Origin of the sequence: Pseudogracilibacillus sp. SO30301A, from assembly GCF_037072025.1 — a bacterium.
Taxonomy (GTDB): domain Bacteria; phylum Bacillota; class Bacilli; order Bacillales; family Amphibacillaceae; genus Pseudogracilibacillus.
In genome coordinates, this window is record NZ_JAXHDD010000007.1 from 1 (window position 1) to 115,343 (window position 115,343).

Annotated in this window: 105 protein-coding genes, 1 tRNA gene and 10 pseudogenes (1 of these 116 running past the window's edge); 92 read left to right on the plus strand and 24 right to left on the minus strand. The window is 35.6% G+C overall.

Annotated elements, in window-relative coordinates:
* Window positions 1-959 precede the first annotated feature (959 nt).
* The 20 genes from ftsE to SPD89_RS05530 all read left to right on the plus strand — a co-directional run bounded on the left by ftsE (window position 960) and on the right by SPD89_RS05530 (window position 22,604).
* Window positions 960-1,646: a cell division ATP-binding protein FtsE gene (ftsE, locus tag SPD89_RS05435; protein ID WP_336260948.1), complete on the plus strand. Its 687-nt coding sequence runs from the start codon at window positions 960-962 to the stop codon at window positions 1,644-1,646.
* Entirely contained in the window at window positions 1,643-2,536 is an 894-nt protein-coding gene (gene ftsX / locus SPD89_RS05440) for a permease-like cell division protein FtsX (RefSeq protein WP_336261061.1), read from the plus strand. Before ftsE ends, ftsX begins: the two co-directional genes overlap by 4 nt.
* A 66-nt stretch (window positions 2,537-2,602) precedes the next feature.
* The gene (locus SPD89_RS05445; protein ID WP_336260949.1) at window positions 2,603-4,048 is read left to right on the plus strand and encodes a murein hydrolase activator EnvC family protein; all 1,446 of its coding nucleotides are present in this window, start codon (window positions 2,603-2,605) and stop codon (window positions 4,046-4,048) included.
* Window positions 4,049-4,541: 493 nt separating this feature from the next.
* Window positions 4,542-5,996 carry a S41 family peptidase gene (locus SPD89_RS05450; protein WP_336260950.1) on the plus strand — a complete coding sequence of 485 codons (1,455 nt, stop codon included), beginning with the start codon at window positions 4,542-4,544 and terminating at the stop codon, window positions 5,994-5,996.
* Window positions 5,997-6,083: 87 nt separating this feature from the next.
* A complete protein-coding gene (locus SPD89_RS05455; protein ID WP_336260951.1) occupies window positions 6,084-7,286 on the plus strand; it encodes a PDZ domain-containing protein in 1,203 nt (400 codons plus the stop codon).
* Between the two features lie 30 nt (window positions 7,287-7,316).
* Window positions 7,317-7,532 carry a hypothetical protein gene (locus tag SPD89_RS05460; RefSeq protein WP_336260952.1) on the plus strand — a complete coding sequence of 72 codons (216 nt, stop codon included), beginning with the start codon at window positions 7,317-7,319 and terminating at the stop codon, window positions 7,530-7,532.
* Between the two features lie 260 nt (window positions 7,533-7,792).
* The gene (gene uvrB, locus SPD89_RS05465) at window positions 7,793-9,778 is read left to right on the plus strand and encodes an excinuclease ABC subunit UvrB (RefSeq protein ID WP_336260953.1); all 1,986 of its coding nucleotides are present in this window, start codon (window positions 7,793-7,795) and stop codon (window positions 9,776-9,778) included.
* Between the two features lie 25 nt (window positions 9,779-9,803).
* The gene (uvrA, locus tag SPD89_RS05470; RefSeq protein WP_336260954.1) at window positions 9,804-12,674 is read left to right on the plus strand and encodes an excinuclease ABC subunit UvrA; all 2,871 of its coding nucleotides are present in this window, start codon (window positions 9,804-9,806) and stop codon (window positions 12,672-12,674) included.
* A gap of 238 nt (window positions 12,675-12,912) precedes the next feature.
* Window positions 12,913-13,257, plus strand: coding sequence for a YojF family protein (locus SPD89_RS05475; RefSeq protein ID WP_336260955.1), 345 nt, complete (start codon window positions 12,913-12,915; stop codon window positions 13,255-13,257).
* Between the two features lie 20 nt (window positions 13,258-13,277).
* Window positions 13,278-13,955 carry a bacillithiol biosynthesis deacetylase BshB2 gene (gene bshB2 / locus SPD89_RS05480; RefSeq protein WP_336260956.1) on the plus strand — a complete coding sequence of 226 codons (678 nt, stop codon included), beginning with the start codon at window positions 13,278-13,280 and terminating at the stop codon, window positions 13,953-13,955.
* A gap of 48 nt (window positions 13,956-14,003) precedes the next feature.
* Window positions 14,004-14,375: a phage holin family protein gene (locus SPD89_RS05485; RefSeq protein WP_336260957.1), complete on the plus strand. Its 372-nt coding sequence runs from the start codon at window positions 14,004-14,006 to the stop codon at window positions 14,373-14,375.
* A 360-nt stretch (window positions 14,376-14,735) separates the two neighbouring features.
* The gene (hprK, locus tag SPD89_RS05490) at window positions 14,736-15,671 is read left to right on the plus strand and encodes an HPr(Ser) kinase/phosphatase (RefSeq protein WP_336260958.1); all 936 of its coding nucleotides are present in this window, start codon (window positions 14,736-14,738) and stop codon (window positions 15,669-15,671) included.
* A gap of 56 nt (window positions 15,672-15,727) precedes the next feature.
* A complete protein-coding gene (gene lgt / locus SPD89_RS05495) occupies window positions 15,728-16,555 on the plus strand; it encodes a prolipoprotein diacylglyceryl transferase (RefSeq protein WP_336260959.1) in 828 nt (275 codons plus the stop codon).
* A gap of 125 nt (window positions 16,556-16,680) precedes the next feature.
* Window positions 16,681-17,316 (plus strand): pyrophosphatase PpaX, encoded by a 636-nt coding sequence (gene ppaX, locus SPD89_RS05500; protein WP_336260960.1) that lies wholly within the window; start codon window positions 16,681-16,683, stop codon window positions 17,314-17,316.
* Between the two features lie 3 nt (window positions 17,317-17,319).
* Window positions 17,320-17,832: an acyltransferase gene (locus tag SPD89_RS05505; protein ID WP_336260961.1), complete on the plus strand. Its 513-nt coding sequence runs from the start codon at window positions 17,320-17,322 to the stop codon at window positions 17,830-17,832.
* A 190-nt stretch (window positions 17,833-18,022) separates the two neighbouring features.
* Window positions 18,023-18,964: a thioredoxin-disulfide reductase gene (gene trxB / locus SPD89_RS05510; RefSeq protein ID WP_336260962.1), complete on the plus strand. Its 942-nt coding sequence runs from the start codon at window positions 18,023-18,025 to the stop codon at window positions 18,962-18,964.
* A 436-nt stretch (window positions 18,965-19,400) separates the two neighbouring features.
* Window positions 19,401-20,279 carry an RNase adapter RapZ gene (gene rapZ / locus SPD89_RS05515; protein ID WP_336260963.1) on the plus strand — a complete coding sequence of 293 codons (879 nt, stop codon included), beginning with the start codon at window positions 19,401-19,403 and terminating at the stop codon, window positions 20,277-20,279.
* 1 nt (window position 20,280) lies between these two features.
* Window positions 20,281-21,255 carry a gluconeogenesis factor YvcK family protein gene (locus SPD89_RS05520; protein WP_336260964.1) on the plus strand — a complete coding sequence of 325 codons (975 nt, stop codon included), beginning with the start codon at window positions 20,281-20,283 and terminating at the stop codon, window positions 21,253-21,255.
* A 14-nt stretch (window positions 21,256-21,269) separates the two neighbouring features.
* On the plus strand, window positions 21,270-22,214 hold the full coding sequence (gene whiA / locus SPD89_RS05525; protein ID WP_336260965.1) for a DNA-binding protein WhiA: 945 nt from the start codon (window positions 21,270-21,272) through the stop codon (window positions 22,212-22,214).
* Window positions 22,215-22,346: 132 nt separating this feature from the next.
* Entirely contained in the window at window positions 22,347-22,604 is a 258-nt protein-coding gene (locus tag SPD89_RS05530; RefSeq protein WP_336260966.1) for an HPr family phosphocarrier protein, read from the plus strand.
* A 616-nt stretch (window positions 22,605-23,220) separates the two neighbouring features.
* Here the strand turns inward: SPD89_RS05530 and SPD89_RS22890 are convergent.
* Window positions 23,221-23,427, minus strand: a pseudogene (locus tag SPD89_RS22890) (CotD family spore coat protein); the annotation flags it as partial.
* 259 nt (window positions 23,428-23,686) lie between these two features.
* On the opposite strand from SPD89_RS22890, the gene SPD89_RS05535 reads away from it, so the two are divergent.
* Together SPD89_RS05535 and SPD89_RS05540 are read left to right on the plus strand one after the other, a co-directional pair.
* Window positions 23,687-24,265 (plus strand): SCO family protein, encoded by a 579-nt coding sequence (locus tag SPD89_RS05535; RefSeq protein ID WP_336260967.1) that lies wholly within the window; start codon window positions 23,687-23,689, stop codon window positions 24,263-24,265.
* 120 nt (window positions 24,266-24,385) lie between these two features.
* The gene (locus tag SPD89_RS05540) at window positions 24,386-24,820 is read left to right on the plus strand and encodes a DUF4064 domain-containing protein (RefSeq protein ID WP_336260968.1); all 435 of its coding nucleotides are present in this window, start codon (window positions 24,386-24,388) and stop codon (window positions 24,818-24,820) included.
* Window positions 24,821-24,929: 109 nt separating this feature from the next.
* Here the strand turns inward: SPD89_RS05540 and SPD89_RS05545 are convergent.
* A tRNA-Arg gene (locus SPD89_RS05545) sits at window positions 24,930-25,003 on the minus strand.
* Window positions 25,004-25,300: 297 nt separating this feature from the next.
* Here SPD89_RS05545 and clpP point away from each other — a divergent pair.
* The 5 genes from clpP (at window position 25,301) to SPD89_RS05570 (ending at window position 28,823) form a co-directional block, all read left to right on the plus strand.
* Window positions 25,301-25,894 carry an ATP-dependent Clp endopeptidase proteolytic subunit ClpP gene (gene clpP, locus SPD89_RS05550; protein WP_336260969.1) on the plus strand — a complete coding sequence of 198 codons (594 nt, stop codon included), beginning with the start codon at window positions 25,301-25,303 and terminating at the stop codon, window positions 25,892-25,894.
* Window positions 25,895-26,221: 327 nt separating this feature from the next.
* Window positions 26,222-26,656, plus strand: coding sequence for a universal stress protein (locus SPD89_RS05555; RefSeq protein ID WP_336260970.1), 435 nt, complete (start codon window positions 26,222-26,224; stop codon window positions 26,654-26,656).
* Between the two features lie 258 nt (window positions 26,657-26,914).
* Window positions 26,915-27,706, plus strand: a complete 792-nt coding sequence (locus tag SPD89_RS05560; protein ID WP_336260971.1) for an HAD family hydrolase — start codon at window positions 26,915-26,917, stop codon at window positions 27,704-27,706.
* 451 nt (window positions 27,707-28,157) lie between these two features.
* The gene (locus SPD89_RS05565; protein WP_336260972.1) at window positions 28,158-28,508 is read left to right on the plus strand and encodes a DMT family transporter; all 351 of its coding nucleotides are present in this window, start codon (window positions 28,158-28,160) and stop codon (window positions 28,506-28,508) included.
* Entirely contained in the window at window positions 28,509-28,823 is a 315-nt protein-coding gene (locus tag SPD89_RS05570) for a DMT family transporter (RefSeq protein ID WP_336260973.1), read from the plus strand. It abuts the gene before it with no gap.
* Between the two features lie 29 nt (window positions 28,824-28,852).
* Here SPD89_RS05570 and SPD89_RS05575 read toward each other — a convergent pair whose 3' ends face one another.
* The 4 genes from SPD89_RS05575 to SPD89_RS05590 form a co-directional block, all read right to left on the minus strand.
* Complete coding sequence (locus SPD89_RS05575; RefSeq protein WP_336260974.1) at window positions 28,853-29,401, minus strand: shikimate kinase; 549 nt, start codon at window positions 29,399-29,401, stop codon at window positions 28,853-28,855.
* Window positions 29,402-29,511: 110 nt separating this feature from the next.
* Window positions 29,512-30,726: an NAD(P)/FAD-dependent oxidoreductase gene (locus SPD89_RS05580; RefSeq protein WP_336260975.1), complete on the minus strand. Its 1,215-nt coding sequence runs from the start codon at window positions 30,724-30,726 to the stop codon at window positions 29,512-29,514.
* Window positions 30,713-31,108: a (2Fe-2S)-binding protein gene (locus tag SPD89_RS05585; RefSeq protein ID WP_336260976.1), complete on the minus strand. Its 396-nt coding sequence runs from the start codon at window positions 31,106-31,108 to the stop codon at window positions 30,713-30,715. The genes SPD89_RS05580 and SPD89_RS05585 overlap by 14 nt, the downstream gene beginning before the upstream one ends.
* Window positions 31,101-31,373, minus strand: a complete 273-nt coding sequence (locus SPD89_RS05590) for a (2Fe-2S)-binding protein (RefSeq protein WP_336260977.1) — start codon at window positions 31,371-31,373, stop codon at window positions 31,101-31,103. The genes SPD89_RS05585 and SPD89_RS05590 overlap by 8 nt, the downstream gene beginning before the upstream one ends.
* A 136-nt stretch (window positions 31,374-31,509) precedes the next feature.
* Here SPD89_RS05590 and SPD89_RS05595 point away from each other — a divergent pair, with 136 nt between their 5' ends.
* The 4 genes from SPD89_RS05595 to SPD89_RS05610 all read left to right on the plus strand — a co-directional run bounded on the left by SPD89_RS05595 (window position 31,510) and on the right by SPD89_RS05610 (window position 38,042).
* Window positions 31,510-32,691: an NAD(P)/FAD-dependent oxidoreductase gene (locus tag SPD89_RS05595; protein WP_336260978.1), complete on the plus strand. Its 1,182-nt coding sequence runs from the start codon at window positions 31,510-31,512 to the stop codon at window positions 32,689-32,691.
* A 214-nt stretch (window positions 32,692-32,905) separates the two neighbouring features.
* Window positions 32,906-33,958: a YkvI family membrane protein gene (locus SPD89_RS05600; RefSeq protein WP_336260979.1), complete on the plus strand. Its 1,053-nt coding sequence runs from the start codon at window positions 32,906-32,908 to the stop codon at window positions 33,956-33,958.
* Between the two features lie 524 nt (window positions 33,959-34,482).
* Window positions 34,483-36,207, plus strand: a complete 1,725-nt coding sequence (locus tag SPD89_RS05605) for an ABC transporter ATP-binding protein (RefSeq protein WP_442961063.1) — start codon at window positions 34,483-34,485, stop codon at window positions 36,205-36,207.
* On the plus strand, window positions 36,204-38,042 hold the full coding sequence (locus SPD89_RS05610; RefSeq protein ID WP_336260980.1) for an ABC transporter ATP-binding protein: 1,839 nt from the start codon (window positions 36,204-36,206) through the stop codon (window positions 38,040-38,042). Before SPD89_RS05605 ends, SPD89_RS05610 begins: the two co-directional genes overlap by 4 nt.
* A 67-nt stretch (window positions 38,043-38,109) precedes the next feature.
* On the opposite strand, the gene SPD89_RS05615 is transcribed toward SPD89_RS05610, so the two are convergent.
* Window positions 38,110-38,325 carry a hypothetical protein gene (locus SPD89_RS05615; protein ID WP_336260981.1) on the minus strand — a complete coding sequence of 72 codons (216 nt, stop codon included), beginning with the start codon at window positions 38,323-38,325 and terminating at the stop codon, window positions 38,110-38,112.
* A 95-nt stretch (window positions 38,326-38,420) separates the two neighbouring features.
* On the opposite strand from SPD89_RS05615, the gene SPD89_RS05620 reads away from it, so the two are divergent.
* Complete coding sequence (locus SPD89_RS05620) at window positions 38,421-39,785, plus strand: M17 family metallopeptidase (protein WP_336260982.1); 1,365 nt, start codon at window positions 38,421-38,423, stop codon at window positions 39,783-39,785.
* Window positions 39,786-40,112: 327 nt separating this feature from the next.
* Here SPD89_RS05620 and SPD89_RS05625 read toward each other — a convergent pair whose 3' ends face one another.
* The 4 genes from SPD89_RS05625 to rbsD form a co-directional block, all read right to left on the minus strand.
* Window positions 40,113-40,889, minus strand: a complete 777-nt coding sequence (locus tag SPD89_RS05625; protein WP_336260983.1) for a VLRF1 family aeRF1-type release factor — start codon at window positions 40,887-40,889, stop codon at window positions 40,113-40,115.
* A gap of 436 nt (window positions 40,890-41,325) precedes the next feature.
* The gene (locus tag SPD89_RS05630) at window positions 41,326-41,790 is read right to left on the minus strand and encodes a hypothetical protein (RefSeq protein ID WP_336260984.1); all 465 of its coding nucleotides are present in this window, start codon (window positions 41,788-41,790) and stop codon (window positions 41,326-41,328) included.
* 872 nt (window positions 41,791-42,662) lie between these two features.
* On the minus strand, window positions 42,663-43,409 hold the full coding sequence (locus SPD89_RS05635; protein WP_336260985.1) for a glutamine amidotransferase: 747 nt from the start codon (window positions 43,407-43,409) through the stop codon (window positions 42,663-42,665).
* Window positions 43,410-43,452: 43 nt separating this feature from the next.
* Window positions 43,453-43,851: a D-ribose pyranase gene (gene rbsD, locus SPD89_RS05640; protein WP_336260986.1), complete on the minus strand. Its 399-nt coding sequence runs from the start codon at window positions 43,849-43,851 to the stop codon at window positions 43,453-43,455.
* A gap of 140 nt (window positions 43,852-43,991) precedes the next feature.
* Here rbsD and SPD89_RS05645 point away from each other — a divergent pair, with 140 nt between their 5' ends.
* The 7 genes from SPD89_RS05645 to SPD89_RS05675 all read left to right on the plus strand — a co-directional run bounded on the left by SPD89_RS05645 (window position 43,992) and on the right by SPD89_RS05675 (window position 50,862).
* Window positions 43,992-44,984 (plus strand): LacI family DNA-binding transcriptional regulator, encoded by a 993-nt coding sequence (locus SPD89_RS05645; protein WP_336260987.1) that lies wholly within the window; start codon window positions 43,992-43,994, stop codon window positions 44,982-44,984.
* A 47-nt stretch (window positions 44,985-45,031) separates the two neighbouring features.
* Window positions 45,032-45,973, plus strand: coding sequence for a ribokinase (gene rbsK / locus SPD89_RS05650; protein WP_336260988.1), 942 nt, complete (start codon window positions 45,032-45,034; stop codon window positions 45,971-45,973).
* A gap of 16 nt (window positions 45,974-45,989) precedes the next feature.
* Window positions 45,990-46,664: a transaldolase family protein gene (locus tag SPD89_RS05655; protein ID WP_336260989.1), complete on the plus strand. Its 675-nt coding sequence runs from the start codon at window positions 45,990-45,992 to the stop codon at window positions 46,662-46,664.
* A complete protein-coding gene (locus tag SPD89_RS05660) occupies window positions 46,657-47,319 on the plus strand; it encodes a ribulose-phosphate 3-epimerase (RefSeq protein WP_336260990.1) in 663 nt (220 codons plus the stop codon). The genes SPD89_RS05655 and SPD89_RS05660 overlap by 8 nt, the downstream gene beginning before the upstream one ends.
* A gap of 12 nt (window positions 47,320-47,331) precedes the next feature.
* Window positions 47,332-48,843 carry a sugar ABC transporter ATP-binding protein gene (locus tag SPD89_RS05665; protein WP_336260991.1) on the plus strand — a complete coding sequence of 504 codons (1,512 nt, stop codon included), beginning with the start codon at window positions 47,332-47,334 and terminating at the stop codon, window positions 48,841-48,843.
* Window positions 48,833-49,768 (plus strand): ABC transporter permease subunit, encoded by a 936-nt coding sequence (locus SPD89_RS05670; RefSeq protein ID WP_336260992.1) that lies wholly within the window; start codon window positions 48,833-48,835, stop codon window positions 49,766-49,768. Before SPD89_RS05665 ends, SPD89_RS05670 begins: the two co-directional genes overlap by 11 nt.
* Before the next feature lie 131 nt (window positions 49,769-49,899).
* A complete protein-coding gene (locus tag SPD89_RS05675; protein WP_336260993.1) occupies window positions 49,900-50,862 on the plus strand; it encodes a D-ribose ABC transporter substrate-binding protein in 963 nt (320 codons plus the stop codon).
* 251 nt (window positions 50,863-51,113) lie between these two features.
* Here SPD89_RS05675 and SPD89_RS05680 read toward each other — a convergent pair whose 3' ends face one another.
* Window positions 51,114-51,581, minus strand: a complete 468-nt coding sequence (locus tag SPD89_RS05680) for a YusW family protein (RefSeq protein WP_336260994.1) — start codon at window positions 51,579-51,581, stop codon at window positions 51,114-51,116.
* Window positions 51,582-52,228: 647 nt separating this feature from the next.
* Between SPD89_RS05680 and SPD89_RS05685 the strand changes: the two genes are divergently transcribed.
* Both SPD89_RS05685 and SPD89_RS05690 read left to right on the plus strand, forming a co-directional pair.
* Complete coding sequence (locus SPD89_RS05685; RefSeq protein WP_336260995.1) at window positions 52,229-52,417, plus strand: hypothetical protein; 189 nt, start codon at window positions 52,229-52,231, stop codon at window positions 52,415-52,417.
* An 805-nt stretch (window positions 52,418-53,222) separates the two neighbouring features.
* The gene (locus tag SPD89_RS05690; RefSeq protein WP_336260996.1) at window positions 53,223-53,759 is read left to right on the plus strand and encodes a DUF1572 domain-containing protein; all 537 of its coding nucleotides are present in this window, start codon (window positions 53,223-53,225) and stop codon (window positions 53,757-53,759) included.
* 86 nt (window positions 53,760-53,845) lie between these two features.
* Here SPD89_RS05690 and SPD89_RS22895 read toward each other — a convergent pair.
* Window positions 53,846-54,223 (minus strand): annotated as a pseudogene (locus SPD89_RS22895) (insertion element protein); the annotation flags it as partial.
* 124 nt (window positions 54,224-54,347) lie between these two features.
* Window positions 54,348-54,884 carry a YusW family protein gene (locus SPD89_RS05695; RefSeq protein ID WP_336260997.1) on the minus strand — a complete coding sequence of 179 codons (537 nt, stop codon included), beginning with the start codon at window positions 54,882-54,884 and terminating at the stop codon, window positions 54,348-54,350.
* Between the two features lie 311 nt (window positions 54,885-55,195).
* Here SPD89_RS05695 and SPD89_RS22900 point away from each other — a divergent pair, with 311 nt between their 5' ends.
* The 3 genes from SPD89_RS22900 to pgeF all read left to right on the plus strand — a co-directional run bounded on the left by SPD89_RS22900 (window position 55,196) and on the right by pgeF (window position 57,653).
* The gene (locus SPD89_RS22900) at window positions 55,196-55,420 is read left to right on the plus strand and encodes a CPBP family glutamic-type intramembrane protease (protein ID WP_442961064.1); all 225 of its coding nucleotides are present in this window, start codon (window positions 55,196-55,198) and stop codon (window positions 55,418-55,420) included.
* A gap of 210 nt (window positions 55,421-55,630) precedes the next feature.
* Window positions 55,631-56,596: a cation diffusion facilitator family transporter gene (locus SPD89_RS05700; RefSeq protein ID WP_336260998.1), complete on the plus strand. Its 966-nt coding sequence runs from the start codon at window positions 55,631-55,633 to the stop codon at window positions 56,594-56,596.
* Window positions 56,597-56,900: 304 nt separating this feature from the next.
* The gene (pgeF, locus tag SPD89_RS05705; RefSeq protein ID WP_336260999.1) at window positions 56,901-57,653 is read left to right on the plus strand and encodes a peptidoglycan editing factor PgeF; all 753 of its coding nucleotides are present in this window, start codon (window positions 56,901-56,903) and stop codon (window positions 57,651-57,653) included.
* On the opposite strand, the gene SPD89_RS05710 is transcribed toward pgeF, so the two are convergent.
* Window positions 57,654-57,848, minus strand: coding sequence for a hypothetical protein (locus tag SPD89_RS05710; protein WP_336261000.1), 195 nt, complete (start codon window positions 57,846-57,848; stop codon window positions 57,654-57,656).
* Window positions 57,849-58,082: 234 nt separating this feature from the next.
* Window positions 58,083-58,559: an ASCH domain-containing protein gene (locus SPD89_RS05715; protein ID WP_336261001.1), complete on the minus strand. Its 477-nt coding sequence runs from the start codon at window positions 58,557-58,559 to the stop codon at window positions 58,083-58,085.
* 116 nt (window positions 58,560-58,675) lie between these two features.
* On the opposite strand from SPD89_RS05715, the gene SPD89_RS05720 reads away from it, so the two are divergent.
* From SPD89_RS05720 to SPD89_RS05780, 15 genes and pseudogenes are all read left to right on the plus strand, one after another.
* Window positions 58,676-58,858 carry a Fe3+ hydroxamate ABC transporter substrate-binding protein gene (locus tag SPD89_RS05720; RefSeq protein ID WP_336261002.1) on the plus strand — a complete coding sequence of 61 codons (183 nt, stop codon included), beginning with the start codon at window positions 58,676-58,678 and terminating at the stop codon, window positions 58,856-58,858.
* Entirely contained in the window at window positions 58,855-59,802 is a 948-nt protein-coding gene (locus SPD89_RS05725) for a threonine ammonia-lyase (RefSeq protein ID WP_336261003.1), read from the plus strand. Before SPD89_RS05720 ends, SPD89_RS05725 begins: the two co-directional genes overlap by 4 nt.
* Window positions 59,803-60,672: 870 nt before the next feature.
* Window positions 60,673-62,640 (plus strand): acetate--CoA ligase, encoded by a 1,968-nt coding sequence (locus SPD89_RS05730; protein WP_336261004.1) that lies wholly within the window; start codon window positions 60,673-60,675, stop codon window positions 62,638-62,640.
* 257 nt (window positions 62,641-62,897) lie between these two features.
* On the plus strand, window positions 62,898-64,736 hold the full coding sequence (locus SPD89_RS05735) for a MotA/TolQ/ExbB proton channel family protein (RefSeq protein WP_336261005.1): 1,839 nt from the start codon (window positions 62,898-62,900) through the stop codon (window positions 64,734-64,736).
* A complete protein-coding gene (locus tag SPD89_RS05740) occupies window positions 64,726-65,418 on the plus strand; it encodes an OmpA family protein (RefSeq protein WP_336261006.1) in 693 nt (230 codons plus the stop codon). Before SPD89_RS05735 ends, SPD89_RS05740 begins: the two co-directional genes overlap by 11 nt.
* Before the next feature lie 125 nt (window positions 65,419-65,543).
* Window positions 65,544-65,787, plus strand: a pseudogene (locus SPD89_RS05745) (hypothetical protein).
* Between the two features lie 448 nt (window positions 65,788-66,235).
* Window positions 66,236-66,970 (plus strand): SurA N-terminal domain-containing protein, encoded by a 735-nt coding sequence (locus tag SPD89_RS05750; protein ID WP_336261007.1) that lies wholly within the window; start codon window positions 66,236-66,238, stop codon window positions 66,968-66,970.
* A 304-nt stretch (window positions 66,971-67,274) separates the two neighbouring features.
* Complete coding sequence (locus SPD89_RS05755; protein ID WP_336261008.1) at window positions 67,275-67,454, plus strand: hypothetical protein; 180 nt, start codon at window positions 67,275-67,277, stop codon at window positions 67,452-67,454.
* A 666-nt stretch (window positions 67,455-68,120) separates the two neighbouring features.
* Window positions 68,121-68,333, plus strand: a complete 213-nt coding sequence (locus SPD89_RS05760) for a DUF6366 family protein (protein ID WP_336261009.1) — start codon at window positions 68,121-68,123, stop codon at window positions 68,331-68,333.
* A gap of 408 nt (window positions 68,334-68,741) precedes the next feature.
* A pseudogene (locus SPD89_RS22905) lies at window positions 68,742-68,945 on the plus strand (aminoglycoside 6-adenylyltransferase); the annotation flags it as partial.
* Window positions 68,946-69,191: 246 nt separating this feature from the next.
* A complete protein-coding gene (locus SPD89_RS05765) occupies window positions 69,192-70,007 on the plus strand; it encodes a lipid II flippase Amj family protein (protein ID WP_336261010.1) in 816 nt (271 codons plus the stop codon).
* A 248-nt stretch (window positions 70,008-70,255) separates the two neighbouring features.
* A pseudogene (locus SPD89_RS05770) lies at window positions 70,256-70,558 on the plus strand (transposase); the annotation flags it as partial.
* Window positions 70,554-70,807, plus strand: a pseudogene (locus tag SPD89_RS22910) (transposase); the annotation flags it as partial. The pseudogenes SPD89_RS05770 and SPD89_RS22910, both read left to right, overlap by 5 nt.
* 675 nt (window positions 70,808-71,482) lie before the next feature.
* Entirely contained in the window at window positions 71,483-71,635 is a 153-nt protein-coding gene (locus SPD89_RS05775) for a hypothetical protein (RefSeq protein WP_336261011.1), read from the plus strand.
* Between the two features lie 327 nt (window positions 71,636-71,962).
* Window positions 71,963-72,340 (plus strand): hypothetical protein, encoded by a 378-nt coding sequence (locus SPD89_RS05780; protein WP_336261012.1) that lies wholly within the window; start codon window positions 71,963-71,965, stop codon window positions 72,338-72,340.
* A gap of 203 nt (window positions 72,341-72,543) precedes the next feature.
* Here the strand turns inward: SPD89_RS05780 and SPD89_RS05785 are convergent, their stop codons facing one another.
* The 3 genes from SPD89_RS05785 to SPD89_RS05795 form a co-directional block, all read right to left on the minus strand.
* On the minus strand, window positions 72,544-72,765 hold the full coding sequence (locus SPD89_RS05785) for a hypothetical protein (protein WP_336261013.1): 222 nt from the start codon (window positions 72,763-72,765) through the stop codon (window positions 72,544-72,546).
* A gap of 131 nt (window positions 72,766-72,896) precedes the next feature.
* Complete coding sequence (locus SPD89_RS05790; RefSeq protein ID WP_336261014.1) at window positions 72,897-73,844, minus strand: cation diffusion facilitator family transporter; 948 nt, start codon at window positions 73,842-73,844, stop codon at window positions 72,897-72,899.
* 18 nt (window positions 73,845-73,862) lie between these two features.
* Complete coding sequence (locus SPD89_RS05795; protein WP_336261015.1) at window positions 73,863-74,198, minus strand: ArsR/SmtB family transcription factor; 336 nt, start codon at window positions 74,196-74,198, stop codon at window positions 73,863-73,865.
* A gap of 461 nt (window positions 74,199-74,659) precedes the next feature.
* On the opposite strand from SPD89_RS05795, the gene SPD89_RS05800 reads away from it, so the two are divergent.
* From SPD89_RS05800 to SPD89_RS05860, 13 genes and pseudogenes are all read left to right on the plus strand, one after another.
* The gene (locus SPD89_RS05800; protein WP_336261016.1) at window positions 74,660-76,930 is read left to right on the plus strand and encodes an ATP-binding cassette domain-containing protein; all 2,271 of its coding nucleotides are present in this window, start codon (window positions 74,660-74,662) and stop codon (window positions 76,928-76,930) included.
* 23 nt (window positions 76,931-76,953) lie between these two features.
* Window positions 76,954-77,571, plus strand: a complete 618-nt coding sequence (locus SPD89_RS05805; protein WP_336261017.1) for an NUDIX hydrolase — start codon at window positions 76,954-76,956, stop codon at window positions 77,569-77,571.
* Between the two features lie 193 nt (window positions 77,572-77,764).
* The gene (locus SPD89_RS05810; protein WP_336261018.1) at window positions 77,765-78,280 is read left to right on the plus strand and encodes an HXXEE domain-containing protein; all 516 of its coding nucleotides are present in this window, start codon (window positions 77,765-77,767) and stop codon (window positions 78,278-78,280) included.
* Between the two features lie 73 nt (window positions 78,281-78,353).
* Window positions 78,354-78,592 (plus strand): annotated as a pseudogene (locus SPD89_RS05815) (DUF3923 family protein).
* 145 nt (window positions 78,593-78,737) lie between these two features.
* Window positions 78,738-79,199, plus strand: a complete 462-nt coding sequence (locus tag SPD89_RS05820; protein ID WP_336261019.1) for a GNAT family N-acetyltransferase — start codon at window positions 78,738-78,740, stop codon at window positions 79,197-79,199.
* A gap of 274 nt (window positions 79,200-79,473) precedes the next feature.
* Window positions 79,474-80,235, plus strand: a complete 762-nt coding sequence (locus SPD89_RS05825) for a class I SAM-dependent methyltransferase (RefSeq protein ID WP_336261020.1) — start codon at window positions 79,474-79,476, stop codon at window positions 80,233-80,235.
* A 140-nt stretch (window positions 80,236-80,375) separates the two neighbouring features.
* Window positions 80,376-80,714: a hypothetical protein gene (locus SPD89_RS05830; RefSeq protein WP_336261021.1), complete on the plus strand. Its 339-nt coding sequence runs from the start codon at window positions 80,376-80,378 to the stop codon at window positions 80,712-80,714.
* A gap of 343 nt (window positions 80,715-81,057) precedes the next feature.
* Window positions 81,058-81,294 carry a hypothetical protein gene (locus SPD89_RS05835; RefSeq protein WP_336261022.1) on the plus strand — a complete coding sequence of 79 codons (237 nt, stop codon included), beginning with the start codon at window positions 81,058-81,060 and terminating at the stop codon, window positions 81,292-81,294.
* An 837-nt stretch (window positions 81,295-82,131) separates the two neighbouring features.
* Window positions 82,132-82,965 (plus strand): DUF4352 domain-containing protein, encoded by an 834-nt coding sequence (locus SPD89_RS05840; protein ID WP_336261023.1) that lies wholly within the window; start codon window positions 82,132-82,134, stop codon window positions 82,963-82,965.
* A gap of 153 nt (window positions 82,966-83,118) precedes the next feature.
* Complete coding sequence (locus SPD89_RS05845) at window positions 83,119-83,784, plus strand: hypothetical protein (RefSeq protein WP_336261024.1); 666 nt, start codon at window positions 83,119-83,121, stop codon at window positions 83,782-83,784.
* A gap of 146 nt (window positions 83,785-83,930) precedes the next feature.
* Entirely contained in the window at window positions 83,931-84,224 is a 294-nt protein-coding gene (locus SPD89_RS05850) for a UPF0175 family protein (protein WP_336261025.1), read from the plus strand.
* Window positions 84,214-84,720 (plus strand): DUF3368 domain-containing protein, encoded by a 507-nt coding sequence (locus SPD89_RS05855; protein ID WP_336261026.1) that lies wholly within the window; start codon window positions 84,214-84,216, stop codon window positions 84,718-84,720. Before SPD89_RS05850 ends, SPD89_RS05855 begins: the two co-directional genes overlap by 11 nt.
* A 170-nt stretch (window positions 84,721-84,890) precedes the next feature.
* The gene (locus tag SPD89_RS05860) at window positions 84,891-85,298 is read left to right on the plus strand and encodes a hypothetical protein (protein WP_336261027.1); all 408 of its coding nucleotides are present in this window, start codon (window positions 84,891-84,893) and stop codon (window positions 85,296-85,298) included.
* Window positions 85,299-86,016: 718 nt separating this feature from the next.
* On the opposite strand, the gene SPD89_RS05865 is transcribed toward SPD89_RS05860, so the two are convergent.
* Window positions 86,017-86,856 (minus strand): malate synthase, encoded by an 840-nt coding sequence (locus SPD89_RS05865; RefSeq protein ID WP_336261028.1) that lies wholly within the window; start codon window positions 86,854-86,856, stop codon window positions 86,017-86,019.
* A 540-nt stretch (window positions 86,857-87,396) separates the two neighbouring features.
* Entirely contained in the window at window positions 87,397-87,897 is a 501-nt protein-coding gene (locus tag SPD89_RS05870; RefSeq protein WP_336261029.1) for a sulfurtransferase, read from the minus strand.
* A 329-nt stretch (window positions 87,898-88,226) separates the two neighbouring features.
* Between SPD89_RS05870 and SPD89_RS05875 the strand changes: the two genes are divergently transcribed.
* From SPD89_RS05875 to SPD89_RS05910, 8 genes are all read left to right on the plus strand, one after another.
* The gene (locus SPD89_RS05875; RefSeq protein WP_336261030.1) at window positions 88,227-89,393 is read left to right on the plus strand and encodes a DUF4145 domain-containing protein; all 1,167 of its coding nucleotides are present in this window, start codon (window positions 88,227-88,229) and stop codon (window positions 89,391-89,393) included.
* 78 nt (window positions 89,394-89,471) lie between these two features.
* On the plus strand, window positions 89,472-91,406 hold the full coding sequence (locus SPD89_RS05880) for a hypothetical protein (protein WP_336261031.1): 1,935 nt from the start codon (window positions 89,472-89,474) through the stop codon (window positions 91,404-91,406).
* A gap of 3 nt (window positions 91,407-91,409) precedes the next feature.
* Window positions 91,410-92,258: a hypothetical protein gene (locus tag SPD89_RS05885; protein WP_336261032.1), complete on the plus strand. Its 849-nt coding sequence runs from the start codon at window positions 91,410-91,412 to the stop codon at window positions 92,256-92,258.
* Entirely contained in the window at window positions 92,248-93,024 is a 777-nt protein-coding gene (locus SPD89_RS05890; RefSeq protein ID WP_336261033.1) for a hypothetical protein, read from the plus strand. Before SPD89_RS05885 ends, SPD89_RS05890 begins: the two co-directional genes overlap by 11 nt.
* 10 nt (window positions 93,025-93,034) lie before the next feature.
* Complete coding sequence (locus tag SPD89_RS05895; RefSeq protein WP_336261034.1) at window positions 93,035-93,226, plus strand: hypothetical protein; 192 nt, start codon at window positions 93,035-93,037, stop codon at window positions 93,224-93,226.
* A 291-nt stretch (window positions 93,227-93,517) separates the two neighbouring features.
* Window positions 93,518-94,987, plus strand: coding sequence for a type I restriction-modification system subunit M (locus SPD89_RS05900; protein ID WP_336261035.1), 1,470 nt, complete (start codon window positions 93,518-93,520; stop codon window positions 94,985-94,987).
* The gene (locus SPD89_RS05905; protein WP_336261036.1) at window positions 94,988-96,187 is read left to right on the plus strand and encodes a restriction endonuclease subunit S; all 1,200 of its coding nucleotides are present in this window, start codon (window positions 94,988-94,990) and stop codon (window positions 96,185-96,187) included.
* A 21-nt stretch (window positions 96,188-96,208) separates the two neighbouring features.
* Entirely contained in the window at window positions 96,209-99,559 is a 3,351-nt protein-coding gene (locus SPD89_RS05910; RefSeq protein WP_336261037.1) for a DEAD/DEAH box helicase family protein, read from the plus strand.
* Between the two features lie 157 nt (window positions 99,560-99,716).
* Here SPD89_RS05910 and SPD89_RS05915 read toward each other — a convergent pair whose 3' ends face one another.
* A complete protein-coding gene (locus SPD89_RS05915) occupies window positions 99,717-100,106 on the minus strand; it encodes a helix-turn-helix domain-containing protein (RefSeq protein WP_336261038.1) in 390 nt (129 codons plus the stop codon).
* Between the two features lie 492 nt (window positions 100,107-100,598).
* Here SPD89_RS05915 and SPD89_RS05920 point away from each other — a divergent pair, with 492 nt between their 5' ends.
* From SPD89_RS05920 to SPD89_RS05955, 8 genes are all read left to right on the plus strand, one after another.
* Window positions 100,599-101,891: an ArgE/DapE family deacylase gene (locus SPD89_RS05920; protein WP_336261039.1), complete on the plus strand. Its 1,293-nt coding sequence runs from the start codon at window positions 100,599-100,601 to the stop codon at window positions 101,889-101,891.
* 188 nt (window positions 101,892-102,079) lie between these two features.
* Window positions 102,080-103,339 carry an ABC transporter substrate-binding protein gene (locus tag SPD89_RS05925; protein ID WP_336261040.1) on the plus strand — a complete coding sequence of 420 codons (1,260 nt, stop codon included), beginning with the start codon at window positions 102,080-102,082 and terminating at the stop codon, window positions 103,337-103,339.
* A 37-nt stretch (window positions 103,340-103,376) separates the two neighbouring features.
* Window positions 103,377-104,108, plus strand: a complete 732-nt coding sequence (locus SPD89_RS05930) for an ABC transporter ATP-binding protein (protein WP_336261041.1) — start codon at window positions 103,377-103,379, stop codon at window positions 104,106-104,108.
* Window position 104,109: 1 nt separating this feature from the next.
* Complete coding sequence (locus tag SPD89_RS05935) at window positions 104,110-104,814, plus strand: ABC transporter ATP-binding protein (protein ID WP_336261042.1); 705 nt, start codon at window positions 104,110-104,112, stop codon at window positions 104,812-104,814.
* A gap of 17 nt (window positions 104,815-104,831) precedes the next feature.
* Window positions 104,832-105,701 carry a branched-chain amino acid ABC transporter permease gene (locus SPD89_RS05940; protein ID WP_336261043.1) on the plus strand — a complete coding sequence of 290 codons (870 nt, stop codon included), beginning with the start codon at window positions 104,832-104,834 and terminating at the stop codon, window positions 105,699-105,701.
* 48 nt (window positions 105,702-105,749) lie between these two features.
* Entirely contained in the window at window positions 105,750-106,715 is a 966-nt protein-coding gene (locus tag SPD89_RS05945) for a branched-chain amino acid ABC transporter permease (protein WP_336261044.1), read from the plus strand.
* Between the two features lie 41 nt (window positions 106,716-106,756).
* The gene (locus tag SPD89_RS05950) at window positions 106,757-107,605 is read left to right on the plus strand and encodes a carbon-nitrogen hydrolase family protein (RefSeq protein WP_336261045.1); all 849 of its coding nucleotides are present in this window, start codon (window positions 106,757-106,759) and stop codon (window positions 107,603-107,605) included.
* Between the two features lie 250 nt (window positions 107,606-107,855).
* A complete protein-coding gene (locus tag SPD89_RS05955) occupies window positions 107,856-109,061 on the plus strand; it encodes a YbfB/YjiJ family MFS transporter (protein WP_336261046.1) in 1,206 nt (401 codons plus the stop codon).
* A gap of 418 nt (window positions 109,062-109,479) precedes the next feature.
* On the opposite strand, the pseudogene ltrA reads toward SPD89_RS05955, so the two are convergent.
* Both ltrA and SPD89_RS05965 read right to left on the minus strand, forming a co-directional pair.
* Window positions 109,480-111,241 (minus strand): annotated as a pseudogene (gene ltrA, locus SPD89_RS05960) (group II intron reverse transcriptase/maturase).
* A gap of 1,192 nt (window positions 111,242-112,433) precedes the next feature.
* A pseudogene (locus SPD89_RS05965) lies at window positions 112,434-112,939 on the minus strand (GrpB family protein).
* 313 nt (window positions 112,940-113,252) lie between these two features.
* Between SPD89_RS05965 and SPD89_RS05970 the strand changes: the two are divergent.
* The 4 genes and pseudogenes from SPD89_RS05970 to SPD89_RS05985 form a co-directional block, all read left to right on the plus strand.
* A complete protein-coding gene (locus SPD89_RS05970; protein WP_336261047.1) occupies window positions 113,253-113,744 on the plus strand; it encodes a DUF2975 domain-containing protein in 492 nt (163 codons plus the stop codon).
* 10 nt (window positions 113,745-113,754) lie between these two features.
* Window positions 113,755-113,976: a helix-turn-helix domain-containing protein gene (locus SPD89_RS05975; protein ID WP_336261048.1), complete on the plus strand. Its 222-nt coding sequence runs from the start codon at window positions 113,755-113,757 to the stop codon at window positions 113,974-113,976.
* A 73-nt stretch (window positions 113,977-114,049) separates the two neighbouring features.
* Window positions 114,050-114,823 (plus strand): annotated as a pseudogene (locus tag SPD89_RS05980) (DUF817 domain-containing protein).
* An 89-nt stretch (window positions 114,824-114,912) separates the two neighbouring features.
* On the plus strand, window positions 114,913-115,343 hold the 5' portion of the coding sequence (locus tag SPD89_RS05985) for an isoprenyl transferase (protein WP_336261049.1). Its footprint extends 334 nt past the window's final position; 431 of the gene's 765 nt are visible here — the first part of the coding sequence; its start codon is at window positions 114,913-114,915; its stop codon lies off the right edge, out of view.

The window sequence follows — 115,343 nt, forward strand, 5'->3', positions numbered from 1 at the left end:
TTATCCGAAAATGGACGTCTGCTCTAATTTGGGCGCAAAAAAGCCCCCCTCCAAAAAAAGTAATTTCACTTTTTTTGGAAATCATTCATATTAAATCAATGCTTTTTTACTGTCCCTTTCGTATTTGTTAGGACTTGTTTCCGTTCTCGAGACTACTTGTGTCTATCGTAAGTAAAGTTAACATATCATACCTGTTTCCACTAAGGTGCTCGCCATGCATCCTTCTAAAACGTGGAGAGGTTGTATGTAACCGTACTTCGCCATAGAGTTGATCTTTAGTATGATCACAGTCCCTGTAATATTATGATTAACAGAGTAGCTCAAAATTAAACCGCATGCCCCCATTTTCATACATTGCGGTGTCTGTAAAGACATAGGAGTTTTGAACACGCACTTATAGTTGAACTGTACAGAAAGTCCATCGCCACGGATATATACACAGCGCTCATTTTAAGGCGACTGACCTAGCTGCTTATGCTACTCCTTTAGAAGTCTTGCCTAGGCCTATCCTCAAGCGCCTGTAAGGACGTCCTAGTGTCGATACAGGACACAAATCTTTACGGTGGGATGAAAGTGTAGCTACTACGATCCACCAGGACATGACCACTTTTAGCTGACTAGTAGTCTCCATGTATTTACTCTACTATTGAGGTAGTCTTTAAAAACACTTTACTATTTGTTTAATTATTTTTATAACCGAAATATTACTGAGAAAAAGGACCAATTTTTATACAACGAAAAAAATCACATTTCTCTAAATACAATCCTAAAACCAATCCTAATGCAGTTTTGAGGAAATGTTATAAAACTATTATATTTGAAATGTAATTGTAATAATTTTTTAGACAAAAATGCTGTAGTTTTATGGTATGCTATATATATCTGTTAGTGATTTTGTAGAATTTTGAAGTATGATACATAGTAGATAGCTAATAAATTTTAACGAAGGTGAATTTTATATGATAATAATGAAAGATGTCTCTAAGACATATTCAAATGGAGTAACAGCACTTACTGGTATTAACATCAATATAGAAAAAGGCGAATTCGTATATATCGTTGGACCTAGTGGGGCTGGTAAATCGACCTTTATCAGGCTCATTTATCGTGAGGAAGTACCTACGCAAGGCGAAATAATTATCAAAAATATCAGGACGAATGAAATGAAAAATAAAGAAATTCCTTATTTACGAAGAGAGATTGGTGTTGTCTTCCAAGACTTTAAGTTACTTCCAAGATTAACAGTTTACGAGAATGTTGCTTTTGCACTTGAAGTAATTGAAGAATCTCCGAGATTAATTCAAGACCGGGTAATGGAAGTATTAGATTTAGTTGGATTAAAGAATAAGGCACGCTCATTTCCAGACGAGTTGTCTGGTGGAGAACAACAACGGGTTTCTATCGCTAGAGCAATTGCGAATCACCCAAAAATAGTTATTGCAGATGAGCCAACCGGTAACTTGGACCCGGAAACGTCTTGGACTATTATGCGTATTTTTGAAGAGATAAATTTACGTGGTACGACACTTATTATGGCTACACATAGTAAAGAAATAGTGAACACGATTAAAAAGCGTGTTATTGCAATCGAAAACGGAATTATTGTAAGAGACGAAGATCAAGGGGATTATGGAATATGGTTATGAGATTTAGTACGTTGAAACGACATTTTCGTGAAGGTGCAAAAAATATCTTTCGTAATGGTTGGATGTCTGTCGCTTCGATCGGGGCCGTTACAGTTACGTTGATACTTGTAGGTACGTTTGTTGCGCTCATGTTAAATATTAATGAAATGGCGAATAAAGTTGAAGAAGATGTTGAAATAAAAGTATTGATTGAACTGACAGCGGAAGAGGATGAAATAAAAAATTTAAATAATGAAATAGAAAAAATTTCCGGGATAGATACGATTCGCTTTTCTTCTAAAGATGATGAATTGCAGGGACTCGTTGAAGGTATGGGAGAAGAAGGGCAAGCTTGGGAAATGTTTGAGCAAGATAACCCACTAAACCATGCGTATGTAGTAAAAGCAAAAAATCCACAAGATACAGAAAAGATCGCATCCCAAATTGAAAAATTTGATCCAGTTTATAAAGTTATTTACGGACAAGATGTTGTTCCAAGGTTATTTAAATTCAATAATTATGCTAGAGTGATTGGACTAGCTTTGATTGTAGGTCTTGTGTTAACGGCTGTGTTTTTAATCTCAAACACAATTAAACTAACAATCATGGCAAGAAGTAGAGAAATTGGAATTATGAAGTTAGTAGGAGCAACGAATGGATTTATAAGATGGCCGTTTTTTGTTGAGGGACTGCTTTTGGGAATTCTAGGTTCAATTCTTCCAATTATAGTAATTACAACAGCTTATTATCTAGCTATAGAAAATATTAGCGGACAAACATCATTCCATTTTGTTAAACTGCTTCCATTTAATCCGTTTATTTGGCAGCTATCAGGGATTATATTCTTAGTTGGTGCTCTTATTGGAATGTTGGGAAGTGGAATGAGTGTGCGGAAGTTTTTAAAAGTTTAATTCTAGAAAATATTTATTTATGAATGGTAATAACATTTTAAGTAAGCAAGAGGGGATAATACAACGATGAAAAGATTTAGATTTATTAGTATAATAATTACTTTTGTAATTGCTATGTCAATTGTCGATCATTCTATTTCAGCGGAATCTGTTCAAAAAGTTGATAAAGAAATTAAAGAATTAGAAAAAGAGAAAAGTAAACTGAATGAAAAACAAAACAACATTAATAGTGATAAAAAAGATGTTGAAAATAAAATGGACAAAAATTTAAGCAGCCAAAAATCTGTTGAAGAAAAAGTGAAACAAATTTCGAATGAGTTGGATGCAACGGAAGCAGATATCGAAACAAAGTCTGCCGAGATAGAAGCTACAAACAAAGAGATTAAAGAATTAGAAGCAGAAATAAAACAATTAAAAGCAGAAATTAAAGAGTTGGAAGAAAAAATTAAAAAACGAGAAGCTTTATTAAAAGACCGACTACGTTCTATCCAGGAAACTGGAGGGAATGAAAAATACATAACAGTAATTCTAGGTTCACAGAGTTTTAATGAGTTAATCTCAAGATCTTCTGCGGTAAACTCGATAATGGATCAAGATAAAAGTATCATGGAAGAGCAGGAAGCAGATCAACGAGCATTAGAACAAAAACAAAAAGAAGTAGAACAGAAAAAAGCTGATGTTGAGGAAAAAAAGGCTAAGCAAGAAAAACAAAAAGCAAACTTAGAATCATTAAAAAATAAACTCAATAAACAAAAGTCAGAAAAAGAGAAGCTTAAAGCTCACCTTGAAACAGAATATGAAGAATTAGAAGAGCATAATTTAAGTTTAGAAGACGAGCAACAACTTATTAATAGTCAAGCAGCTGTCGTTGAACAAGCAAAAGAATTAGCAGAGTCCGAAAAAGCAAGATTGGAACAAGAAGAACGTGAACGTGCTGCGGCAAAAGCATCTTCGTCTGAAGGTTCAAATTCACCTGAAGGTTCAAATTCTGCTGGAGACTCAAATTCATCTGGAGACTCAAATTCATCTGGAAGCTCAAAGTCTACTGGAGGCTCAAATTCATCTGGAGGTTCAAAGTCAACTGGAGACTCTCCATCAGCTAAGTCATCTACTGTAAGTAAGAGCGGATTTATTTGGCCAGCATCTGGAAGATTATCTTCTGGATATGGACCTAGAATACATCCAATTACCGGACAAGTAGGTAAAATGCATAACGGTATTGATATTGCAGCACCAACTGGAACATCAGTATATTCAGTATCTGCAGGTGTTGTAGCCTATGCAGGTTGGATGAATGGGTATGGTAACACAATTATGATTTCCCATGGATCTACAACAACGTTATATGCACATTTAAGCAGCATTTCAGTTTCTGTTGGGCAAACTGTAAGTCAAGGACAACAAATCGGTGCTATAGGAAGTACTGGAAACTCAACAGGACCACATTTACATTTTGAAGTACATCCGGGCGGATATAAAAATCCAGCAAATCCAATGGGTTACTTACCTTAAAAATATAGGTTCATAAATATAACTAAATAAGTAGAGACAAAGGATTTTAATTCATAGACAAATCCGAACTATAATTCAAATTTCTATAATAGAAGTTTGTAATAGTTCGGATTTTCCTTTTTCTGCTTTTGTATAATTTTTTGCTAATTGCCATAAACCGTTCAGAAAGTGCTAGGGTTGTTTTCTGCTCTGAACTATTGATTTAAGCAGGCACGGCTCATCAACAGTCAGTGGATAAGTGTTGTGTAATTCCGTAGCAGTAGGTTGATTACTATCCGAATTTACTTTAAAGTATACGCATAGTAAAATTCTACGGTTGAAATAGTTACATACACTATTCTATCCCTGTAATCGTTCGTGTTTAGAGTTAAACATTTTAGGCTCCCCAATTGATACTTAAAGTAAAAGATTCGACAAAGAATTGTAGGAACAAACTTGACCTTTATGGTAAACTATAGAAAGTAACGATTTTCACAATATTTGAGGTGGAAGAATGACTTTTAAAAAGCGTGAGTTAATTATTTTTATTTTAGTTACTTTTGCAGTTGGATTTTTAGGTGCATTTGCTGGTCTGAAATTATTGCAACCAAAAGTAAGTCAACAAGTTGAAATTCCCTTTGTAAAAGAAGGTAATAGTAGTGAGTTAGATGAAGATATGCAAACAATAAAACAAGCGTATGAATTGATTGAACAACATTATGTCGAGGGTGTTGAAGAAAATCAATTACTAGAAGGCGCTATTCAAGGCATGTTAGAAACATTAGATGATCCATACAGTTCTTTTATGAATACTGAAGCGATGGAAAGATTTAATGAACAAATTCAATCGTCTTTCCAAGGGATCGGTGCTGAAGTAAGCATGGTGGAAGGAAAAGTAACCATTGTCGCACCGATAAAGGATTCACCTGCTGAAAAAGCAGGATTACGGCCCAATGATCAAATTCTAAAAGTAGATGATGAAGAACTAGAAGGACTTAATTTGAATGAGGCTGTAGAAAAAATAAGAGGGGAAAAAGGTTCGGAAGTTGTATTATTAGTACAGAGAAAAGGTTCTTCTAAACCTTTTGAAGTGGAAATTGTTCGTGAAGATATACCAATTGAAACGGTTCATAAAGAATTAGAAACAGTTGATGGAAAGAAAACCGGGATTATTGAAATAAGTTCATTTTCTGAAACGACTGCAAATGAATTTGAAGAAATCTTACTATCTTTAGAAGAAGATGGAATTGAAGGACTTGTCATAGATGTTCGTGGTAATCCAGGAGGTTTACTCGATTCAATAGAAGAAATTTTACATTCCTTTGTTCCAGATGACATTCCTTATTTACAAATTGAGGATGGGGAAGGGAAAAAAGACAAGTTTTATACGAATTTAAAAGAGAAAAAACCTTATCCAATTAGTGTAGTTATTGATGAGGGAAGTGCTTCTGCTTCTGAGATTTTGGCAGCAGCAATGAAAGAAATTGGTTATGATATTGTTGGTACGACAAGTTTCGGTAAAGGGACTGTTCAACAAGCAGTGCCAATCGGTAACAAAAAAGAAGAAAGTACGATTAAATTAACGTTTTATAAATGGTTATCTCCAAAAGGTAATTGGATAAATGAAGTTGGGGTAGAACCAACCATAGAGCAAAAACAGCCGGAGTTCTTTTATGCAAATCCAATCCAGGTTGAAAAAACATTAAAACTTGATAATACAGATGAACAAATTAAAAATGCACAAATTATGCTATCAGGTATTGGATATGATACAAAACGAGACGACGGATATTTCGATAAGAAAACGAAACAAGCGGTAATGGAATTTCAAAAAGATCATGATCTTACAGTAAATGGAGAAATTAACGAAGAAACGGCATATGCGATTGAGTCAAAAGTTATCGAGATAATTCGAAGTAAAGAACAGGATTTACAACTACAAAAAGCGTTGGAAGAACTGTATAAATAAAAACATAATAGAAAAATGAAAAGAATGTGTGCAACTTCTGTGAGAGGTAATGTTCCATTAAGATAGCATAAGAGCAGGTGAATGATAATGTTAGAAACATGGCTAATTGAATTGGTTAAAGGTATTGGAAAACTTTTTATAAATCCTTTATTTTACTGGGGAATGCTCCTGTTTGTTATAACAGGATATAAACGAATTCGAAAAGAAAGAACATATTTTGGAATGAAGGTAAACGATATTTTTTCAGAAGGAAGTAAGACCTTCATAGTCTCGCTTTTGTTCAGCATTATCATTTCTCTTTTAGCTATTAGTTTTGGGATTATTATTTCCTTCGAGATAATGGCTGTACTAGTTATAGTGATGTTTATACTAAGTATAACTGGCTCAACTGCGATGTTATCGGCCAGTTATACCATTGGAATTTCGTTTATTTTGCTTTTGATTTTACCGTTTATTGATTTAGGTTCGTTAGATGCCTATGTAAACTATAATAATATTACGGTTATACATTTTATCTCTATTGCTATTTTAACTGGACTGTTTTTACTTGTTGAATCGATATTAATCGGATTTAATAAAAGCAAACAATCTTTTCCTGCTTTAACATTAAGTGAACGAGGAATTTGGATCGGTGAGCATCACCTGAAAAAGCTAATATTTATTCCGTTTTTTGCCTTAATACCAACGGAAAGTATTACTGGAATTTCTCCTTTCTGGCCTTATTTTGAATATGGAAGCCAATCTTTTAGTTTAATCATGTTTCCATTTTTTATTGGCTACCATTATAAAGTGAGAAGTGAACTTCCACAGAAAGCTGCAGAGAAACTGTCACAGTCAACTTTATATTTAAGTTTAGTAGTTTTGACAATTGCAATTGGTAGTTTGTTTTATCCATTTCTGTCGTTTATTGCAATATTTATTGCTTTGATAGGAAAAGAATGGATGACATATCGACACCGGACAAAGGATCGGAAAAGACCTGCATATTTCACTCCATTACATCAAGGAGTCAAAGTACTGACGGTAATACCAAATAGTCGTGCAGATCGTTTAGGTATCTTAGTTGGGGAAACTATATTAAAAGTAAATGGACAAGTCGTCACTAATTCGTCACAATTCTATGAAGCATTACAAAATAGTGGAGCGTTTTTTAAACTTAATATATTAGATTATCAGGGAGAAGTACGGTTTGTAAATAGTGCATTCTACGAGGAAGATCATCACGAATTAGGTGTTATCTTTGCAGAGGATCCAAATTTTTTTCCAATAAAAGCTTCCACAGCAAAATGATATAATAAAGCTTTTAAAAGAAATTACAAGATGTGTAAAAAGTCACAACTTGTAATTTTTTTATTTTATGATGTAGTTAACAATAAAGGAATGATAAGGAGGAGTGCTGTTTTAGCTATTCCAAAAAGACCGGAAGTTGACAATGATGACGTGGAACAAACTGAATTCTCTGTTGGTGATACAGTTGAAGTGAATGTAACGGTAAGAGATGTTATACATCATTTGGTATTTATGATCCAGATATGAATATTGTTGGGCAAACACAAGCAATGCCGGATTATACGAACACATTTTATTTTACTTTTTCATAAACCTGGTACGTATCAAAAATTATGTCTTAAATATTGTAGATTGGCACACCATTTAATGGGTGCTGAAATTATAGATTTGTCATTATAAAAAGAGTTTGATAAATAAACGTATATATGGAATGTTAGTTCGGTAATATGGTACAATTATAATGGTTGAAAATTAATGATAGACTTATATAGATTGGAGTTCTAAATATGGCAGAAAGGTTTGAACTAGTTTCATCTTATGAGCCACGCGGAGATCAACCAAAAGCAATTGAAAAGCTGGTTGAACAAGTAAAAGAAGGAAATAACCATTTAACATTACTTGGTGCAACAGGAACAGGTAAAACATTTACGATATCAAATGTTATTAAGAAGATAAATCGTCCAACATTAGTTATTGCACATAATAAAACGTTAGCTGGTCAATTATATAGTGAATTTAAAGAGTTTTTTCCTAACAATGCTGTAGAGTATTTTGTTAGTTATTATGATTATTATCAGCCAGAAGCATATGTTCCTTCTACTGATACATTTATTGAAAAAGATGCGAGCATTAACGATGAAATAGATAAACTGAGGCACTCGGCAACATCAGCTTTGTTTGAAAGACGAGATGTATTAATTGTTGCGAGTGTATCTTGTATTTATGGGTTAGGTTCTCCAGAAGAATATAAAAGCCAGGTTCTTTCCATTCGGATGGGGATGGAAATTGAACGTGATCAATTATTGCGGAAACTCGTAGACATTCAATATGCGCGCAATGATATTGATTTTAAACGGGGTACATTCCGTGTTCGGGGTGACTCTGTGGAGATTATTCCAGCCTCAAAGGAGGAACACTGTATCCGGATTGAATTTTTTGGGGATGAAATTGACCGAATTAGGGAGGTAGATGCATTAACAGGAGAAATTATCGGTGATCGTGAACATGTAGCTATTTTCCCTGCTTCTCACTTCGTTACTGGTGAAGATAAGATGAAAATTGCAATCAATAGTATTCAAGAAGAGTTAAAGGAAAGGTTAGCAGAATTAAAAGCAGATAATCGTTTGTTAGAGGCGCAACGTTTGGAACAGCGAACGAATTACGATCTTGAAATGATGCGTGAAATGGGATTTTGTTCAGGCATTGAGAACTACTCCCGACATATTACATTAAGGGAGCCAGGTTCTACACCATATACATTGCTCGACTTCTTTCCGGACGATTACCTTGTAGTAATCGATGAGTCTCATGCTACATTACCACAAATTCGGGGAATGTACAACGGAGATAAAGCAAGAAAACAAATGCTTGTTGATCATGGATTTAGATTACCGTCTGCACTCGATAACCGCCCGCTTAAATTTGAAGAGTTTGAAAAGAAAACTGGACAAAAGGTGTATGTTTCTGCAACCCCTGGTCCATATGAAATGGAACATACGAAAGAAATAGTCGAGCAAATTATTCGACCGACCGGGTTATTAGATCCGAAAATCGACGTTCGACCAATTGAAGGTCAAATTGATGATCTCATTGGAGAAATTAATCAACGAATTGAGCGAGATGAACGAGTATTAATAACAACTTTAACAAAACGAATGGCAGAAGATTTAACGGACTACTTAAAAGAACTTAATTTAAAAGTAGCATACTTGCATTCCGAAGTTAAAACACTCGAGCGCATCGAAATTATCCGCGATTTACGTGTAAGGAAATATGATGTAATAGTTGGAATTAACTTGCTTAGAGAAGGGCTGGACATCCCGGAGGTTTCGCTTGTAGCAATTTTAGATGCGGATAAGGAAGGCTTCCTTCGTTCGGAACGTTCCCTAATTCAAACGTCTGGACGGGCAGCGCGTAACGAAAATGGTCAAGTAATTATGTATGCAGACAATATAACAAAATCAATGCAAGTGGCAATAGATGAGACGAATCGTCGTCGTAAAATTCAAGAGGAATTTAACAAAAAGCACGGAATTACACCGAAAACCGTTAAGAAAGAAGTTCGTGATTTAATACGAGCAACCCATGTTGCGGAAGATGAAGAAGTATATACAGATCAAGGTTTAGCGGAAGTTATAAACATGCCGAAAAAAGATCGGGAAAAAGTGGTCGAACAGATGGAAAAAGAAATGCGAGAAGCGGCAAAAGAGCTTAATTTTGAACGAGCAACTGAACTTCGTGATATCATTTTTGAACTTAAAGTAGAAGGCTAATAGGTTGGAAGGATGAAAGCAAATCATGCCTGGAAAAAAAATAAAAATTCGTGGCGCAAGAGCCCATAATTTAAAAAATATTGATATTGATATACCAAAAAACAAATTAGTTGTAGTTACCGGATTATCAGGTTCAGGTAAATCATCGCTAGCCTTCGATACAATTTATGCAGAAGGTCAGCGTCGGTATGTAGAATCATTATCTGCCTACGCAAGGCAATTTTTGGGGCAGATGGATAAGCCGGATGTTGATACGATTGAAGGGTTATCTCCGGCGATCTCTATCGACCAGAAGACAACAAGTAAAAATCCGCGTTCGACTGTTGCGACAGTAACAGAAATTTATGATTATTTACGGTTATTGTACGCGCGTGTTGGTCGCCCTGTTTGTCCAATTCATGGTATCGAAATTTCCTCACAAACTGTTCAACAAATGGTTGATCAAGTGATGGGCTATTCGGAGCGGACGCGGATTCAAATTCTTGCTCCAGTTGTATCCGGAAGAAAAGGTGAGCATGTAAAATTGCTCGAAAACCTACAGCAAGAAGGTTACGTACGTATCCGAGTAGATGGTGAGATGCGTGAAGTAACAGAAGAAATCAAACTTGATAAAAATAAAAAACATTCCATCGAAGTTGTTGTTGACCGAATTATTTTAAAAGATGGTGTGGAAGGCCGTTTAACAGACTCTCTAGAAACGGCACTCCCATTGGGTGAAGGACGAGTCATTATTGATATTATTGGGGAAGAAGAAATTGTCATGAACGAAAGTCATGCATGTCCAGCGTGTGGTTTTTCAATTGATGAACTAGAACCACGACTGTTTTCATTCAACGCTCCATATGGCGCATGTCCGACATGTGATGGACTTGGGACGAATTTAGAAGTCGATCTCGATCTTGTTATTCCGGATTGGACATTATCATTAAACGAAGGGGCAATTGAGGCTTGGGAGCCAATTAGTTCTCAGTACTATCCGCAATTACTAAAAAGTGTTTGTAATCATTATGGAATTGATATGGATATTCCCGTAAAAGATATACCGAAAAAACAGATGGATAAAATTTTATACGGTAGTGGCCGCGAATATATTACGTTTCATTATGTCAGTGATTTCGGCAGAGAAAGGAATAATCGAATTCAGTTTGAAGGAGTTGTTGGAAATATTGCTCGCCGTTATCGGGAAACCTCCTCTGATTTTACACGTGAGTCATTGGAAAAATATATGGCAGAAAATGCTTGTCCTACTTGTGATGGGTATCGCTTAAATACAGAAGCGCTTGCTGTCTTTGTTGCTGATAAACATATTGGACAAGTCACAGAATTATCGATAAAAGAAGCCTATGAGTTTTTCCAAATGCTTGAATTAAATGAAAAAGATGCTCAAATTGCAAAAATGGTCTTAAAAGAAATTAATGACCGACTACTATTCTTGATGAATGTTGGCCTCAATTATTTAACGATGGCTCGCTCTTCCGGAACATTATCTGGTGGAGAAGCACAGCGAATTCGTCTTGCCACACAAATTGGTTCTGCTTTAACAGGAGTTTTATATGTACTAGATGAGCCATCAATAGGGTTGCATCAACGTGATAATGATCGTTTAATCCAGACTATGCAACATATGCGTGATTTAGATAATACGTTAATTGTCGTCGAACATGATGAAGATACAATGCTTGCTGCGGACTGGATTGTCGATATCGGCCCTGGTGCTGGTGATCATGGTGGCGAAATTGTAGCGAATGGTACGCCAAAAAGTATTATGAAAAATTCAAAATCATTAACCGGAAAATATTTGTCTGGAAAAGAATTTATTGCACTTCCGACTGAGCGGCGTCCGCTTGATGATCGATACATTGAAGTTTTCGGTGCCGAAGAAAATAATTTAAAAAATGTCGATGTTCGATTTCCGATCGGTGTGATGACCGTTGTAACAGGCGTTTCTGGTTCAGGAAAAAGTACACTCGTCAACGAGATTCTGTATAAGTCTTTGGCAAAATATTTATATAAAGGTAAACATCGTCCAGGTATACATGAAAAAATAAATGGGTTAGAGTTTATTGATAAAGTGATCGATATTAACCAAGCGCCGATAGGTAGAACACCACGTTCTAATCCTGCAACATACACAGGAGTGTTCGATGACATTCGAGATGTTTTTGCGCAAACAAATGAAGCGAAAATTCGTGGTTATCAAAAAGGGCGATTTAGCTTTAACGTAAAAGGTGGACGTTGTGAAGCATGTCGTGGGGATGGAATTTTAAAAATTGAAATGCATTTTTTACCAGATGTCTATGTTCCTTGTGAAGTTTGTGAAGGTAAAAGGTATAACCGTGAAACATTAGAGATTAAATTTAAAGGGAAAAATATTGCTGAAGTATTAGATATGCGAGTAGAAGAAGCAGTGGATTTTTTCAGTAATATTCCGAAAATAAAAAGAAAGTTGCAGACTGTATTTGATGTCGGGTTAGGCTATATCAAACTAGGTCAACCTGCTACGACGCTATCTGGCGGTGAAGCCCAACGTGTAAAACTCGCGAGCGAACTTCATAAACGTTCGAATGGCAAAACAGTCTATATTTTAGATGAACCGACAACTGGACTACATGCTGATGATATTAAACGTCTTTTGGCTGTGTTGCAGCGCCTTGTTGATAATGGTGATACGGTAATTATTATTGAACATAATTTAGATGTGATTAAAACTGCTGACCATATTATCGATCTCGGTCCTGAAGGTGGAGATGGTGGAGGACAAATCATTGCTACTGGAACACCTGAAGAAATTACAGAAGTAGAAGAATCATTCACTGGTCAGTATTTAAAACAAATAATTGAACGTGATTGCGATAGAATGGAAGCAACTATTAAAGAAAAAATAAAGAAAGCTTAAGTAAGAAGAGGTTACCGAAATTCAGGTAGCCTTTTTAATTATTTGTAATGAATTAGCTCAAATCGAGGTAGGAGTTGCTCAAGTTGAAAGTTGCTTAAAGGTTGAATTACTCAAGCTAAGTGAAACCGAGCATAGTTGAAATTGTGTTTTATATCACAAAATGTTCAATCATAAATTTTGACGTCTGTTCACTTTATTTGTAAGCTAAAAAGAGGATGAATAGAGGAGGTCTTTGTGCATGGAAGCTATTATAATAGAGAAAGTACAAAAAGAACTTAATCAATTAAAAAACAAGCCAATATATATTCATTTAGAAACAACAAATGGTGCATACGCAAGTCATTTTGGAAATAAAGGAGTTAATGTTGGTGCCTACATTCGTAATGCGCAAATTACGTTTACAGAAGCAGTTATTAAAGGTGATATTGGACACCGAGTTGGTCTGAAAACAGAACTCGGATGGGTTTATGCAGAGGGGTTAATGGATTATGAAATATACGAAGATAAATTACTTTTAGCAGGTCATGATCCTGAAGGAAGATTAATGGTCGCTTTACAACTAAGTGAAACGCCGTTTAAATAAATAATAAATGAGGGAATAAAATGGAGAATCAGAAACATGTCGTAATTATTTATCCGCATCCTGATGATGAATCGTTTGGCGCTGCAGGAACTATATATCAGTTTCGGAAACAAGGTGTTCCTGTTACGTATTTATGTGGAACCTTAGGTGAAATGGGAAGGAATATGGGAACACCTCCATTTGCGAATCGAGAAACTTTGTCTAAAATTCGTGAAAAAGAACTAAAAGAAGCATGTAAGTTTTTAGGTATTGACTATCGTTTGTTAAGGTATAGGGATAAAACGATTGAGTTTGAGAATAAAACAAAGGTAGCAAAACATATTAAAGAAGTTTTAGAAGATATTGAGCCAACACTTGTTATTACGCATTATCCAGAACATGGCATTCATCCAGATCATAACGCCCTTGGAGAGGCAACGATTGAAGCGGTACGCCTGATGGATGCAGAGAAGCGTCCAACAGTATGGGCATCAGCAATTACGCCTGATTTTGAGCGAGTACTTGGTGAACCGGATGTTGTCATACCAGTGGAAGATGAGCGTTTTGATTTTAAATTAGAAGCGATTATGAAACATAAATCACAAGCTGAAGGTATGTTGAAAAAAATGCAAGATATGCCGGATGAAATGAAAATATATATAGAAGGCTTAAAAGAACGACTAGGAAAAGAGCGCTTTTTTATTTGGAAGTTTGATTGATCGCAAATTAGATACACCAATAAAAAATACAAAAGAGGAGTTATTATTATGATGCGAATTTTTCTTGGTTGGTTTACCTCGGTCTTTTTAAATGCAATAGCTTTAATAGCGGTAGCGCAGCTGTTTGAATCTTTCTATATAAAAGATTTTCAAACGGCATTAATTGCAAGTATCGTCTTATCAATTTTAAATTTTATTGTCAGACCGATTTTAATTGTTCTAACATTACCAATAACTATTATGACGTTTGGTTTTTTCATCCTCATAATTAATGCTATTACCTTAATGATTACACAAAATTTGATGGGAGAAGCGTTTATTATTGATGGATTTGGTGTAGCATTTTTAGCTTCAATATTAATTTCGTTAATTACTATTTTTCTGCAGAAGTTGATAGGGGATACAGTAAAACAATCATAACAGCCTTGGGATGGGAAGGAGGGAGATCTTTTTTCCATCTTTTTTATTAAGGAGATGTTCAAAAGATTCAGCAAACGTCTAAGCAATTATTTCCAGTTGGACATCTCCTCAAATTTAGCTACTTCGACTGTTACGTACATCATCATAAAAAACCCGTCCATCAAAAATATTTTTTAATGAGAAGAACGAAAATCCAGAGTCATTATATCCGACCTTGGTCTATTCAATCCAGTACATAAAGGAAATGGATGGAAAAGTTATTAATAGATAATTTCTTATATAAACGGTAAAATTAAGGATGAACTATTTTTTTCTTATCATATTATAAAACAATGCAGCTTATCTAGGGGGGAACATAGGATGCGAGTTGTGCGAACCAAAGATTTGTTAGATAATTTTAATTTAACATTGGTAGCAGGAGAAGATGGAATTCATCGAGAAATTACCTCTAACGACATATCAAGACCCGCATTTGAAATGACCGGTTTTTTTGAATATTACCCGAAAGAACGAATTCAAATTATTGGCAAAACAGAGATGAATTATTTTCTAAACTTATCGGAAGAGGAACAACGAGATCGGGCAGAACGGCTTTGTACAGATATTACCCCTGGAATTGTTGTATCTAATTGGATGGATATACCTGATGTATTAATGGTAGCTGCCAATGATGCAGGTGTTCCAATACTAAAATCACCCCGAACGACAAATAGGGTAATTGTTCGGATTACGAATTATTTAGGAGCAAAATTTGCACCTTCTACAGCGTTACACGGTGTTTTAGTTGATATTTATGGAGTCGGTGTTCTAATAATGGGACAAAGTGGTGTAGGTAAAAGTGAAACCGCACTTGAATTAGTAAAAAGAGGTCACCGATTAGTAGCAGATGATAGTGTGGAAATAAGACAAGAAGATTACGATACATTAATTGGAAATGCACCGCCTTTAATTGAACATCTTCTTGAAATACGCGGTCTAGGCATTTTGAATATTATGACATTATTTGGTGCGGGAGCGGTAAAAAGTTATAAACGAATTTCATACATTGTTCAGTTGGAATTATGGGATGACAAAAAGCAATATGAACGCCTGGGAATTGAGGAAGAAACGATGAAAATTATGGATGTCCGGATCCCAAAGGCAATCATTCCGGTACGTCCAGGTAGAAATTTAGCAGTCATTATTGAAGTTGCTGCAATGAATTTTCGCTTAAAGCGAATGGGAGTGAACGCAGCGGAAGACTTTTCAGATCAGTTGGCAACGATGATTCAACAGAATAATGAGAATAATTATTAAAAAGTTCGAGTATAATTATAAAATTTAAATTGTAAACTCGATCAGGAGTGATTTATTTGACTTGTGAAGCTGAAGCATTAAATCGTGTATTTCTCCAAGTTGGTCCTATCTCCATCTATTGGTATGGTGTCATTATTGCATCAGGACTTTTTCTTGGACTATATTTAGCGACAAAAGAAGCAGATCGGCTCGGTCTGAAAAAAGATTTAATTACAGATTTAATTGTGTTTGCTGCACCGATTGCGATTATTTTTGCTCGTATTTATTATGTTATTTTTGAATGGGAAAATTACCGCGGTGCTTCTTTTATATCTTTAATTGCTGTTTGGGAAGGCGGAATTGCAATCCACGGTGCGCTAATTGGGGCTGTTTTGACAGCAATTGTTTATGCACGTGTTAAAGACGTTTCTTTTTGGCAACTGGCTGATATTGTTGCACCGAGCTTAATATTAGGGCAAGCTATTGGACGCTGGGGTAACTTTATGAATCAGGAAGCGCATGGTGGTCCGATTTCTGAAGCGGCTTATCAAAACTTTCATCAATATTTACCGGACTTTATTATGAATCAAATGTGTATCAATGGAGTTTTATATCATCCGACGTTTTTATACGAATCTTTCTGGAATATTTTAGTGTTTATCGGGTTACTTTTACTTAGAAAATATAATCCGCTTCGTGGAGAAATATTCTTAAGTTACATAATTATGTATTCGATTGGTCGTATTTTTATCGAAGGAATGCGAACAGACAGTTTGTTTTTAGGACCAATTAAACAAGCACAATTGTTCTCATTATTACTAATTATTGGAGCAATTATTTTAATAATTTATCGAAGAAAATCAGATAAAGTTGATAGAAAATATGATGGGGCAAAGGTGAAATAATTGCAAGAAGGTTTTATATTTGCATAATGTATAAAGCCTTCTCTCTAGAGTATTACTATGGTAATCATTTTATTGTGGTACTGGTTAAATCCGAATAGAAGATCAAAGGAGTAGAGAAGTTACTTATGAGCATTGAAACAATTTTATTTGATTTGGACGGAACATTGATTGACACAAATGAATTAATTCATCAGTCCTTTGAATATACATTCAATTATTATGGATATTCATTCACACGGGAGGAAATATTACAATTTAATGGTCCGCCTCTTATTAAGACATTTACGGAAATAAATCCAGATCTAGCAGAAGAAATGATCGCAACTTACCGAAAACATAATTTAGAACATCATAATGATTATGTAAAGTTATTTCCAAATGTTAAGGAAACGTTAAAAGAATTGCATGAAGCTGGGAAACGTATGGGAATCGTTTCAGCCAAAATGCGGCTGGGCGTAGAGTTGGGCTTGGAAGTAACTGGAATTAGGTCGTTTTTTGATACGGTTGTTGCTGTTGACGATGTTCAAAACCCGAAGCCCCATCCCGAACCTGTTTTAAGAGGAGCAAAAGCATTGGCAGCAGAACTTAGGTGCTCATTAATGGTTGGGGATAATTATCATGATATAGAGTCTGGTAAAAATGCAGGTGTAAAAACTGCTGGGGTAGCATGGAGCTTAAAGGGAAAAGAATATTTACAGAAATTTAATCCAACATATATGTTAGAAGATATACGAGACTTACTTCCAATTGTGGGAGGGTAAAGGATGCGAAAAACGGATAGATATAAAGTAAAAGATGCAAATTCATTGTGGAGAATTTATAAAACGGTACCTTTTTTGAAAGTGGTAAAAAACTTTATCGTCATTCAAATTGCCCGCTACACTCCGTTTTTAAGTGTAAAAAATTGGTTGTACCGTACATTTCTTAGAATGGATGTTGGAAAGCAAACTTCATTTGCCTTAATGGTGATGCCTGATATCATGTTTCCAGAGAGAATTAAAGTCGGAAATAACAGCATCATCGGATATAACACAACGTTGCTCGCTCATGAATATTTAATTGAAGAATACCGAATTGGTGATGTGATTATTGGAGATAACGTATTAGTAGGTGCCAATACTACGATTTTACCAGGAGTTACAATTGGAGATAATGCTGTTGTCTCAGCAGCCTCACTCGTACATAAAAATGTACCGCCAGGAGCTTTTGTAGGAGGCAACCCAATGAAAATAATTTATACAAAAGAAGAAATGGAAGCAAGGGCAGAGAAAAGCTAATGCGTCTAGCAAGGGAAAAATACAATAAAACTTGGATTATTTCAAACGTTATTTAATATACTAATAGTTTGTGCAATTGTGAGCATATAAATAGACGCACGGTTCACCTTCTTATAAGCTATAGGTAGAAATAGAAATTTAAGTATTGCTGGCATAAAATAAATTACAACGATGGAAGGAAGGATCTTACATGAGTGAAGAGCATATGTATGATGTAATCATTGCAGGAGCAGGACCGGCCGGAATGACAGCTGCAGTTTATGCATCTCGTGCGAATCTTGACACGTTAATGCTTGAGCGAGGTGTTCCAGGAGGACAGATGGCAGACACGGAAGACATTGAAAACTATCCAGGATTTGAAAACATCTTAGGTCAAGAATTATCTACTAAAATGTTTGAACATGCGAAAAAGTTTGGTGCGGGGTACGCTTATGGAGATATTAAAGGTGTAGAAGATCATGGTAGCTATAAAGAAGTAAATGCAGGAAGCAAAACATATAAGACGAGAGCGTTGATAATTACTACTGGTGCACAATATAAAAAATTAGGTGTTCCAGGTGAAACGGAATTAACTGGGCGCGGGGTATCATACTGTGCAGTTTGTGATGGAGCGTTTTTTAAAGAAAAAGAAATTGCGGTTATCGGTGGGGGAGACTCAGCAGTTGAGGAAGGAATTTACCTAACTAGATTTGCAAAAAAAGTAACCATCATTCACCGCCGGGATGAATTACGCGCACAAAAAATTATTCAAGATCGTGCATTTAACAATAATAAAATAGAATTTGTTTGGGACACGATTGTAGAAGAAATAAATGGAGAAAATGGTAAAGTAAGCTATCTCTCTACAAAGAACGTAAAGACTGGGGAAACAGGCAAATTTAAAACGGATGGGGTTTTCGTTTATATCGGTATGTTGCCATTAAGTGAACCTTTTAAATCACTGGGAATTGTCGATGAAGAAGGATACATCCCGACAAATGAAAATATGGAGACAAATGTACCTGGCGTTTTTGCAGCAGGTGATATTCGAGTAAAGGAATTGAGACAAGTTGTGACAGCTACTGGCGATGGAAGTATTGCAGCAGAGCAAGCACAAAAATATATAGAAGAGCTAGCTGAGAAAGTTAAATAAGTTCCATATTAGTACGTGTTCAAAAAGGAGGATAAAAAGGATCAAGAAGTTCGAGGCGGCGCAGTTTCCGTCAGCGGAATGTATGCATTTAGATACATGAGTAGCGGAGAAACAAGCATTCGTGCGAAATTCGTAGTGTCGTTTTTACCAGACTTTTTGAACATCCTTTATTAAAGTAAAAAGTTATTGTGTTTTAACACGCTTGTAATCATTACGAAATATTTGTTAGGTATAATGTATTTAAACTAATTGACCCCCTTTAATAAATTAGTTACTTGCATAGGCATAGACCTATGCCTTTTTTATTTTTTCGATATTGACATCTCATGCATATAATACGATAAAAGTAAGTTCCTTTTGTTGCCGCACACACTTTACGGTATAATAAGTATATATTGAAATAACAATTTTCTTTCATTTACTTGGGGGGAGTAAAATGGCAGGCTTAGAAACGAAACTTATTATTATTACAGGTATGTCAGGCGCCGGAAAAACAGTGGCAATTCAGAGTTTTGAAGATTTAGGTTATTATTGTGTGGATAATTTACCGCCAACATTACTTCCAAAGTTTCTTGAATTAATGAAAGATTCAACAAACAATATTAGAAAAGTTGCGCTCGTTATCGATCTTCGAGGGAGAGAGTTTTTTGATGCATTATATGAATCCCTTGATATTATTGGGGATGAGGATTGGTTGCAGGAACATATTCTGTTTTTAGACGCAACAAATGAAGTACTAGTAAGCAGGTACAAAGAAACAAGAAGATCTCATCCTTTAGATATTGGCGGATTACCGCTAAATGGAATTAAGGAAGAACGGAAGATTTTAGATGAGTTACGTGGGCGTGCGCAGAAGATAATTGATACTACTGATTTAAAACCGAAAGAATTGCGTGAAAAAATTCATCAATTTTATTCAGAGAAAAAGGAAGTTGTTTTTTCTGTACATTTTGTTTCATTTGGGTTTAAATACGGAATTCCAATTGATGCAGATTTAGTTTTTGATGTGCGGTTTTTACCAAATCCATTTTATGTCGAGCATATGCGGCCGTTAACAGGATTTGATAAAGAAGTTTCAGAATATGTATTTAAATGGTCAGAAACAGCAAAATTCAATGAAAAGCTACTTGATTTATTGCGGTTTATAATCCCTCAATATAAAAAAGAAGGTAAATCTCAATTAGTTATTGCAATCGGATGTACTGGTGGACAGCATCGTTCAGTTGCATTGACGGAGTTTTATGCGAAAAGGTTTGCTGAATTTTGTCCGACTCATATTACCCACCGAGATATAAACAAAAGAAAGGGTCATTAATATGACTAATACTACACGACCTAAAATTGTCGTTTTAGGCGGCGGAACAGGTATGCCTGTCTTATTAAGAGGATTAAAGGATTATCCTATTGATTTATCGACGATTGTTACTGTTGCAGATGATGGGGGAAGCACCGGACAACTGCGTGAAATGATCGAAACACCTGCGCCAGGTGATATTCGTAATGTTATTGCATCACTAGCGAATGTCGATCAGGAACTGTACGAACTTTTCCAACACCGATTCAATGTCTCGAATGGATTATCAGGACATTCTTTGGGCAATATTGTATTAATCGCAATGAGCTCAATTACCGGAAATTTTTATGAAGCGGTGAAAGAAGTTTCCGTCATGTTTAATGTGAAAGGGAATATTTATCCAATTGTGAATGAAGCTGTGACACTCCATGCAGAAATGGAAGATGGTACAATTGTATCTGGCGAATCTAAAATACCAATGAAAAATAAAAAGATCAAACGGGTTTTTCTAACTCCTGATCATTTGACGCCAATGCCTAACGTTGTGGAAGCAATTTTAGATGCAGATTTAGTCGTTATTTCACCGGGAAGTTTGTATACAAGTATTTTACCGAATTTGATTATTAAAGATGTCGTCGATGCTTTAAATCAAACAACAGCCAAAACGGTCTACGTTTGTAATATTATGACCCAACCTGGTGAGACGAATGATTTTAGTGCAGCAGACCATGTAAAGGCGATATATAACCATATTGGAAGGAATTCGATCGATTCGATTATTGTTCACAATCAACCGATTGCTAAAAATTTACTAATAGAATATGAGAAACAAAATGCTTCCCCTGTTACATATAATCTTTCTAGTTTAAAACAGCTTGGTTTAGAAGTGTATGAGGAAGATATAATTGATCACAATCATCCAATGATTCGTCATAATACAGAAAAATTAGCTAAAATTATTTTTCAAATGGCATCCGATAAAATAAAGAAATATTAAAGGAATGAAAGACATTGTCATTTACTTCTGAAATAAAAAAAGAATTAATTAATTTGAAAGAAAATGACTGTTGCGTAAAAGCTGAATTAGCAGCGATTATTCGTATGAACGGGGTTATTTCAACACTTGATCCGAATGAGATGTTAGATATTCAAACGGAAAGTGCTGCGATAGCTAGAAGAATATTTACATTATTAAAAGTAGTTTTTAAAGGATCTATAGAGTTACTTGTTCGCAAAAAAATGAAATTAAAAAAGAATAATATTTATATCGTTCGAATTAAAAAAGGAGTCAGCATCCTTTTAGAAACGCTACAAATCGACCACGAACAAGATGGATTTGAACAAACGAATTTAAACCAATCCCTTAAAGAATATTGCTGTAAACGAGCATATTTACGAGGAGCTTTTATTGCGAGAGGATCGATAAACAATCCAGAAACATCTTCCTATCATTTAGAAATGTTTAATTTGGATCAAGATCATAACCAGTTATTATGTCAGTTGCTAAATGAGTTTCAATTACGAGCTCGTGAATTACAACGTAGAAATGGATATATTGTTTACATTAAGGAAGCTGAAAAAATTTCAGAATTTTTAGGGGTTATTGGTGCGAATAATGCATTGTTTAAGTTTGAAGATGTCCGTATCGTTCGAGATATGCGAAATTCTGTAAACCGAATCGTTAATTGTGAAACTGCTAACTTAAATAAGACGATCAGTGCGTCTGTCCGCCAAATAGAAGGTATTAAATATATTAAAAATAATGCTGGACTTGATATTTTACCAGATAAATTAAGAGAGGTTGCAATAACCCGTCTGGAATATCCGGAGGTCACACTAAAAGAGATTGGAGAATTACTTCCATCTGGAAAATTATCAAAATCCGGAGTTAACCACCGTTTAAAAAAGATTGAACAAATTGCGGACAAACTACGGAATGAAAGTGGAACTCAATAGGACAAAATGTGTATTTTCTAGTAAGAAAATGTTATAATAATTGTAATTTGGCAACATATAGATTCAGTATAATTAGTAATTTTTGTAAGAATTAAAATTACCCATCTGACGATAGGAAAGGAGATGATAATGGTGGTAGAAAAATCGGTAGAAGTTTTATTGGAATCAGGTCTACAAGCACGACCCGCAGCACAATTTGTTCAAGAAGCTAATCGATTTACAGCTGATTTATTTTTAGAAAAGGAAGGAAAAAGAATTAACGCGAAAAGTATTATGGGGCTAATGAGTTTAGCCATTACAAAAGGTGAAACGGTTAGATTAATTGCCGACGGCCCAGATGAAGAAGTAGCTCTAAATGAACTTGTTTCATTTATTTCGACGAATTCATAGCTTTATAACACCTTTAATGAATATAATGCACAAGAAAAAAGCACTTTTTGTGCTTATTATATCCCTGTTTTTGTTAGCGCTTACATATGGAAGGGATGTTGTTATACATAAATGACCGCTATAGGATAAGGAAACAGAAACAAATCACTTTTTCCCTCTTCTAAAGACGAACGATTATTGAAAGTTTAGTATTGTTTTATTAAACGATTACGTGTGGATGTAAACTGTGATATAACAATTTATATATCACCACTGGGGAAGATCAACTCGACTTCCAAGACGTCCGAGTTGATTAGCAACGTGTCTATGTATTTAATAAAGCTCAGAAGTACTTCTGAGCTTTATCGTTTGCTATTTACACGGTTGTTTTGTTGTATGACCGATATACATTTTTACTGTTTTTATCCTTATATTCTATCCTCATTCAAAATAGACAATTTCAATATTCAATCATTCTTTATGACTAAAACCAAAAACCGCGTCTACGTCTTCCGCCACAACAGCAACGTCCTCGGCAACCGCAATTTCTTGCTCCTCCAACCCGATTGTCTCCGCAGCCATAGTCTGCTGCTCCTAGGACGTTTTCACCAGGTCCTTCAGATGCTCCTCTAACATCTACTTCTTGCACTCTGTTTTCATAAGATGTCGAATGCGGATAAAAATGTTTATTACGAATCTTGTGATTATTAATAACTCTTGTGTGGGAAGGATGAATATGGCAAACAGTTTCTTCGGAATGGGTGTGTTTTACTTCTTCCCTAGTAGGATATACAACTTTTTTGTCGCATTGGCATCTCCCAGTACAACCACAACTTTTACTCATTATTTTTCTCCTTTCATATTTGTACTCATTTTTAATGTATGTAATAGCTACAATTGTGTATAAGCTACTTACCTACTTTATATCTCCACAATTGTCACAAATAATTCACAAAACATTCTTCAATTGTCTATTTACGATTATTTATATTATGTTATGCTATGTTTGAAATTGTTTAAATGAAACATAATGAATGTAAGTTAGTTTGCTTAACTTCGCTCAAATGAATTACATAAACTTTGACAGAATAGGATGAAGGTAAATGAAAAATTTAATACGCCTTTTATTAATAATTGCTTTACTTACACTTGCCGCATGCGGCGGAAACAAAGTTGAAACAACAATGAATGAACCGGTAGAAGATTTTGAAGCAACAACACAAGATGGAGACAAATTAACGAGGGATGACTTAAAAGGACAATGGCTGGTAGTAGACTTTATTTTTACAAATTGCACAACCGTTTGTCTGCCAATGACGAGTAATATGAAAAAACTACAAGATAAGTTAGAAGAAGCCGAAGTTGAAAACTACCATCTTGTATCATTTTCTGTTGATCCTGACCATGACACTCCAGAAGTATTAACTGAATATGCGGAAGAATACGGTGCAGACTTATCTACTTGGACATTTTTAACCGGATATGATTTTGAGTATATTAAAAATATTTCCGTTAATTCATTTAAAAGTTTACTTGCACCACCTCTTGAAGGGGATGATCAAGTAACACATGGTACTGCCTTCTACCTTGTAAATCCAGACGGTGAAATTATTAAAAAATACGATGGAAAAATAGCCGCAGAAATGGACCAAATTGTGGAAGATTTAAAGAATTTACAATAAGAACTAGTCATTTATAACGATATCATACATAGTTATTATGTATGATGTTTTTTTTGTGTAGATTCGATAAGATATAAATGGTATATATCATACTTTCTTAACGATATGGAGGCGAGACAAATGAAAAGAACTGGAGAGTTCACCCTAACGATTGTCGGGATCGTATTTAATTTAATTGGTGTTGGAGGATTCAGCTTATTTACAACGTTCAGTAAAACGGATTATTTTATGTACAATTTCTTAGGTGCTTATGGTACAGATGAAGATTATCTATTTATTAATATCCTTACAGGTATCGGTTGGTTCCTTTCCATCATTTCTTTATTAGCTTTAATCGCTGGAATTGTTGCTTTGGTATTTTTTAAAGGTGATAAAAAACCGAAAGCAGCTGGAATTATTTTGATTATTACTTCTGTTATTCTAGCACTTGGAACTTTCATGATGGCATTCCTTGCAGCACTCTGTTATTTAATCGCTGGAATCATGGGACTAGTACGGAAACCACCGCAAGCTGAGCCAAAAGAAGTTGTTACTGATTCAGTAACAGAATCATAAAAATTATCAACTATGCGAAACAGGTATCGGATAATTACAACGAATGTGAAATCAATAAAACAAAAAGCAATCGGTATAGTTATAATTACACCGATTGCTTTTTTATTAGCGTGCCCGAGAGGACTCGAACCCCCGACTCTTGGTACCGGAAACCAATGCTCTATCCAGCTGAGCTACGGGCACTTTTGGCATACATTCGATATTATACATTGATGCTCTATTAATTTCAAGTTTTACTATTAAAAAGACTCTTTATACGATAGTTTATTTTTAGGTAAAATTACGTTATACTTTTCATAGCTACAAAATTTTTTGGAAAAGTTCACCTAATATTGTTTAATAAACAACCAGTTGGAGAAGATGGTATTTGTATGAACTTTTATCAGTACATATTGTTTGACCTTTTTTGACCTTATAGTTATGATAAAAACATAGACTAAAACAAATTAGGTGACGTTGATAAAAAAGGAGGATTTTATTATGGTTTTAATACCTACAGTTATTGAACAAACAAATCGCGGTGAACGTGCTTATGACATTTACTCAAGGCTATTAAAAGACCGAATTATTATGTTAGGTAGTGCTATTGATGATAACGTAGCAAACTCTATCGTTGCTCAGTTATTATTTTTAGAAGCAGAAGATTCCAACAAAGATATTTCACTATATATTAACTCTCCAGGCGGTTCGATTACAGCTGGAATGGCTATCTATGATACGATGCAATTCATTAAATCAGATGTTTCTACAATTTGTACTGGGATGGCAGCATCAATGGGGGCATTTTTACTTGCAGCCGGAGCAAAAGGAAAGCGTTATGCTCTGCCAAACAGTGAAGTGATGATTCACCAACCACTTGGTGGGACACAAGGTCAAGCATCTGATATTGAAATTCATGCAAAACGGATTATTCGCATGCGTGAAAAATTAAACCAAATTTTATCTGATCGAACTGGCCAGCCACTTGATGTGATTGAAGCAGATACAGATCGAGATAACTTCATGTCAGCTGAACGTGCTGTTGAATACGGCTTGATCGATAAAGTATTGGAACGAAAAGAAGACGAAAAATAAAGTTTTTAATAAAGCTAGGACAAAAATGTTCTAGTCATAAAAAATCCGACTAACATTCAAATTTAGATTAAAAATTTGATTAGGTCGGATTTTTTGCTTTTTACTAATAATTATCCATAATCTGCGACGTAAGTCTCTGCAAATTAACAATTATAATCAACATCCTAGAAAATCACTGTTATTTGGTTCATAAATTTTTAAAGGGATATTGATTCGCTTTCTAGTTAGTGACAACTCTATGTCAATGTTTCAATCTGTCTTTCACCTTTAGTTGACATGTTATACTGAATGTAGAAACACACTATGTATTATATTGGAGGGCTAAAAATGCATAAAAGAATTCTTGTTGCTTATGATGGATCTCTCTTGAGCCGTAAAGCTATTGAAACAGCAAAATATCAAGCTGCTCAAGAATCAGATTCAGAAGTTCATATTGTCACTGTAATGGATGCCGCCGGGCCGATTACAAATATAAATGTTTCAAGAAGTATTAGCAATGATCTGATCGAAAAATGCCGTCCACAAATGAAAAAAATTGAAGAGGAATTTGAACGTGAGGATATTTCGGTGGTAACCGAAATTATGTTAGCTGAACAAAATGTTCGTCCGGGTAGTTTAATTTGTAAATATGCTAAAATTAATGAAATAGATTTAATAATAATGGGAAGTCGGGGGCTCAGCAACATCCGGAAACTTTTCCTTGGAAGTGTAAGTAATTATGTAGTTCAGAAAGCCGAATGTCCTGTTTTGATTATCAAGTAATCTAATGAATATTCCTATAAAGGGCTGTTTTTTATATGAGTTTCAGAGTTTACACCATGTCATATTAGTAGTTACCTTATTATTTTGAATAAACGTGATCTACGACTCGATAATTATCACTTTCATATAAAATATATACATTCAGTATACATCATTTACTGGATCATTCCCTAGTTTTGATTAATGGACTTTTAAGTAGTTTACCGTTAAGATGATAGATGGACACTTATTTGTAAAAATAAAGGAAGAGATAAATAAATGTTAAAGGCCGTAATTTTTGACTTGGATGATACGCTACTTTGGGATCATAAAAGCGTGAGTGAAGCATTTAAATCAACATGTGAAAAAGTGGTAGAAAAATATAATATAAACCCAGAACAATTAGAAGAACGAGTTCGAAAGCATGCAGAGGAACTTTATCCAACTTTTGAGACATATGAGTTTGTGAGTAATATTGGTATTGGAGCATTTGAAGGAATGTGGGGAGAATTTGAGGACGAAGGAGTAGATTTTAAAAAGCTACGAGAAACAGTTCCCGAATATCGAAGACAAGCTTGGAAAAACGGATTACAAGATTTAGATATTGAAGATGAAGATTTGGCAGAAGAATTGGCAAAAACATTTCCAGAGGAAAGAAAAAAACAAGTTTTTCTATATGATGAAACGTTAGAGGTTTTAGATAATTTAAAAGGAAAATACCAATTATTAATGTTGACAAATGGTTCGCCACATTTACAGCGTACAAAATTATCACTATCCCCTGAGTTGGTACCATATTTTGATCATATTGTCATTTCGGGGGACTTTGGTCAAGGGAAGCCGAATGCGGAAATTTTTAATCATGCGCTTAATTTATTAAATGTTGAAAAAGATGAGGTAATTATGGTAGGGGATAATCCACTAACAGACATTCTAGGTGCTTCAAAAATTGGTATTGATTCTATCTGGATCAATCATCATGACCGTGAACTAATGGAAGTTACCCCAACATATGAAGTGGGAAGACTTCGAGAAATTATGCCGATTATAAAAACCTTATCGGAAGAATAATTTAGCGAAAAGATAAAATCATTCATGGTTTTATCTTTTTCTTTAGATTTAGCAGGATTTTACGTCATTCTATCTATATTTTAAAAAAATTACATACTAAACGAAGAACTATCTAAAAGTGCGTGTTCAAAAAGGATAAAAAGGATCAAAAAGTTCGAGGAGGCGCGGTTTCGAGCAGCGGACTTTCACAGGATGTGATGATTTCCGTGTTGCCCACAGGACGTGGGCGGTTTTAACGGAAGATCCCCTGCTACATTTAGATACATGAGCAAAGATCTGGCACGCAGGAAAAGTGTTCTTCTTTTCCAAGGAAACGCTTCTAGCACACAAAAAAGTGCTTTCCTTTTCCAAGGAGCGGAGATGCAAGCATTCGTGCGAAATTCGCAGTGTCATTTTTACCGGTCTTTTTGAACATCCTCTAAGTCTAACTAAAAGAATAGGGGTGATAATTATGGGTTGGGTTTATGTTTTTTTGGCTGCTTTCGTTGAAATATTTTGGGTGCTTGGATTAAAATATTCAACTAATTTTTTAATGTGGACGGGAACAGTGGTTACGTTAATTTTTAGTTTTTATTTTATTATTAAAGCATGCGATCTTTTACCATCCGGAACGGTGTACGCAGTTTTTACAGGGTCAGGTGCCGCCGCAATTGCAATTATTGACTTTACTTTGTTGGGGTCAGAGTTTTCAATAGGACAAGCATTTTGTATCGGTTTAATTATAATCGGTGTAGTCGGCATTCAATTAACGACGAACAACAAGGAATCCAAACAAGTTCTTTCAGGAAGGGCAGGTAATTAAATGGCCTGGATGTACCTTGTCATTGCTAGTTTTGGAGAAATATTTGGCGTAGCTAGTATAAATGTTTTTTTGAAAAAAAGAAACTTTTTCTGGCTACTAATTCTCGTTTTATGCTTTACTTTTGGTTTCACTTTTTTAGGGTTAGCGATGAGAGAAATTCCGCTCGGTACTGCTTATGCAATTTGGACAGGACTTGGTGCAACGGGAGCAGTGATTATGGGAATTTTCTTTTTTAAAGAGTCGGCCAGTTTATTACGAATTATATTTTTGACCTGTATTATAACGGGGGCAGTGGGACTAAAAATGATCGGATAAAAAAGGACAGTGAATTTACTGTCCTTTTCTTAGCTATATAAATCCCAAGCGAGTTTTACGGAATCGATAATATAATCCGCCACCTCTTCTTCATTAAAGTTATCTGTTACTAACTTGGAGTTATGATCCTCATATAAAGTTTTCCGTTCATTAAACAATGTTTCGATATCATCAATGGATCGGTTTTGCAAAACAGGGCGACTGTCCACAAGCATATGCAGTCGTTCTTTCCAGGAGTCCCATGAGATATCTAAGTAAAAAACGATACTGTGATCAAGGCAGGCATTGCGAATGTCTTCTTGCATAAAAGCGCCACCACCAAGTGAAATAACTTTTAATGGTTGTTTACAATAGTGGAGAACATATTCTTTTTCTTTTTCCCTAAATGCGGCTTCTCCAATTTTTTTGAAAATTTCAGTCGTCGGCATTCCAAACTCTTTTTCAATTTCTTGGTCAATATCAATAAAGTCGCGGTATAGTTTTTTCGCAACAAGTTGGGCAACTGTCGTTTTACCAACGCCCATAAAGCCGATAAAAACAAGACTTTTTTCTCTTACTGAGTGAAGTCCTTTATTCATCTTTTACTCCTTACCACCTTTGTTGGCAGATAAGATAGTATAAAACTTTCCTACTGCATAAGTGCAACTAATGCTTTCGCCAAGGCTTGGCGATAAGCCAAGTTTCCTAACTACTCATTCACCAATTCGTTAAAAGCAGTTGTAACTTTTTCACGTCCTTCTACGATGCGTGGATGAAACTGGATTGTAGCGGCTTGGCGAGTTGTTTTAACATCATTCTTTGCCGCTAGTAACTTTTCATTGATTTCAGGGTGGTTCGTTTCTTTCTTAACGATAGACAAACCTGCAACGGTTCCTTGTTCACGAGCTACTTTTGCACTTTCAATCCCAGTAATATTTCCTGCAACGTAAATGCCCTCGATTGGCGTTTCCATTTTTTCATTATGAACTGGTACATGACCACCAAGTTCTTCAGAATATTGGAAAGGACAACCAGCAACTGCAGCAAGTTCCGCTAACGGATACAAACCACCAGCGATACAAACGAAATCAACCGGAATTTCCTCTTCTGTTCCACGAATAATATCTCCATCCATTGTTACATCAACCATCGTAACGGATTCAACCTTGTCTGTACCGTTAATCTGTTTGATTGCTTTACGCAGATGGATCGGCATATCCCACATCTTGATTCCGTCTTTCGGATAAAATTGCAGTGCTAAATTTTGAACGAATTTAAATTTAGCAAACTTGCTACCAAACTTAATGAACGCAGATGGCGCTAAATGTGCGATTCGCACCAGACGTTCCATTACCTGTCTTGGATTTGCCTGATCTTCTGAAACGACATTACGAGCAGGAAGCACCATGCTATGCAGATCAATTCCGGCAAGTTGCAGTTCACGAGCAATTGCTGCGGATAAAACGTTTACGCCAACGACAATACCTTTACCGCCAACGCTTACACGATGCACATTGGTCATTACTTGTGCTGCACCAATCGACATGACACCTGGAAGTGTCCAACCAGGAATAGGAGCTGCTGATTCTGCTGCACCTGTTGCGATGAGTACATTTTTTGCAGCGAAAAATTCTTTTGTAGTATGTATGACGAAATGATCGTCCAATGTTTCAATATGGTGAACAGATACACCTAACCGAATATCAGTATTAACTTTTTCGGCTTTTTCTTTTAAAGCTTCACTTTCTTTCATTCCATTCCACCATTCACCGCTTGGTTCTTGGTGTAGTTGCCCAAGCAACCGACCACCGGTTTTTGGGAATTCATCTAGAACGACAACGCTTAAATCATTTTCTCTACATTGGATTGCAGCAGATAAACCTGCTGGTCCTGCACCGATTATAACAACATCATTCATTTGCATTCTTTTTTTGTTCCTCCCGTCGCTTGAATTCTGCATACGTTCTTGGAAGTTCTCCTTCGTTATTCGGATTCAAAGGATCTGGTTGAACTTTTCCACTTTCTACAACCATGTTTTCATGAATTGGAGTAAGACAAGCACGTATATTTGTAGTATCATCTACTGTTACGCGACATTCGTAACAATGACCAATATTACAATAAATTCCCCTTGGAGTTCCAGACTCTTCGTGTTTACGGAGAGTACGTATTCCATTTGCTAATAAAGCTGATGCAATTGTATCATTTTCAAAACCTTCATATGCTTTACCATCGAATTGGAACGTTACCTTTTTCTGCTTGTCCAATTGACCTAAAACCGGATGATTTTCTATTCTTTTACTCATCTTTAGCAGCACCTCCCAAATCTGTTATAGATAATGGCCTTACTGGAGGAGCGACTTTTAACGGAATAGCATTGGTTGGGTCTTCTTTAGTCAAATTGGTTAATACTTTATCGACTGCTGGGCGACAAGTACGTCCACCACAAAAACCCATTCCTGCCCTTGTCCGTAATTTTAGTTCTCGTGCAGAACAATTGTATTTTTTGGCTGTTTCCTCTAAATCTTTTAAAGAAACTTCTTCACATCGACATATGATTAAATCTCGCATCATAGGCCTCCTTACTTAAGAAATTTAAATAATTACTACTAATATTTATATTCTAACACAAAATATAATTTAAATTATGTTATTATAGGTTTAGAGTAAAATTTTTCTTAATTTTTTGCGCTGGAGGTTGTAGCTTATGAGTACTAAAAACTATGAAGTGGCTGTAATAGGTGGCGGTATTGTTGGATGTGCGGTCGCTTACTACATTGCTGAATCTGGGCTCGATTGTATTTTAATCGAAAAAAATGACATTGCAAGTGGTACAAGCTCTCGTTGTGACGGTAACCTAACAATTGTTGACAAGGATCCAGGATTTGACAGTCATATGTCTTTAGTTAGTCAGGAACTGATTGAGGATCTTCACCATAAATTAAATCTGCCGTTTGAATACAGAAAACATGGCAGTATATTAGTTTGTGATAACGATGATGAAATGCAAGCGGCAGCTGATTGGGTAAAAACACAACGCGAGAGTGGCTTGAAATTTAATGTATTGGACCAGAAAGATATTCGGAATGAATCACCATTTTTCGCCCATGATATTCCGGGGGGACTTGAGTGTGAAACTGATTCGCTAATTAACCCTTATCTTTTCTGTTATTCTTTAATCGAAAAAGCTCAAGGTTCATTTGGATTGGATGTAAAAATACAGGCAGAAGTTACAAATATTATCAAAGACGATGACTTTACAATCGAAACAACGAATGGCAATGTTCGTGCTAAAAAAGTTGTAAACGCTGCAGGAGTATGGGCGCCATTTATTGGTAAAATGCTTGATCTAGATATTCCCATTATTCCGCGTAAAGGGCATATCCTTGTTGGATCAAGACAAGAGCCGGTTATGATGCGTAATGTAATGGAATTTGGTTATCTCATGAATAAATTCGGTCGTGAGCGTATTGCTGATGAACGTACTGCTGAACATGGGGTAGCACTTGTACTCGAACCGACTGAGAGTCAAAACTTCCTCCTTGGAAGCAGCCGTCAGTTTGTGGGTTATGACAGCTCCATTGATATTCAGGTTATCCAGACAATCGCAAAAAGAGGACTTAGATTTTTCCCGAAAATGGATGATTTCAAAATTATCCGATCATACACTGGATTCCGTCCATTTACTGAAGATAATTTACCGATTGTTTCCGATGTTGAAGAAGTGCCAGGCTTTTACATCGCAGCGGGGCATGAAGGTGATGGAATTTGTTTAGCGCCCGTGACCGGGAAATTAACCGCGGATATCGTTAATGAAAAATCAGAAACGATTATCCCGAAAGAACCACTTCGTTTTAATCGCTTTGAAAAATCGAAGGTACTTTCCTAATCGGATAAAAAGTTGTGCGTGAAAACCTTATCAACGATTTACAATAACCGGTTTTCACGCACTATTTTGTTCGTTATAAAAGCATAAACTTGGCTTGAGTAACGAAGGCTTAACGGTTATCCTTAATCACTGGTAAAACATAACACTCGACTTTAACTTTAATGAAAATACTAATACGATACGTATATTACAACAACATATAGGAGGTTTGAAAATGCTTAGAGTATTAAAAATCGGTTTTGCTTTTATTGGCGTAATTGTAGGTGCAGGGTTTGCATCAGGTCAAGAGATTTTACAGTACTTTACTAGTTTCGGTTACAAAGGAACATTTGCTGCAATTGTTGCAACTGCTTTATTTGCTTATTTAGGAATGGTGTTAGCAAATATTGGAAGCCGTTTACAAGCGGATTCTCATAAGTCGGCAATTTATGAAATTAGCGGACGTTATTTAGGTGTTATTGTAGACGCTATCATTGTATTTACATTATTTGGTGTTGGGGTTGTTATGATTGCCGGAGCAGGTTCAACAGTTAACCAACAGTTTGGATTGCCTGTGTTTGTAGGAAGTTTAATTATGACAGTTATCGTTGCACTTTCAATGATGTTAAAAGTGGATAAAGTTGTTGCTGTTATTGCAAGTATTACACCATTCCTATTGCTATTTATCGTTATTATTTCAATTTATAGTTTTGGTACAATGGATGCATCCTTTGCTGAATTAAAACCGATTGCAGAAAGTCAGCCGAAGTCTTTTCCGAACTGGTTTGTTTCTGCAATAAATTATGTATCCTTTAATATTGCTGTTGGAGCTGGAATGGCACTCATTACAGGAGGAGCAGAGAAAGATTCTCGGATCGCTGGAATTGGTGGGTTAGTCGGAGGTCTTGGAATAGGTCTTATGATTATATTAGCACACTTAGCAATTTTTTCAAAAATTGATGTCGTTGCAGCGTTTGATTTGCCATTGTTAAAGATTGTTGATGATATTTCTCCAGTGCTTGCTATTTTCTTTGCAATTATTATATTCGGCATGATCTTTAATACTGCTCTCGGTATGTTTTATGGTTTTGTCGCTAGATTTTTTGAAATGGACACAAAGAAAGCTTATATTGCTACGGTTATTACTTTAGTAATTGGATTTATTCTTAGTTTTGTAGGATTTACAACACTAGTTGCCAAATTCTATTCTACAATTGGATATTTAGGCCTGTTTCTAATCTTCGCATTAATTTATGCACCGTTTAAGCTAAAACGGGCGGGAAAATAACTACACAGAAAAATATAAATTAATCGATTTCGCAAAAAATTAAGATGTTTTTTCTCAAATAAAGAATAAGGTTGTTCCTGGAATGGGAGCAACCTTATTTTTTCTTTGAGGCGTTACTAAAATGAGATTTGTATACTCAAAAGACGAATAATGATAAGGCAGAGACTTGGCTTGGCGAGCTAATTTGTGGAAACAAACTGAGATAAAACGATTTATCACCATTGGGGAAGTGAATCGACCTTCAAGATGTTGAATCTATTTGCAACAAGTCGAGTCATTTTCTAAAACGTTGAGTTGATTGGTAACAAGTCGAGTCATTTTCTAAAACGTTGAGTCGATTGGTAACATGCAGAGTTATTTTCCAAACCGTCGAGTCGATTGACAACATGCAGAGTCATTTTCCAAGCCATCGAGATGATTCATTACTATGCAGAGCCTTATATATTGAAACGAGTCTTCTTTATGATACAAGTTGCTACTATGCTAATATTAAGTATGGAAAATAATTTGAAGCAGGTGACGTCGTGCGTAAAATTGCTAATTATATATTGACATATAAATTTCTCGTTTTTATGATCTTTCTGTTTATTTTTGTTCAGGCGTTAACACAACTTTATTTACCGACATTGATGGGGAATATTGTTGATAATGGGGTTGTGACAGGCGATATACCATACATTTGGAAAATTGGCTCGATGATGCTCGTTGTGGCTGCTGTCGGTATCGTGATGTCTATAGTCATTAGTCACTATGCGGCAAAAGTTGCGATGAGTGTTGGGCGAGATATTCGGGAAGATGTGTTTACACATGTGAGTAAATTTTCCCTTTCAGAGTTTGATACGATTGGTACGGCATCTTTAATTACTAGAACGACAAATGATGTGACACAAATTCAGCAGGCAACAGTTATGATGTTGCGAATGGTTTTAACAGCACCGTTTATGCTTGTTGGCGGACTTATTATGGCTTTATCTAAAGATGCAAAACTGTCATTCGTTATTTTATTTGCTATCCCGTTTATTGCGTTGGCGATTTGGGTCATTTTGAAAAAAGGATACCCGCTTTTTCAAGGAGTACAGAAGCGGCTGGATCGACTCAATATGGTGTTTCGGGAAAATTTGACTGGAATCCGTGTGATTAGAGCATTTGCAAAAGGGCAGGCAGAGCGAAAACGACTGAAAGATGCGAATACAGATCTAACGGATATTTCGATTAAAGTAAATCGGCTCATGGCGTTTACAATGCCACTAATGATGTTACTGATGAATATGACGATTGTGCTTATTATTTGGTTCGGAGGATTGCGTATTGATAGTGGAAATATGCAAATAGGAGATTTGATGGCGTTTATCCAATATGTCATGCTTATTATGTCTGCACTTATGATGGCGTCGATGATGTTTGTTATTTTACCGAGAGCATCTGTTTCTGCGAGCAGGATACAGGAAGTAATGGAGATGGAGCGTATGGTACCTAAAGAAGGGAATACATCTCCCGTTTCGGCACAGGCTTCAGTTGCATTTTGTGATGTGACGTTTTATTATCCCGGAGCAGAGGAACCGGCACTTGAAGGTATTTCTTTTACGGCCAAGGCCGGGAAGGTGACAGCGATTATCGGTGGGACTGGGTCAGGTAAAACGACGTTAGTTAATCTCATCCCTAGATTTTTTGAAATCTCTGCAGGCAAAATTTTGTTAAATGGTGTGGACATTCATGAGACAAGATTAACGGAGATTAGGGAAAAAATTGGTCTTATTCCACAGAAAGCGTTACTTTTTTCTGGTTCTGTATCGGAAAATATTCGTTTTGGAAAAGGAGATGCGACTGAAGAAGAAATAAGGCATGCAGCAGAAATTGCGCAAGCAGATGAATTTATTCGTAACTTGTCGGACGGGTATGATTCTGAGATTGAACAAGGTGGAGCGAATTTGTCTGGAGGACAAAAACAGCGTTTATCGATTGCGCGAGCACTTGTTAGAAAACCGGATATATGTATTTTTGATGATAGTTTCTCTGCGCTCGATTATAAAACTGACAAGAAACTGCGTGAAGCACTCAGAAATGAAATAGAGGATAGTGTCATGATTGTTGTTGCGCAACGAGTCAGTACGATTATGGATGCAGATCAAATTATTGTCCTGGAAAAAGGAAAAATGGTCGGCCTTGGTACACATAAGGAATTGTTACAAACGAATAAGGTGTATCAAGAAATTGTTGCCTCCCAGTTTGGAGAGGGGGAGATCGCATGACGAAGGAAAAACGACAACCATCAGGTCCGCGTGGACATGGTGGGATGCTCGTTGGGCTTGATAAACCGAAAAATTTCAAGAAAACGTTTCGGCGTTTGCTTGCATATTTGAAACCGCGGCGAATGAGTTTGCTGCTCGTTGTCGTTGCAGCCATTTTAGGAACTGTTTTTAGTGTAATAGGTCCAATGGTAATGGGAAGTACGATTACAGTTTTATTTGAAGGTGCCTACGCAAAATTTCAAGGAATTCCAGGTGCAGCGATTGATTTTTCAAAAATTGCTCTCCTTTTATTGTTACTTGCAGGTCTTTATCTATTTAGTAGTGTGTTTCAATTTTTTCAACAATACATTATGGCCGGTGTTTCGCAAAAAACGGTTTATGATTTACGTGAAGATGTGTTTGGGAAAATGAATCATTTGCCGCTTTCTTATTTTGACGGTCGTTCCCATGGTGATATATTAAGCCGGGTAACGAATGATATCGATACGATCGCAACGACTTTGCAGCAAAGTTTAACGTCATTTATTACATCATTCGTTACGATCATCGGAATTATGGTGATGATGTTATGGATTAGCCCGTTACTAACAGTCATTGCGGTCATTAGCATTCCACTTTCATTATTTGTCATAAGGCCTTTACTAAAAAGGTCACAAAAACATTTTGGTAAGCAACAAAAGACACTTGGACATTTAAATGGGCATATAGAAGAAATGTATACAGGACATGAAGTTGTAACAGCATTTGGACGGGAAGAAGATTCTATTCATCGATTCAAGAAAATAAATGAAGAGCTGTATGACGCCGGGTGTCGGGCACAGTTTATTTCAGGGATTATTATGCCGCTGATGACTTTTATTGGGAATATTAGTTATGTACTCATCAGTATTGTAGGCGGGATTTTGGTAACTCAGCGAACGATTTCTATCGGGGATATCCAAGCTTTTATAACGTACACGAGACAGTTTTCTCAGCCGATTTCTCAGACGGCAAACATTGCTAATATCATTCAGTCTACGATTGCGGCGGCCGAGCGTGTTTTTGAGTTATTGGACGAAGAGGAAGAAGAACCGGTCCGGAATGCGGTTACGGTAAAACAAACACAAGGTGCTGTACGTTTTGAACATGTTGCTTTTGGGTATAGTAAAGAACTTTTAATAGAAGATTTGAATATCGATGTCGCTCCTGGACAAACTGTCGCAATTGTCGGACCTACTGGAGCAGGGAAGACGACTTTAGTAAATTTACTCATGCGATTTTATGAACTTAATGGTGGACGAATAACGATTGATGGTGTTGATATTACACGGATAGAACGTGATGATTTACGTGGCAAGTTTGGAATGGTGCTGCAGGATACGTGGCTATTTAAAGGAACGATTAAAGAAAATATAGCGTATGGTAAAGATAATGCGAATGATGCAGAAATTTATGAAGCTGCACGTGCTGCTTATGCACATCATTTTATCCAGACATTGCCGGACGGTTATGAGACGATTTTGAATGAAGAAGCGTCGAATATTTCTGAAGGACAAAAACAGCTAATTACAATCGCTCGGGCAATGTTAGCAGATTCTCCAATTATGATATTAGACGAGGCGACATCAAGTGTCGATACACGGACAGAAGTTCATATACAGGAAGCAATGAATACGTTGATGAAAGGACGTACAAGTTTTGTTATCGCACATCGTTTGTCAACGATTAAAGATGCTGATGTTATTTTGGTGATGGACCAAGGTGCTGTAATAGAACAAGGAACACATGAAGAATTATTGAAATTAGACGGATTTTATGCGGAGTTGTATAAGAGTCAGTTTCAAGAAACTGCATGAACGTTTGGTATGTAATTGCCTGAAGGAGGGGGCACTTCAGGCAATTTTTCTATGTTCGTGTAAAGTCTTAAAAAGGGGTGTTTAATGGATCGTACGTAACATGTTTCATAGCTTTTTCGACTTTTCCTTTTGGATGAATGCAGAATCGGGTTCGACCGACAATTTCTGTATCAAGCCCCAAACGATATAATGTATCGGTAATAGCAGGAGCAAAGGAAACAATTCGTTGCGGTGGGTAGTGAAAATTAACATTCCTTCCAAGATAATCCGTTACACTTTTCATCGAATCCCTCCTCGTATCATAACAGTACAATCATTGCGAAAAGTTATAAATTGGGTCATACTTTTAATTAAGTGAAATTGATAGGAGGCTATTTAATGATTAAGCATGCGAAAATTTTATTTAATTCGGAAAGTGTAGAGTTGCAGGATTTTGTTAAAAAATCATCGGGAGATTTTGCTACATTACTTGTTGATAAAGAATTACATATTATCGTGAAAGATGTGTCTAAGAAAAAACAAAAGCTTGATAAAGTTCGGATGATTGCCGGTTCGATCGCTCGTGAACTTATGAAACGTGAAATAGAAAATGCCGAAGTAGATGGTAAGAAATTGAAAACGGCGTTCAGTGAGCTTAATGGCGATAAGACAGTAATTGCTTTTACGGAAGGTTGGTATCTTGGTAGCTATGTGTTCGATAATTATAAAACGGAGAAAAGCGCATCAGCAACTTCTTTGAAGATTACTGGAGTAATTCAATCGCTTTTTGAAGCTGGAAAAACTCGTGCTGAAGCAACAAGCTTTTCACGTGATCTCATGAATGAACTTTCAAGCAAACTTAATCCTGAAACATTTCCAGAAATTTTGCAAGAAGAATTTGCTAACAGTCATGTAGATGTGGTCGTTCACAATAAAGAAAAATTAGAAGATATGGAAATGAATGGACTTCTCGCAGTGAATCGCGGTAGTAAATATGATCCAGCTTTTATTGAACTTCATTATGAAGGGGATGCATCTAAACCTCTAATCGCTCTCGTTGGAAAAGGGGTAACGTTTGATACAGGCGGAATTAGTTTGAAAAATGCGCGTGATTTAAGTGATATGCGCTTGGACATGGGCGGAGCTGCCGCGGTTGCTGGAGCGGTAAAACTTCTTGCAGCATCAAATGCAAATGTGAATGTCGTTGGTCTTATTCAAACGGTAGAAAATATTCCAGACCGCCATTCGATTTTACCTGGAGAAATCATTACCTACAAAACAGGTCAAACAGTTCAAGTCGGAAATACAGATGCTGAAGGACGTCTTATTTTAGCAGATGGATTAATTCGAGCCGGGGAGTTAGGTGCCGATTATGTCGTTGATATTGCTACATTGACTGGTGCAATTTTACGTGCATTAGGTCCGAAAATAGGAGGTGTTTTCGGAGACGAGGAGTTAATGTATCAAATCAAAAATATAGGGGATGAAAACGGTGACTTTGTCTGGCCAATGCCGTTAATTGATGATTATGATAAAACGTTGAAAAGTGATTATGCAGATTTTAGTAATATTAGCACCCAAGGTTCAGCAGGTGCGATTACTGCAGCGTTGTTCTTACGTCGTTTCGTTCCAGAAAATTGCAGGTGGCTCCATGTCGACATGGCCGGAGTAATGGACAGTAAACAAGAAGGCTATTATGGCAACTCATCAACAGGCTATGGTGCCCGTCTTTTGGCTGATTATGTAGTACATGTGTCAAAATAAAATGTAAGGCAAAAAATCGCCTTAATGTTTAAAGTATGTTTTATAAAGGTATGTAATTATTCCCCTATCCAAGCAAAATCTAAAGGAGGCCTTTAAATTACGCTTTGGACAATTATAGGGATCTTAATATAAATATGACACTAGATATAGTGAGTTATATCGGTTATGGATTATTTTTAATTGCTATGATTATTGTTTTAATAGACTCGACCCGGATATTAAATATTGTAATGAGCCGATTTTTCGAATAAAAGAAAATCCGAACTAATTCAAATTTCATGAATGATAGTTCGGATTTTTCTCTAAATAACATAATTTTGTTCTTTATTAACTACCAGGTGCAAGGACTGTTCTTTCCAATATTGCATGTGCTGATTTTCCGGAATAATTCCTCGTTGTTTCTCCAGTAATATTTAGATTTAATTGTTTTTTCATCTCATTTGTTAATTCGGCTGGCCCTGCAAGGTGGGTGTTTTTCCATTTTTGATTACGAGCATAGCGTTCGATTGCTGGGACAATTCGTTTAAACCATCTCGCTTGATTTTCTCGGATTCTTCGGTCAAATTTATCACGATGATTCGTACTGCTTGCAAAAACGCTTCCATATGCAAGACCTTTATACTGTTTCCAATCTTCTTTTTCCAAATCTAATTCGTAATGAGTTTGATGAATTAATTCTCCTAAAGAAGAGGTTAATAGCGTCACTTTATCTCGCTGCAATAAAATGACTCCACTTTTTGAATACTTATCCATAAGTGTTTCCATTTGTTCTTTTGCCGGGCCAACTTTCCACTGAAAATCATTTTCCACGGGGACTTGTAAATGATAAATATACAGATGTTTCATTGAACCAAAACAGATTAAACTATTTGTAAAAGACACTTGATTATTTTTAATCGTTGTATCTACTTTTTTACAAATTTTTTTAAACTCCTTAACTTGCTCGGGATTTGAAGCTGCTACGTACTCTTCCGTTTTACGTAAACCATTTTTCAAACGAATTTTCCAGTCTTCACTTCTAGGGTTCGTATTTAAGTAAACCGTTAGAACATTTCCATCTAATTGATTTAACTCCCTATGAATCTGTTCTGTTTTCCTTGTCACTATCCATTCCCCTTTCACTTAAGTTACGTATTGTATATACTATTCTACCAAAAAAAACAGATAATAGTAAAAAAATTCAATCAAGTTAGACATTTACTTAGCGGAGCGAAAGTAGGATGGACAATGGTTACAAGGCTCCAAAATATTTACTAACAATAAACCACACGGCAATTAAGAGTAAAAATACTGCTATTAAACTGAGCCAGCGAATATTAGTAATTTTTCCTATGATAAAAAGTAAAACTCCTATAATAGCGGTAATAACAATTGGTGTAGTAAAAATAAAACTCTCCTCCCTCCTTTTATGAAGTGGGGCAGAATGAAGCCAAACTCCCTTTTAAAGCAACAGTGCCCTTTAAATAAACCAGGTCTACCTTTATAAAAACAATAACCTCATTGTATCAGATAATTAGCGAGAATAAGCGTAGGAACACGATTAAAGAATAATATGTAGAAGAATAAGAGCAAACAGTGTAAATCCTAAGCTTAAATGTATGATCCGAATCGTGTAAGTTGTTCTCCACCAACGGATCCATCCAGTAATAACTAATAAAAGTAGTGTGATACCTGCTAGGAGCCCACTTAGTAATTTTATATTCGTTAATTGTAATCCAAATAGTGAAATGACAAATGTTGCATGAACGATAATGAAAATAAGGGCAGCTGAACCGGTATATTTATGTAATGGTAACACTTTTTTTGAAAGAGTTGCATATTTTATTTTTCGTTTTCTACTTATTTTGGAGCGGATTGTTGCAAATACCGCATGTCTTGTCCAATTATACAAAAAGAAAAACAGCCCAAGTGCTCCAAAAATAATATGTATGCCTAAATGTCCTGTACTTATTTTCCAAATAGCAAAAAGAAGTAAGCACAAATTTATAAAAAACCACTTACTCATATGTTCACCTTTTTCTCATGTTTACTTGTTGGAATTGCATCGATTTGTAGCGTCCAATGAAATGATACCATAACGGACAGGAAAATATAGTGATTTAGTAGGGCATAGGTGAGAGAGGAGATTAGCTTGTTCTCCTAAAGTTTCGCTCTTGTTTTAATTAATTTAGAAATATTTATCCACTTCATGTTTATTAAGTATCAACAAATTTGAGCATGCATGAGAAGTGTTTAGCTAAATAATTTCTATATGGAGGAAGGGAATATGAGGTTGAACTTGTTTAATTGATCATGGGCAAATTATTCCGGCAGAACGGATGTAAAGCAGAAAATGCTTGAATACTCAATCAAATTTCTTTTGATGTAGAATTGATATAATGGGAATATCATTAATAAACGCGTTACGAGAAAGGGAATATCACTAAATAATTGCAATGTATTCTGAATTCCCAGGATAACATAACGAGGACTCAGTAAAAAAACCAGTAAAATCAATGGGTTTGAAACTTTACCCGCCCTTAAAGTCATCGTTATAGAAAAAACTCATAACGAGTTGATTTCCTAGTGTTTATGCGGGTTTAATCCCTCCTCGTTACGTGTTTCCGGGAATCCAGGATGTATCTGTGCTGATTGGGTAATCTGTCATATTTGGAGAATCCGTAATAATGTTGTTTTATTTGAGGAGGAAGGATACAGTGCGTGATACGTTTGTTTGGAGAGTAGACCATATTCGTATTCGTAAAAAGAATTGTACGATATAATTTGACGACACTCCTAGGAAGTATGAGAGCTTATACGAAGGAAATGTAAGAGTTATTCAAGAAACTTCACTAGAATAAAAATGCCTGCAGACTGAACTGCAGGCTTTTAAACAATTTAGATTTCTTTCGCTAGCCATTTCACTACATTCACCCAAAATGCGTTGTAATGTTCCCATTCAACGAACTCTTTTGGTCCCCAGTGAGGAGCACAATCACTGGCGAATGCTAGTGTTCTACCTTTTCCATATTCAATTGTACTAATAAAAGCATGTCCGTTATGTTCAGCAATTACTTCTGCGCCTTCTTTTGCTTTTAAACGGTTGTAACCGAGAAAATGTGGCCATTCGTTCGGAATACCGATTAGAACAGGGTGGTCTGGTTGAATGATTTCAAAATGAACGCCTTCTGGATGCTCAGAACGGTCATCTGTAGACATTAAGTTAACCGGTAAAATTTCTTCAATCGCGGTATCTTTATACTGTCCTCTACAATCGATTCCTTGGAAAGACATATATCCACCAATCATCGCAAAACCGCCGCCAGTCTCAACATATTCTTTAATTACATTTAATCGATTCGGTTGAACTGCACTATGTGTGAATGTGTTAATGTTCATTAAAATAGTATTACTGCCGACATCACTCAAAATAACAGCATCATATTGTTGTAATTCTTCTACAGTAGAAGGAAACTTTTCGGCAACGTCATGACTTGCAATATGCGTCATGTCGATACCTCCGCTTTTCATTGCTTCTCTAAACCAACCAATGCCTTCACCGTATTCTGAATTTGTAAATGAATCAAATCCTTTTACATGAATGATATGTTTAATCCACGTTTCCCCTGCAATTAAAACCTTCATATGTATCCAATCCCTTCTATTATTTTAAATTTATATCCGTATATTAAAATAGCACTCCTGCAATCAATACGATATTACAATAAGGTGTAAATTCGCCAGTCCGGATAATTACCTTTGCTTCTTTTGCAATTTCCTGAAGTTCCGCATGAGGGATAGCTTTAATAGGAAACTCATCACCGACAATTTCTAGTAATTCCTCTTTCTTATGAGGGCTAACCTCTTCCATTTCTGTGTCAATGATCGCTTCTTCTACGTGTAATTCATCTAAAACCGCTTTCAATGTTGTCATAAAACTTGGCTGTCCCTCTATCAATGCAAGATCAATGCATTTCACTCCGGGTGGGACAGGAAGACCTGCATCTCCAATCACAAATTTATCAAGATGACCAGACTGCGCAATTGCTTGTGCCAGTTCATTGTGTAAAATTCCATTTTTTTTCATAATTAACACCTCCAAAATGATTGACAAAAATAAAGTTGTCCTATAAATTATAATATATAACCGGTTACATTTCAATATATTCATTAGTGGTACCGGTTACGTAATGGATTATAAAAAAACCGGTTACAGGAGGTGTAAAGATGGCTACAATTCGTGATGTTGCAAAAAAAGCGGGGGTATCTATCGCTACTGTATCTCGGGTTATTAATAATAAAGGCACGATAAGAAAAGAAACAAAGGAAACTGTACAACAAGCAATTAAAGATTTAGCTTATACGCCAAATATGGTTGCAAGAGGGTTATCTAACCGTAGATCGTATGCAGTTGCATTAATTGTTCCAACAATTACGAACCCGTTTTTCCCTGAAATGGCAAGAGCAGTTGAAGATATTGCTAGAGAAAATGGGTACAATGTACTGTTATGTAATACGGATGACAGACGTGATAGATTAATAGATTATATTGATTCATTAAGTTCCCAATATGTAGATGGGATCATCATTAACTCACATAATATTATGAGAGAGGATTTACAAAAATTAAAAAGTTTAGGAATTCCATTAGTGATGATGGATAGAGTCTTACAGGATCATGACTTTACTTCGATCACAGTAAAAAACCGTGAAGGTGGCAGGATGGCAACTGAGCATCTTGTCGAAGTGGGATGTAAGCGGATTGCACATATTAGTGGGTTGGAAGATACATTAAACGCAACTCACCGAATGTGGGGATATCGAGATGTCGTAAGTAATATGCCATGGTTTGATCCAAGCTGGATTGGAATGGCCGAATTTAGCGTACAAAGTGGGTATCAAGTAGCAAAAGAATTATTTTCACGTCATCCAGAAATCGACGGCATTTTTTGTTCCAACGATTTAATCGCTATCGGTGCGTTAAAAGCGGCGTACGAATGGGGGAAAAAAATCCCGAATGAACTTGCAATAGTTGGCTTTGATGGAATTGATATGAGTAGGCTTACGGTTCCAAGTATCACAACGATCCAGCAGCCGATTTATCATATGGGTCAACTTGCGATGAAAGAACTATTAAAGCAAATTGAAGAACGAAATAATGAACCAAAAAAATTTGAGCTAAATGTTGACTTTGTACTTAGAGAATCAACAATGAGATAAAACAGTTTACAAGAAGGATTTTTCGAGAATCCTTAGGAGGAAAAATTATGTCCAAAATTTGTGTCGTTGGAAGTATAAATATGGATATTGTTACATCTGTTGATGTGTATCCGGAAAGGGGTCAAACAGTTTTTGGGAAAGAAATAATGGAATTCCCAGGTGGAAAAGGGGCAAACCAATCAATTGCTTGTGCTAGACAAAATAAAGAAGTTTCGTTAATCGGTTGTGTAGGCGAAGATGTTCACGGGAATACATTAATTAACGATTTACAAAAAAATCAAGTGGATACATCGAGTATAAAAAGACTAGCCGATGCTAGTTCTGGTCAAACAACAATTATTTTAGATGATGAAGCGGAAAACACGATTATTTATGTAGAAGGTGCAAATGGTGAACTTACCCCAGCATATGTTGCGGAATGTATTCAGAGATTAGATGCTAAGATTTTACTTACCCAAATGGAATCTCCTTATGAAACTGTTCTGATGGCAATGAAAACGGCAAAGGAAAAAGGGCTAAACGTTATTCTTGATCCTGCCCCTGCCAACCAAGTAACAGATGAACTGATTCAGCTAGCAGATATCGTACTCCCAAATATCCACGAAACAGAGGTTTTAACTGGAGTACTCATCAAAGATAAACAATCTGCACAAAAGGCGGCAAATATTTTTCGCTTAAAGGGTGTCGAACAAGGTGTTTTAAAATTAGGGTCATCAGGCTCATATATTTTCGATGGTGATGCATTAACGTTTGTTGAATCAATTAAAGTGAAGGCTGTTGACACAGTAGGGGCTGGAGATTGTTTTGCTGGTGCCTTAGCAAGTGCGCTCATAGACGGACAAAGTTTAGTAGAAGCGGCAACATATGCTAATATCGTTGCTGCCTTAAAAGTGACAAAACATGGGGCACAAGCCGGAATCCCGACGATGGAAGAAGTACAAACTTTTTGCAAACAAAATAATTTGGCTATTTACTTACAAAACAATTAAAAGAAGGAGTCGAACAATGTTATACCTCGATACAGCGAATATTGAAGAACTTAAAAAAGCAACGCGAGTGAATATTTTAAAAGGTGTGACGACAAATCCGTCCATCCTTCTTAAAGAAAAAAAACAGCGTAAAGATATAATTAACGAAATTTTATCAGTAACAACAGGAGAAGTATTTGTTCAAACAGAAGGAATGTCAGTTGAGGAAATTCTTACAGATGGTGAGGCAATCCTTGATATATTTCAATCAGAACGGATTGCTCTTAAAATACCTGCACACTTGGAAGGAGTAGAAGCGATTAAATCAATGAAAGATCGCCATCCAAGCGTAAAAATATTAGCAACGGCCATCTATTCAGCTGATCAAGGATTACTTGCTGCAATGGCAGGAAGTGATTATATTGCACCATATGTGAACCGAATGGAAAACAACAATATTGATCCGTATGAAGCGATTCGAACAATCCGAAAAGTCTATGATGATCAACAGTTTTCCACAAAAATATTGGCTGCAAGTTTTAAAAACACGAGCCAAATCGTACAAATTTTAGCAGCGGGGGCACACACAGCAACGATTTCGTACGAGCTATTTGCACAAATGGCGAATAAAGGACTTGCTCTTGAAGCAATTGAGAAGTTTAATGCCGATGCTTCTGAACTAAGTGCTTTAGAAGGGCGTACTAATGCATAAAATTGCTGCATCGATCATGTGTGCCGATCAAATCCGTTTAAAAGAAGAGTTATGTAATTTGGAGCAAGCAGGAATTGAACTATTACATTGTGATGTGATGGATGGGGTTTTTGTAAATAATTTAGCGATGGGACCTTATGTATTAGAGGAAATTAAAGAGGCAACATCGATTCCTTTGGATATTCATTTAGCTACAGTTTCACCAGCAAAATACATTGAAATGTTTGCTGGGCTGCAACCGGAATATATGTCATTTCACATTGAAACAACAAACGATGCGGGAAAAGAAATTGATCTCTTGCAAAAAAAGAATATTAAGCCAGTTATTGCAATAAGTCCGGAAACATCGGTCGAGGAAATCGTTCCCTATTTATCCGAGGTAGCCATGGTTCTAATGATGACAGTAAATCCCGGTTTTGCCGGTCAAGCTTTTAATTATTCCGTTCTTGAAAAACTCGACATATTACAGGAACGGGTAGCAAATCTAGGTTCTCGTCCGTTGATTGAAGTCGATGGAAATATTAATGAAAAAACGATTCCAAGTTTAGTTGAAAAAGGTGCTAACGTATTTGTGCTCGGAACTTCCCAACTTTTTAATGAGAAGGAAGGCGGCTATACAGAAAAGGTAGAAAATGTTCGAAAAATTTTTCTATAAGGAGGTGGAGTGATGGGTCAAGAATATTTTGTTGAAATGACCGGGATCAATAAATCATTTTCCGGGGTTCATGTGTTAAAAGATATTCATTTTAATGTTGCAAAAGGGGAAGTTCATGCCCTAATGGGCGAGAACGGTGCCGGGAAGTCAACTTTAATTAAAATTTTATCCGGAGTCTATACACGTGATAATGGTGTCGTTAAAGTAAAAGGAGAACAGGTATCCTTTACAAACCCAAAAGAGGCAGAAGAGCGTGGGATCAATATTATTCACCAAGAGCTAAATATTATCCCGCATTTGACTGTTACGCAAAATATGTTTTTAGGAAAAGAACTAACCTTTGGAAAACTAGGATTCTTAAATAAAAAAGCGATGAAAGATGCAACGCTTGAAAGTTTAAAAGAATTAGGGGTTACGAATATAAATCCCGATGAACTTGCAGGAAATTTATCCGTAGGTCAGCAGCAAATGATAGAGATTGCTAGAGCACTTGCAACCAAATCTGAATTAATAATTATGGACGAACCGACAGCAGCACTTACAGATAGAGAAATTGAAGTTTTATTTGAAGTCGTTAACTCATTGCGTGAACGAGGTGTCAGTATTATTTACGTTTCACACCGTATGGAAGAAATATTTAAAATTTGTGACCGTATAACGGTACTCAGAGACGGTGAATATATCGGAACAGAAAATATTAAAGAAACATCATTTGATGAGGTTGTACGAATGATGGTTGGTCGTGAGCTAGGGGAGCGATTTCCGGTTAGAAATGCTGAAATCGGTGATGTAGTTTTTGAGGTAAAAGACTTAGAATTAGAAAGTCTTTTTGCCGATGTTAATTTAGAAGTAAGAGCAGGAGAAATACTCGGTGTTGCGGGTTTAATGGGAGCAGGCAGAACCGAAGTAATGGAAACCATCTTTGGTTATCGGAAGAAAAGTAAAGGAAAAATATTTTTATACGGAAAAGAACTTGTCATTAACCATCCGCTAGATGCCATAAAAGCCGGATTAGCCTTTGTTACCGAAGACCGAAAAGATAAAGGACTCGTTATAAATGCATCGATTCGTGAAAACATCTCCTTAACAAACATGAATTCATTCTCAAGTAATGGGGTTGTTTCCAAAACAAAAGAAGTAGAACTTGTAAATAAATTAATGGAAAAACTCCATGTCAGAGCATCCGGAATGAGCCAAGAAGTAAAACGATTAAGTGGCGGAAATCAACAAAAAGTCGTTATTGCAAAATGGATCGGTATTAGCCCCAAAGTGCTCCTCCTTGATGAGCCGACACGTGGAGTGGACATTGGCGCAAAAAAAGAAATTTACTCCATCATGAATGAATTGAGTGAAAGTGGTGTGGCAATTATTATGGTCTCTTCAGAATTACCTGAAGTACTAGGAGTTAGTGACCGAATCATGGTGCTCCACGAAGGAAAAGTGACTACAGTATTAAACAGAGAAGAAGCAGATCAGGAAAAAATTATGGTTGCAGCCACAGGGAGGGTAAACGATGAAGGGTAAATTAAGAAATAATATAGCAAAACTTGGTCCATTCATAGGGTTAATCTTAATGATTATTCTATTAGCCATATTTAATGATAACTTTTTAACAACCAACAATATTTTAAACTTATTACGACAAATTTCAATTAATGCATTAATTGCTTTTGGGATGACATTTGTCATTTTAACTGCAGGAATTGATTTATCAGTAGGTTCCATGTTAGCACTAGGTAGTGCACTTACTGCAGGAATGCTTACAAGTGGAATGGATCCTATTTTAGCAATCTGTTTAGGATTATTCTTAGGTTTAGTCCTTGGGGCAATTAACGGAATCATTATTACAAAAGGGAAAGTGGCACCGTTTATCGCAACACTTGCGACAATGACGATTTTTAGAGGCGCTACGCTTGTATACACTGATGGAAAACCAATCACAGGATTATCTGATAGTACAGCATTTGAAATGATTGGTAAAGGATATTTTTTCTGGATTCCTGTTCCCGTTATCTTTATGATTATTGTTTTCATTATTCTTTATTTTGTATTAAATAATACGGTGTTTGGTAGAAGAGTGTATGCAGTTGGAGGAAATGAAGAAGCTGCGACCTTATCTGGAATTAAAACGGACAATGTGAAAATTTGGGTTTATGCTCTTACGGGTATGTTGTCTGTTTTAGCCGGGATTATCTTAATGAGTCGTTTAAATTCTGCACAGCCAACCGCTGGAACAACGTATGAGTTAGATGCGATCGCTGCAGTAGTAATAGGTGGAACAAGTTTAATGGGCGGAAGAGGCCGAATTACAGGAACATTAATCGGATGTTTAATCATTGGTGTTATTAGTAATGGTCTAAACTTATTAAACGTCTCATCTTTCTATCAGCAGATTGTAAAAGGAGCAGTAATACTATTTGCTGTTTTGCTAGACCGCCGCTCGAATTAATTATTAAGACGGCGTATTGATAAGCTTATAATTTGTTTTTAAGTTTGCTTAAAAACATTCAAACTCGTTTAATAAGGTATTTTTTAAAATATCTATTAAAAAATATAAAACTTTTACAAGGAGGAAAAGGTATGAAAAAGTGGTTAGTTAGTATATTAGCAATAGTATTTATTTTTGCGCTTGCTGCTTGTTCCACAGATCAGCCTGGTTCTGATGAAAAGTCAGACGATGCGGATAAAACAGAGGAAAAGCAAACAACTGGAGACGATGCAGAGAGTTTTAAAATAGGATTTTCTATTTCGACTCAGAATAATCCATTCTTTATTGATTTAGGAGAAGGGGCAGAAGAAGCCGCAGAAGCAAATGGTCTAGATATCGTTGTTGCTGATGCACAAGATGACCCCTCGAAGCAAATAAGTGATATCGAGGATTTAATACAACAAGACATTGATATCCTTTTAGTTAATCCAACAGATGACGAGGCTGTTGTAGCTGGAATCGAATCAGCAAATGATGCAGGAATTCCAGTGATTACAGTGGATAGAAGTGCAAATGGTGGAGATGTTGTTACACATATCGCGTCTGATAACATCGCTGGTGGTGAAATGGCTGGAGCATTCATTCAAGAACTACTAGGCGATGGAGGCGGAAAAATGGTAGAACTTGAAGGAATCCCAGGGGTTCTTGCAACAACTGAGCGTGGAGAAGGATTTCACAACATTATTGATGGAGTCGATTCTATTGAAGTAGTGGCAAATCAAACTGCCAATTTTGACCGTACAGAAGGACTTTCAGTAATGGAAAACATTTTACAAAACCATCAAGACATCGTAGCAGTTTTCGCACATAATGACGAAATGGCACTTGGTGCTGTTGAAGCTCTTGAAGCACAAGGAATGCTGGATGATGTAATAGTCGTTGGTTTTGATGCAACGGATGACGCACGTGCAGCTGTTGAAGATGGGCGTATGGAAGCAACTGTTGCCCAGCAGCCAAAACTAATAAGTGAAAAAGCTGTTGAAGCTGCAATCGAAGTTGTAGCAGGTAATCCTGTTGAAGATTTCATTCCAGTCGAGCTTGAATTAATTAAATAATTAAGTTGTACAGTGGAAAACACACAGAAATGTAATTAGTCTGTGTGTTTTTTGCTGTTTAAATCATGAAGTTTTCGGACCATCCGTAAAGTGTAATGCTTGATCCATAAAAAAATATGTTATCCGAATTACTATGTTTATATACACGAATCGAGATGGAACTGCGAAGGAAATACGTTTTCCACGCTATTTGTAATTTAACGATGATAGTTCGGATTTCTTTATGACTAAAACACTTTTGTCTTAGTTATTTATTTTCTATCTTCAATGTCTACTTTTTTCCCATCGTCAAATTCAATTTCAACATCTATTTTAATATAATCATTCGGTAAATCAAATGCGTTCAGAACTTGATCAATAATTTGTTGCTTAGTACTATTGCTCGTTACATCTAATTTGTTTGCCCTTTCGAAAATATGATCAAATGCTTCTCTGCCACGTAAGTATACATTATTTAAATCATCTTCTACTTTGGCGAGAATAGGTTCATTTCGATCTTGATCAATCTCGGCTTCAAATTCTTTCCCGCCTTGATATTCAACGTCAATATCTATTTCGGAAAAATTAAGTTCTGCCATTTTTTCACGCATATATTCATCGTCGTTCTGCATAGGTGTATTATCAACATTCGGGTAACGAGCTGAATTTTCCACAATACTAAATGCTGATAAAACAAACAGACAGGTGAGAGACGCTAAAATAATTCCAAGTCTTTTCATTTTTTTCACCTCCCAAACTTAGCATCACCAAAAAAATATTAATTATGTAAATTTTACCTTTAGAAAAAGCAGGGGAAATTAATATAATTAGTTCAGTTCAAGAGCACACCTTTAATTGAATTTATATTAATTTTCAATAGAAAAATTAGAGAATTGTATATCAATATAACACTTGAATTAGATGCTAATATATAAGTGCGATTTAAATCTTATCATTCATCAATAATCTTAAAAATTTTTCGGGTTATTAGAGGGTTTATGTTATACTTTGTTTAATTTATTTTAATTCGTTTCTTCAACAAATGGGAAGATTGTCGAACAAAATTGGGGGATTCGTAATGAAAAAGGTATGTAATCAATGTCAAACTAAAATGATAGAGGATTGCAAAGTAAATGTTGAAGGAGGAATGTACGGGATTAAAATTATCCACAATAGGGTAAAGGGGTTTTCAATAATGTTTCAGCAAAAACTAAAGCAGCCGTATGTCCAAATTGTGGTTATGTAGCTTTCTATATTGACGAATTTAAAGAATTTAAGAAATAAATTTACTTTTTAAACGGTCGCATTTGTTGTAAATCATTGGGGCAAAAACGATTTGTAGAAGAACAACTCGTTAACTTAAAATTAATAACGAGGAGGGGTATTTATGAATCAATCGGTCTTAAAAGATAGAAAATGGTTAAGATTAATATCTGCGTCAATTTTGTTAGTGATTTTTGCAATTATTATAGCAATAATTGAAGAGGGATTCTTTTGGGTGGGACCTATAATTTTCTCAATTTGGATGATGGTTTTAGCAGTAATAAGAGCTCGAAAATTAAAAGATGAAAAGTGAAAAGGTCAAATTATTTATTCTCTAAACTAAAATTACAGGGTAGAAAAGGCTGTATTGAAATGTTAAACGCGATTCAACCAAACTTGGACATTATCATTGATGGAACACAACCGGTATCAGAAATTGTAAATCACATATGTGAACAGCTGAAATAATCCAGTAAGCATCTTCATCAAACGGTTATTTAATGGAATAGGACTTCATAAGAAAATGTATTAAAAAGCGCAGAATATTCAGCGCCTTTTATGGTATTTTTAAACAAAATACAATTACGGGGGGTAAGAAGTATGTCTTTATTTTCACAAACGATAACTGACTTTTGGTGGGGTCAATTCTTGAACGTGGATGTCCTCTATAGTGATGAAGTTTTTACTGTCGCCATCAATCCTAAACTGAGTACAGACAGACGAGTATGGTGCTAGAAACTTCTGACGGCAGGGTTATGGCGGGCCTGATGCCTACTATGGCAGATAAAATAGGCCTGTTTCAACGAAAAGATCTGTCCAAGAGAACCTTCCTCCAAAAATTGAATGGAGAGGGAATCATTCTGCATGGAGAAGATTATCTTTTTTATTTTTCGGAAACTGATAAGAACGTATTGCTTCAAGAGAAACTGAAGAGCTGCGCCAATTAACAGAGAAAGATGATACTGTTTTCTCCGAGTTCCAGTTCTCTGCCTCAGAACAAGGCTTGGAAAAAACATAAGTGAGTAACGGGTAAGTAGTTGAACAAAAATTAAGTAATACTAGGAATGAGAACTTAGTTTAAGGGTCGTTTTGTTGCATAAAAATAAGGAGGAGTATTTATGAGTCTTGGAAATGAGTACTTGAAAATTGTACAAGAAAGATTTGAAAGCGTTAAAAGTCTTGGAGATAATACAATAAGCCAATTATCAGAGGAAGATATACACTGGAAGCTAAATGAGGCTTCAAATAGCGTTGCGATTATTGCAAAACATTTAAGTGGAAATATGATTTCGAGATGGTCGGACTTTTTAACAACAGATGGGGAGAAATCTTCTAGAAATCGAGACCAAGAATTTGAAGATGACATCTCCTCGAAACAGGAAATGATAACTATTTGGGAAAAAGGATGGAAAACACTCCTTGATACATTGAATGGATTAGAAAGCCAAGATTTATTAAAAAATATAACCATTCGGGGTGAAAAACATACTGTACTAGAAGCAATTGAAAGACAAATGGCTCATTATGCTTATCACGTTGGTCAGATTGTTTATATAGGCAAGCAATTAAAAGATGAAAATTGGAAGACCCTTAGTATCCCCAAAGGAAAATCGGAAGAATACTTACGGCAGAAACTAAAAAAGCACAAGTCTTAAAAAAATAAGCTTATTTTCAATAATCGAGCGCGATCTCATAAGCTGACAATATAGTTTCAGAGCTTAGAAATCCCAGCTTTTTTATCTTATTTAATATCATTCCAATCGAACTTTATATTCATAGCTACTATTCGCTCTGTTGGTGTTAAATACTTTTTATCAGATGACTTATAAGGACTGCAAAAGTTGTAGTAAGTTCTTAAAATTGTAATGGCATATTTGCTACTTCGAATTAAAATTAGTGTAAATATAACTTTTTAATCGCTCCTGACCCGTAGTTAATGGTCGCTCAATAGTTTATATATCGTCATATTTGTTGAATAAAACTGTGGTAGAATGGTCATTAACATTTAATATCATCCTAGCTATTTCGTTTTCTTCTAATATGATAAATTTGTTCGGCAGTCAACTGAATAAAATCCTTTATCTTTCGAAGCTAAAATGTAATTCTTAAGGTAGGTTCTGGGTAAACATTATTATGACAACAAAAAATGAGCTGCAAATTATTTTGTGATTTGCGGCTCATTTATACTTGTATTTTTTACTTTTGTACTCCGAAACTGAACTACTTACAATTAACGCTACTGCTTATTTTCTATCTTCTACTTCTATTTTTTTCCCATTGTTAAATTCGATTTCGAACTCGAATTCTACGTAGTCTTCGGGTAAATCAAATACTTCGAGTACTTGTTTAATTATTTCTTGGTCGTTACTTTCAGTCGTTAGATTTAACTTTTCTGCTCTATCAACAATGTGATTGAATGCTTCTCCACCTCGTAGCAGTACGCCGTTTAACTCATCGTCTACTTTACCGCGGATTGGTTCGTTTTCATCTTGATCAATTTCTGCCTCATACTCTTGATCATTGTTATATTTTACTTCTACAGATATTTCGGAAAGACCGAGTTCGTCCATTTTTGCTTGCATCTCATCTTCGGCTTGTGACGTATATTCGTCGGCAACACGATCGCCATCGTTTGTTCTCATACCAACGTCTCTATTGTTCGATGTGTTTTCCGTGTGCACTCCGTCATTATTATTAGGAACATTCGAGTTATTATTTCCACAAGCTGTTAAAACGGTAAGTAATCCGAAAACTACAATGAACATTTTTATTCGTTTCATTTTTACCATCCTCCCGTGATTAGTATTTCCAATTGTTCCTTTAAAAAACATGATTGTTGCAAAAATTTCCCTTTAATATTAATGGATAAATGCTACTATTAAGAAAAGGATCTTTTTGAAAGGAGTTTAACGATGACAAAGGATAATAAAATAAATATAAGATTTATACTTTTCCTTACGCTTCTATGATTTATTGGTCTGGTTGTGTCAATACCTTTTAAAATGACAACATTAATGAATTCCGAGTTGGTTGGTGAAGTGGATATTCCAATTGAAATCGGTGTAATCATCAACACAATCTCCCAAACAATATGGGTACTCGCAATTATTACCCGAAAACAAAGAGAATCGATACGGCCGTCTATTTTTACATCGGAATCATTCTGGCTACGTTTCTGTTTGGGATTGGACATTTGCCTGCAGTTGCACAAACGTACGGGGAATTGTCGGCACTTTTAGTTGTTAGGACTGTCCTGCTAAATGGCTTATTAGGCTTATGGTTCGGTTATTTGTATTGGAAAAAGGGGTTGGAGTAAGCGTTTATCGCACATATGTCGGCAGATATTATGATACACGTTATATTTAATCCGTTATTCGGTTAATATTTGTTTTTAATTCAAGAAAAATGATACGAAATTACCTTTAAAGACGACAGATATTAATAAAAGGTGAGGCCTCCATGTATATATTTAAGCAGCTGACAAAAATTACATAGAAGAATACTATTTTTGAAAAGAGTGAGATAAATGCGTTTCCTTACCTTACTTAAAAGAGGAAATTTATCCTCTGGTTTAGCTGCACTTGGAAATTTAGCTATTTCTGTGGCAAAATTTATTGTTGCTGCAATTAGTGGAAATGGGACGATGTTTGCAACAGCTATGCATTCGATGGCAGATACGGTGAACCAGACTTTTGTATATATTGGAAGTGTTTTAGCGGAAATGAAACCGTCAAAACGCTTTCCAACCGGGTTTGGCCGGATCATTAATATCGTTTGTATGGTCGCGGTTATCGTCGTTACGGTCATGGCATATGAAACGATGAAGTCAGGGTGGGAGTTACTTTTAAATCCACAGGAATCTAGTGACTTTTTATTGAATATTATCGTCTTATTATTATCTTTTGCTATTGATGGATATATCTTACTGAAAACGATGAAGGAAATTAAGCTGGAAGCAAAAGTCGAAGATGGGGCTAATTTATTTTTATCTGCATTTAAAAATGTGAAAAAAGCAGCGCCTGCGACAAAACTGGTGTTTTATGAAGACATTGTCGCAACTCTTGGTGCAGTGCTGGCGATCATTGGAATTGTACTTGGACAATTTTTCGGAATCCTGCAGGCAGACGGTTTTATATCTATTTTAATCGGAATTCTTATGTTATTTGTCGCTTTTCGTGTTGGCTACGATAATATGGTGGGATTAATCGGGGTTGCAGCGCCGGCAGATGTCGAGCAAAACATTGCGGAGACAATTTTAGCGGACTCTTGTGTTGTTGATATATACGGTATGCGTGTTGTTCAAGAGGGGAGAGCATACCATGTTGAAGTTACAGTTGAGCTGAACAAAGGGTTGACACTTGATGAAGCGGATGATTTAAAATTCAGACTGACAGATGAGTTGCTCAGAGAACCAAACATTACTGATGTGGTGCTTGGAATAATTGAGGATAATGATGAAACAACATGGACGGGAAGTGGGAATCGGCTTTAAGTAGAAGTATGTGGCGAGAGAAGCTGAGTGGCTTGTGCCACATGCTTAGTGGTTGTCAAAGATGTAGAGTTACATAAAAAGATGCGGAGTGGCGTAAATTTATTCAGCGTCGCTGAAAATAATGTAAAGTCGCAAAAAAAGATGCTTAGTGGTTCGTGCTAGGTGCAGAGTCGTAAGAAAAGGTTCTTAGTGGTAAAAAAAGTGCTAACTAGTGCACGATAATGTTCGTGCGCTAGTTATATAGGGTTAAAACTTGAAATAAAGCATGATAGAATAGAAGAAAGATAAATAAAAGGTGATTTAGATGAAAATCTATCTTAATAATGAAAAATTTGTTGCGGGAATGACGTTGAAAGATGAAGGAGCTCCAGAACAAAATAACACAGCGCTTCATGTGGCAAAAGATCCTGAAGGTGTAATAGAAAATCGGGCAAAAGTTGCGCAATTTCTCGAAATGCGGCTGGACGATTTTGTTTGTGCGAATCAGACACATAGTGCAAACTTTTATAAAGTAACGCAAGCAGATACAGGAAGGGGTGCTTTGACCCAAACCTCTGCAATCCTCAATACGGATGCGCTATATACGTTTGAGACCGGAATCGTGCTTACTAGTTTTTCGGCAGATTGTGTGCCGGTGATGTTTTATCATGAAGCTTGTGGAGTAGTCGGTGTCATTCATTCGGGATGGCAGGGGACGGTGAAGGGAATTACGCTTCATTTGTTGCGGCATTTAGTTGATGTGGAAAAATGTGATGCAAGTGGATTTTTTGTTTATATTGGGTCAGCATTAAGCCAAGAAAAGTTTGAGGTTGATGCAGATGTGTATGAGAAATTTTTGCATCTAGGTTATGCAAAGGAATTTATGTTTTACCGGGCGGAAACGAAGAAATATCATATAGATAATCAGAAAACGGTACGGAAGCAATGTGAGCTTGCCGGAGTGCCGCATGATCAGATTTTTGTGGATGAAACATGTACGTTTATAAGTGCAGAAGGCTTTTCATACCGGGAAGAAAGAGAGACGGGGCGGCATATGAGTTTTATGATGCGGAAGTAATTAAAATTCTACCGCCGGGCATCCTCGTTCTTCGATTCCTTCGGAACCGAAGAATTGATAGTAAAAAGCTTGTTCGTTGATCGAGCCGGTCGCACCAAATTGCATTTCTTCATCGGTTAAATCTCTAACCTTATCTCCGTTTTCATCGACATAATAGGCGTGTAGCTGATAACCTCCAAAATGGTTTTTACTCATCCAGCCCAATTCTATTGGGGAGGAAGTGAAAATAATTCCATCCTCTGGCACTTCATAAGTGATCATATTATTTTTGATTTTTAGAGGTGGGGCGTCTTTTTATTGTAATAGATTATGCCACTGCCTTCGAAATCGTCGGGTAAAAGGTATGTCTAGTCGACTCCTTTTCTATTGTCTTGGTTCAAGAAATACGTGATGGTGGCGATCAGAATTGGTATGACAGCTATGCCAATTTTAATTCTCAATGCTACTCTCTTTCGTAAAGACAAGATTGAATCGTTCACAGACAACGAGCATATTATCATTGAATTCTTGCTCGATAGCTTCAAATTCCTTGTTAAAAAAAGTTTCGTGAACTTCGCGCCAATAGTTTAAGGAACGATCCCCTTCACCTTCCAAAAAGGCGTGTTCTTCGGTAACCTCATCAAATGGTACAACTACTACAGCAGTTGTTTCAATAATTGCAACAGCTTCTGCGTCTCCATCAAGAATGATATTGTGTAGTCCGGGATAAGGATAGGATTCGTTCTCTAAATCATATAAAATGTAATTAGATGCGGTCGCTGTTTTTATGCCTTTTAAAACAAGATTTGCGAGGTCGTCAGCCATCTCTTTTGAATCACCGAATGCCCAAACATCATAATCCGATGGTGCATTCGGATTCACTTTTTTAAATTCGTTCCATAATTGGATTGCAGATTCATTTTTCATGTTAAACCCTACTTTCAAATTCGATAGGTTTTTATTTTATCATATACTTGCTAAGTTTTTGGAAGCGTTATGAAAAAATAGTAAAATAAAATGTAATGAGCTTTTTGGAGGGGAATATGTTTAAAATTGAGCCGACTTGTTCGAAATGTAGAAAAGATATAAAAGGAAATGAAGAAGTTTATGTTAAAATGCGATACCCGTCGATTAGAGGAATGACTGAAATAAAATCATACATAAATAATCATGGGGAATTAATTTGTGAAAATTGTTATAAATATGGACGGAGGAAAATCGATTGATAACATTATCAGATGTACAGCTAGCACGTGAACGTATACAAGATATTACAAAAATGACACCGATATTTACATCAGAGCAGCTGGATGCGGTATGTGAAAATGAACTGTTTTTAAAAGCGGAACATTTACAAACAACTGGATCGTTTAAAATTCGTGGAGCAACGAATAAAGTGAAGCAGGCAATAAAGGAGGGGGCTCGGTTTATAACAGCTGCATCATCGGGAAATCACGGACAAGCGGTTGCGTATATTGCAACTCATCTGGGTGTTCCAGCAAGAATTGTTGTGCCGGAAGATGCAAGTCTTTGTAAAATCGAAGCGATTGAAACGTATAATGGGACGATAGAAAAATGTGGAACAACATCAGCGGAGCGGATTCCACGGGCTATTGCATTGGCTAAGGAAAAGGACGGTGTTTTTATTCCTCCGTACGATGATCCATTAATTATGGCTGGGCAAGGGACAGTTGGACTGGAAATTTTGGAACAGGTTAAGGATGTGGATGTCGTTGTGGTACCAGTTGGTGGTGGTGGATTAATTTCTGGAGTGCTAACGGCGGTGAAGGAATCAAATCCAGCGGTGCGTGTTGTTGGGGTAGAGCCTGAGAGTGCGAATGATACGTACTTATCGCTGGAGCAGAATCGAATTGTTCGTATCCCGGCGACAGCGACGATTGCAGATGGACTCCGGACGAGTCAGCCTGGCGATTTAACGTTTCCTGTATTACAAAGATATTTGGATGATCTGGTGTTAATAAATGAAGATGAGATACGGACAGCACTCCGGTTTGTATTTGAACGAATGAAGCAAGTGGTGGAGCCATCAAGCGCTGTTACCATTGCTGCTGTGATGACAGGAAAATTAGGAGTTAAAGGAAATAAAGTAGTATGTGTAATGTCTGGTGGGAATGTTGATGTGGAAAAATTGCCGAAATTAATTGGGTAGAAGTTGTTCAGCATTTAGTGATTTGAGCGCAATATGCTGATGCACCGTTTTTGTCGTCGATGAGTTATTTTTGGAAACTATGTAACTTTCTCGCCGGGGATGAGCTGCTTTTTGCAATAATGTACGTTTTCGTCATCGATGTGTTATTTTTGGGAACTATGTGCCGTTTTTTTCGATAGGGATTCTCCCAATGCTAAATCGCAAGAAAAGAGATGCTTCTGTGACCTATCTGCTATGTTTCCACTAAACATGTCATAAAAATAAATCACGAGGTAACTTTCCAACATATACTGGAGTGAATTTTCAAAAAATAAACCTTTATAAACAGGCAACATCCCACACATCTTGAATAAAATACTATAAGCCTTGACGGAATGGGGTTGAATAAATAGAGAATGAAGGGAGCCTACTTTGGCTCTTTTTTTGCAAGTTAAGAAAGTATAAAAATTTTATGATTTTGCTTATCTTACAGCATCAGCCACGTCCAGCTCCAGCGCTTAAGCCATAGCATATCTTTTCGTTGGGACGAGTAAGCGGAGTCCCAGATCTTTTTGGTAGGACGAGCTTTAGCGCAGTCCCAAACTTCGCGCTTCTCCACTACGATAAAGAAGACTTGCCGACTGGCTTGTCCAGAGGCTTAGTCGCACTTATACCCTTGCGGTGAAAGCGGGCATCGGTTCACTGACGTTCACCGTGTTTCCTTTATCTCATTGCGAAGCACTCCAGTTTGTACGTTGCTGAACGGGCGCTTGCGCTTTTGTTCGTTATATGAGTTTGATTAAATTAAAAAAATCCGTATAATTATTAGGAAATAACATTAAATATATAAGACAGATAGAAAAGTAGAATAAATTTGGAGGGATTTAATCGGTGGATGAATCTGGTATTTTACAAGTCGTCAATAATAGTAAACTAATTTATCCGAATGAAGAGAAAGTACGGTCGACGTCGCTCGGAAGTAGTAAAGCGTTTCAACAATTGCTGAAGGACTCACAGGAGGATCCTGTTACATTTTGGGACAATGTGGCACGAGAGCTTGAGTGGTATGAGCCTTGGGAGGAGACGATGCGCGGAGAGTTACCTGACTTTGAATTTTTTGTAGGGGGGATTAGTAACCCATCGATTAATTTACTGGATCGTCATATTAAAAATGGTGCTGGAAATAGGACTGCGCTTATTTGGGAAAGTGAAAATGGCGACTCAAAGTTTTATACATACAATATGTTGCTTGCAGAAGTGAGTCGTTTTGCAAATTCCTTAAGATCACTTGGGGTAAAAAAGGGTGATGGTGTAGCGATTTATTTACCGAATTTAGCAGAAGCGTTTATCGCAGTGTTGTCGTGTTTTCGAATCGGGGCGGTTTATAATGCGATTTTTTCCGGTTTTTCAAAAAATGCGTTGAAAGATCGACTAGTAAATTTTGAACCGAAAGTGATTGTGACGACAGATGCGACACCAAGACGTGGTAAAGTTGTTACACTAAAAGAAAAAGTGGATCAAGTCGTTGATGAGGTTGATTCGGTTGAAGCCGTTGTTGTTGTGGATCGATTCGGGACAGACCTAGAAATGAAAGAAGGTCGTGATTATTGGTGGCATGATCTCGTTGTGAAGGAAAGTATCATTTGTGAGCCGGAACGAGTGGAAGCTAATGATCCAGGGATCGTTTTTTACACGAGTGGAACAACAGGTAAACCTAAGGGCGTCGTTCATTCGGGGATGGCGTTTGTCATTCAAAATTATATATACGCAAAATATCATATGGATCATCGTGATGATGATGTGTTCTGGTGTTCGGCAGATGTTGGTTGGTTGACGATGCATATTTGGGGAATTACCGGTTCGCTTGCAAATGGGGTTACGACGATTGTTTATGAAGGAGCGATCGATCACCCGTCAAAAGATCGGTTCTATCGAATTATTGAGAAATATCGTGTGAACAAGCTGTTTACAGCGCCTACTGCCCTTAGAATGCTTAAAAGTTTAGGTGATGAAATGCTTGAAAAATTCGATTTGTCCTGCTTGGATGTTATTTCACTCGTTGGCGAACCGTTTGATCCGGAAACGTGGAACTGGACGTATGAGGTGTTAGGAAAAGGAAAGCTATATTTAAATAATACGTGGGGACAGACGGAAACAGCAGGTTGTCCACTTGCCGGTGCGGCTTGGCTTACACCGATGAAGGCTGGGTCTGCAAGTATTCAATTTTTAGGTGCTGATGCGGCGGTGGTGGATGATAATGGGAACCCTGTTGCTCCAGGTGTATTAGGAAATTTAGTCATTCGAAAACCATTCCCAATGCTGTGCCGTACGTTATGGAAGGAGCCGGAACGTTTTTACAGTTCTTACTATAGCCAAGTAGATGGAAGTTATTTTACAAGTGACCTTGCATTAGTTGATGAGGATGGTCATTTCTGGGTTGTCGGTCGCTCAGATGACTCGTTTAATGTTGCTGGACACAGACTGAGCACGATGGAAATGGAGAGTGCCGTTCTTGAAGTGCCAGGTGTTTCAGAAGTTGCGGTTATTGGGATCCCGGATGAAATCAAAGGGGAAGTGCCATTTATATTTGTCCGATTAGCTGACGGATTTGACGATACGGAAGATTTGCAAGCCGCGGTTCGTAATAATATTGTAGAATATATCGGAAAAATTGCGCTTCCGAAAACGGTACTTGTTGTTGATGAATTGCCGAAAACAGTTAGTGGCAAAATTATGCGCCGTCTGTTGAAAGAAGTTGCTACAACGGGTGAAGTTGCTGGAGATATTACTGGGTTAGAGGATCCGCGTGCGGTAAAACATATTGAAGATGTGGTGAAAGAGCACAGGATTGTGAAGTAAAGCTTTTGAAATGATAGTTGCTCAAGTTGGGTTAGATTTGCTCAAATATAGGCACAAGTAATCGGTGAAGGTCGCTCAAGTCAGGGTCGGATTTGCTCAAGTTTAGGTGAAAGTTGCTCTAGTTTCAATAATTGTCGTGTGAGTTTACAAAGACTGCAAAATTTATTTTGCAGTCTTTTTCGTCTTTAAACATGATTTGTCCACTTTTCGAATAGGTATTAAGAAAGGATCGTTTCGAAAAGTAGGAGGCGGAAATCATGCTACAGGCGATGCTGGAATTATTTACAACAAGTGAAAAAGCAGAAGCAATGCTAGAAAGTCCAATTATCGAACTTATTTTCATGGCGCTCTTTGGCCTTTTTATACTGACGCTAATCCTTCATTTGGCATTATTTTTTAAAATCCGTCACATTCGTAATTATGTAAAGCAAACGAATCGAATGGATATTGAACCACTTCATGCGATTCAACGAGAGTTTGATACTAGGCAAACGAAAGAGTCAATCAAACTTGAAACATTTATCCAAGAGAAGTTTTCGAGCTGGCGCATGTTCCAAATTCCAGTCATCAGTCTCATTAAATTGGTGCAGATGACGATTTCTGTGTTCATTTTACTTGGTGTACTTGGAACGTTTATTGGCTTGACGATTTCACTTGGTAGCATAAGTGCAAGCAGTGATCAACTGATTGAAAATGTTGCTGGGGTGCTATCAGGAATTGATGTTGCGTTTTATACGAGTATTGTCGGAATGGGTTTTTCCCTGATCATGACGGTTCTTGTTCGCGTGCTTAACACTGAATATCTCCTCACCGACCTTATGCTCATCGTCGAATCGCAGCTTGAAAGTCATGAACAGCACGGGATGAATCGGATGATCGAGGTGTCGGAGGACATTCATATAGCGATTCAAAGTCTTGAAAAAAATAATCAGCAGTCATTAGATAGTCTTGTCGAAGCATTCGCAGGGTTTGCAAACTATACAGAAGATCTCCAAAAATCAGCGGAAGACTTAGGGAAATTTAATGATGGCCTCTCCGATAATTTGAGAGACTTTCACGATCTTTTTGAGCAAATGCAGGTTGTCACAGATGGTTTTTCTGAAGGCACTGCACAGCTTAATCACAATTTTTCCTCTTTATTTTCCTATTTTCAAAAAGTGGACAGACAAAATGAACGAATGGCCGAAAGTTTTGAATATACGTATGAAAAAATTCAAGCTGTTTCTGAATCTCAGATTAATAGCTTACAAGAATTTGATGAATCTGTTGTGGAGTTAAAAAAATTTACGACATCAATCTTGGATGCTCAGGCAGATGTTCGCAAATCGTTCGAAAATATTACGGATAGAACGAAAGCGTTGGTAGAAACGTTAGGTGCGCACAATAAAACATTGAAAGAGATATTTGGAGCGAATTTAACCGAAAGATTAAGCGATATCTCGTCGTATATAGCAGATCTTAAATATGGTTTTGACCGGGTGGGAGATGCGATTGGCACGCTTCCTGAGGCGCTTCGAGTGATTAACGAGACGCAGAAAGAGCATCAGTATTTGCTTGGGGATCGGTTTCGTGAGTTAAAAGAGTTTAATCAGACGTTCAATCAACATTTGAAAAATCATGAATTAGAAGGGGTGAAACTGGAAAAACAGATGCGTGATGCTGCGGCGACGTTTGAACTTCTAGGGACAAAGAACAGTGGATTGCTGAATGAAATGAACCGGATGATAACGGAGGCAAATCAGACGTTTTCCAAGCGTGACCAGCAGCTCGCAACTAACGTTGGAGGGCTTCAAGATACGTTTACGAATCATGCTGCAAATATAGAGAATACACTCACACAAAAATTGGATACGATGATCCGCAACATCGATAATTCACTTTATTCGCTCAGTGATGGGATGAACAGGGAGTTGGTGGAAATGCGGCGTGTCTCAGAGGAAATTAGTCAAAATCATGCTCGGCTTATACAGCAGCTTTTACAAGAGTTAGGTCGGGAAATCCAAACGCTTAATCGGCAAATCTCAAGTTTCGGCCCGCGACCAAGTGCTCCAACTTCACCGACCCGTACAATAGGAATGAACCGCGATGAATTATAAATATCAAAAACTGTTCAAACAGGAGGAAGAAGAGGGGCGTTTTTGGCCGTCATTTACCGATTTACTGACAACGATATTACTTTGTTTCATGCTCATTTTTATCATTATGATGGTGATCAAATCGCTCCAAATCGAAGAAATGAAAAAGACACTTGATCAAATTATGGGTGTGCGTGCCGAACTAGTTGAACAACTTAGTGACGAATTCAGTGACTCTGCTTACGGTATTAAGGTGGATGAAAAAACGGGTGCGATCATTTTTAATACAGAAATATTATTTGCGTATGATGATGCTGAATTAAAGACGGAATCGTTCGCCTTTTTGGATGAATTTGTACCAAGGTATTTGGATGTTTTACTTGAAAGTGGGTATGAAGATTATGTCGCTGAAATTATTATTGAAGGGCATACCGATCGTGATGGGGATTATTTGTACAATCTCGACCTCGCACAAAATCGGGCATACAGTGTTGCTTCATACGTAATGAGTGACGATTTTCCGTATAAACATATTCAGGAGGAACTAGAGGCGAAGCTAACGGTAAATAGTAAATCTTACAGTGATTTCAGAACAGATGAAGCGGGAAATTACAGCGCGAAAGAATCACGTCGAGTGGAATTTAAATTTCGGTTAAAAGATGAGGAGATTTTGAATAAGACACGGGAGTTGTTGGGAGAGTGAAAACGAATATTCAAAATTTTGGTTGAATATGGTATATTAAGGTGAGTATTTAAGAGGGCTGTCTAACAGTCCTTTTTGTAGTTAAAATAAAAGATAAACTATTATTAGAATAACTTGCTTTTTTAATCGTCTTTGTAACTCCAACAAGAATAGGCAATACGGGTAGTTTAGTTGGGGATTATATTACATTTTTTCTAACGGGAGCAGGTATCATTCTGTCTATTATTGGGATCTTGAAGAAAACAGAAAAAATGTCATCCCGATTATTTCATTAATTCTTGTTCATTAATTCTTTCCTCATCTTTCTTTCTGTTTTGGATTATTGTGATGGTCTTATTGTTTTCCGGACAAATGAAATTTGCGCCGTGAAAAAATAGCTTCTTTCATATTACGTTTTATAATACGGATCTTTAAATGATTATAAAGGGGATGGTTTTTACTGTTCAAAGATGCAAAAATTCCACGACACAATTCCGTTGAAAAAAATCTATAAATCATTGTGGTGAAAATATAAACCGATTCATTGTGATAATTGCGATGAGACACATAAAATAACAGTTACTGGTTGGATCATATTTACACTTTTAACAATTGTACCTATGTTGTTATTTGAAAATTTCTTCTCTCCTTTTGATTAGCTTTTACAAACCCTTATTTTCAGTTTAATTATCTTGTTTACTGGTTCTTTTTTCGTTCCTTTTTGGTAACGTATAAATAATCATAATTATTAAATTTTATTTAAAAATCGTTGTTTTCCTTTACATTGAAAATGACTATGTTAAAATTGCACCTATCAGAAATAAGAGGAGGAAGAATTTTGAGAAAAACATGGATGATTATGTTAACTTTTACATTTACTATCCTCGTACTTGCTGCGTGTGGTAACGGGGATAAATCAGATAAAGGTTCTGAAGGTGAGAAAGAAGCTAGTTTAGAACTCCCTGAACCAGATTTAGAAGGAATTCCGGATATTGTTGCTGAAATAAATGGGGATGAAATTACGAAAGAAGAGTTTGAATCAATGTATCAACAACAATTTCAGCAAGCTGCATTGCAATCACAACTTTCCGGACAAGAAGTCGATCAAGATCAATTAAAAGAACAGACAGCAGAAGGTATGGTTAATCAGCGAATACTGACGCAAGAGGCAAACAACCGTATTTCTGAAGTTTTAGAAGAAGATGTAAACAATACAATGGATGAGGTTGTTAAACAAAACGGTATGGAAACGAAAGAGGAGCTTCTCGCTGCGCTTAAAGATCAAGGAATGGAAGAAAAAGAAGTGATGGAATTGATTGAAACACAAGTAAAAATAGAGCAGCTCATTGCGGAAGAATCAGGAGATATAGAGCCAACGGATGAAGAAGTGAAAAAAGCTTATGAAAACATGAAAGCCCAACAAGAGGAGATGGGCAGTGAAGAGGAATTTCCTGCTTTTGATGAAATTGAATCGGACTTAAAACAACAAGTAAAGCAGCAAAAAGAAATGGAAGTAACCGAAACACTTGTTGAAAAACTTAAAAAAGATGCAGATGTAACCATTTATTTATAATAGAAAAACTGCCCCCAGGAAGTTAGAGTGAAAAATCTAACTTTCGGGGTGTTTTTTTATTCAGTCCCTGTTCCTTGATTAGATAGCAGAGTTTTATTTAATTTTATGAATCTCGTAAGGAAGAGGATTGATTAAGTTTTAGGTAAGGTTGTGAAACACTTTATTTCTCATCTTTATATAGAAGCTAAGGTCTGTTATAATTGAACATTAAAGGAATAATTTTCTGTCAAGAGGGTTGGTTAGTATGAAGTATGTAGTTAAGATGACTGGTGCAACTGATTCTAACACATGAGGGGTGATGAAAATGTCGAATATGAAATATTCACTAATTATCGGGTTGTTGGCGTTTGCTGTAACATTTATAGTGACCTTACTTCTTCAATCACCACAGCCGTTTTGGGCAAGTTTTGTAATCGCTTTTTTACTATTTGAAATTAGTTATTTCTTTTTCTTTCAGAAAGAAAAACGGAAGTATAAACTTTGAATGAGAAAAATGGTAAGAAAGGGGATCACAGTGAAGATTTTATATCTTTTCTGTTAGTTTCATAGCCTTATTTTTCCTATTGCAAGTTTTATACGGAATTGTACTTACTGTTACCTACACTCCAACTATCGTAGAAGCATGGAAGATAGGAGGAAGTTCATCTAGTCAAGTGATTATCAAAAATAATTCCTAAAGTACAAATGTACTTAATGTACTTCTTGCATTACTATCTGGAATAATTGCTTTCTTGATTGCCGAGAAGTTGAAAGTACCGGAACAATGAAACATAAGATATGGATATCATTATGTTTTGCACTATTATTTTAAGCGCACCAGATAACGTTTCATTTCCACGGGGAAAGCGAAAATCGGTATGTTGAATTTGTTGTTGATGTGTTTGGAGATGATTCCAAGTCTAATGATCTTGCAATACGTTAGGTGGGGGAAGAGGCGCCACCTGGTGAAATTCATTATAATATAAAAAGCAGATCAAGTAAGTTCTATGGAAAAGTTTCTCTAGACGAGGGAGTTCTGAGAACATCAGGCAGTAGTTGTTCGGGATGTACGGTTAATAAAAAAGAGGAAGAAATCAATGTGATAATTGAATGGAATGATAAGATGGAAACCCTGATATTGAAGAATAAATAATAGAAAAGAGGACATTTGATGAACAACAATGAAACTCCAGAGAGCCGAAGAGAAAGATTAAGGCAAGAGGAATTAAAGAATAATCCAACGGCAAATGTAGGCGATGCTTTTAACAGAGCAAATAGTGGCGGACTAGTCGATTTAGTCGGAAGTTTGGGGTGGCGAGGTACTGGAGTACTCATTCTTGTTCTAATTGTTGGATTCATCATTTTTAGTGTCTTCTATCGGTGACAAAAGAGGGAATGCATCAAGATTATGAGATTGTTTATGTTGTGACAGAAGCAACCTTTTTTATAAAAGACAAAACATGATTAATACATTTGGAGACTTGTTCATGATGCAAGAACCTAAAAAACGACGACCTTAGTCTGCAAATGGATGATTTCGAGATGTCATTTGGTTTTCTCATGATCTTTATGGATGGAAATCGTATCGATCATCTTCTTGTAAAAAAAGGAGTATCGCTTAAAGAAAATGAGATACACTTGCCACTTTACTTGATAATGATGCTGTTTTCCCGTAACTCTAACTCTCCCTTCGACTTGAATGAACTGCCTGAAAACCAGATATAATAGTTATACAAATGGATTTTGGTGGTGTTTACAAAACGTTGCTAAGTGAATGTAGCGAGATGAAGTTCTATATACAAAACATGTATGCGAATTTACAGCTAGAAAACTATTTGATAAAATGGTGCCCTGGCGGATTGACATAAAGTATAATTTTCACGTTTCTAAAAGGAAGTTTGGGAAATACTTAAGCGGATACCTTCCACAATTTTATTCGGAAATGCTTGAAAAATCTTATTCCGAAGCTGACTATAAAAATATTCCCTTCTTGTGAATTGTTTCGGAATCTTGCTTAAGATGTAGCGGAGCATTTTACCTTCAATTATCCTCTTCAAAATGATCAAAATATGACAATGTACTCGAAGCGGATAAGAGAGTTGCCGCTTGATACAAAAGAAATAACTAGAAATGAATAATGTAATAACACTGAATCCAAATAACAATCAAGGATATATTGAATACAATTATAAAGTTTAAAAAAGTTATAAATAGTAAAGTAGTTAGCAGAAAGGGAGTTTTTATGGAACTCATTACTGGTAAAATCATGATCATTGCTTCTTTTTTATTACTGATCACAATGATTGAAACATTGGCTTATTCAACAAGGATTTCAGGGGTTCGAGTACGACTAATTGCCACAGCTATTTCGTTGTTTAGTACGTTAGTGGTTGTTGCAAGATTATCGACAACCATTCAGCAGCCGTTAACAGCAAAACTTATTGCAGAAGCACCGGCGATAAACAAGTTATCCTTTATTGAAGAACAATATCGAGTTTTAATTGGGGTAACTTCCATTGGTGTATTAGTTGGAATTATCCTTTTTCCAACGTTTATTCAAATTTTTTCTAAAGCAATCATTCAACTGTCACATGAACGAGGTTCCGTAGTTAGTTTATTCCTGAAGTTCTTCAATCTAGATGGCATTAAAAAAATTGTTTCATGTTTCAGAATTCCAACTTTTGCCTATTTAAAAGGAATAACGTATCGAACAATCCCAAAACGACTTTTTGTCATGAACGTCATTGTTTCGGCTATCTTTACAACAGGTGTCCTTTCTTCAATTTATGCCTCTATGTTAGTCCCTAAAGATTACGCACAAGCAGCTTTAATGTCATCCGGGATTATTAATGGAATCGCAACTATTTTATTAACATTATTTATTGATCCTAAAGCCTCTGTGCTAGCGGATCGAGTTATGAAAAAGCAAGTTGATTATATTTATTTAAAAAGTTACTCTCTGACAATGGTAAGCTCAAAATTTTTCGGTACGATTGTAGCGCAATTTTTATTTTTACCCGCCGCTTATTATGTAGCTTGGTTTGCGAATTGGATATAGAGGGGAATGACTCTTTATTGTGAATATATAAGAAAACCCAATGGGCACACTTGTTCTAGTTATTTGAATATAATATACTTAGACACTCATCATGATGCTCATCCACTATAAAAAAGGGTGTGTAAAAATGAGTTTAATTAATAAATGTGGCTTCCGGTGAAGCAAGAAGTTTTTTGGTAATGGGTAATGGAACAGAATCACATTGATCATGATGAACTATTTAAACGACTTATTAAAGCATTTTTAATGTGTATAAAATGACTGAAAATCAATTAGTTTTACCAGATGACTTCTTTTTACCTTTTGGTGGAAAATTAAACAAAAACAATCGTTGGGTAACCTTGGCTAACCTCATTCCATGGTGGAAAGTAAAAGAAACGTACTCCAAAACCATGAATGGCTCCAGCCGTGGCCAAAAGGCATTTAGTGTACGCATTGTACTTGGTGCTTTGTATATCCAACAATACAAGAAACTTAGCGACCGTCAAATTGTTGAAGAAATCACAGAAAATCCGTATCTTCAATATTTCTTGTGTCTGCCAGATAAACAACATTACTGGAAGCACGAGTCGTAAAGGAAACTGTTATGACAACGCCTGTATTGAATCATTTCACAGCGTGATAAAATAGGAACTCATCTTCCATGAAAATATGAAACACGTAAAGAAGCCAAAATGAGTATATTTGATTAAATCGAGACATTTTACAATTACAAGAGGGTGCACTCCACTATTGGATACCTATCACCAATAGCCTTTGAAAAGCAATACAAACAGGCTCAAAGTGCCTCTCTTAAGTAAAGAGTGAGTATTTAATGTTTACAATCTTTGGCTCTCTTGACCCTACCTCATTTTTTTAAGTTTGAGTTGTCGTGCTTTAACCACAGCACGGATTTTGGAAGTGTCAAGGGCGACGATAGGAGGGGCAAAGCCTTTATCCTTGATAGTTCCCAAAGGAGTGCTATCCTAACAAAACGACAAAACAAAGCAAGAAAGGAATTTAATCAAAATCCATATTCTTTGTGTCTAATTTCTTGACATAGGTCACCTTTAGTTTTAAGATCATTGTGAACAATGTGACTTTTATGAGGGGGTGTTTGTTATTTTAACACAAATAGGTTTGGTAGGTACTTTGATTTCTTTAATAATGATTGTTATTATAATTCTTCTCTTAAGGAAAATAGCGGGTTTTTTAATTAAAAAAAACTAACCATTTTTAATCGAAAAGTGGAAGAATTTAAAAATTTCATGAAAAATAGACCATCTTTCCGATGTTAACTAAATTTGAACATTCGTGGTAATTGACATTCCACTACGCTACAAATCACAATGAAAAAGCTCTTCCGAGGGGTAAAAGCATTATTTGCTATTGCAAATTGTGCGATTAAATATAAAAGATATAGAAGTTTGATTCAATGAAAAAGATAAAGATATATTAATTTTTAATAAAATGGATTTATAAAGGGAGGGAGTAAAATGGTTAGTATTAATCCAATTGGTGTTATTATTTTTATTGTAGCAATTGCTTTGATTTTTTATATTATTAGGGAATTAATTGCTCCAAAAAAAGAGATAATTCAGGAAAATATTCGGTTAAAAAAAGAAATTAATGATTTAAAAGGTAAATAGTGGTTTTGGGGCGGAATTTTATTCTATTAAATGCTATTATTTTAGTTATTAAAATATTTTAGAAGTTATGGTGATTATTCGAGAAAATTATTTATCTTTTTAGGTGTTTTAATTGCAGTCGGTGTTTTAGGTCTTGGTATAGGTAATACGGGCGTTGCTCATGCATCAGAAAATGAAAGTATATCAAACAAAGATTTAACAGAAGAAGAAATTTTTTATGAATTTGAAAGGATCTCTAATGAATATGAGGTTGGAGAGGAATTTTCAGAGGAAGACCAAGAATTTGTAAAAAAATATGCAAATAAGGAAATATCAGACCCTGGAATTATGCTATTAGGGACAAAATCTTATTCAAAAACTAAGACAAGTAATGGTATAACAGTGAAAATTAGTGGCTCAGTAAGTGTTACTCATGGGATTAATAATAATACTTTTGGTGGCACTGTTAATCTTACTACTACAAAAGGTTCAACACCTAAGAAGATAAATACATATATTTCTCACGAAGCTTTTGGAATAGTTGGTAGTGGTGGAATTGGAAAAGTATATTCGGGTAAGGTATCATACTCTTGCAGTAATAAGAAAACTTGTAAAAGTGGTAAAATGACTAGAAAATACACTGCTTCTACAGCTTATTCAATGACGAGAGCGTATGCCGATGTTACAACAAAATCCGGAAAGAAATTAATTATTTATGGAAATTAATAATTTAAAAGTAATTTAGGTATAGGGGATACGAGGAACCTTCGTATCCCCTCTTAGTTTGTTTCCAAAGAGTAGAGAGTATTTATAGAAAAATAGGGTTATTAAACGGGCACGAGAGTAAAACCTTCCTTTTGCTGAGAGATTCCATAAGTAGTTCATACTCTTTTGGAAAATGTTCCGATACATAATGTTCAATATCTTCTTCAATCTGGTGTTAATCTTGATTGAATAGAATGATATTCCCCCAGTGAATCTTCTAATAACCGGCGGTTGTAAGGGCTTAACGTTCCATTCATAGTTGTCAATAAATCTTGTGCAGAAACTTTGACACGTCCATGCCTACACGCCTCAATTCGATTGATACTCAATACCTCCTCGTCGATAAATAATTGTGTTGTAATATCATGATTAACAGAGTAGCTCAAAATTAAACCCATGCCCCCATATGACAAATGTTGTCCAGTAAACGTCTGGCGACACGTTTAGCGCGGATAAAACAGAATCATTGAGAGGTTTTAATCAGTAAATATTTTTGCTAGTTCAATGACAATTGCTATCAGTGATGATGGTGATGTCCAGAGGATTCAGGTTTCACTTTGCACAATATCGAATTGTCATGCAAATGAGCAGATGTTTCAAATTGAATTGTCATGTGATGGATGTTATGGTGTTCAAGGTCATGTTCGATTTGACGGAGCAATTGATCACTTTCGGCAACGGTCATTTGATCATCTACAATTGCATGGCAGGAAAGCGCATTTAATCCGCTCGTAATTGACCAAACATGTAAATCGTGAACATCGTGTATGCCTTTTATACTTAGGATTGTTTGAATCACATCGTCCATATCCACATTTTTGGGTGTCCCTTCCATTAAGACATGAAGTCCGGATTTTGTAACATTGTAGCCACTGCGTAATACGAGTGCAGCAACAATGACACTCGCAAGTAGATCTGCCCACCCCCAGCCGAAAAAGATGATCAGCAATGCAGCGATAATGGCACCAATGGAACCAAGCATATCGCTAATTACATGCAAGTATGCTCCACGCATATTTAAGTTTTCTTCTACATCCGCACTACGCATCATAATCCATGCAACCAAAATATTGACTAGTAAGCCAATGCATGCAATGATTAACATTCCAGTTGAAGCAACTTCAGGTGGGTTTTGAAAACGGCCGATTGCTTCATAAAAAATATAAATCGCAATAACTAAGAGTGTTACCCCGTTCAGAACAGCTGCTAATATTTCAAATCGTTTATATCCATATGTTTTACTGTAGTTAGCGGCTTTTTCTCCAAGTGTAAAGGCGAGTAGTGCAATTCCAAGTGATATAGCATCACTTAACATATGACCTGCATCTGCTAGTAATGCAAGACTATTTGTCAGAAATCCACCTATGGCCTCTACAATCATATATAACGTAATAATAATGAAACTTATTAATAATACCTTTTTATTGGCACCATGTGTGTGGTCATGTCCATGATCCTGTCCCATGTTAAGCTCCTCCTATAATTAATGGTGTGAAGCATGCTCAATTGCCTGCTTTAGTAAATTCATGACGTGATCATCATCTTCTGAATAATACAAAGTTGTCCCTGCTCTTCTAAATTTAACCAATCTTAAATTTTTCAAAAAACGCAATTGATGGGACACACTCGATTGGCTTAAAGTCAACGTCTCTGCAATATCATTGACAGAATGTTCTCCTGTACATAATAAATTCAAAATGCGAATCCTAGTTGGATCAGAGAGCGCTTTGAACGTTTGCGAAACGACAAACAACGTCTCTTCATCTAAATGCTGCACTTCTTCATTAAAAGCTTCTTCATGTTTCTGCTCTTCACTCATCGTTTTTACCCCTTTAAAATATATCCTTAACCTTAAATACATGAACATATGCTCATATATAGATTAAGGCAATCTTTAAATAATGTCAACCGGATAAGTTACATTAATTTCATTCTTTCCATTTCTTACGTAAAAGATAAATACATGACTAAGTCTACGTAAGAGATATGTCTGTTAATTTTGAAGTATTAACGTTAGTATTTGAACTCCTTTATGATGTGATCTTAAAAATAAAGCTTTTTTTTAAAAAAATAAGACATCATTATTGGAATAATATGTTAGTATTGACATATCAAACTGTAATTTTAACAGATAATTTATTAAATAAGATGACTTATTAAAAAAACGAGACATAATATGTTAGGTTATAATAAAAAAATTTGAAAGAATTTACTATGAAAAATGGGCTAACAGCGAACGGATAGATAATTAAAACGGTTAAAATCAGAAAGGATGGTAAAGTGTCAGAAACAAAAGATGAAATCATTTTACGAGGAATGAAAGAAAATAATTTAAAAAATATCGATTTAAATATACAGAAAGAAAAAATCACCGTATTTACCGGTATATCGGGTTCAGGAAAGAGTTCCGTTGTTTTTGATACTTTAGCAACAGAAAGTAGAAGGCAAATGACGTTGAATTATCCGCTCTTTGTCAGAAATCAAATGCCAAGATATGAAAGACCTCATGCCGACTTAATGCAAAATTTAAGCCCAGTTGTTGTCGTGGAGCAAAGACCGTTTGGAGGAAATTCCCGTTCAACCGTAGGGACTTATATGGATATTAATCCCTTGATTAGACTTCTATTTTCACGAATAGGTAGTCCGCCAATCGGTTCTGCCACCGATTTTTCGAGTCAAAGTTCCTTTGGCAGATGCCCGAAATGTAGTGGATATGGAGAGGTGGTCGCACCAGATCTAAATAAAATAATCGATTTCGATAAGTCGCTTCGGGATTATGCTGTGAAATTTAAGCCATTATCGCCTTCAGGTTGGCAAGGAAGATGGATGATAACCGGCGGATTATTTGATCCGGATTTGCCGATTAAGGACTATCCTGAAGAAGACCTTGAATTATTGATTTACGGACCACCGGAAGGAGAAAAAGTCTTTGCCCCGTTTCACACAAAGAACGGGCCTCAACCTCATGAGTGGGATGGACTATTACCGAGGTTTACACGTCTTTACATCAATCGAGATGTTTCCAAGTTAAAACAAGTTTCCCTAGATGATGTCTTAGCAGTATCCACACGTGCTTTTTGTCCGACGTGCCAAGGTTCTGGATTAAACCCAAAAGTATTGGAATGTAGAATAAACGGCTTAAACATTGCCGAATACGATCAATTAGAACTTACAGAATTACTAGCAGAATTAACGAAAATGATAGATCCTCTGGGAAAATCGATCGCACAACAAGCAATCCCACTTGTTAACCAGCTAGTTGAAATGGGATTAGGATATTTGAGCCTTTCAAGAAAAATGGGCACCCTTTCCGGTGGCGAAGCGCAAAGGGTAAAAATCGCTCGGCACTTAGGGAGTAGTTTAAATAATATTACATATATTTTCGATGAACCAAGTGCAGGACTTCATCCAAAAGAAGTGGATATGTTAATTCAGATGCTAGAACGTATAAAGGCTCAGCATAATACGGTGATCGTTATTGAACATGATCTATCCGTAATAAAAGTAGCAGATGAAATAATCGAGATGGGCCCAGGAGCAAGTGTACATGGGGGTGAAGTTGTTTATCAAGGAAAATTAGTAGGGCTGATAAACTCTAAAGCCGTAACGACGCTAATGCCCAAACTAAAAATAAACAAACATCCTAGGGAGATTAAAAGTTATTTTACCGTAAAAGGAGCTAAAAACAATAACTTGAAAAATATAAGCGTAACTATTCCTAAGAATGTCTTCGTTTCTATCTGTGGAGTTTCCGGTTCAGGTAAAAGTTCTCTCATGTTGGAAGCATTCCCGAGAAGGTATCCAGAAACGATTCAAGTAGGGCAAGGCAGTATCGGAATCTCTAATCGCTCGACATTAGCTACATATATGGGAATCATGGATGATATCCGCGCGATATTTGCGAGGAAAACAGGTCAACCGGCAGGCTTATTTAGCTTTAACTCTTTAGGAGCATGTCCTATCTGCAAAGGAAAAGGAGTGACAACACCTGACGTAGCATTTGCAGATCCAGTGACAATTTCTTGTGAAGCCTGTGACGGAACGAGATATTCAGACGAAGCACTTACGTTTACATATCAAGATAAAAGTATAGTAGAGATGTTAAATTTAACAATTGACGAGGCAATGAACTATTTTGAAAAAGGTAAGATCATAAAAAGGGTAAGTACGCTAAAAGAAGTAGGATTAGGATATCTAACCTTAGGGCAGACGACAAGTTCTCTAAGCGGAGGAGAAGTACAACGGCTAAAACTTGCAAGCCACTTACAAAAAGAAGGACAAATCTACCTGTTGGACGAGCCATCCTTAGGACTGCACACAGAAGATAACGTAAAACTGCTGGATGTTTTTCAAACACTTGTCAATAAAGGAAATTCAGTTATTATTATCGAGCATAATCTGGATTTTATTACGGAAAGCGACTGGGTAATCGAATTAGGCCCGGGAGGAGGAAAAGAAGGTGGACATATTATATTTGAAGGTACACCAGAAGAGATGTTACATGCAGAAACAGTGACAGCGAAATGGTTAAAAGATGGAATTACAAGTTAATAATCTATTGGTGGTGATTTAAAATGGAACCAAAATGGCTTGAATGGGCGAAACAACTTCAATCGATTGCACAGGCAGGATTAACTTATTCGAAAGATGTATACGACTTGGAAAGGTTTGAATTGATTAGAAATATTAGCGTTGAAATGTTATCACTACATACAGATGTTAGTAAGACGGTAATAAGAGATTTGTTTGCCAATGAAACTGGTTATGCAACGCCCAAAGTCGATATTAGGTCTGTTGTCTTTAAGGATAATAAAATTTTAATGGTTAGAGAAAATACAGATGGAAAATGGGCGTTACCAGGCGGTTGGGGCGATATTGGATTAACTCCAAGCGAGGTTGCCATCAAAGAAGTAAAAGAAGAATCAGGTTTTGATGTCAAATCAATCAAATTGATAGGTGTACTTGATAAGAAATGCCATCCTCATCCACCTTCTCCTTATCACGTTTATAAAATGTTTATCCAATGTGAAATAATAGGCGGGGAACCAAAAGAAGGAATTGAAACGAGTGCAGTTGAATTTTTTTCTGAAAATGAACTACCAACATTGTCGATAGCTAGAAATACAGAATCACAAATTAAACTGGCTTTTAAACATTTATATAATCCACAAGAATTTACATGTTTCGACTGATCTTTGAAGTAGAAAATATCAGCAAATTGTTGCGCTAACAATTTGCAGCACAACAAGGCGTTCTCAAAAAGATCACCTTTTCTTTTTTGTTGAAAATTCGATTTTATTTTGGAAAGATTATGTTAGAATTGAAACGAGCTATGAAGTTAACGGGTAATTTAGCGAATAATTAATTGATGGATAGGGGAAAAGAATGGATATTTATGTATGGGTTGTCGTTTTTTTAATCATCTTTATGCTTCATAATTTAGAGGAGATTATAATGATTGAAAGATGGTTTAAAAAGATATATCCTCGAGTTCGTAAAAGGATTCCTTCATTTGCACAAGCGGAAATCAAGAAATTTGAAAAAATTTCAGCTACACAGTTTTCTTTCGTAGTATTTGTGTTTTCAGTTGGTGCTTCTGGTTTGATTTTGGTAACCATAATAACAGAGTATTATTTTTTATTTATCGGTTTAAACCTTTTGTTTGCGATAAATATTTTTACACATCCATTACAGGCTTTGTATTTAAAATGCTACACCCCAGGGGTCTGGACGACAATATTACTGATTATCCCTTATTATATTTTATTCTTCTATAACTTCCATAAAGCCGGTATTTTTACCTTGAATACGATTGTAGCGTCCTTCGTTGTTTTGCTCTTTCTTATACCAGTATTCCTGCTCAGTCATAAATTAGGAGAAAAGTGGTCGTCACAATCTTAACGTTTTTTCAGGTGATAGAATAGTAGATTTTGATAATCTGTTTATTGTTAGCGAAAAAGAAAGGAGTTTTCATATAAAAAATTCATGGATTTCATGGTGGGTTGTTAACTTTTTTGGATAGTACTTTTTGTAATTGGATCTGTATTTATTTGGATAAGGGAAGTTGACGGGGCTGGTGTTTACCAAACATCTGAAGCAAAGTTAATTGCATTCATTGTGTTACTAATTGCGTTTATTTTCCCCTTAATCATTCAAATTATATGGTTAATTGTTAATTTAGTTGTTTCACGAAAAAAGCAAGCGGAAATTTAAATTATAATGGCGCAAGCTGTCTCTACATAGAACTAAGGTTATTTTGAGAAAACATTTACACTAGCTAAAGAAATCGTATAATGTTCTTATTGGAATATTATGCTAGTATGAAAGTGATAAAATTTACGAAAGTGGTGGATTTTAATTGGAGAAAGAAATAACGTTTAGAAAAGCCACTAAAAAAGATTTAGATTGTATTGTTGCAATGCTGGCTGATGATATGTTAGGAAGTAAGCGTGAACGATATGAGCATCCTCTACCAAATAGTTATATAAAAGCATTTGAAGATATTACATCTGATCCTAATAACGAGTTAATCGTGGCTTGTGACGATAATGAAGTGGTAGGCGTGCAACAAATTACTTTTACTCCATATATTACACATCAAGGTGGATGGAGAGCAACTATTGAGGGAGTAAGAACATCATCTTCTGTACGTGGTAAAGGTGTAGGTACTAAGTTAATTAAATGGGCAATACAACGTGCAAAAGAACGTGGGTGCCATTTAGTACAATTGACAACGGATAAAGAAAGGTCGGATGCGTTAAGATTTTATGAACGTTTAGGTTTTAAGGCGACACATGAAGGGTTAAAGATGAAACTTTAATACTAACTTGTATAAACTGTCATATTTTACCCTTTATCTGTCCAATTGGCGGATTACTGCAATAAGAAGTTAGTTTGTTCAAATTAGTTCGTTAAAAAATCTTATTAAATGCTTGATGAATAGGTGGTGAGGTGTATTAGTATAAAAAGGCAATCTCAAAGATATCGCTTCTTCCTTTTTTAAGAATCTAACGTTATTATTGACATATCAAACTATTATAGATTTGTTTATTGGAGAAGTATTTAATAATAAATTAGAAAAACGAGGGAATAGTATGTTAGGTTTTTACAATAAACTTTCTTCAGAGGTATATGATATGGACAAATATATCGGTCTTTCATATGGAGATGTGGAATTTTATTATAATCGATTAGAATCTTGTACGGGAGCCATCCTTGAGCCGGGAGTTGGAACTGGTCGAATACTCATTCCGCTTTTAGAAAAAGGTTTGCAAGTGGATGGCTTTGATGTTTCAACAGAAATGTTGGAAATATGCCGTAAGAATAGCGAAAATAGAGGACTCAATCCAATATTATTTGAAGAACGGATGGAATCATTTTCATTCGATGAAAAATATGAAGCTATTATCGTGCCAACTGGAACATTCTTACTGCTTCATAAGCGAGAAGATTCTATTAACGCTTTAATAAACTTTTATAATCACCTCAATAATGGCGGTAAGCTAATCATAGATATTTTTCTACAAACCGATTTGTCGATTGACAATGTATCTACTAGAACTTGGGAAGCTAACAATAGTGAAATTATTACATTGGAATCTAAAATAGTTGAAGTAGACTATATTAATCAGTACACAATATCTCATCATCGTTATGAAAAATGGAATCGAGGTGAACTGATACAAACAGAATTAGAACGATTTCCACTACGATGGTATGGAATTGAAGAGTTTAAAATGGTCCTTGAAAAGAACGGGTTTAAAGATATCATAATTTCAACAGATTACAAGTACGGACAATATCCAACAGACGGAAATCAAATAATAACATTTGAAGCTACTGTGAATAAGGAGTAAGATTTTTCTCATGTAACAATACGTTGCCTTATTACAGTTCGCAGGAAAATAGAATAGTGAGAGAAAGATTTTACATAGAAGATTTTACATAGAATGATATAAATAATAATAACCGATAAAATACTGGGGGATTAGTTTAGATGGATAGTAGCCGAATGGTTCCTTTTATACTGATGTGGGGAATACCTATTTTTATTGTAATGAGAGCTTATTTAAAACTGGATACAAAAGATAGAAACTCAGCGAAAAAAGATTTTAAGACACCAAATTTTATTTTCACAATTGGATTTCTTATTATAGGTTTATTTCTGGCACAAATAGGGAGCATTTTCTCTATAACAATTGTAAATTTGATCGGAATTATCTTACTTGCAGTGGGTGGAATTGTAGCGGGAATCGATATGTGGAAAACAAGTAAAGGTAAAAGCATATGGGTACTTTTGTTTACGATCATTATGATTTATGTCTCATATGGATAATCAAAGGATAACGCGAACTTTATTAACAGGTCAACGCAATCCAGATTAGAATTTGGGTGAATGAATGAATGAACGAAGATCTTGTTACAGCAAAAAATTAAAGTAAATAAACAAAAACAAATGAGAAAAGAACTTATTAATTTACTGCAGAGCTCCTTAGCTGACGTGATAGAAAATGCCGATTTTGTTATCACTCCCAAATTGGAAAAAATCATAGAAAATGTTCATAAGAAATGGCATAAAGAATTACATTCACATAATGTTATTATGAAATATGGAAGTTTCAGAAAGGAATTTAGTTGGGGAAAGAGAAGTAATACAATATGTACAAGGAATAAACATTGTGGAGAAGCCAGTTTATTTATTTCTAGGAAATGATGACGGCCCAATATATATTGTAGATGGGATTTGGGTATTAAAGCATTTTAAAGTTCTTTGGGAAAGTATAAACTATGAAGATGTATGGATCATCAGGCGGAAATACGATTATGGTCTACTTGTTTCTCGTTATGGTGGATATTTAGAACATGATCCTAATCCTAAAGAAGTTTTTTATGCAATGACTAAAAAGGATAAATAAGTAGCAAAAATGATTTTTTAAGTTGGAGAGTAAAAGACCTTTTTAAATATCTAGCACTCACATAAATGAGTGCTAACATTCAAGCTGTTCAATTACCTCGGAAGGGAAATATTCGCCAAATTCATTTTTTCCTTTTTGCTGCGCTCCATCGAAACAGTTCCAATATCAATAAATTCTATCGTTAAAACGTTCCGACCTTAAAAAGGAAGCAATTCTTCACCAGCACTACTATAAACTGTCTCAGCAAGCATACTTGGATCATCAATTATCATTTTCACCTATTTCAATAACTGCTTTAATCACTTCATCTTCTATCACGACATCTCTTAGTTCATCTGTTTCACCAATAATTCTCTCACTTCGTCTAAGTCAATGGCTTCTGTTTCTGCATCTGAAAGATAGTCCTCTCCGGTAACAGATTCTTCATCGGAAAAATCCTCCTCATCGCTTACAACCTTTCCTTATTCAGCATTTAATTCTGCCAGTTCTTCATTCGCTGCAATTTCTTCTTGTAGTTCATTTGACCCGCATGCAGATAGAAGTAGTCCAACAGATAATAGTAGAAAAAAGAACTTTTCATGTTGTCATACCCCATAAATTATTGATTTATCTTATTTTCTTCAATATTTTTAACAAAAAAGATCGAGGGCAAAATAAATGTTTACGATAAGGACTTACATATAGCTTAAAACCATTATTAGATTAGTAGGTATACGAATAAATGTCTATCAAACATTTGTCCTCTATTAATTAAAAAGTATTTTGATATATTATAATTACTCATGAGTAAAAAGAACGATTCCGGAATCGCATTAAATTATAGAAAAGGTGATTTATATGCGAAGAATATGGTTTGTGATGGGTTTTTTATTGGTACTCGTATTGTCTGCTTGTGGATCAGATGATTCGACATCCAGTAGCAGTGCGGAAAAAAATGAAGAAGAAAAATCGGTAAAAGGTGTTATCGAACCTGAGCAATTTGACACGATGTATAGTGATCCGAAAGCTTATAAGGGATATGAAGTGGAATTTACTGGCCAAGTATTTACCGAACCAGAGCGTGATGAAGATGCTGTTTATTTACAAGTATTCGCAAAACCTGAAAACTCAGAGCATAATGTTATTGTTTATTTTGATTATGAAGACGTTGAAGTTCATACAGATGATTACGTACAGGTTAAAGGTATTGTAACTGACGAGTTTGAAGGGGAGAATTTGATGGGTGGAACAGTTATTGCTCCCGTAGTTGAAGCAAGTTCCATAGAAGTTATTGATTATATTACTGCTGTTTCTCCAACTTTGAAGGAAATAGAAGTTAATGAAACAATCAAACAACACGGGGTAGAAGTGGAATTGCAAAAAATTGATATTGCAGAAAACGAAACTAGAGTGTATGTGAAACTTTCTAATAACACAGCTGATACCGTTTTCTTTGATGCGTACGGTGCAAAATTAGTTACCGGAAATAATCAATTTGAAGTAGTGGATAATTATGAATCGGGACTACCGGAAATACCGTTTGACATCCTATCGGGTATTGAATCTGAAGGAGTCTTAACATTCCCTGCAATCGATGAAAACACAGATTCCATAACATTCCATTCAGAAGCTCATTCGGATGATTATGAGCTAGATTTTAAGCCGTTTGTATTCGAAATTGAGGTTGAATAGAACGTTAGGAAGCTAGTGCAATGGAAAATAGGGGAATTACGCAGCTAGTCAATAAATTGCTAGCTTAAAGATTGCTTTCTCACGATTGATTGTTAAAGTAATAATGGAAAAGCAATTTTCTTATATATCATACCGAAAAAGGAGACGATAAGTTTGGAAAAAGAAATACTCCAGTCAGTCGAAGAGTTTAAAAAGGAATTTGGTAAGTATTATAGCGTGTTGTTAGAGTATATAAATTCCTTTTTGATGAAGGATGGTAAATATCAAATAACTCATCCTGAACTCAACTATTTTACTAATCGTCTACAAGTTTCCTTTATTAAATTACCTGATATTATTCAAAAAAGGTTATTAGACATGGAATTTGAAGTGTTTTTACATTGTCAAAATGTTGTAGACTTTTATTCATTTAGAGATTTTTTGCTCCATAATAATCGATTCCAATATCTCGCCACTATCGTAGAACGAGTGGATTCTGAACTGGATTTAATTATGATGATTATCAAAGATGATGCATGGAGGGATTATTCAAAATTACCAAAAAGAAACTTTGATTTCTATCGATCAGGAAAAAAAGAAATTGGAATTATGGAAGAATTAAAATATGAATATGAACAGGAAAAACAAAAAGAAGAAATGACAAATGAGCAAACAGAAGTGAATATAGAGGAAAAATTCGTTAACACAAATGAAGATGAAAAAAAGTTTTTTGAAAAAGTAGCGGAAGGTTTAGAAAAAGCTGATCATCAAGCTAACCAGGTGAATAAATGGTTAAGAACCGCTGCGGAAATGAAGAAGTATATTTCAATGTTGTTTTGATGTCTGTTGATTATGGGTATATTTTGAACAGTTATACCCACGCTAAAATTTTAAAGGTAGTATTGCTAGTACATTGATCACCTCAGTACTGTTGAAGAAGGTTAAAAGATGGTAAAATAGAATATAAATAAAGGAGTGTGATCCTAATGGCAATGGATTCTTTCCAAATAAATGTCCCTAATGAATTTTATCCTTTACTCGATGAACTAGAAGGTCCCAATTTGGATGCGAAGGCGAAAGTCTCTTTAGCACTTGGGTTGTTTGTAAATGACCAGGTAACATTGGCAAGAGCTGCTCAATTAGCAGGAAAATCTTTAAGTGAATTTATTGATTTATTACGTTCGAAAAATATACCTTGGATGGAATATACAGAGGAACACTTAAAAGACGATGAACGGGTGGTTAAGGAAATGTTAGGAGAAACTAGTGATGGAGAATAGGGTTATCTCCAATGCAACCCCTATCATTGGGGTGTCTATCATTGATCAGTTCCATCTTCTTTCTGATTTATTTGAAAAGGTTTATGTCCCAGAAGCAGTTTATCGAGAAGTAGTATTAAGTGAGTCTATAAGTGTTCATGGCAAAGCGGAACTAAAAGCAATGATCGTAGAGAAAAAGTTTCACCTATTGAAAGTTGAAAATAGTAATTTGGTAAATAAATTATATGGAAAGCTTCACGAAGGCGAACTTGAGGTGATTGTTGGAGCGAAGGAACATGATATTAAAATTGTTGTAATAGACGAAAAATCTGCTAGAGAACTTGCGAAAACCTTTTTACTACGCCCTATTGGAACAGTTGGTGTTTTGATTTTTGCTAAGGAAAAAGGCTTAATAAATGAGGTTAAGGTGTTTCTTGATACATTGATGGATTATAATTTTAATATTTCTAAAAAGGTTTATCAAAATGCGTTGACATTAGCTGGTGAGAAATTATAGGTAACAAAATGTGATTGTTTTTAATAGTAAATACCATGGCTGCAAGAATTAATTTACAGTTTTTTGTGATCAATTAAATGTTATGCTGCGATTAGTATTAAACAAAACAGCCTTTCAGAAAAATTGAAACAATTAATTTAAAACTGTTTTATTTAGGTAATCAAAAATTTGTGAACATTTATTCAATTACTGCTGTTTCTCCAACTTTGAAGGAAATAGAAGTTAATGAAACAATCAAACAACACGGGGTAGAAGTGGAATTGCAAAAAATTGATATTGCAGAAAACGAAACTAGAGTGTATGTGAAACTTTCTAATAACACAGTTGATACCGTTTTCTTTGATGCGTACGGTGCAAAATTAGTTACCGGAAATAATCAATTTGAAGTAGCGGATAATTATGAATCGGGACTACCGGAAATACCGTATGATATCCTATCAGGGATTGAATCTGAAGGAGTCTTAACATTCCCTGCAATCGATGAAAACACAGATTCCCTAACATTCCATTCAGAAGCCCATTCGGATGATTATGAGCTAGATTTTAAGCCGTTTGTATTCGAAATTGAGGTTGAATAGAACATTAGGAAGCTAGTGCAATGGAAAACAGGGGAATTAAGCAGCTAATCAATAAGTTGCTAGCTTAAAGATTGCTTTCTCACGATTGATTGTTAAAGTAATAATGGGAAAGCAATTTTCTTATAAATTACATTAAATAAGTAGCTTATTTGACTGAGAAAAGCAGAGTTAATTGTATACGAGGGGATCCATTATGTATAATAAGAAATGGAAATATTATCAGAAATGCAAGAGGAATTAAAGCAAGTAAGAAATATAAAAAAATGATAGTAAACACAATTGAGATTATAGTAGCTAAGTTAGAGAATATGCAACCAAGATAAAAGTCTATGAAAAAACAGTTTGATGTTATCATGGATTTACAAAACAAAAAAATGATTATTTTAACCAAATACGCTATCACCTCAGCATCCAATAGATAAGATTTCAGGATTAGAAAAAGATATTTCATTTTTATACTGCAAAGCTTGAAAAAGAAATGTTTTTTCTAGAGCAGAAGAAGCATCATGGCAAACCAAAGGAAAAAATGCTGTTACGAACTTAAAAAATTAGATTATTTATTTACATGTGGAGCGTAAGGTTAAACGAAAGAAGCGGATAAATCACCGTTTCTGTTTTTTTATGTCAATTCTTATATCCTAAGCGGGAGGAGGCTTAGGAAAGAATTTTGATAGACGTTTTTAGACTCGGTGACCCCTCCCTAAATGTCAACTTATTATTATTGTTTTAAAGCCCCGTTCGGCTCCGGAATATTATCTATGTCAAGGGCGTTCATTTGACAATAGTATTCTAGGAAGCTTTTAACTTTTTTGATCTCTTCTTCATCCGTTTTTAATTCCATGATATCTTTTAAAATTTGAGCAGTCCAAACATTATCGAAATAACGAAATTTACCAGAATTCCAAGTGGTACGATGAGGATAGTTCTCATTAATATAATAATTCCAGAAAAGCATTTTATCTGCTTCCTCATCTGTAAGCTCGATTCTATATTCCGAATGAGCTGGAACCATTCCATCATCGCTTATATTGCCGGAAAATAGTTCATTTACCATGTAGAGACCGAGAATCCGTCTTTCTGTTTCTGCTTGATTCGCCTCTCTTGAAGTCAGAAGACCTGCGCTGTTCGGACCCAAACGAGCTGCTCTATTTGGCTGACCTTTATTTTTTCCACTTTGAACCTTGCCAGTAGATACTTGCCAGTTAGTAAATACATTTTGCTGCTCTTCTTCGTCCAGCCAGAAAACAATTTGTGAGCTTTCATGAATTCGATGGTTCTTTATTATTTCCATCCGCTTTTGTTCAAGCGCTTGTTGCTCTTTTTCTTTTTCGCGTTTCCTTTCAAGTACCTCTTCTTCCTTTTCCCTTTTCAAAATGACTTTTTTCAAAGATTTTGCAGTACTCCGATCATTTAGTATGATAAACTTTCCAAAAGCATCAGGAAAAACGAATTTTTTAATATCTTCATTAAAATCGACGGTAACAATAGAGTCATCATGATCCACGATATTACCTTTACCAAAGACTTTATGAGTTATTTCTTCATTAATTAAATTCACTAAACAACTCTCCTTATTTAGTATATTTTGATTTTTATTTTGAATCAGTCCGCTTTCAACAAAGTCATTTGGCTTAATATGACGAAAACAAGTTTTCAAATCAAAAAATCGCACTCAAATTCTACCAGGAAGAAATTGCGTACGATTATCGATTGCTGGCTCAAAACTATTCTAAATCTATAATATCATATATTCCAAAATGTATCAAGTTAATGTTTGACAATGGTGATTTATCTATTGTATAATAAAAGATTATTTTTAATGGATAGGTGATGTGAGAGGGTGGAAGGAATGGTTGATCTGTTTTGATGTTACATAAGGGATACCAAAGGAAACACTCCATATAGAATCCTTCATTTAAATATTTATAAATTATCTCATCATTTAGAAGTAATATCTTGAAGATTTTTTTCCATTTATAACGACATTTGTTATCAAAACATAAAAATAATAGCGTCAAAGGATCCGCATTATTTAGAAGATCTTTGACGCTTTGTTTATATCAAGTAAAAGGTAAAATAACACTGTAATTCGGTATGTTTAGAAACTTAGACTTGAATTACTTTTTACTTTATCTAACGGTAAAGATGGGTCTTGTGCCCATACTGTCATAGAACCATCGTACATCGCTACATTTTGTTGTCCTAGTTTATTAAGGATGAGTGCATTCCAAGTCGCTGCAATACCACTTCCACAATATGTGATTACCTTATTATTCGGATCAAGTGCACCAACCTTATCAAATGTTTCTCGTAATTTTACCTCATTATAAAGTTCTCTTGTCTTCGCATCGTAGTGATCTCCAAAAAACACATTTACACTTCCTGGGATGTGACCACTGCGTTTATATGTATCAGTATCACCATTAAAATCAGCTTCTGTTAAACTATTAATCAGAATGACATTTTCATCATTTATAGCATTTAATACATCAGCTTTAGTCGACAATAACTCTGAACGACGTTTGCTCGTGAAAGTTCCTTCAGGGTAGGATCCTGGCTTTGTAGTTACTGGTTTTCCCTCTTCAGTCCATTTAGGCAAACCACCATCTAGAACAGCGACATTATCAAAACCCTCATAGTTTAATTGCCATGCTAGACGTGATGCCTAGTATGAGGTAATAACAGGTGAATCACCAAGAGTCTCTCCCTGATTATACAAACGTTATTATATGAAGGTAAACAAATAAATGTAAACCGAACATTTAATCTCTGTTAGTGTCATAGTTATTTTGTTATATTAAAAAGGTAATATTTTATTACATTATTATACATTTGTAATAATTCACTTGCTTTCATGATAAAATATTACTATGAATTTACCAAATTAGAATAAATATAGATATAAATTTATATAAGAGGGGTAGTAGGATGTCGAATTACTTTTACCAATTCTTAGAACCAGTATCAGAAGAATTAGCTCGTACATTGAAAGAATTAGAAGGGACTATTTATAATAGCCCTCGATCCATGTTGACACATAGCCGAACATTAATTGAGTCATTAATGGAAAAAGTGATGGTTCATGAAAATATGGATAATAAACCTTACTTAACAATAAAAGAACGGATTGAAGATCTTGATGAGGGAGGCTTATTAACGGATGAAGTGAGAAAAGCCTTACATGAGGTAAGAAAGTTTGGAAATATTGCTGCACATGATGTTCGTCAGTTTCGCTTTTCAGAGTCACTAATTGCTTGGGAACATATTTATGTTATCGTGAAGTGGTTTGTCGAAGTGTATGGTTCCCACAAAATTGAAGTTCCAGAATATGTAGATCCGACTATGAAAGCCGAGTCTACTTACGATTTGGAAGAAATAAATATTCGTTTCAAGAAGATTGAAGAATTATTGAAAGAATCGATTGATCGAGAACAACCAAAAGAAATGAATGAAGAAAATCTCGCCCATACTGAAATTGCTGCAACCACAGTTGAAAAGGTTGCAGCAAAAGAACCATTGTCTTTACCAATGGACGAAGAACCTGGACTCACGCCTGTACGTACGATTACATATAAAGAAGAAACATTAAACATTCCGCATTTTTTAAGAGATGCATTTTTATTGCCGCAAAGATTTGAGGAATCTGAAGGATATCTACTTCGATTGAATGAAGAGCAACAAGCTAGATTGATAAGTGAATTACCGGCAACCTTAGATAACTTGCACGAAAGAACTACACGTCGTAATGAAACACATACGGAAACCTTTTTTCATGAGTTGAAACAATTTATAGATGAAGAGATTAGACGTAGAAAGTTAATACAGACGAGACCTGGTGAGTTGTTCCTTTTCTATAATGGCGATGAAATTGTTGTAACAGAGGAATTTGGAAAAGAATCGATCAATAAGGAAAACTTTACTGGAGCTCCTAGGTTAATTGATCAATTAAATGAAGACGGGATTTTAATTGTTCAGGATTTACCGAAGGAATTAGTCATTATTGGAAAGTATAAAGGTGTTGGAAAGGGTAGGGTAGACAACTTCTTCCAGCAATTAAAGGAATTGCAACAGGAGAAAATAAAAGAATTGGTTTAGTATGATGCAAGGACTTTTCGAGTAAAGTCAAAATGCATTTCGAAAATGCTACTAATCTAGTATAGGAGAGTGTCGGGATTGGACTTACAGAAGATTAAAGACAGCAGATGGAAATTTTCCCCGATTCCAAATATAGAAGAATCAAACTTTAATAAGACGTTAGAACGTTTTTTTGAAATGGGTATAAACGGATTGACAAGAGAAAATATCCAAAACTCTCTTGATGGACATTTACCAAACTCCGAAAAGCCAGTGATTGTAAAAATTAAAACTGGAACGATTAATAAAAATGATATCCCAGGAATTGAAGATGTGAAAGAACGAATTAGAAACTTAGAAGGCCACAACCACTATACAAAAGAAACGATTAATCATATGAAGAAAAGACTTGATGATGAAGAAGTTCGCTATATTTCTTTTGAAGATATCAATACGAAAGGGCTTACTGGAGCAAGAAACGGGCAAAGTGGATCAAAAAAAGATACGTGGAGCATTTATGCCTACAATAAAGGCGTTCATTTTGAAGAAGAGGATAGTGAGCGGGAAGTTGCCAGAGGTGGTTCGCACGGAATTGGTAAAATTGCCTCGAATGCAGCTTCTGATTTACATGTCATGTATTTTGCCAATTGTGACGCTAATGGTGATCAGCATTTAGGCGGAACCGTTCAATTAGTGGAGCATGAGTATGAAAATCAAGCGTACAGATCGACTGGATATTTCACAGATGTTGATCTTTCTTCAAATAAATCGAAATTTTATCCTTACGAAAATAATTTCAATGAAGTTTTTAAAAAGGATACAAGAGGCTTAAAAATTGTGATTCCTTATTTACGAGAGAAATACGATGATGAAAAAGGCATCATTAAAAGTATTTGTGACAATTTTTTTTTAGCGTTATTAGAAAATAAATTAGAACTACATGTCAATGACAAAGTAATTACGAAGGATACCATATCACAATATATTAAAAACCAAGAATACTATAATCAAGAAATTACAGAGGCGAAGAAAGAATTTACACCGCTATATTTTGATACGTATTTAAATATGGGACCTAAAGAAATTGTTGTAAACAACATAAAGGAAGATTTTCATTTCAATCTTTATTTTAGATATGATGAGCGAATTCCTAGAGGTAGAGTAGGCATCATTCGGACAGTAGGAATGAAGATAGAGGACTTTACTGTTAGTGGAAATGCTACGAAGCCATTTAACGCTGTACTGATAGGTGGACTAAAAGAAGATGCCTATTTAAAGTCACTGGAAAATGAATCACATACGAAACTGTCAAAAGATAACTTTAATGATCCGAAGTTAAATCGGCAAGCGACTAGATTTATTAATAATTTATCTAGAGAAATTGCTAAAATAATTGATGAAGCAATCCAACAGCTGAACCCTACAGATGGGTTAATGGAAACCGAAGATATTTTGTATGTAGCAGAAGTTCAATTAAAAAAAGATTTAAAAAGCAGTATGGGAACAGTAAAAGTGAGCAAGGGGAAATCACTAGTAAAATCTTCTGGAAACGAACGCCAAAAAGAAAAACGAAATAAAAAACAAAATAAAGGGCAACGGGAAAAAAGCAAAAATACCGAAACTAAACGTAAACGGGATCCTTTAAAATGGCAAAAAAGCAATGATGAAGCTGATACGACTACTGAGGAAACAAAAGAACGCTATAGCGCCCATCCAGAAATGGTGCAAAGAGTCATTTTAAATGACAGAGAAATGATTAAGTTTGATTTTACAAAAAGTAAGCAATTAAATGGTATTCAATCATGTGATATTGCATTATCCATCATTGATGGTATGGGAAATGAATATAAGGATGAAGTGAATCTACATGATAACTACAAGGAAATTCGTGACATGAGTACTGGAAAAACGTGCGCTTATAAAGAAGATATCATTAAAGATGTACCAATCAATGATGGCATTGTTAACCTTCAAATGAAGCTGAATAATACATTTAATCGATCTTTAAAATTCGTTTACTATGTGGAGGTGTAACAGATGATTTACCGAAAAGATGCAAACTTTCCATATCCAGTCTTAGCAAACACCTCTGACAGTTATGAAGAGAATTATTTTGATTTAGATGTGAACGTTAGCGACAATGTTGATTATTACTTTTTTGACTTCAGTTATGAAATAGATTCCGAGTTTATAAGACAATTAATAGCAGAGGGGAAAGCTCAAATAATCCTTATCATCCAAACGAAAGATAATAAATTTTATAAGCTTACACCTGGGCAGAAACAAGTGAAAATAAAAAAATCTCGTCTCTCCCTAAACAATCAGACGTCCATCCAATTGCATATTCAAGCTTTGGAAACTATTAATTTTTCCCACAATGAGGATTTAAATGACTTCTACATGCAATTTAAAGATGAGTTGAGTGTTGAGAAGTTTTCATTGTTAGGTTACTCAAATGTCGTTCAATTTAATGGCAATATTAAAAAGCCGTTTGAACTATTTGAAAAAAAGCTGGATGAGAATTTAACATCTGATATCAAACTAGAACTTGGACAGGAAACGATTATTATCCATTATAAAAACCGGGATTCTCAATTTAATGATCTTCGAAAAAGTAATGCGTTAAATAATGTATATATTTATGCAGGTTTATCCAAAGCTCTGCAAGCTTTTATCATGAATAATGGGGAAGAAGGAGACGTTGACTTAGAAGATATGGAAGAACCAGAAGGGGCACTGGATTTAAAGCTATTTAACTTAATGAAGAAAAAACAAGTAACCGAGCTAAATATGGAAAATATCGATGAAGTCATTTATACGATTTCTGACCGTGTTATCGAGAGATTTACATCTGCGGTTAGGGGGTTAGAGGCGGATGGAAGTTAAACTGTTAAAAAGAGGATATAAAGAAAATGAACAACTTTATCAAGATTTTCTTAAGGATAAAATCGATCCGAACAATGATTATTTTTCAAATAAAGTTGTTAATATAAAGGAAGCGCCTGATTTTCCAATCTATATGGCAAAAGGATCAGAGGCAGAAAAAAGAAAAGACTTTCTCAAAGCCTTTCGTACAATTGCGGCATTTTATCTAGATACAGAAAGAGATGTCATTATGGAAGAAACATTTTGGCACTCTTTACTTGTGCAGCATAAAAGAGATTATATTTTAGAACATTACCCTGAAGTGCAGGAAGGGATAAGTAAATTCCGAAATATTGTTCTTAAAAAATTTGATTGGGAGAACTATATTTATAAGAGTATATTAGGAGCCCAATATATCCACGACAATATTAGCGACGAAGAAGAACGCAAAAGATATTATGAGTTAATTATCGATAACTTAGATGTTTATAACTATATCATTAAGTATGAAGTTTTCAGGAACGATATGTTTTTAATTAATATTTTGGATATCATTGATGAATTAAAACTATCAAAACTGATGAAAGCAAAAATAAAAGGACGCGAAGACCTCGGGGATGATGAAAGGTATGGCAGAAGAGTAATCTTCGAGTTTAATAAAAGTTATCCTGTTGTTATGGCTCCAATGCTAGAAAAAGAGGAGTTGAAAAAGCTATTTATCACTTACTTAAGCTATTATTATGATGTAGCGCAAGTGATTTCAGAAAAAGATTTGCCGACTTTTTGAAAGAAAGGCGATGGAAAAAGAAGAACAGGAAGTGGCGCCCGTCTATTCTAATACTGTAGTTCAAGGGGAAGGACATTTAGGATTATCAGAAAGTATTAATTCTCAAACTTCTGTTTTGGAGAAGGAAAAATTGGTTGCAGTTGAAGCCCGGACATCTGTTCAAGTGAAAGAAAAAGCTGTTCAGAGGAACAAGATGATCTGATTGTTTACTTGGAAAAACACGAACTTGAGTACATTGATCAACGGGATCAAGGTGGCTTAACTTGGGTGATTGGTGATAGAAAAATTGAATCCTATTTAAAACCTCTTGATGATTTCGGGATTCGGTTTAGATTTAAGCCGAATGGGAGTGAGGTTTTTAATAGTAGAGCTACTTGATATGGAAATTAAAGGTTAATTTAATATTTCCGTCTGGTTAATTTAATAATGGAGTAGGGCGTACTGTTATAGTATAATAGTCTTATAATACGGAAATATATCTAGGGGTGTCAAAATGATAACAGGAGAATTACGAAATAAAGTCGATAAAATTTGGGAGTCATTTTGGACTGGTGGAATTACGAATCCACTTACCGTCATTGAACAATTTACATATCTACTTTATATAAAAGGATTAGACGATAAACAAAAACGTAGAGAAGCGGATTCGGAGTTATTAGGAACTCCATATGAGAGAATTTTTCCTGAAAATCAACCAGAACTTAGATGGAGTACATTCTCACAAATGGGTCCGGAAGAAATGTTTGAAATAGTTTCTCATAAAGTTTTTCCATTTATTAAAGGAATGGGTGGAGATGGATCTGCATATTCAGAGCACATTAAAGATGCCGTGTTTGTGATTCCATCGCCTGCTTTATTATCTAGAGTTGTCGCAGGGATTAGTGACCTGCCAAAGACAACGAGTGCTGACAGTGAGGTTGATTCATTAGGGGATCTATACGAGTATCTACTATCAAAATTACAGAGTTCCGGAACAAACGGACAATTTAGAACCCCTAGACAAATTATTGATATGATGGTTGCGCTAATGAAGCCAACTCCGCAAGATACAATTGTTGATCCAGCAGCTGGTACGGCAGGATTTTTAGTATCGGCTAGTGAGTATCTAAGAAAAAACCATAACGATTTGTTTTACACAAGTGGGTTGAAAGAACACTTCCATAATACGATGTTTAATGGGTTTGAAATTGATACGACTATGTTAAGAATCAGTACGATGAATATGATGCTTCACGGTATTGATAATCCTAACATTCGCTATCAGGATAGTTTAAATGAGCAAAATAAAGAGAAAGAAAAATACACGTTAGTATTAGCGAACCCACCTTTTACAGGTTCACTCGATTATGATGCCGTGTCAGATGATTTATTAAAAGTGACGAAAACAAAGAAAACGGAACTACTATTCTTAGCTTTATTCTTACGTTTATTAAAGAAAGGCGGGCGCGCTGCAGTAATCGTACCTGATGGTGTCTTATTCGGTGCATCAAATGCCCATAGAGCAATTCGGAAAGAAATTTTGGAAAACAATAAACTAGAGGCTGTTATTAGCATGCCGAGCGGAATATTCAAACCATATGCAGGAGTTTCAACAGGAGTTCTAATCTTCACAAAGACAGGGTCTGGCGGAACGGATAATGTTTGGTTTTATGATATGGAGAGCGATGGGTTTTCGTTAGATGATAAACGGAATCCAATTGACGCGAATGATATTCCAGACATTATTGATAGATTCCATAATTTAGATAAGGAAGAGGAGAGAAAGCGAATAGATAAGTCATTCTTAGTTCCTTTTGAAGAAATTAAAGAGAATGATTATGATTTATCGATTAACAAATATAAAGAAGTAGAGTATGAAAAAATTGAATACATAAATCCAACTAAAATAATACAAGAAATTAAAATGCTAGAAAACGAGATATTAGAAAATATATCGTCACTTGAAAAAGAGTTGGTGAAATAAATGAAATACATTAGTATATTGGATGTATGTGACTTAAATGATAAAACCGTCAAAGAGTATGAGGGAGTAAAAAGGTATGTTGCAACTGGTGATGTGAGCAATGGTAAAATTGTATCGTTTTCAGACGTTAATTATATTAAAAAACCTTCAAGGGCAAATCGTATGGTAGAAAAAGGAGAAATCCTACTCGCAAAAATGAAAGAAACAGAAAAAGTATTATTAATCGATGAAAAAAACGAGGATTATATATATTCGACAGGATTTTTCACTTTAAAACCAGATACGAATAAAGTCAACGCAGAATATATTTATTATGTTTTAAAGTCTAAGTACTTTCAAAACGAAAAAGATAAACTAGCAAAAGGAGCAACTCAAAAAGCTTTAAATAATGCTGGTTTTAAAAAAATAAAAATTCCTGTACCTTCAAAAAGTATGCAAGAACAAATCACTGAAGCTTTGAAAACTACTGAGTTAATACTAATTATGCGACAACAACAAATTGAAGCTTTCCAGACTTTAAAACAAAGTATTTTCTTGGATATGTTTGGCGATCCTAATTCTAATCCAAAAAGATGGAAAGAGGACGTTTTAGGTAATTACCTACTCAATATTAAAGGTGGTTGGAGTCCCAAGTGTCACTCGCGAGAGATAGTCGGCGATGAATGGGGAGTTTTAAAGTTGAGTGCGATTACTCAGGGGAATTATAACTTTGAATTTAATAAGGCTCTGCCTCAAAATATAGATCCGAAGGTTGAACTCGAGGTAAGAAATAACGACCTTCTCTTTAATCGAAAAAATACTCCAGAATTAGTTGGCACTACTGCATTTGTTTTTAGAACTAGAAAAAACTTAATTTTCCCAGATACTATTTTTAGATTAGAATTAAAAGAGGGTCTAAATAAAGTGTTTTTATGGCAATTATTAAGTAATCCTTCTACCAGGAAAAAAATTAAACAACTTGCTAGTGGAAGTGCTAAATCAATGTCTAATATCTCTCAAAAAAATCTAAAACAATTAAAAATTATTATTCCTAATCTTACTTATCAAGAACAGTATGCAAATATCGTTCAACAAATTGAAGAACAAATTAATGTGCTTTCAGAAGGGATGAATCAAATGAATATGCTTTATGATTCGATATTACACAAAGCCTTTAGCGGAGAGCTATTCAAGGAAGACAACTTAAAAGTATGCAACTGAAGTACGAAAGAGGTGCTACAAATGACGAACTTTGAATTTTTAAAAGAAAAAGATCAATATAAACCATTTACAAGCGCTTGTCTTGAAGCCGAGAAAAGCTTACAAATCAGCCCTGCTACGACAGCTATTTTGTCGAGGAGGGCTTTAGAGCTTGCAGTGAAATGGACGTATAGCTTTGATGAAGGCTTAAAACTACCTTACGATGATAGATTATCAGCTTTAATACACGAACAAACATTTAGAGACATCATTGATAATGACCTCTTCCCTTTACTTCGCTATATTGTGAAATTGGGAAATGTTGCTGTGCATACGAATTCTAATATTTCAAGGGATGAAGCAATCACTGCTTTACGGAACCTACACGAGTTTGTGAGCTGGATTGATTATTGTTATTCCGTTGACTACACAGCTAAACCGTTTAATGAAGAAGTGTTATTAACAGGTAGCGAAACTCGGAAGCGAAAAGAAGAATATCAAGATTTATTTGAAAAACTAAGCGCGAAAGATCGTAAATTGGAAGACATTATCGCTGAAAACGAGAAGCTTAGAAAACAAGTTACAGAGACCCGTATCCACAACCAACAGGAAAAAGACTATGACTTTAAAGTGGACGAGATTTCTGAGTATGAAACACGAAAACGTTATATCGATGTTGATTTGAAATTAGCAGGATGGACGTTCGATAAAGATATTTTAATCGAATATAAAGTAACAGGAATGCCTAACTCAAAAGGTGTCGGGTATGTTGATTACGTTTTATTTGGCGATAACGGTAAGCCTCTAGCACTTATTGAAGCAAAAAGAACTTCAGTTAGTGTGAATCAAGGAAAACAACAAGCAAAACTTTACGCTGACTGTTTGGAGGCTATGCATGGTCAACGTCCAATTATCTTTTTAACAAATGGCTTCGAGTCAAGGATTTGGGATGACACGGAATATCCAGATCGTAAAGTATCTGGTGTGTACTCCAAGCCTGATTTAGTAAAGTTGATGGAACGGAGACAGTTAAAACGTTCATTACAAAATATTGAAATAAAAGATGACATAACGAACCGTGCGTATCAAAAAGAAGCCATTGTAAATGTGTGTGAAGCATTTGAATCGAAACAACGCGAAGCCCTACTTGTAATGGCGACGGGATCGGGAAAAACAAGAGTCTCTATTTCGATTGTGGATGTACTAGTAAGTCATAACTGGGTAAAGAACGTATTATTCTTAGCCGATAGAAAAGAGTTAGTAAGACAGGCAAAAAACTCCTTTAATAATTTAGTACCATCACTTAGTTTATGTAATTTACTTGATGATAAAGAGAGTCCAGAGTTATCTAGAGTGGTTTTCTCTACGTATCAAACAATGATGAATGCAATTGATGGAACGAAGCGTGAGGACGGGATAACTTTATTTACGCCAGGGCATTTTGATTTAATCATTATCGATGAAAGCCATCGGAGTATTTATAAGAAATACCGTGCTATTTTTGAATACTTTGATAGCTTGTTAGTTGGATTAACAGCAACTCCTAAAGATGAAATAGATATGAATACATACGAAATTTTTGGTCTTGAATCAGGTAATCCGACGTATGCATATGAACTCGAACAAGCAATTGAAGAAGGATATTTAGTCGATTATCGAACAATAGAATCTGTTTCTAAATTTATGGAAGAAGGCATTTATTATGATGATTTATCTGAAGATGAAAAACAAATGTATGAAGAGACGTTTGATGAAGAAGAAACATTCTCTGAGTACATAAGTGGTTCCGCACTAAATGAGTGGTTATTTAATAATGATACGGTTGATCACGTATTAAATGAGTTAATGGAAAAAGGGATTAAAGTTGCTGGTGGAGATCGAATTGGAAAGACGATCATTTTTGCAAAAAATGCAAAACACGCAGAACATATTGTCGATCGATTTAATCATCTATATACACATTATAGTGGAAAGTTCTGTCAGCAAGTAGATTACAGTATTAAATATGCTCATTCCATCATTGATGACTTCAAGGTGAAGGATTCCGAACCACATATTGCTGTGTCGGTTGATATGTTAGATACGGGAATTGATGTCCCAGAAGTTGTTAACTTAGTGTTTTTTAAAAAAGTAAGATCAAAAACAAAGTTCTGGCAAATGATTGGCCGTGGCACAAGGTTATCAGAAGATTTATTCGGCCCTGGGCAAGATAAAGAATACTTCCTTATCTTCGACTATGTTGGGAACTTTGAATTTTTTAGAGAAAATCCTAAAGGAATCGAAGGAAATGTTGTTGTTAGTTTAACGGAAAGGTTATTTAATCTAAGAGTAGAAATCATTAAAGAATTGCAGGCACTAGATTATCAGGAAGAAGCTTATATTACCCATCGTAACCGCCTAATTAATGAACTGCTTATAGAGGTCCGAAGATTAAATGAAGAAAATTTCCAAGTGAGAATGAACATTAAATATGTTCATAAGTTCCAAAGTGAAGATGTATGGGAAGCTTTGACGACTAATGATGTAAGAGAATTAAAGGAAGAAGTAGCGCCTTTAATTATCCCAGATGAAGATGATGAGATGGCTAAACGATTTGACAATGTAATGTATACAATAGAAATTGCGTATTTGACGTCACGCAAAGCAACAAAAGCTATTAGAACAGTAGTTGATACAGCGGAAAAACTAAGTGAAATAGGAACGATACCAAAAATTAACGATAACAGAGAATTATTAATAAATGTTCAATCAACAGTGTTTTGGGATGAAGCAACTATATTTGAATTAGAAGAAGTGCGCGAGGTAATGCGCGAATTAGTACAGTTCTTGGAAAAAGAAATTCGGAAAACATATTATACTAATTTCCAAGACACATTTGACGTAATTGTGGACGGGACACCTATTTACGGTTCAAATGATTTGAGAAACTATCAAAAACGTGTGAATCAATATTTAAAAGAGCATCAAAATGAAATGGCTATTTTTAAATTAAGGCATAATAAGCCATTAACAAAAGATGATGTTGCATTTTTAGAGAACATTTTGTGGAATGAGTTGGGTACCCAGGAAGATTATAAAAATGAATTCGGCGACACTCCTATCACAAGACTTGTTAGACAAATTGTAGGTTTGGATCGCGGAGCAGTAAATGCAGCGTTTTCTGAGTTTTTAACGGAAGAGAGATTAAATGCTACCCAAATTAAGTTTGTAAGAAAAATCATTGATTATGTTGTTGCTAAAGGTTATTTAGAGAAGCAAGTATTACAGCAGGATCCGTTTAGAACTTTAGGTAGTGTGTCTGAGTTGTTTGAGGATAATATCCAGGATGTTAGAAAAATTTTAGGCATTATCGATAATATAAACGCAAATGTAGATGTATTTGAAGGAGCATAATTATCATTGTGTCCAATGTAGTACGAAAGAAGCGGTGTTTAATAATAAAAAAGCAGAGTCAAGTTATTCGAAGAGTTACATATAGTTTTGAGTAAATATAGAAAGACAAATTTGTGGCTATTTAAAAATCCATCCAAAAAGCACTGACAAAAGTCAATTATTTGTCAGTGCTTTTTTGATTTTTTGCCTTTTGTACTGTCCATTCAAAATGATGATTAATTTCCTCTATTTCCTTTTTAGACAGAGTTTCCCATTTATCTATATCAAGGAAAGAAAAATTCTTAATATTGTATTTTTCTAATATGTACATTATTTTCTCTTCAAATTGTGAGTTGTTGCAGGTTGTTTGATTACCTTTAATTAAATAATCAAGACTTGTATCAAACATGTCTGCCAATTTAATTAAAGTCTCTAGTGTAGGTCTACGTTCTCCTCTTTCATAGGATCCATAAACATTCGCAGTAAAACCTAGTTTAAGACTAACTTCCTTCTTCGTGTACCCAAGAGATTCTCTTAAATTTTCTAATCTTTGTCCGAACGAGTTCATATATTTCACTCCAATTCGATTTGAATTTATCATAAAATGAAATCTTTTTTACAAAAACACTCAATTCGTGTTGACAATTTGGTTTTTATATATTAACATGCATTTGTACACACGTTGTGTGTGCATAAGTTCTGTATGGAGGTGAATTGTAAAAAGTTACATAAGAGAATTTAGGGGTTACCAAATAACATAAGGAGATGAAGTTGATTAACTAGAATTTTTAATTATAATTTTGCAAACGCTAACATGGTTTTTGTATTTTCTATTTTTGTATTTATGATCAACCGAACTGCAAGGGTATATTTTCCTATCGGGGTGATATTTTAGAATAGGGACGCTTGTATTAGGAGAGTTGAAAGAATAACAAAGACGGCAAGTCAATCGTAATAATAATTTGTAAAAGGGGTTGATAGATATAGTTAGTTATTAAGGATGCACTATTACTTCAAAGGTTTACTTAAACTTAAACAATAGATTGGAGGAAGCGTTTTTATGTATAGCGCTGAAAAGACAAAGTATGCAGAAAGAGTACAAGCAATAATCGATGATAGTTGGGAAGAACAATTACTTTTCTTGAAATCATTAGGAACATATAAAAGTACGTTAGGAAATGAAATTGGTGTTCAAAATTTTATTCAAAAGCATTTGGAAGATATGGATTTGGAAACAACTTCTTTTGATCCAGATCCAAAGAGACTTTCGTCTTATAAGAATTTTGGACAACCAGAATGGTCTTATGAAAATCGTCCAGTTGTTGTAGGGGAATGGAAGACTAAAGGATCAAAGATTGGAAAGAGCCTAATACTTCAAGGCCATATTGATGTGGTTAGTGCAGAACCTGAATCTTTATGGGATACAGATCCGTATAATCCATCTATTATTGATAACAAAATGTATGGTCGTGGTATCTGTGATATGAAATCTGGTGTTGCAGCGATGATTTATGCAGTTAAAGCAATTCAGAAATCAGGTATAAAATTGGGAGCAGATGTTCAAATTCAGACGGTGACAGAAGAAGAGTGTACCGGAAATGGGGCATTAGCTTTATTAGATAAAGGTTTTGTAGCTGATGGTGCTTTAATTACGGAGCCAACCGAATTAAGGACGTTAAAAGCACAAGTCGGTGTTTTGTGGGTTAGAGTAAAAGTTAGAGGTGCCGGGGCTCATGTGGAAAGGGCTGAAAAAGCAGTTAATGCAATTAATAAAGCATCTTATTTAATCCAGGCTCTAGATGAATATAGAGAATATATTAATAATAAACCCAAACCTAGTTATTATGACTTTCATCCACACCCACTAAATGTCAATGTTGGTGTAATAAAAGGAGGAGATTGGCCATCCAACGTTCCTTCTGAATGTATTTTCGAAGCGCGCATAGGCTTTTATCCTGAACAAGTTCCTGAGGTTGTACAAAGGGAAGTAAAAGAGTGGATTTTGAATGCTGCTGAAAAAGACGAGTGGTTAAAGGAAACACCACCAGAAGTTGAATTTTTTGGATTTAGTGCACCGGGCTTTGCTAATGAGGGTGATGCTGAGCTTTTCAAGTCGATTGCTTCCGCACATAAGTTTATAACAGATAAAGAAATTGAAACGGTCGCTTTTACAGCAACTACGGACATTCGTGCTTTCGAGGAATTTGGTATTCCATCTACTTGCTATGGGGCAACGGGTGCAAATATGCATGGATCAAATGAATATATTGATCTAGATACGTTAAAGACAGCAACAAAGACAATCGCTACATTTATTTTAGATTGGTGTAAAGTGAGAGAAACTAAAAAGTAGCTTTAATCGATATTTATACAAGAATCACTCTTTAAATTCCATATACAAATAGTAAGGCACTAACATCAAGAATTTCCATAACATTGAGAAAGCAAGGTTGATTTTCTCTACTGTTTAAATAAGAGTAAAATCACGAAAATTAAATCTTAAAATCAATAACACAAGTGAATAATAAGGAGGAAATTACTTTGAAAAGAAAAAGAATAGTAATTGTACTTATGAATCTTTTTCTTATTGGCACGCTGATTTTAGCGGGATGTAGCAAGGAAACTAGTAATACAGCGGATTCGGTAAAAATTGGAATAACAGGTCCACTTACGGGATCAACATCAAATTCTGGAATAGCCCTAAAGCAAGGAATGGAGATGGCGGTTGAAGAATGGAATGAAAAGGAGGGAATTAATATTGATGGAGAAATGTTACCTGTTGAGATGATCTTTGAAGACAACCAAGGGCAACCTTCAGAAGGTGTAAGTACTGCAGAAAAACTATTTAATAATGATAATGTTGACTTTTTAATTGGCGATGCTTTTGCAAGTTCTGTAACGATGGCTGTTATGGAATTAGCTTCCCAGTATGAAAAACCAATCATGAGTGGTGAACCAGTTAGTAGTGCTATTTCAGAAAAAATAGAAAAGGATCCAGAAAAATATAAATTCTTCTGGAAAGGTAACTTTAGTAGTGAGGCATATGGTGAAGGGGCATACGAAACAATTAAAACATTAATTGAAGATGGTGATTTTGAAGCCGAAAATAAAACAGTTGCATTCGTAGTAGAAGATACGGATTATGGTCGTTCGAATGTTGCTGAAGCGCAAAAATTGTTTGAAGAAGATGGATGGGAACAAGTAGCTTTTGAAACAGTTGAAGTAGGACATACCGATTTCTATCCACAGTTAACAAAGTTAAAATCACTAAAACAAGATGTACTTATTACATGTTTTACGGCTGTATCTTCTGGAGTTGCGCTTGTGAAGCAATTTAATGAAACTAGCGTGGAAGCTTTGCATTTAGCAATCTATTATCCTATTAGACCAGAATTTATGGAGCAAGCTGGGGAAGATGCAAATGGACTAATTTGGGAGCCAATTTCTTATCAGCCTGAACTAATTGAAAAACAAAAAGAATTTGAAGAGAAATATGCAGAAATTTATGGAGACGAAGGAAATGCTGATGCTGCCCAAGGTTATGACTATATGAATAATGCTTTGAGTGCTATTGAAGCAGCTGGAAGCCTTGATTCTGAAAAAATTGTTGAAGAACTATCTAAGATAAGTAGAGAAGGGATGCTTGGAATATATGAGTTTGATGAAAATAATCAAACCGTTAAAGCAGGACCAGATTTCCTTCCGGTTCCAGCAGCACAAATTCAAGATGGCAAAGATCAGATTATATGGCCGGAAAATATAGCAACTTCAGAATACGAGCCACAGCCATGGATAAAATAATTGCTTGTCGTTCACGTTTTAAAAATGGAGGTAGATTATGAGCGAAAATTATATTTTAAAGGCGGAAAAGATCAGCAAGCTATTTGGTGGTTTAGTTGCATTGAAAGATGTTGAACTGGAATTAGCTCAAGATGAAATTCTTGGGCTAATTGGCCCAAACGGTGCTGGGAAAACAACAATGTTTAATGTCATTGCAGGTGCTTTAAAGCCTAATACAGGGAATATTGTCTTTAATGGTACAGACATAACTACAAAACGACCTGATCAACGTTGTCATTTGGGGATTGCAAGAACGTTTCAAATTACAAAGCCGTTTCAAAACATGAATTTAATTGAAAACGTCATGGTAGGTTCATATTTTGGGACGAAACAGACTATTGTTTCAAAAGCAAGAAGTAAAGCAGAGGAAATATTAGAGTTTGTAGGATTGAGTAATATTAAAACCTTTGAAGCAAAGAGTTTATCGATTGGAAATCTTAAAAAATTAGAATTAGCTCGTGCTCTTGCTACCGATCCTAAAGTACTTTTGCTTGACGAAGTAATTGGTGGATTAACTCCCGCTGAAGGAAATGAAGTTGTAGAAATTATAAAGAAAATTAAGGAAAGTGGTATTGCAATCATAATGATTGAACACGTTATGAAGGCGGTAATGGGGGTATCTGATCGAATTATCGTTTTAAACTACGGAGAAGTATTAGCTGAAGGAACACCTAAAGAAGTCTCGGAGAATTCTCTAGTGATTGAAGCTTATCTAGGAGGGATAAAATAACATGATTAATATTCGTGACATCAATGTTTATTATGGGGATGTTCAAGTAATCCATAATCTCTCAATGAAAATTGAAGAAGGAAAGACAGTGGCCCTTTTAGGCTCAAATGGAGCAGGAAAAACAACAACTCTAAAGACGATTTCCGGATTGTTAAGCCCCAAAAGTGGTGAAATTTTCTATGGTGATAAGCGTTTAGACAAGATTCCTCCTAATATGATTATTTCTCATGGGATTTCCCATGTTCCGGAAGGGAGAAGGCTTTTTCCACAAATGACCGTAGAAGAGAATTTATTAATGGGTGCTTTTGAGAAATCACTTTGGGGGAAAAGAAAGGAAAAATTAGAATATGTATATGGAATATTCCCACGTTTAAAAGAAAGAAGACTGCAACATGGGGGAACCCTGTCTGGCGGAGAGCAACAAATGGTCGCAATTGGGCGCGCACTGATGAGTACTCCAAAGATTTTAATGTTAGATGAACCTTCGCTGGGATTAGCACCAAAAATTGTTGAGTCAATTTTTGAACTATTACAAAATCTGAATAAAGAAGGTATAACTATTTTACTTGTAGAGCAAAATGTCAACGTCGCTCTCGAAATCTCTGATTCTGCATACGTAATGGAAACAGGAAAAATTGTACTTGAAGGAAATGCAGAAGACTTAATGGATAATGTATACGTTAAACAAGCATATTTAGGTTTATAAGCACGAGGAGGGATGTTATGGAACTTTTGATACAGCAAATTTTAAATGGAATTATCGTTGGTTCGATGTATGCTCTAATTGCAAGTGGTTTGTCATTAATTTGGGGTACAATGAAAATGCTAAATTTAGCACATGGTGAATTTTATATGTTGGGCGGATTTTTCATGTTCTTCTTAAATGTATCCGCAGGTATTAATCCATTCGTTTCTGGAATTATCAGTATCGCTATTGTATTTATTGCAGCGGTTATTGTACAGAGGGTGGTTATTCATTATTTGATGGAAAAGCCGGGTTGGACAGAAAGCCACTTGATTGCTACGTTTGGGATTTCTGTTTTATTACAAAATTTAGCACTTAATATTTGGGGCGAACGATTTAAAAACATTCCTTATTATGTAGATGCAAATATTTATATTTTTGGAATCGGATTGTCCGCTCAACGTATATTAATTTTTATGGTGGCGGTATTAGTTATTGTTCTGTTTTGGGGATTTCTTAAATACAGCCGTTTTGGACAAGCATTAAGGGCGACCTCACAGGATAGAGATTCTGCAACCCTTTATGGAATTAATACGAAATTAATCTATATGATTGCATTTGGTGTTAGTGCGATTTTAGCAACTGTTGCTGCAATTATGCTAGCTCCAATTTATTCCGTTAACCCTTGGATGGGATCAGACCTACTATTAAAAGCGTTAGCAGTTGTTATTATTGGTGGACTTGGCAGTTTAGTAGGAGCTATTGTTGGAGGGATTGGATTAGGAATCCTTGAAGGATTAGGAATCATAGTATTTTCATCTGAATGGCAAAATGTAATAGCATTTTCATTACTAATTTTAGTTTTATGGATTAGGCCTTCCGGGTTATTTGGAACAAAGGAGTGGTAGTCATTGGGCTTTAAAAACATTCAAAATATCAAAAACGAGGATATATTGATGGAAAAACATAAAGCTTGGTATAAAACAAATAAACTGGGATATTTAATAGGGGCTTTATTTTTAATAATAATTCCACTATTTGTTCAAAGCTATATTCTGCATATTTTAATTTTGTCTCTTATATTTGCCATTTTAGCTTCTAGCTGGAACCTAATTGCCGGTTACTCTGGGATATTCTCATTTGGACATCAAGCGTTCTTTGGGTTAGGTGCTTATGTATCTGCACTTATGTCGATGAGATTAGATATATCTCCATGGTTTGGATTGATCATCGCCGGGCTATTTGCGTCAATTGCTGGAGCTTTCATTAGTTTACCAGTTTTAAGACTACGAATTATTCCTTATATCGCTATTTTAACTTTAGGTTTTGCGGAAATTACTAAACTTATAGCTAGTAATCTAGTTGATCTCACACGAGGAGAATTAGGATTAAGTGGTATTCCAGCTTTTACGAGTATCGGCACAATTAGCTTTAACTTAGCAAATCGAATAAATATATACTATCTTATTTTAATCATATTTTTTATTACCATCCTTGTCATCTTAAGGATAGTAAAGGGACCTCAGGGATTAGCGCTTAAGTCCATTAAAGAATCTCAAGATGCAGCTGAAAGTTTAGGGGTTAATTTAACGAAACATAAATTATATGTGTTCATGGTTAGTGCTTTTATTGCAGGTGTTGCTGGTTCCTTATTCGCTCATTATGTCCAAGTATTAACACCTTCATCAGCAATTAGTATTGATATTATGATGCAAGTTTTACTAATCGTTGTTATAGGAGGCCTAGGGACAATTGCTGGTCCAGTAGTAGGTGCATTTATAGTTGTAATTGGTCTCGAATATCTGCGGGTATTAGGAGATTATAGATTAGTAATTTATGGACTGATTATTGTTTTAGTTATTATGTTTATGCCTGATGGAATTGTAAGGAAGTTTTCCAAAATAAAGTTTAATCGAAAGTAATTTACTGAGAACAGAAATATGAAAATACGAGGAGATATAGGATGAAAGTAGCTGCAATTCAATTGAATCCTCAAGATAATAAGGAAGAGAATATTTTAAGTGCGTTGCAATATGTGCGAGAAGCAGCCAATAATGGTGCGGAATTTATTGTGTTACCAGAATATGTTGATTTTATGGGGGAAGAAAGTAAAAAAGTAATGTTAGGTGAAACAATCCCCGGTCCAACAAGTAATGCCTTCGCAAGTGTAGCAAAGGAATACAATATTTACCTACTTTGTGGAAGTATCCTTGAAAAGGCAGATGATAAACGTGTGTATAACTCTAGTATGCTTATTAATGGAAATGGGGAGATTATAGCAACTTATCGAAAATTGCATTTATACGATGCAATATTTGAAGGTAGATATACGATTAAGGAGTCAGATACGATTAAACCGGGGAAAGATGTTGTTACAGCAGATACCGATTTTGGGACTGTAGGAATGACAATTTGTTATGATATTCGTTTCCCTGAATTATTCCGCTCACTAGCTCTCCGAGGTAGTAAAGTCATATTTGTTCCCGCTGCATTTCCGCTATACACTGGTGCACATCATTGGGAGATTCTTTTGCGAGCAAGAGCAATAGAAAATCAATGTTACATAGTAGCTGCTGGTCAATTCGGAATTGCTCCTCCAGACCATGTTGAATTTGGAAATAGTATGATCATTGATCCATGGGGAACTGTACTCGCTAGAGCTCCAGAAAAAGAAGCGATTATCATAGAAAATCTTGACCTAGGTTATATTGACCAAGTAAGAGGTAAAATACCTTGTTTTAATCATCGGAGACCGAGCGTTTATTCTAAGTTAATAACGAATGAATCGTTACAACGCCATGTAGAAGGATAGAGAATATTTTTAGAACTTTTTATTAATAGATGGAGGGGAAAGGTGTATAGTAAGTTGCTTTTGGAATATGGACTACAAAAAGCAGATTCCCATCGATTTATGAAGAGAAGCAGGATAACGACGAGTGGCGTTATGCATTCAGAAAAATATTATAGGATTAGTTAATACTTTCATTTCATAATCAAGGATGAGCTTCATCCTTGATTAAATTATTTTCGAATAAATTTTATATGGACTGGTGGATGTAGATATGCAGAAAAGAAAGATGTGGATATATGCACTGGTTAGTATGTTGGTAACAATATGTATCTCCGGCTTTGGAAGGATGTCATATGGAATACTGATGCCATTTATGAAAGAAAGCTTAACATTGACCTATCAAGAGGCAGGTATGTTAGCAACTTCAACTGCAATTGGATATTTATTGATGGTTCTCTGGGTAGGGATTCTGGCTACAAGATGGGGGTCTAAACGACTTGTAGTATTTGGACTTTTCTTATTGTCAACAGCTTTAATAATCCTGTTTTTTGTAGAAAGTTTTATTCAGACTTTAATTTGTATGGTTATTTTAGGAGTAGGAACTGCTTTTGGATATACACCATTAGTAAACATTGTAGTAGGGTGGTTTCCTCAAAATAGGGGGCTCATGATTGGTTTCTTATTAAGCGGAATGGGTTTAGGGACACTGATCACAAGTGGCCTCATACCAATATTTAATATATGGTTTGGAACGGACGGATGGCGTTTTCTATGGTTAATATACGGGGTGATTAGTGTCGGTACCACTTTCATTGGATTAAAACTTCTTCAAGATCCTCCCAATTCAGTGAAAAATCCGAAAACGGATGATCAATCCTTTTTGCATGATGTATATCTGCATAAAGGAGTTCTTTTGGTAGCTCTTATCTATGGTCTAATTGGTTTTGCTTATTTAATTCCTCAAAGCTTCCTTTTTAGTTTCATTTTAGAAAAAGGTGTTAGTGAATATTTAGCAGGAATTATTATTGGGATAGGTGGTTTTATTAGTATTTTTAGTGGGCCATTATGGGGGGCGATATCGGATAGAGTTGGAAGGAAAACATCTTTAAGGATCATATTTGGTTTAAGTGGATTTTCAGTACTTATACCAATTTTTTGGCCTTTCGCTTTAGGGTTTATGATTAGTCAGATTTTTTGGGGATTGACCTTAATGGGGATGTTATCGCTTACTCAAGCATTGGCAATAGAACAGACGCATCAAAAATATGCACCTGTTGCATTAGGTTATACAACCATCTTTTTTGCAAGTGGGCAAATATTAGGACCAGGACTAGGTGGAATCATGATTGAACACTTAGATGGAATTCCTGCGGCTTTGTGGTTATGTTTCGGATTATTTACTCTTGCATTCGTCCTAACTACTAGGTTAAAAACAAATGAATATGAGATAGAGTACAAGAAAAAACTGGGGAAATAACACTTGATGATCGAAATCTGCACTTTTGAAAAAGCAGTCATCAAATGGTAAAAGATGAAATAACTAGTGGTTTATGATAGATATGTAAAATATGTATTTGGCAATATAGTTTTGAACCATTTCACCTGTTCTCTTATCATAAAAGATAGGTTTGGAGTCTTTAGGCTGACCAGTTATAAATTACAAACAGAAGTAATCGTCAACAAGGTTGTGAGGATATGAGGACAACCACTTCTTTTTTTCTGTGAAAATGACAACGATAACGATTAAACTAAGTACAGCTATTATTGATAAACTAAATTAGCTACTAGGCTTATAGCAATAGGTAAGAGTTTGATGTTATCGCCGTCTTTTCCCCTGCTCCACACGGTACGTGAAGCTTTCACCTCATACCGCGTTCCATCTTTCAATTGCATTTTTAACTAATAGATTCTATGTTACACATTTTACGATAGTGTTAATTTTCTTGATTGCCGTTTTGTTTAGATTAAGTATATCAAGATATTTGTTAATTGTTTGAGTTTCCGTAGCGTGAATTAAGATGTGAATGAATTTATTTAGAATTCGCAGATTGCTGAAATCATCTGTACCTTCCAAACCTAGAGGTATAGAATGGTGACAGTGTACAAATTCAGCGGGTAAGAATTCCCCCGTAATCTCGCATTTACCGTTTTTCATACTGTACCTACTAATTCGATTATCAAAATATTCCACGCTTCTGTTAGGAATGTTAGATTTTATTAGTTTCCCAATTTCGGCTGATACGTCGGCCTTTAACCTTTTGTAATTAAGACTTCTTCCTTCTTTTGTAAATGGAGTTTGCCACTGTGAATAGCCCATAATGCTTTTATGTCTTATGTTGGCAAGAGGGTATAGATATACTCCGCAAACCTTATACGTCTTATAAGAACTCTTATAGAATCTGGTGTAGGAAGGCGGTGCCTTCCTTGGGTGTTCATATTTCCAACACTTCTCAAACGGTTGTTAAGTGTTCTACTTAGCTGGTATGCAAGTTTTCCGAATTCAAGGCTAACATGTGTTGCACCACGACTGTAATTGTGAATTCCTAGAACCCAACTATTGTATAGAAGAGCATTTTGGGTAGTTGGACTTTTTTGAATCTGCTTGATTCTTTTTCGTCCTTCTTCCTTATATTGTTTTTTCTTTTTGGCGTTAAGCCTTGTATAGGCAACACGTTTATGACCTTTTATTTCTGCCTTCAAAGTGAATCCAAGAAATTCAGATTCCTTTTTCCGTAAGTTTACCACCTTGGATTTTTCTGGGGATATGTCGAGTTTTAATCGGTCTTTTAGATAGAGCTTTACGGCGTGATACCATCTTAGGGCAGTTTTCCAATCTCGGCAAAGGATTTTGAAGTCGTCCGCGTAGCGAACAATATATCCTTCCTTGAGATTAGATTTTTTAAGAAAATAATATTTGTGCTGGCTTTGTTTGTATTTAGTCTTGCTTTCAAATCTTTCCCATTGTCCTGCTATCCATTTGTCTAAATCGTTCAGAACAACATTGGATAGAAGGGGTGATAAAATACCCCCTTGAGGTGTTCCTTTGGTTGGTATACCTTCCCCCATGATTTCTGCTTTAAGCATCTTACCGATTAGTTTTAAGACCCTTTTATCCTGTATTCCTAAATTCCATAACTGCTTGATTAGCAGTGAGTGGTTAACATTATCAAAGAATCCTTTAATGTCTACATCCACCACATAATGAAGATTGTTACGGTTGACTAAATGGTTTACCCTCGCTATTGCATGATGTGTAGACCTTAAAGGTCTAAAACCGTATGAGTGATTATAGAATTGCGCCTCGCAAATAGGTTCAAGAACCTGTTTGAAGGCTTGTTGAATAATTCTATCACTTATACTTGGAATGCCTAGGGGGCGTTTATTACCATTTGGTTTAGGAATAAATACCCGTCTTACCTTCATAGGTTGGTAGTTTTGAAGACGTTTTTGTATGAATAAAACTAGATCCTTCTCCGGGAATTTCTTGAAGTCATCAATGATTCTTCCATCTTCACCAGCTGTTTTTGAACCTTTATTCGTTTTTATTGTACGAAAGGCAAGTAGAATATTTTCTCTCGAAATTACAATGTCATAAAGACGGTTGAAAGATTCCCCGTTTTTACCTTTTTCGTACAGTTCATCAAATGTTTCAGTCATGCCTTAGTATTCCCAGTATCGTAATCGTGTTTGCATAATGGATCACTCCTTTCGCGGAATGATTTCCCATCTTCTTACCCGATCCTTGCAATTAACTTTTTAGAATGTCAGTTGTAACAATTGAAAGACTTGGGGCTGTTCCTCCACTTCCATTACAGAAGATTCAATGGTCGTGCCCCTACTCTCAACAAGGATAAATGCATTTCGGAAAATGATCCTTATAGCAACCATCTAGGGATGACAGTCCCTAATGCATGACGTTCCTGGTTTTCCCTGTTCCTTTAAGTTTATCTGTGCATTTGCCCTTAGGTGACTCCTGTAAGCCTGTAAGTTTTGTCACTCCCATTGTTAAGTGAACGTATTTCATAAGCACTATTCTTACTTTACATCAACTTACCTGAAGTATTATTCAGCAATACCAGTTAGATATTGTTTCGATATAGACCCGTACATTCGGAGTTTGTCAAACCAAATCTGGTTATTCTCACCATAGACAATTTATAGACACCCGACCTATCGGTTGTGTTCCTTACCGCTAAGGAATTTTTGTATTATCATTTAAACAACAACTTTCAGTCGACTTTACCTAGCTTCAAACATCCATTTTTCTGTTATAATGAATGCATGTAGGAGTATCAGTGTGGTCGCTTTGGAAAACATGGATTCCTCATTTCAACCATCGACTTAGAAGTTAGACTTACAGATGAGTAAGCCCGAACGTTTTAGCCTTTCTATAGACTTCCTCGTTCAACAGGTCGCGCAATGCTTCGAAAGTCGTCATTTTACCACCTCCCTTCTGTTAGGAAGATGGTCAACCGCCCACTATACATTTGTAGTTGTTGCTATTATTCTAGCATAGTGGCTCAATAGATAGCAATAAAAACAAGAACGCATATTCGTATATTATATACCACCCTTAGAAATCTAAAGGGTGGTTTTTTTAGGTTGATATTGGTTCAGCAATTTTAAATTGAAAGGTTTTTATTTAAAGAGCATTTATTGTAATGATAACGGCTTCAGTTACGGATGAGAAAATACTAATAACATTAAAAATATTAAATTAATTAGCATATATTCCATTAAGATAATACCAGTATAAATAGCAATATATATAGAAATTTAATTCTATGCTTTTTCAATGTTATAAATTACTACATTTTTGTGCGATCGCGGCTGTGTGCTAAATACGCTATTAACATATTTCTAAAATTGATTTAACAAAATCAGTTTTTTCATCTGCATATTTATGCTTATCATGCTTGTTTGCTTTTGTTAACTTTATTTTGAGATCTTGATATTCAATTCTTGCATTATCATTATCTCTTAAGTAATCTCTAAATTTCAGCTGCTCAATTAGATACTTACTTCCACTTTGAAACATATGGATTTGATGAGTCCTTGGTTCTCCTTTATTATAGTAGTGTCTATCCGGGAGAATGTTTGTACCTTTATAGGAGTAGCCTAAACTCTCCAAAGGTGATACACAATATTTTCCTTCCCTAAAATCGTTGATTTCAATGGCTATATCGATAATCGGCTTTGCACTTAAATTTTTTACCGCCGTACTTCCAATGTGATGAATATCAATAATATAATTAACGATTTCCTTCTCAATTTTACTTTTTTCTAATAAGAACGCTATTTCCCAATCTTTGTCCAAGGTACTAAAAAGACCTCTCCCTTAGGTAATCCCAACATATACCATACCTCCAAGCAGTTTATTGATGGAACTATCTTAAACAGAAGTCGCCAGCATTTTTACTCCAAATGGACCGTTTACTTAAAACCTTACTACGTTAATTTTAACATAAAAATTTCGATACCTTCGAAGTATAAGAATTTTAATGATTTCACCACTAGAACCGAGCTCCTTAGTTTAAAAAGGAATGCTTTTTATTTTTGGCTTAATACAATATCAATAAAAAAATATTGATTTAAACTAATTATTTATTGTAAAACGATAAATAATGTATTAAAATAAAAAAAGAAATAAATAAGTGAGGTGTTTTTGATGAAACTAGGATCAACATTGTTTTTAAGGATAGCTGTGAATTTAATTGGAGTTCCGATTCTTGCTTTATGCATATTTGGATTGCCGCGGATAGCGATTGAGGCTTTTGCACAAACAGGAAGAGGTTCAGAGTTTACATATGTGGTATTGGGCATTTTATTTTTAATGTATATATCGGCAATCCCGTTTTACTTTGCATTGTATCAGGCGTTAAAACTGTTACGTTATATTGACAAGAACGAGGCTTTCTCGCAAATTTCTGTAAAAGCTTTAAAGAATATAAGAAGCTGTGCCATTTTAATTAGTGTTTTTTATATGGTGGCTCTTCCGTTCATCTATGTCGTAGCGGAGTGGGATGACGCACCAGGTCTTATCGTAATCGGGTTGATTATTACTTTTGCTTCCATGGTGATTGCGGTCTTTGCTGCTGTTCTCAAAAAACTTTTACAAGAAGCGATTGATATCAAATCGGAAAATGATTTAACGGTCTGAGGTGAATGACATGGCAATTATAATCAATATTGATGTGATGTTGGCTAAGAGGAAAATGAGTGTGACGGAACTTTCGGATAAGGTTGGGATCACGATGGCAAATCTTTCTATATTGAAGAATGGAAAAGCAAAAGCAATTCGTCTATCAACCTTAGAGGCGATTTGTAAGGCGTTAGATTGTCAGCCTGGAGATATTTTAGAATACAGAAATGATGAAGATATCCAAGACTAATAGAGCAGGAAGGGGGATACTCATGGATGTAACTGTTCGAAATGATGCCGAGAAAAAGACGTTAAAGGTGCAAATGATTTTAGCTCTAAATGGACTTCTTCATTTTGGTTGGGAGCAGGCCCTATCTTGTTTGTTTTCTGTCGTTATTTTTGCTTCATTGGCCATTACACAAGTTATGCCGCTTCCCTTCTTGCCACGGTATGACTGGCTGCTCATCATCTTTCTTCTGATGCAGATCTGGATGGTACGTTCGGGACTTGAAACACGGGATGAACTAAAGGTGATTACATTGTTCCACCTTATTGGTCTTGCGCTGGAACTTTTCAAGGTACATATTGGATCCTGGTCCTACCCGGAGGAAGGGTATTCCAAAATTTTTGGAGTGCCGTTATATAGCGGTTTTATGTATGCAAGTGTAGCAAGTTTTCTTTGTCAGGCGTGGAGAAGGCTTAAAATTAAGCTTGTTAAGTGGCCGCCACTTTTGGCAGTTGTACCTCTTGCAGCAGCGATCCACTTGAATTTTTTCACTCATCATTACTGGTTAGACGTCCGCTTTTGGTTATCCGTTCTTGTAATTATCGTCTTTTGGAAATCGTGGGTATCTTACGAGGTGAATGGAATTCGCTACCGGATGCCACTTGCACTTTCTTTTGTTCTTATTGGATTTTTTATTTGGATAGCAGAAAATATCGCAACGTTCTTTGGAGCTTGACAGTATCCTAACCAAACCGTTGCGTGGAGTCTTGTTCATCTGGGGAAGGTGAGCTCATGGGTATTATTAGTAATCGTTAGTTTTCTTATCGTAGCAACGTTAAAGCAGATTAAGGCAAAGAAAATAGGGGCATGAGCATCATTTCAGGCTGGCTTATTGTTAAGGCTTGGACAATGAATCTGTTCCACCATTTCAAAACATTTTAGAGAGGATGAACACGATCAATGAAAATTCCTTTTTTAAATCATCTACAAACGAGTGAACCCTTACCTTATCTGGAAGGTCATACACCAGAACATATCGCAATCATTATGGATGGAAACGGACGCTGGGCGAGGAATCGGGGCATGCCCAGAGTTGCTGGACATAAAGAAGGAGTATCTGTCGTATTTAAAATTGTCAAGGCGGCAGCTAAATCTGGGGTGAAGGTTTTGACACTTTATACGTTCTCAACAGAAAACTGGAAACGTCCAAAGTCCGAAATAAACTATATTTTAAGACTCCCTAAAGAATTTTTACATGTCTATCTGCCAGACCTTATATCCAATAATGTACGTATTAAAGTAATCGGCGACATGAATGAGCTTCCGGCCTCTACACATGAGACGCTACAGTATGCAATGGATCGTACCCGTGACAATGACGGTCTTCAACT

Bases quoted from the DNA above. Each gene is read 5' to 3' on its own strand.
- clpP (WP_336260969.1), top strand. From the start codon at position 25,301: ATGGTTTTAATACCTACAGTTATTGAACAAACAAATCGCGGTGAACGT.
- SPD89_RS05740 (WP_336261006.1), top strand. From the start codon at position 64,726: ATGAATTATAAATATCAAAAACTGTTCAAACAGGAGGAAGAAGAGGGG.
- SPD89_RS05780 (WP_336261012.1), top strand. From the start codon at position 71,963: ATGCTATTAGGGACAAAATCTTATTCAAAAACTAAGACAAGTAATGGT.
- SPD89_RS05790 (WP_336261014.1), bottom strand. From the start codon at position 73,844: ATGGGACAGGATCATGGACATGACCACACACATGGTGCCAATAAAAAG.
- SPD89_RS05970 (WP_336261047.1), top strand. From the start codon at position 113,253: ATGAAACTAGGATCAACATTGTTTTTAAGGATAGCTGTGAATTTAATT.
- ftsE (WP_336260948.1), top strand. From the start codon at position 960: ATGATAATAATGAAAGATGTCTCTAAGACATATTCAAATGGAGTAACA.
- SPD89_RS05570 (WP_336260973.1), top strand. From the start codon at position 28,509: ATGGCCTGGATGTACCTTGTCATTGCTAGTTTTGGAGAAATATTTGGC.
- SPD89_RS05675 (WP_336260993.1), top strand. From the start codon at position 49,900: ATGAAAAAGTGGTTAGTTAGTATATTAGCAATAGTATTTATTTTTGCG.
- SPD89_RS05450 (WP_336260950.1), top strand. From the start codon at position 4,542: ATGACTTTTAAAAAGCGTGAGTTAATTATTTTTATTTTAGTTACTTTT.
- SPD89_RS05795 (WP_336261015.1), bottom strand. From the start codon at position 74,198: ATGAGTGAAGAGCAGAAACATGAAGAAGCTTTTAATGAAGAAGTGCAG.
- SPD89_RS05475 (WP_336260955.1), top strand. From the start codon at position 12,913: ATGGAAGCTATTATAATAGAGAAAGTACAAAAAGAACTTAATCAATTA.
- SPD89_RS05575 (WP_336260974.1), bottom strand. From the start codon at position 29,401: ATGAATAAAGGACTTCACTCAGTAAGAGAAAAAAGTCTTGTTTTTATC.
- SPD89_RS05720 (WP_336261002.1), top strand. From the start codon at position 58,676: ATGTTTAAAATTGAGCCGACTTGTTCGAAATGTAGAAAAGATATAAAA.
- uvrA (WP_336260954.1), top strand. From the start codon at position 9,804: ATGCCTGGAAAAAAAATAAAAATTCGTGGCGCAAGAGCCCATAATTTA.
- SPD89_RS05615 (WP_336260981.1), bottom strand. From the start codon at position 38,325: ATGAAAAGTGTAACGGATTATCTTGGAAGGAATGTTAATTTTCACTAC.
- SPD89_RS05930 (WP_336261041.1), top strand. From the start codon at position 103,377: ATGAGCGAAAATTATATTTTAAAGGCGGAAAAGATCAGCAAGCTATTT.
- SPD89_RS05765 (WP_336261010.1), top strand. From the start codon at position 69,192: ATGGAACTCATTACTGGTAAAATCATGATCATTGCTTCTTTTTTATTA.
- SPD89_RS05460 (WP_336260952.1), top strand. From the start codon at position 7,317: ATGTGTAAAAAGTCACAACTTGTAATTTTTTTATTTTATGATGTAGTT.
- SPD89_RS05825 (WP_336261020.1), top strand. From the start codon at position 79,474: ATGTTAGGTTTTTACAATAAACTTTCTTCAGAGGTATATGATATGGAC.
- SPD89_RS05600 (WP_336260979.1), top strand. From the start codon at position 32,906: ATGCTTAGAGTATTAAAAATCGGTTTTGCTTTTATTGGCGTAATTGTA.
- SPD89_RS05700 (WP_336260998.1), top strand. From the start codon at position 55,631: ATGCGTTTCCTTACCTTACTTAAAAGAGGAAATTTATCCTCTGGTTTA.
- SPD89_RS05655 (WP_336260989.1), top strand. From the start codon at position 45,990: ATGTTATACCTCGATACAGCGAATATTGAAGAACTTAAAAAAGCAACG.
- pgeF (WP_336260999.1), top strand. From the start codon at position 56,901: ATGAAAATCTATCTTAATAATGAAAAATTTGTTGCGGGAATGACGTTG.
- SPD89_RS05840 (WP_336261023.1), top strand. From the start codon at position 82,132: ATGCGAAGAATATGGTTTGTGATGGGTTTTTTATTGGTACTCGTATTG.
- SPD89_RS05905 (WP_336261036.1), top strand. From the start codon at position 94,988: ATGAAATACATTAGTATATTGGATGTATGTGACTTAAATGATAAAACC.
- SPD89_RS05485 (WP_336260957.1), top strand. From the start codon at position 14,004: ATGATGCGAATTTTTCTTGGTTGGTTTACCTCGGTCTTTTTAAATGCA.
- SPD89_RS05610 (WP_336260980.1), top strand. From the start codon at position 36,204: ATGACGAAGGAAAAACGACAACCATCAGGTCCGCGTGGACATGGTGGG.
- SPD89_RS05810 (WP_336261018.1), top strand. From the start codon at position 77,765: ATGGATATTTATGTATGGGTTGTCGTTTTTTTAATCATCTTTATGCTT.
- ftsX (WP_336261061.1), top strand. From the start codon at position 1,643: ATGAGATTTAGTACGTTGAAACGACATTTTCGTGAAGGTGCAAAAAAT.
- trxB (WP_336260962.1), top strand. From the start codon at position 18,023: ATGAGTGAAGAGCATATGTATGATGTAATCATTGCAGGAGCAGGACCG.
- SPD89_RS05775 (WP_336261011.1), top strand. From the start codon at position 71,483: ATGGTTAGTATTAATCCAATTGGTGTTATTATTTTTATTGTAGCAATT.
- SPD89_RS05555 (WP_336260970.1), top strand. From the start codon at position 26,222: ATGCATAAAAGAATTCTTGTTGCTTATGATGGATCTCTCTTGAGCCGT.
- bshB2 (WP_336260956.1), top strand. From the start codon at position 13,278: ATGGAGAATCAGAAACATGTCGTAATTATTTATCCGCATCCTGATGAT.
- SPD89_RS05875 (WP_336261030.1), top strand. From the start codon at position 88,227: ATGTCGAATTACTTTTACCAATTCTTAGAACCAGTATCAGAAGAATTA.
- SPD89_RS22900 (WP_442961064.1), top strand. From the start codon at position 55,196: ATGGGTACTCGCAATTATTACCCGAAAACAAAGAGAATCGATACGGCC.
- SPD89_RS05950 (WP_336261045.1), top strand. From the start codon at position 106,757: ATGAAAGTAGCTGCAATTCAATTGAATCCTCAAGATAATAAGGAAGAG.
- SPD89_RS05445 (WP_336260949.1), top strand. From the start codon at position 2,603: ATGAAAAGATTTAGATTTATTAGTATAATAATTACTTTTGTAATTGCT.
- SPD89_RS05945 (WP_336261044.1), top strand. From the start codon at position 105,750: ATGGAAAAACATAAAGCTTGGTATAAAACAAATAAACTGGGATATTTA.
- rapZ (WP_336260963.1), top strand. From the start codon at position 19,401: ATGGCAGGCTTAGAAACGAAACTTATTATTATTACAGGTATGTCAGGC.
- SPD89_RS05620 (WP_336260982.1), top strand. From the start codon at position 38,421: ATGATTAAGCATGCGAAAATTTTATTTAATTCGGAAAGTGTAGAGTTG.
- SPD89_RS05455 (WP_336260951.1), top strand. From the start codon at position 6,084: ATGTTAGAAACATGGCTAATTGAATTGGTTAAAGGTATTGGAAAACTT.
- SPD89_RS05670 (WP_336260992.1), top strand. From the start codon at position 48,833: ATGAAGGGTAAATTAAGAAATAATATAGCAAAACTTGGTCCATTCATA.
- SPD89_RS05760 (WP_336261009.1), top strand. From the start codon at position 68,121: ATGAACAACAATGAAACTCCAGAGAGCCGAAGAGAAAGATTAAGGCAA.
- SPD89_RS05850 (WP_336261025.1), top strand. From the start codon at position 83,931: ATGGCAATGGATTCTTTCCAAATAAATGTCCCTAATGAATTTTATCCT.
- SPD89_RS05805 (WP_336261017.1), top strand. From the start codon at position 76,954: ATGGAACCAAAATGGCTTGAATGGGCGAAACAACTTCAATCGATTGCA.
- SPD89_RS05955 (WP_336261046.1), top strand. From the start codon at position 107,856: ATGCAGAAAAGAAAGATGTGGATATATGCACTGGTTAGTATGTTGGTA.
- hprK (WP_336260958.1), top strand. From the start codon at position 14,736: ATGCGAGTTGTGCGAACCAAAGATTTGTTAGATAATTTTAATTTAACA.
- SPD89_RS05855 (WP_336261026.1), top strand. From the start codon at position 84,214: ATGGAGAATAGGGTTATCTCCAATGCAACCCCTATCATTGGGGTGTCT.
- SPD89_RS05560 (WP_336260971.1), top strand. From the start codon at position 26,915: ATGTTAAAGGCCGTAATTTTTGACTTGGATGATACGCTACTTTGGGAT.
- SPD89_RS05910 (WP_336261037.1), top strand. From the start codon at position 96,209: ATGACGAACTTTGAATTTTTAAAAGAAAAAGATCAATATAAACCATTT.
- ppaX (WP_336260960.1), top strand. From the start codon at position 16,681: ATGAGCATTGAAACAATTTTATTTGATTTGGACGGAACATTGATTGAC.
- SPD89_RS05645 (WP_336260987.1), top strand. From the start codon at position 43,992: ATGGCTACAATTCGTGATGTTGCAAAAAAAGCGGGGGTATCTATCGCT.
- SPD89_RS05935 (WP_336261042.1), top strand. From the start codon at position 104,110: ATGATTAATATTCGTGACATCAATGTTTATTATGGGGATGTTCAAGTA.
- SPD89_RS05505 (WP_336260961.1), top strand. From the start codon at position 17,320: ATGCGAAAAACGGATAGATATAAAGTAAAAGATGCAAATTCATTGTGG.
- SPD89_RS05585 (WP_336260976.1), bottom strand. From the start codon at position 31,108: ATGAGTAAAAGAATAGAAAATCATCCGGTTTTAGGTCAATTGGACAAG.
- SPD89_RS05940 (WP_336261043.1), top strand. From the start codon at position 104,832: ATGGAACTTTTGATACAGCAAATTTTAAATGGAATTATCGTTGGTTCG.
- SPD89_RS05580 (WP_336260975.1), bottom strand. From the start codon at position 30,726: ATGCAAATGAATGATGTTGTTATAATCGGTGCAGGACCAGCAGGTTTA.
- SPD89_RS05715 (WP_336261001.1), bottom strand. From the start codon at position 58,559: ATGAAAAATGAATCTGCAATCCAATTATGGAACGAATTTAAAAAAGTG.
- SPD89_RS05975 (WP_336261048.1), top strand. From the start codon at position 113,755: ATGGCAATTATAATCAATATTGATGTGATGTTGGCTAAGAGGAAAATG.
- SPD89_RS05685 (WP_336260995.1), top strand. From the start codon at position 52,229: ATGAATCAATCGGTCTTAAAAGATAGAAAATGGTTAAGATTAATATCT.
- SPD89_RS05595 (WP_336260978.1), top strand. From the start codon at position 31,510: ATGAGTACTAAAAACTATGAAGTGGCTGTAATAGGTGGCGGTATTGTT.
- SPD89_RS05695 (WP_336260997.1), bottom strand. From the start codon at position 54,884: ATGAAACGAATAAAAATGTTCATTGTAGTTTTCGGATTACTTACCGTT.
- SPD89_RS05680 (WP_336260994.1), bottom strand. From the start codon at position 51,581: ATGAAAAGACTTGGAATTATTTTAGCGTCTCTCACCTGTCTGTTTGTT.
- uvrB (WP_336260953.1), top strand. From the start codon at position 7,793: ATGGCAGAAAGGTTTGAACTAGTTTCATCTTATGAGCCACGCGGAGAT.
- SPD89_RS05755 (WP_336261008.1), top strand. From the start codon at position 67,275: ATGTCGAATATGAAATATTCACTAATTATCGGGTTGTTGGCGTTTGCT.
- SPD89_RS05590 (WP_336260977.1), bottom strand. From the start codon at position 31,373: ATGCGAGATTTAATCATATGTCGATGTGAAGAAGTTTCTTTAAAAGAT.
- SPD89_RS05520 (WP_336260964.1), top strand. From the start codon at position 20,281: ATGACTAATACTACACGACCTAAAATTGTCGTTTTAGGCGGCGGAACA.
- SPD89_RS05895 (WP_336261034.1), top strand. From the start codon at position 93,035: ATGGAAAAAGAAGAACAGGAAGTGGCGCCCGTCTATTCTAATACTGTA.
- SPD89_RS05635 (WP_336260985.1), bottom strand. From the start codon at position 43,409: ATGAAGGTTTTAATTGCAGGGGAAACGTGGATTAAACATATCATTCAT.
- SPD89_RS05830 (WP_336261021.1), top strand. From the start codon at position 80,376: ATGGATAGTAGCCGAATGGTTCCTTTTATACTGATGTGGGGAATACCT.
- SPD89_RS05885 (WP_336261032.1), top strand. From the start codon at position 91,410: ATGATTTACCGAAAAGATGCAAACTTTCCATATCCAGTCTTAGCAAAC.
- SPD89_RS05540 (WP_336260968.1), top strand. From the start codon at position 24,386: ATGAAAAGAACTGGAGAGTTCACCCTAACGATTGTCGGGATCGTATTT.
- SPD89_RS05915 (WP_336261038.1), bottom strand. From the start codon at position 100,106: ATGAACTCGTTCGGACAAAGATTAGAAAATTTAAGAGAATCTCTTGGG.
- SPD89_RS05690 (WP_336260996.1), top strand. From the start codon at position 53,223: ATGAGTCTTGGAAATGAGTACTTGAAAATTGTACAAGAAAGATTTGAA.
- SPD89_RS05630 (WP_336260984.1), bottom strand. From the start codon at position 41,790: ATGAGTAAGTGGTTTTTTATAAATTTGTGCTTACTTCTTTTTGCTATT.
- SPD89_RS05665 (WP_336260991.1), top strand. From the start codon at position 47,332: ATGGGTCAAGAATATTTTGTTGAAATGACCGGGATCAATAAATCATTT.
- SPD89_RS05565 (WP_336260972.1), top strand. From the start codon at position 28,158: ATGGGTTGGGTTTATGTTTTTTTGGCTGCTTTCGTTGAAATATTTTGG.
- SPD89_RS05710 (WP_336261000.1), bottom strand. From the start codon at position 57,848: ATGAGTAAAAACCATTTTGGAGGTTATCAGCTACACGCCTATTATGTC.
- SPD89_RS05920 (WP_336261039.1), top strand. From the start codon at position 100,599: ATGTATAGCGCTGAAAAGACAAAGTATGCAGAAAGAGTACAAGCAATA.
- SPD89_RS05900 (WP_336261035.1), top strand. From the start codon at position 93,518: ATGATAACAGGAGAATTACGAAATAAAGTCGATAAAATTTGGGAGTCA.
- rbsK (WP_336260988.1), top strand. From the start codon at position 45,032: ATGTCCAAAATTTGTGTCGTTGGAAGTATAAATATGGATATTGTTACA.
- SPD89_RS05535 (WP_336260967.1), top strand. From the start codon at position 23,687: ATGAAAAATTTAATACGCCTTTTATTAATAATTGCTTTACTTACACTT.
- SPD89_RS05660 (WP_336260990.1), top strand. From the start codon at position 46,657: ATGCATAAAATTGCTGCATCGATCATGTGTGCCGATCAAATCCGTTTA.
- SPD89_RS05890 (WP_336261033.1), top strand. From the start codon at position 92,248: ATGGAAGTTAAACTGTTAAAAAGAGGATATAAAGAAAATGAACAACTT.
- rbsD (WP_336260986.1), bottom strand. From the start codon at position 43,851: ATGAAAAAAAATGGAATTTTACACAATGAACTGGCACAAGCAATTGCG.
- SPD89_RS05735 (WP_336261005.1), top strand. From the start codon at position 62,898: ATGCTACAGGCGATGCTGGAATTATTTACAACAAGTGAAAAAGCAGAA.